General features: G+C 67.7%; 102 protein-coding genes, 1 tRNA gene and 1 pseudogene (1 of these 104 running past the window's edge). 34 read left to right on the top strand and 70 right to left on the bottom strand.

Annotation, left to right across the window (positions count from 1 at the left end; all coding sequences use genetic code 11):
- The 13 genes from EZE58_RS10625 to EZE58_RS10685 form a co-directional block, all read left to right on the top strand.
- The coding region (locus EZE58_RS10625) for an IS30 family transposase (protein WP_240941127.1) at positions 1-1,077 on the top strand (1,077 nt) is incomplete at its 5' end.
- A 428-nt stretch (positions 1,078-1,505) separates the two neighbouring features.
- Positions 1,506-4,718: a CRISPR-associated helicase Cas3' gene (cas3, locus tag EZE58_RS10630; RefSeq protein WP_167560540.1), complete on the top strand. Its 3,213-nt coding sequence runs from the start codon at positions 1,506-1,508 to the stop codon at positions 4,716-4,718.
- A gap of 86 nt (positions 4,719-4,804) precedes the next feature.
- Positions 4,805-6,487 carry a type I-E CRISPR-associated protein Cse1/CasA gene (gene casA, locus EZE58_RS10635; protein WP_167560542.1) on the top strand — a complete coding sequence of 561 codons (1,683 nt, stop codon included), beginning with the start codon at positions 4,805-4,807 and terminating at the stop codon, positions 6,485-6,487.
- A complete protein-coding gene (gene casB, locus EZE58_RS10640) occupies positions 6,474-7,139 on the top strand; it encodes a type I-E CRISPR-associated protein Cse2/CasB (RefSeq protein ID WP_167560544.1) in 666 nt (221 codons plus the stop codon). The genes casA and casB overlap by 14 nt, the downstream gene beginning before the upstream one ends.
- A gap of 28 nt (positions 7,140-7,167) precedes the next feature.
- The gene (gene cas7e, locus EZE58_RS10645; protein ID WP_144589132.1) at positions 7,168-8,322 is read left to right on the top strand and encodes a type I-E CRISPR-associated protein Cas7/Cse4/CasC; all 1,155 of its coding nucleotides are present in this window, start codon (positions 7,168-7,170) and stop codon (positions 8,320-8,322) included.
- A complete protein-coding gene (gene cas5e / locus EZE58_RS10650; protein ID WP_144589130.1) occupies positions 8,319-9,071 on the top strand; it encodes a type I-E CRISPR-associated protein Cas5/CasD in 753 nt (250 codons plus the stop codon). The genes cas7e and cas5e overlap by 4 nt, the downstream gene beginning before the upstream one ends.
- Positions 9,052-9,792: a type I-E CRISPR-associated protein Cas6/Cse3/CasE gene (gene cas6e / locus EZE58_RS10655; protein WP_144589128.1), complete on the top strand. Its 741-nt coding sequence runs from the start codon at positions 9,052-9,054 to the stop codon at positions 9,790-9,792. Before cas5e ends, cas6e begins: the two co-directional genes overlap by 20 nt.
- Positions 9,793-9,816: 24 nt before the next feature.
- Positions 9,817-10,749, top strand: coding sequence for a type I-E CRISPR-associated endonuclease Cas1e (gene cas1e, locus EZE58_RS10660; protein WP_259864761.1), 933 nt, complete (start codon positions 9,817-9,819; stop codon positions 10,747-10,749).
- Complete coding sequence (gene cas2e / locus EZE58_RS10665) at positions 10,749-11,123, top strand: type I-E CRISPR-associated endoribonuclease Cas2e (protein ID WP_144589124.1); 375 nt, start codon at positions 10,749-10,751, stop codon at positions 11,121-11,123. The genes cas1e and cas2e overlap by 1 nt, the downstream gene beginning before the upstream one ends.
- A gap of 131 nt (positions 11,124-11,254) precedes the next feature.
- On the top strand, positions 11,255-11,536 hold the full coding sequence (locus tag EZE58_RS10670; protein WP_346773183.1) for an MBL fold metallo-hydrolase: 282 nt from the start codon (positions 11,255-11,257) through the stop codon (positions 11,534-11,536).
- 216 nt (positions 11,537-11,752) lie between these two features.
- Positions 11,753-12,079 carry a hypothetical protein gene (locus EZE58_RS10675; protein WP_144589122.1) on the top strand — a complete coding sequence of 109 codons (327 nt, stop codon included), beginning with the start codon at positions 11,753-11,755 and terminating at the stop codon, positions 12,077-12,079.
- 258 nt (positions 12,080-12,337) lie between these two features.
- Positions 12,338-12,703 (top strand): VOC family protein, encoded by a 366-nt coding sequence (locus EZE58_RS10680; RefSeq protein ID WP_063250057.1) that lies wholly within the window; start codon positions 12,338-12,340, stop codon positions 12,701-12,703.
- A 209-nt stretch (positions 12,704-12,912) separates the two neighbouring features.
- Positions 12,913-14,340, top strand: coding sequence for an amino acid permease (locus EZE58_RS10685; protein WP_231882228.1), 1,428 nt, complete (start codon positions 12,913-12,915; stop codon positions 14,338-14,340).
- A 69-nt stretch (positions 14,341-14,409) separates the two neighbouring features.
- Here EZE58_RS10685 and EZE58_RS10690 read toward each other — a convergent pair whose 3' ends face one another.
- The 4 genes from EZE58_RS10690 to EZE58_RS10705 all read right to left on the bottom strand — a co-directional run bounded on the left by EZE58_RS10690 (position 14,410) and on the right by EZE58_RS10705 (position 17,274).
- Positions 14,410-15,462 carry a hypothetical protein gene (locus tag EZE58_RS10690; protein WP_167560545.1) on the bottom strand — a complete coding sequence of 351 codons (1,053 nt, stop codon included), beginning with the start codon at positions 15,460-15,462 and terminating at the stop codon, positions 14,410-14,412.
- On the bottom strand, positions 15,459-15,938 hold the full coding sequence (ispF, locus tag EZE58_RS10695; protein ID WP_101623538.1) for a 2-C-methyl-D-erythritol 2,4-cyclodiphosphate synthase: 480 nt from the start codon (positions 15,936-15,938) through the stop codon (positions 15,459-15,461). Before ispF ends, EZE58_RS10690 begins: the two co-directional genes overlap by 4 nt.
- A gap of 83 nt (positions 15,939-16,021) precedes the next feature.
- Entirely contained in the window at positions 16,022-16,795 is a 774-nt protein-coding gene (locus EZE58_RS10700; RefSeq protein WP_167560590.1) for a 2-C-methyl-D-erythritol 4-phosphate cytidylyltransferase, read from the bottom strand.
- A complete protein-coding gene (locus EZE58_RS10705) occupies positions 16,792-17,274 on the bottom strand; it encodes a CarD family transcriptional regulator (protein ID WP_009380496.1) in 483 nt (160 codons plus the stop codon). The genes EZE58_RS10700 and EZE58_RS10705 overlap by 4 nt, the downstream gene beginning before the upstream one ends.
- Positions 17,275-17,501: 227 nt before the next feature.
- Here EZE58_RS10705 and EZE58_RS10710 point away from each other — a divergent pair, with 227 nt between their 5' ends.
- On the top strand, positions 17,502-18,125 hold the full coding sequence (locus EZE58_RS10710; protein ID WP_101623537.1) for a hypothetical protein: 624 nt from the start codon (positions 17,502-17,504) through the stop codon (positions 18,123-18,125).
- Positions 18,126-18,184: 59 nt separating this feature from the next.
- Here EZE58_RS10710 and EZE58_RS10715 read toward each other — a convergent pair whose 3' ends face one another.
- Together EZE58_RS10715 and EZE58_RS10720 are read right to left on the bottom strand one after the other, a co-directional pair.
- On the bottom strand, positions 18,185-18,865 hold the full coding sequence (locus tag EZE58_RS10715) for a response regulator transcription factor (RefSeq protein WP_009380494.1): 681 nt from the start codon (positions 18,863-18,865) through the stop codon (positions 18,185-18,187).
- Positions 18,862-20,193: an ATP-binding protein gene (locus tag EZE58_RS10720; RefSeq protein WP_051995626.1), complete on the bottom strand. Its 1,332-nt coding sequence runs from the start codon at positions 20,191-20,193 to the stop codon at positions 18,862-18,864. The genes EZE58_RS10715 and EZE58_RS10720 overlap by 4 nt, the downstream gene beginning before the upstream one ends.
- 240 nt (positions 20,194-20,433) lie before the next feature.
- Between EZE58_RS10720 and phoU the strand changes: the two genes are divergently transcribed.
- Positions 20,434-21,096, top strand: coding sequence for a phosphate signaling complex protein PhoU (gene phoU, locus EZE58_RS10725; protein WP_009380492.1), 663 nt, complete (start codon positions 20,434-20,436; stop codon positions 21,094-21,096).
- A 196-nt stretch (positions 21,097-21,292) separates the two neighbouring features.
- On the opposite strand, the gene EZE58_RS10730 is transcribed toward phoU, so the two are convergent.
- Positions 21,293-22,327 (bottom strand): EamA family transporter, encoded by a 1,035-nt coding sequence (locus EZE58_RS10730; RefSeq protein WP_167560546.1) that lies wholly within the window; start codon positions 22,325-22,327, stop codon positions 21,293-21,295.
- Between the two features lie 71 nt (positions 22,328-22,398).
- Between EZE58_RS10730 and EZE58_RS10735 the strand changes: the two genes are divergently transcribed.
- On the top strand, positions 22,399-23,316 hold the full coding sequence (locus EZE58_RS10735; protein WP_063250053.1) for a LysR family transcriptional regulator: 918 nt from the start codon (positions 22,399-22,401) through the stop codon (positions 23,314-23,316).
- A gap of 12 nt (positions 23,317-23,328) precedes the next feature.
- Here EZE58_RS10735 and EZE58_RS10740 read toward each other — a convergent pair whose 3' ends face one another.
- Entirely contained in the window at positions 23,329-24,072 is a 744-nt protein-coding gene (locus EZE58_RS10740; RefSeq protein ID WP_009380489.1) for a phosphoglyceromutase, read from the bottom strand.
- A 166-nt stretch (positions 24,073-24,238) separates the two neighbouring features.
- On the opposite strand from EZE58_RS10740, the gene EZE58_RS10745 reads away from it, so the two are divergent.
- Complete coding sequence (locus tag EZE58_RS10745; RefSeq protein ID WP_063250052.1) at positions 24,239-25,264, top strand: bile acid:sodium symporter family protein; 1,026 nt, start codon at positions 24,239-24,241, stop codon at positions 25,262-25,264.
- 248 nt (positions 25,265-25,512) lie between these two features.
- On the opposite strand, the gene EZE58_RS10755 is transcribed toward EZE58_RS10745, so the two are convergent.
- The 7 genes from EZE58_RS10755 to EZE58_RS17410 are packed head-to-tail and all read right to left on the bottom strand — an operon-like array spanning position 25,513 to position 30,103.
- A complete protein-coding gene (locus EZE58_RS10755) occupies positions 25,513-25,899 on the bottom strand; it encodes a DUF1801 domain-containing protein (protein ID WP_205772228.1) in 387 nt (128 codons plus the stop codon).
- On the bottom strand, positions 25,896-26,501 hold the full coding sequence (locus EZE58_RS10760) for a YbjN domain-containing protein (protein ID WP_167560548.1): 606 nt from the start codon (positions 26,499-26,501) through the stop codon (positions 25,896-25,898). Before EZE58_RS10760 ends, EZE58_RS10755 begins: the two co-directional genes overlap by 4 nt.
- A complete protein-coding gene (locus EZE58_RS10765; protein WP_313451308.1) occupies positions 26,501-27,928 on the bottom strand; it encodes a glycosyltransferase in 1,428 nt (475 codons plus the stop codon). Before EZE58_RS10765 ends, EZE58_RS10760 begins: the two co-directional genes overlap by 1 nt.
- Positions 27,929-27,937: 9 nt before the next feature.
- Positions 27,938-28,765, bottom strand: a complete 828-nt coding sequence (locus EZE58_RS10770; protein ID WP_119296957.1) for an alpha/beta hydrolase — start codon at positions 28,763-28,765, stop codon at positions 27,938-27,940.
- A 7-nt stretch (positions 28,766-28,772) separates the two neighbouring features.
- Entirely contained in the window at positions 28,773-29,084 is a 312-nt protein-coding gene (locus EZE58_RS10775; RefSeq protein ID WP_009380482.1) for a DUF2516 family protein, read from the bottom strand.
- A gap of 45 nt (positions 29,085-29,129) precedes the next feature.
- Positions 29,130-29,537 carry an AzlD domain-containing protein gene (locus EZE58_RS10780; RefSeq protein WP_167560550.1) on the bottom strand — a complete coding sequence of 136 codons (408 nt, stop codon included), beginning with the start codon at positions 29,535-29,537 and terminating at the stop codon, positions 29,130-29,132.
- Positions 29,534-30,103 carry a hypothetical protein gene (locus tag EZE58_RS17410; RefSeq protein WP_240941268.1) on the bottom strand — a complete coding sequence of 190 codons (570 nt, stop codon included), beginning with the start codon at positions 30,101-30,103 and terminating at the stop codon, positions 29,534-29,536. Before EZE58_RS17410 ends, EZE58_RS10780 begins: the two co-directional genes overlap by 4 nt.
- An 83-nt stretch (positions 30,104-30,186) precedes the next feature.
- On the opposite strand from EZE58_RS17410, the gene EZE58_RS17415 reads away from it, so the two are divergent.
- Together EZE58_RS17415 and EZE58_RS10790 are read left to right on the top strand one after the other, a co-directional pair.
- Entirely contained in the window at positions 30,187-30,396 is a 210-nt protein-coding gene (locus EZE58_RS17415; protein ID WP_240388928.1) for a hypothetical protein, read from the top strand.
- Positions 30,397-30,615: 219 nt separating this feature from the next.
- Complete coding sequence (locus EZE58_RS10790) at positions 30,616-31,362, top strand: XRE family transcriptional regulator (RefSeq protein WP_167560554.1); 747 nt, start codon at positions 30,616-30,618, stop codon at positions 31,360-31,362.
- Between the two features lie 69 nt (positions 31,363-31,431).
- Here EZE58_RS10790 and EZE58_RS10795 read toward each other — a convergent pair whose 3' ends face one another.
- Positions 31,432-32,574 carry an FUSC family protein gene (locus EZE58_RS10795; protein ID WP_009380477.1) on the bottom strand — a complete coding sequence of 381 codons (1,143 nt, stop codon included), beginning with the start codon at positions 32,572-32,574 and terminating at the stop codon, positions 31,432-31,434.
- A gap of 85 nt (positions 32,575-32,659) precedes the next feature.
- Here EZE58_RS10795 and pepN point away from each other — a divergent pair, with 85 nt between their 5' ends.
- Entirely contained in the window at positions 32,660-35,560 is a 2,901-nt protein-coding gene (gene pepN / locus EZE58_RS10800; RefSeq protein ID WP_009380476.1) for an aminopeptidase N, read from the top strand.
- Positions 35,561-35,876: 316 nt separating this feature from the next.
- Here pepN and EZE58_RS10805 read toward each other — a convergent pair whose 3' ends face one another.
- From EZE58_RS10805 to EZE58_RS10915, 24 genes and pseudogenes are all read right to left on the bottom strand, one after another.
- Positions 35,877-36,893 (bottom strand): C40 family peptidase, encoded by a 1,017-nt coding sequence (locus EZE58_RS10805; protein WP_009380475.1) that lies wholly within the window; start codon positions 36,891-36,893, stop codon positions 35,877-35,879.
- A 257-nt stretch (positions 36,894-37,150) separates the two neighbouring features.
- Positions 37,151-38,224 carry an LLM class flavin-dependent oxidoreductase gene (locus EZE58_RS10810; protein ID WP_040342355.1) on the bottom strand — a complete coding sequence of 358 codons (1,074 nt, stop codon included), beginning with the start codon at positions 38,222-38,224 and terminating at the stop codon, positions 37,151-37,153.
- A 104-nt stretch (positions 38,225-38,328) separates the two neighbouring features.
- Complete coding sequence (locus EZE58_RS17420) at positions 38,329-38,583, bottom strand: HNH endonuclease signature motif containing protein (RefSeq protein ID WP_240388930.1); 255 nt, start codon at positions 38,581-38,583, stop codon at positions 38,329-38,331.
- A gap of 632 nt (positions 38,584-39,215) precedes the next feature.
- Positions 39,216-41,273 (bottom strand): annotated as a pseudogene (locus tag EZE58_RS17700) (DUF222 domain-containing protein); the annotation flags it as partial.
- 822 nt (positions 41,274-42,095) lie between these two features.
- The gene (locus tag EZE58_RS10820; RefSeq protein ID WP_009380472.1) at positions 42,096-42,485 is read right to left on the bottom strand and encodes a universal stress protein; all 390 of its coding nucleotides are present in this window, start codon (positions 42,483-42,485) and stop codon (positions 42,096-42,098) included.
- Positions 42,486-42,615: 130 nt separating this feature from the next.
- The gene (locus EZE58_RS10825; protein ID WP_009380471.1) at positions 42,616-44,046 is read right to left on the bottom strand and encodes an APC family permease; all 1,431 of its coding nucleotides are present in this window, start codon (positions 44,044-44,046) and stop codon (positions 42,616-42,618) included.
- A gap of 382 nt (positions 44,047-44,428) precedes the next feature.
- Positions 44,429-45,547, bottom strand: coding sequence for a dipeptidase (locus EZE58_RS10830; RefSeq protein ID WP_009380470.1), 1,119 nt, complete (start codon positions 45,545-45,547; stop codon positions 44,429-44,431).
- A gap of 175 nt (positions 45,548-45,722) precedes the next feature.
- Positions 45,723-46,874: a DUF819 family protein gene (locus tag EZE58_RS10835; protein WP_009380469.1), complete on the bottom strand. Its 1,152-nt coding sequence runs from the start codon at positions 46,872-46,874 to the stop codon at positions 45,723-45,725.
- A 65-nt stretch (positions 46,875-46,939) separates the two neighbouring features.
- Complete coding sequence (locus EZE58_RS10840; RefSeq protein WP_009380468.1) at positions 46,940-48,055, bottom strand: LD-carboxypeptidase; 1,116 nt, start codon at positions 48,053-48,055, stop codon at positions 46,940-46,942.
- A gap of 425 nt (positions 48,056-48,480) precedes the next feature.
- Positions 48,481-49,551 (bottom strand): sn-glycerol-3-phosphate ABC transporter ATP-binding protein UgpC, encoded by a 1,071-nt coding sequence (ugpC, locus tag EZE58_RS10845; RefSeq protein WP_009380466.1) that lies wholly within the window; start codon positions 49,549-49,551, stop codon positions 48,481-48,483.
- 12 nt (positions 49,552-49,563) lie between these two features.
- Positions 49,564-51,291, bottom strand: a complete 1,728-nt coding sequence (locus EZE58_RS10850; protein WP_009380465.1) for a glycoside hydrolase family 13 protein — start codon at positions 51,289-51,291, stop codon at positions 49,564-49,566.
- A gap of 129 nt (positions 51,292-51,420) precedes the next feature.
- Positions 51,421-52,332 (bottom strand): carbohydrate ABC transporter permease, encoded by a 912-nt coding sequence (locus tag EZE58_RS10855; protein ID WP_009380464.1) that lies wholly within the window; start codon positions 52,330-52,332, stop codon positions 51,421-51,423.
- Positions 52,332-53,237, bottom strand: a complete 906-nt coding sequence (locus EZE58_RS10860; RefSeq protein WP_009380463.1) for a sugar ABC transporter permease — start codon at positions 53,235-53,237, stop codon at positions 52,332-52,334. Before EZE58_RS10860 ends, EZE58_RS10855 begins: the two co-directional genes overlap by 1 nt.
- Before the next feature lie 25 nt (positions 53,238-53,262).
- Positions 53,263-54,513: an extracellular solute-binding protein gene (locus EZE58_RS10865; protein ID WP_100227528.1), complete on the bottom strand. Its 1,251-nt coding sequence runs from the start codon at positions 54,511-54,513 to the stop codon at positions 53,263-53,265.
- A 195-nt stretch (positions 54,514-54,708) separates the two neighbouring features.
- On the bottom strand, positions 54,709-55,917 hold the full coding sequence (locus EZE58_RS10870) for an ROK family protein (RefSeq protein WP_167560556.1): 1,209 nt from the start codon (positions 55,915-55,917) through the stop codon (positions 54,709-54,711).
- 100 nt (positions 55,918-56,017) lie between these two features.
- Positions 56,018-57,481, bottom strand: a complete 1,464-nt coding sequence (locus EZE58_RS10875) for an Orn/DAP/Arg decarboxylase 2 (protein ID WP_009380458.1) — start codon at positions 57,479-57,481, stop codon at positions 56,018-56,020.
- A gap of 83 nt (positions 57,482-57,564) precedes the next feature.
- Positions 57,565-57,933, bottom strand: a complete 369-nt coding sequence (locus EZE58_RS10880) for a hypothetical protein (protein WP_009380457.1) — start codon at positions 57,931-57,933, stop codon at positions 57,565-57,567.
- Positions 57,934-57,937: 4 nt separating this feature from the next.
- Positions 57,938-58,201 (bottom strand): hypothetical protein, encoded by a 264-nt coding sequence (locus EZE58_RS10885; protein ID WP_009380456.1) that lies wholly within the window; start codon positions 58,199-58,201, stop codon positions 57,938-57,940.
- A gap of 223 nt (positions 58,202-58,424) precedes the next feature.
- Complete coding sequence (locus EZE58_RS17705) at positions 58,425-59,144, bottom strand: response regulator transcription factor (protein WP_009380455.1); 720 nt, start codon at positions 59,142-59,144, stop codon at positions 58,425-58,427.
- Positions 59,141-60,595, bottom strand: a complete 1,455-nt coding sequence (locus EZE58_RS10895) for a hypothetical protein (protein WP_009380452.1) — start codon at positions 60,593-60,595, stop codon at positions 59,141-59,143. Before EZE58_RS10895 ends, EZE58_RS17705 begins: the two co-directional genes overlap by 4 nt.
- 378 nt (positions 60,596-60,973) lie before the next feature.
- Positions 60,974-62,338: a 4-aminobutyrate--2-oxoglutarate transaminase gene (gene gabT / locus EZE58_RS10900; protein WP_040342350.1), complete on the bottom strand. Its 1,365-nt coding sequence runs from the start codon at positions 62,336-62,338 to the stop codon at positions 60,974-60,976.
- 231 nt (positions 62,339-62,569) lie between these two features.
- Positions 62,570-63,817, bottom strand: a complete 1,248-nt coding sequence (locus EZE58_RS10905; protein ID WP_009380446.1) for a folate-binding protein YgfZ — start codon at positions 63,815-63,817, stop codon at positions 62,570-62,572.
- A gap of 1 nt (position 63,818) precedes the next feature.
- Positions 63,819-64,418 carry an FABP family protein gene (locus EZE58_RS10910; RefSeq protein WP_009380443.1) on the bottom strand — a complete coding sequence of 200 codons (600 nt, stop codon included), beginning with the start codon at positions 64,416-64,418 and terminating at the stop codon, positions 63,819-63,821.
- Between the two features lie 402 nt (positions 64,419-64,820).
- Positions 64,821-65,624 carry an ammonia permease gene (locus EZE58_RS10915; protein ID WP_100227527.1) on the bottom strand — a complete coding sequence of 268 codons (804 nt, stop codon included), beginning with the start codon at positions 65,622-65,624 and terminating at the stop codon, positions 64,821-64,823.
- A 123-nt stretch (positions 65,625-65,747) separates the two neighbouring features.
- Here EZE58_RS10915 and EZE58_RS10920 point away from each other — a divergent pair, with 123 nt between their 5' ends.
- The 9 genes from EZE58_RS10920 (at position 65,748) to EZE58_RS10960 (ending at position 76,249) form a co-directional block, all read left to right on the top strand.
- Positions 65,748-66,641, top strand: a complete 894-nt coding sequence (locus EZE58_RS10920) for a winged-helix domain-containing protein (RefSeq protein WP_009380440.1) — start codon at positions 65,748-65,750, stop codon at positions 66,639-66,641.
- Positions 66,638-67,636, top strand: coding sequence for a mycothiol synthase (gene mshD / locus EZE58_RS10925; RefSeq protein ID WP_009380433.1), 999 nt, complete (start codon positions 66,638-66,640; stop codon positions 67,634-67,636). The genes EZE58_RS10920 and mshD overlap by 4 nt, the downstream gene beginning before the upstream one ends.
- A 3-nt stretch (positions 67,637-67,639) precedes the next feature.
- Entirely contained in the window at positions 67,640-69,784 is a 2,145-nt protein-coding gene (locus EZE58_RS10930) for an RNA degradosome polyphosphate kinase (protein ID WP_009380432.1), read from the top strand.
- On the top strand, positions 69,781-70,755 hold the full coding sequence (locus EZE58_RS17710) for an NUDIX domain-containing protein (RefSeq protein ID WP_009380429.1): 975 nt from the start codon (positions 69,781-69,783) through the stop codon (positions 70,753-70,755). The genes EZE58_RS10930 and EZE58_RS17710 overlap by 4 nt, the downstream gene beginning before the upstream one ends.
- A gap of 290 nt (positions 70,756-71,045) precedes the next feature.
- Positions 71,046-72,146 (top strand): phosphate ABC transporter substrate-binding protein PstS, encoded by a 1,101-nt coding sequence (pstS, locus tag EZE58_RS10940; protein WP_040342373.1) that lies wholly within the window; start codon positions 71,046-71,048, stop codon positions 72,144-72,146.
- A 209-nt stretch (positions 72,147-72,355) separates the two neighbouring features.
- Positions 72,356-73,264: a phosphate ABC transporter permease subunit PstC gene (pstC, locus tag EZE58_RS10945; protein ID WP_051995621.1), complete on the top strand. Its 909-nt coding sequence runs from the start codon at positions 72,356-72,358 to the stop codon at positions 73,262-73,264.
- A 2-nt stretch (positions 73,265-73,266) separates the two neighbouring features.
- The gene (pstA, locus tag EZE58_RS10950; RefSeq protein WP_040342349.1) at positions 73,267-74,406 is read left to right on the top strand and encodes a phosphate ABC transporter permease PstA; all 1,140 of its coding nucleotides are present in this window, start codon (positions 73,267-73,269) and stop codon (positions 74,404-74,406) included.
- 81 nt (positions 74,407-74,487) lie between these two features.
- Positions 74,488-75,267, top strand: coding sequence for a phosphate ABC transporter ATP-binding protein PstB (gene pstB / locus EZE58_RS10955; RefSeq protein WP_009380421.1), 780 nt, complete (start codon positions 74,488-74,490; stop codon positions 75,265-75,267).
- 523 nt (positions 75,268-75,790) lie between these two features.
- Positions 75,791-76,249: a DUF4383 domain-containing protein gene (locus EZE58_RS10960; RefSeq protein WP_009380420.1), complete on the top strand. Its 459-nt coding sequence runs from the start codon at positions 75,791-75,793 to the stop codon at positions 76,247-76,249.
- Positions 76,250-76,678: 429 nt separating this feature from the next.
- Here EZE58_RS10960 and EZE58_RS10965 read toward each other — a convergent pair whose 3' ends face one another.
- The 10 genes from EZE58_RS10965 to EZE58_RS11010 form a co-directional block, all read right to left on the bottom strand.
- Positions 76,679-77,692: an inorganic phosphate transporter gene (locus EZE58_RS10965; protein WP_009380418.1), complete on the bottom strand. Its 1,014-nt coding sequence runs from the start codon at positions 77,690-77,692 to the stop codon at positions 76,679-76,681.
- A 3-nt stretch (positions 77,693-77,695) separates the two neighbouring features.
- A complete protein-coding gene (locus tag EZE58_RS10970) occupies positions 77,696-78,316 on the bottom strand; it encodes a DUF47 family protein (protein ID WP_009380415.1) in 621 nt (206 codons plus the stop codon).
- Positions 78,317-78,746: 430 nt separating this feature from the next.
- The gene (locus EZE58_RS10975) at positions 78,747-79,334 is read right to left on the bottom strand and encodes a hypothetical protein (protein ID WP_040342348.1); all 588 of its coding nucleotides are present in this window, start codon (positions 79,332-79,334) and stop codon (positions 78,747-78,749) included.
- A gap of 101 nt (positions 79,335-79,435) precedes the next feature.
- Positions 79,436-80,461 carry an Ldh family oxidoreductase gene (locus EZE58_RS10980; RefSeq protein ID WP_009380412.1) on the bottom strand — a complete coding sequence of 342 codons (1,026 nt, stop codon included), beginning with the start codon at positions 80,459-80,461 and terminating at the stop codon, positions 79,436-79,438.
- On the bottom strand, positions 80,458-81,546 hold the full coding sequence (locus EZE58_RS10985; protein ID WP_167560558.1) for a GntR family transcriptional regulator: 1,089 nt from the start codon (positions 81,544-81,546) through the stop codon (positions 80,458-80,460). Before EZE58_RS10985 ends, EZE58_RS10980 begins: the two co-directional genes overlap by 4 nt.
- Before the next feature lie 73 nt (positions 81,547-81,619).
- A complete protein-coding gene (locus tag EZE58_RS10990; protein WP_009380407.1) occupies positions 81,620-82,780 on the bottom strand; it encodes a fumarylacetoacetate hydrolase family protein in 1,161 nt (386 codons plus the stop codon).
- The gene (locus tag EZE58_RS10995; RefSeq protein WP_009380405.1) at positions 82,777-84,141 is read right to left on the bottom strand and encodes an enolase C-terminal domain-like protein; all 1,365 of its coding nucleotides are present in this window, start codon (positions 84,139-84,141) and stop codon (positions 82,777-82,779) included. Before EZE58_RS10995 ends, EZE58_RS10990 begins: the two co-directional genes overlap by 4 nt.
- A gap of 85 nt (positions 84,142-84,226) precedes the next feature.
- Positions 84,227-85,447 carry a TRAP transporter large permease gene (locus EZE58_RS11000; RefSeq protein WP_009380403.1) on the bottom strand — a complete coding sequence of 407 codons (1,221 nt, stop codon included), beginning with the start codon at positions 85,445-85,447 and terminating at the stop codon, positions 84,227-84,229.
- Position 85,448: 1 nt separating this feature from the next.
- Entirely contained in the window at positions 85,449-86,081 is a 633-nt protein-coding gene (locus EZE58_RS11005) for a TRAP transporter small permease (protein WP_009380401.1), read from the bottom strand.
- A complete protein-coding gene (locus EZE58_RS11010) occupies positions 86,078-87,130 on the bottom strand; it encodes a DctP family TRAP transporter solute-binding subunit (RefSeq protein ID WP_167560560.1) in 1,053 nt (350 codons plus the stop codon). The genes EZE58_RS11005 and EZE58_RS11010 overlap by 4 nt, the downstream gene beginning before the upstream one ends.
- 307 nt (positions 87,131-87,437) lie before the next feature.
- Here EZE58_RS11010 and EZE58_RS11015 point away from each other — a divergent pair, with 307 nt between their 5' ends.
- Positions 87,438-88,376, top strand: a complete 939-nt coding sequence (locus EZE58_RS11015; RefSeq protein WP_179952606.1) for a hypothetical protein — start codon at positions 87,438-87,440, stop codon at positions 88,374-88,376.
- A 214-nt stretch (positions 88,377-88,590) separates the two neighbouring features.
- Positions 88,591-88,666, top strand: a tRNA-Lys gene (locus tag EZE58_RS11020).
- Positions 88,667-88,811: 145 nt separating this feature from the next.
- Here the strand turns inward: EZE58_RS11020 and EZE58_RS11025 are convergent.
- The 13 genes from EZE58_RS11025 to EZE58_RS11085 all read right to left on the bottom strand — a co-directional run bounded on the left by EZE58_RS11025 (position 88,812) and on the right by EZE58_RS11085 (position 103,694).
- Positions 88,812-89,324, bottom strand: coding sequence for a hypothetical protein (locus tag EZE58_RS11025; RefSeq protein WP_131247918.1), 513 nt, complete (start codon positions 89,322-89,324; stop codon positions 88,812-88,814).
- A gap of 127 nt (positions 89,325-89,451) precedes the next feature.
- Positions 89,452-91,173 (bottom strand): phosphoenolpyruvate--protein phosphotransferase, encoded by a 1,722-nt coding sequence (ptsP, locus tag EZE58_RS11030; protein WP_009380973.1) that lies wholly within the window; start codon positions 91,171-91,173, stop codon positions 89,452-89,454.
- A complete protein-coding gene (locus EZE58_RS11035; protein WP_167560561.1) occupies positions 91,170-91,439 on the bottom strand; it encodes an HPr family phosphocarrier protein in 270 nt (89 codons plus the stop codon). Before EZE58_RS11035 ends, ptsP begins: the two co-directional genes overlap by 4 nt.
- 83 nt (positions 91,440-91,522) lie before the next feature.
- Positions 91,523-93,721, bottom strand: a complete 2,199-nt coding sequence (locus EZE58_RS11040) for a fructose-specific PTS transporter subunit EIIC (protein WP_009380975.1) — start codon at positions 93,719-93,721, stop codon at positions 91,523-91,525.
- Positions 93,722-93,751: 30 nt separating this feature from the next.
- Positions 93,752-94,699 carry a 1-phosphofructokinase gene (gene pfkB / locus EZE58_RS11045; RefSeq protein WP_009380977.1) on the bottom strand — a complete coding sequence of 316 codons (948 nt, stop codon included), beginning with the start codon at positions 94,697-94,699 and terminating at the stop codon, positions 93,752-93,754.
- A complete protein-coding gene (locus tag EZE58_RS11050) occupies positions 94,696-95,457 on the bottom strand; it encodes a DeoR/GlpR family DNA-binding transcription regulator (protein ID WP_009380978.1) in 762 nt (253 codons plus the stop codon). Before EZE58_RS11050 ends, pfkB begins: the two co-directional genes overlap by 4 nt.
- A gap of 230 nt (positions 95,458-95,687) precedes the next feature.
- Positions 95,688-95,942 (bottom strand): PspC domain-containing protein, encoded by a 255-nt coding sequence (locus EZE58_RS11055; protein ID WP_009380979.1) that lies wholly within the window; start codon positions 95,940-95,942, stop codon positions 95,688-95,690.
- Between the two features lie 184 nt (positions 95,943-96,126).
- On the bottom strand, positions 96,127-97,884 hold the full coding sequence (locus EZE58_RS11060) for a hypothetical protein (protein ID WP_119297204.1): 1,758 nt from the start codon (positions 97,882-97,884) through the stop codon (positions 96,127-96,129).
- Positions 97,885-98,026: 142 nt separating this feature from the next.
- Positions 98,027-99,103 carry a BadF/BadG/BcrA/BcrD ATPase family protein gene (locus EZE58_RS11065; RefSeq protein WP_009380982.1) on the bottom strand — a complete coding sequence of 359 codons (1,077 nt, stop codon included), beginning with the start codon at positions 99,101-99,103 and terminating at the stop codon, positions 98,027-98,029.
- Positions 99,103-100,122 carry an N-acetylmuramic acid 6-phosphate etherase gene (gene murQ / locus EZE58_RS11070; RefSeq protein WP_009380984.1) on the bottom strand — a complete coding sequence of 340 codons (1,020 nt, stop codon included), beginning with the start codon at positions 100,120-100,122 and terminating at the stop codon, positions 99,103-99,105. Before murQ ends, EZE58_RS11065 begins: the two co-directional genes overlap by 1 nt.
- Positions 100,119-101,624, bottom strand: a complete 1,506-nt coding sequence (locus tag EZE58_RS11075) for a sodium:solute symporter (protein WP_119297205.1) — start codon at positions 101,622-101,624, stop codon at positions 100,119-100,121. The genes murQ and EZE58_RS11075 overlap by 4 nt, the downstream gene beginning before the upstream one ends.
- A 43-nt stretch (positions 101,625-101,667) precedes the next feature.
- A complete protein-coding gene (locus EZE58_RS11080) occupies positions 101,668-102,870 on the bottom strand; it encodes an anhydro-N-acetylmuramic acid kinase (protein ID WP_232254120.1) in 1,203 nt (400 codons plus the stop codon).
- Positions 102,871-102,884: 14 nt separating this feature from the next.
- On the bottom strand, positions 102,885-103,694 hold the full coding sequence (locus tag EZE58_RS11085; protein ID WP_095376336.1) for a GntR family transcriptional regulator: 810 nt from the start codon (positions 103,692-103,694) through the stop codon (positions 102,885-102,887).
- Between the two features lie 412 nt (positions 103,695-104,106).
- On the opposite strand from EZE58_RS11085, the gene EZE58_RS11090 reads away from it, so the two are divergent.
- From EZE58_RS11090 to mgrA, 3 genes are all read left to right on the top strand, one after another.
- Positions 104,107-104,652: a CGNR zinc finger domain-containing protein gene (locus EZE58_RS11090; RefSeq protein ID WP_009380992.1), complete on the top strand. Its 546-nt coding sequence runs from the start codon at positions 104,107-104,109 to the stop codon at positions 104,650-104,652.
- A 179-nt stretch (positions 104,653-104,831) separates the two neighbouring features.
- The gene (locus EZE58_RS11095; RefSeq protein ID WP_167560563.1) at positions 104,832-105,149 is read left to right on the top strand and encodes a 4a-hydroxytetrahydrobiopterin dehydratase; all 318 of its coding nucleotides are present in this window, start codon (positions 104,832-104,834) and stop codon (positions 105,147-105,149) included.
- Between the two features lie 45 nt (positions 105,150-105,194).
- On the top strand, positions 105,195-106,235 hold the full coding sequence (gene mgrA / locus EZE58_RS11100) for an L-glyceraldehyde 3-phosphate reductase (protein ID WP_095376339.1): 1,041 nt from the start codon (positions 105,195-105,197) through the stop codon (positions 106,233-106,235).
- A 21-nt stretch (positions 106,236-106,256) separates the two neighbouring features.
- Here the strand turns inward: mgrA and EZE58_RS11105 are convergent, their stop codons facing one another.
- From EZE58_RS11105 to EZE58_RS11135, 7 genes are all read right to left on the bottom strand, one after another.
- Complete coding sequence (locus tag EZE58_RS11105; RefSeq protein ID WP_167560565.1) at positions 106,257-108,857, bottom strand: phosphotransferase; 2,601 nt, start codon at positions 108,855-108,857, stop codon at positions 106,257-106,259.
- Complete coding sequence (locus tag EZE58_RS11110; RefSeq protein ID WP_167560567.1) at positions 108,854-110,794, bottom strand: ABC transporter ATP-binding protein; 1,941 nt, start codon at positions 110,792-110,794, stop codon at positions 108,854-108,856. Before EZE58_RS11110 ends, EZE58_RS11105 begins: the two co-directional genes overlap by 4 nt.
- Positions 110,791-111,945, bottom strand: a complete 1,155-nt coding sequence (locus tag EZE58_RS11115) for a glycosyltransferase family 4 protein (protein WP_144588960.1) — start codon at positions 111,943-111,945, stop codon at positions 110,791-110,793. Before EZE58_RS11115 ends, EZE58_RS11110 begins: the two co-directional genes overlap by 4 nt.
- On the bottom strand, positions 111,942-113,231 hold the full coding sequence (locus EZE58_RS11120) for a glycosyltransferase family 4 protein (RefSeq protein ID WP_131247891.1): 1,290 nt from the start codon (positions 113,229-113,231) through the stop codon (positions 111,942-111,944). The genes EZE58_RS11115 and EZE58_RS11120 overlap by 4 nt, the downstream gene beginning before the upstream one ends.
- Positions 113,221-114,456, bottom strand: coding sequence for a glycosyltransferase (locus EZE58_RS11125; protein ID WP_063251026.1), 1,236 nt, complete (start codon positions 114,454-114,456; stop codon positions 113,221-113,223). The genes EZE58_RS11120 and EZE58_RS11125 overlap by 11 nt, the downstream gene beginning before the upstream one ends.
- A gap of 177 nt (positions 114,457-114,633) precedes the next feature.
- The gene (locus EZE58_RS11130; protein ID WP_009381006.1) at positions 114,634-115,293 is read right to left on the bottom strand and encodes a response regulator transcription factor; all 660 of its coding nucleotides are present in this window, start codon (positions 115,291-115,293) and stop codon (positions 114,634-114,636) included.
- Positions 115,290-115,343, bottom strand: the 3' portion of a protein-coding gene (locus tag EZE58_RS11135) for an ATP-binding protein (RefSeq protein WP_240941271.1). Its footprint extends 1,497 nt past the window's final position; 54 of the gene's 1,551 nt are visible here — the last part of the coding sequence; its start codon lies beyond the right edge, outside the window; the stop codon is at positions 115,290-115,292. Before EZE58_RS11135 ends, EZE58_RS11130 begins: the two co-directional genes overlap by 4 nt.

Genomic DNA, 115,343 nt, shown 5'->3' on the forward strand with positions numbered 1-115,343 from the left:
AACACTCCCGGTCGGCGGGGGTCTGATCGGTGGAGTGTGCAGATGGCGCGGGTGGGGTTGTCGTTCAGCGACAGGTCGGAGATCTCGGCGGCCTCGAAAGCGGGCTGGTCGGTGCGGAGGATCGCCCGTCACCTGGGGCGTTGCCCGTCGGTGATCTCGCGGGAGCTTCACCGGAACTCGACGAAGACCCGCGGCTACCAGGCCGTGACCGCAGACGTCAGAGCGCAGCGTCGGCGAGCTCGCCCGCAGCAGCGGAAGGTCGCGGGGGATCCGGTGCTGCAGGCGAGGGTGGACGCCGACCTGGCCGCGTCCTGGACGCCGAACGAGATAGCGGGCCGGTTGCGTCTGGAGGCGACAGACCCGACCGTTGAACGCATGGCGAACTCTCCTGACGCACGCGGCCGAACCGTCTCCGGTGAGGCTATCTACCAGTACATCTACGCAATCCCGAAGGGTGAGCTCGCCCGCAAGGGCATCTTCCTGCAGTCCAAGCGGACCAAGCGCCGACCACGTACGACCGGGCGGACGCGCGGTGGCCCAATCGTAGGTATGGTCCCGATCGCGGAGCGAGGTGAGGACGCCGCCCAGCGTCGGGTGCCGGGGCACTGGGAGGGTGACCTGATCATCGGGAAGAACGGCACCTCGTGCGCGGCGACGCTGGTGGAGCGGATGAGCGGGTTCACCGGGCTGCTGGCCCTGCCCTCGAAACACGCCGAGCCAACCGCTGACGCGGTCATCGAGTTTTTCAACGACCTGCCCGAGATGATGAAGGCATCGTTGGCGTGGGACCAGGGCAGCGAGATGGCCCAGCACGCGAAGGTCTCCCTGGCCACGGCGATGCCGGTCTACTTCGCCGATCCCCACTCGCCCTGGCAGAGGCCCAGCAACGAGAACACGAACCGGCTCTACCGGGAGTATCTGCCCAAGGGCACGGTGATCCCCGATCACCAGCCCTACCTCACCACCATCGCCGAGGAGATCAACAATCGACCCCGCCGCCGACTGGGCTATCTCACGCCCACCGAGGCATTCGCTCGACTGCTCGCCGGCGAGCCCCATGTTGCTTCGACGCCTTGACATCGCCCTGCACCTCCGCTACAGGAATTGTCGTACGAACCGCAGTCTACGTGAATGGTCAACATTCAGGAGTAGTCTTGCCAGCACTTCCTTGACTTCGGTCCGGCCCAGTGCGACTATTCTCATAGTCCTTCGATGCAGACGCTTACCGTTATCTGTTCTGTCATCAACAAGCCGCCGGACAATACTGGTGGTTAACATCTGCTCTCGCGAGTCAAACGAGGCTTGATTTGTGATGTCGTCCCGCACCGAAACCGACAGCGTCAAACAGGCTGACTGGAGAACCCGTCAACAAATAGTATCGACAGCTCTAGGAGCCCAAAGAGCTCATGGTTCATCAAGGTCAACACCACAACAGCCGTTCGCCGGTGCCCCGCGGTCGTTTAAAACGCATCGCCAAAACGCGAATCGTGTAGTGGAGCCTCCCCGTGTCATACTCCCCACGCATCCCACTCGCTGACCTTCTCTGGGCGAAAACGCTCAATGACCGCGAGTCCAATGAATCTATCGGATGGCTGCCTCTACCAGTCCACCTTCGCGACACAGCAGAGATTGCGAGACTACTGTTTCGCCACCGAAAGTCCCCTCAGCATCTAGCGGTCCTGAAATCCGCTTTTCCTCCAGAGTTCGATCTAGAAGGATTGATCTGGCTCCTAGGAGCTTTGCACGACGTCGGCAAAGCTGGCCCGAATTTCCAGGCACAATCGCTTGGTCGAGCCCAGCGACTCTACGATACATCCGCGCTTCTAGCCGCAGACGGGTCGTCAGCGCTCAATATCAACGCTGGACAGGAGATCGCAAGCCAATCCGAATTCCCACACTCGCTGGCTTCAGAAATCATCGTCGGCAGAGTACTTGGCGATCGATTCAACCTGTTCACGTTTGCTTCCCCTCGCCCTTCCGCAACGGCGTTCCGGAGAACCAAGTCGAAGCCCCAGCATCAACTCTCTCCTATCATTCATCAGTTCTCGAGCATTCTTGGTGCACATCACGGAATGACAGCCAACGGAACGCTCGCGACTCGCCACATCGTCTCGTCGAAACAGACCGACATGCTCGGTCACGCAGATTCAGCCTGGCCGCAGGTGCAGCGTGACATTGTCCTGGCTCTCGTGGAAGAAAGCGGAGTCTGCTTCGATGACGACTTCTGGAGAGATGAATCCTCTCGACTCGATCGGGGAGTCCTCAGCCTGCTCGCCAGCATCGTCATCGAAGCAGACTGGATCGCCTCCGACGACACCATCTTCCCTCTGCTCCACCCGGACGAGGACATTGGGGCAAGCGAACCGTCGACTGTGAGGGCCTCCAGCGCATGGGAACAACTCCGTCTGCCTTCACTCTGGGTGCCCCACCCACCTGACACAGTTGACGAGGCGCTGCACTCGATGTTCATGCTCCCATCCAATGCCAAACCCACTCCTGGGCAACGCGCGGCGTTTGACGCAACCGCAGGACTAGAAGAACCTGCTCTGGCCATCGTCGAGGACGAGACAGGGTCAGGGAAGACTGAAGCCGCCCTGATGGCAGCTGTAAACTTGGCACAATCAACGGGAGCGACGGGGGTTTTCTTCGGGTTGCCGACTCAAGCAACCTCCAACGGAATGTTTGCTCGTTTCGCCCCTTGGGTCAGGAGCCTCAATACTGGCGGTGTGGCAGCCGGGGTGTCGCTGAGTCTCACGCACAGCAAAGCTACCCTCAATAAGGACTGGCGCAGGGTTAGCCGACTAGACGACGCCGGCACTTCCGCCATTGCCGATGAGTACACGGGCAGAAACTCATCAGCGTCTGATGTAGTCGGCATTCAGATCGGTCCGGGCCTGCCTGATGACTCTCGAGTCACAGACGAAGGAGACGACGCGGGTCGAAGGGTCGGAACTTCCACGCGGCTCAAACCAGGCACCCATTCTTGGCTGAGCGGACGCAAGAAGAGGCTGCTCTCCGACTTCGTCATCGGCACTGTCGATCAATTGCTAATGGTCGCGATGAGAGCACGACACCTCATGCTTCGACACAGTGGCCTGGCCGACAAAGTTGTCATCCTCGACGAGGTTCACGCGGCAGATTCCACCATGCGATTCTTTCTCACCAAAGCGCTCGTCTGGCTCGGACGGTGGGGGGTCCCCGTCATCGTGCTCACCGCTACTCTGCCCCCTGACCAGAAACGCGAACTCATCAGGGCGTATCGGAGAGGACTCTCGTGTCAAGCCACACGAAACGCAGGTATCCCCTATGAATCCTCGCCAGCCGCCGAAAATCACTGTGCCCACGACTCCGAAGCCACACTCGACACGAGCGATCAGGCACTTGCAGCCTCTGTTGTGTACCCGGCGCTCACTGTGGCTACCGCCACGACAGCAACTGTTGCACCCATCGCTCGTCGCAGCTCGCGGTCCGTTGATGTGCAGGAAATCGCCGACGATAACGCGACCCTCGTCGCCACTCTGCGCACCCTCAGCCGCGAAGGTGGCTGCTTCGCCGTGATCCGCAATTCCGTCGGCCGCGTTCAGGAAACCGCTGCACTCCTTCGCAACGAGTTCGGCCACGACAATGTTATCGTCGCTCACTCCAGATTCGCGGCCTCAGACCGAGCCACCAAGGACCGCGAGCTCCTCGAAGCATACGGAAAGGACAGCCCGACCCGACCCACCTTCTCCATCGTCGTAGCTAGCCAAGTTCTCGAGCAGAGCTTGGACATCGACTTCGATGCCATGTTCACCGACATGTGCCCCATCGATCTCCTCATTCAACGCCTCGGCCGCGTTCATCGTCACACTGACCGCACCCGGCCCGAACCTCTGTTCCGCCCACAATGCTTCATCACTGGCATCGACACCGACCAATCCAACGAGCCGACCGCAACAACACTGCCTAAATTCGTCACTGACTCCGAGTATGTCTATGGCAAACACCTCCTCCTCCGATCTTTGGCGGCACTAAGGTCACAATGCCCTGACGGTACTGTGATGTCGCCAGATGATGTTGCACCACTCGTCCACGCCGTCTACAGCGACACGGAGTTGGGACCCGAGAACTGGCAACCGGCAATGCACAAGGCCCGCGTCGCTGCCGAACGAAAGCACGCGGAATCCCGTGACCTTGCCAACAGGTGGGCAACCGAGCCCGAGGTCAATGTCCATGGTCTCGACGACTGGCTCAACGACAACGACGGCGACCCTGAGGACATTGACCCCCACAATCGAGAACGAGGCAGCGTGCGAGACGGTTCCGAATCGATCGAGGTCCTCCTCGTCCTTACAGACGGAACCGGATGGCGGACCCTCGACTGGCTGCCGCGGACAGGCGGAGTGCCGATCCCTACGGACAGAGAGGTACCCCGCTATATCGCCGAGGCGGTCGCCAACTCATCCGTCCGACTTCCGTTCGCGATGTCACGTGGAGCCGAAGGAGACGCAGTCATCACCGAACTTGAAAAACTGGGAGTGGCAAGTTGGCAGCGTTCGCCTTTGCTCCGGGGCCAGCTCGTACTGCCGCTCGCCCCACGAACTGTGACCCAGTCTGGCGAGGCCACCGAAGCGGGTGGTGACGACTCCCACCTGACTGTCTACCGAAGTCAGATCGGAAATTGGACGGTCGACTACGACGTCGAGGACGGCCTCGCCGCGTATCTTGCGGCCAGATAGGCCCGTCGATGCTACACCCAGGGAGGTCGAGTACCAATTCACACTCGTCGAAACTCCAAGAACGAACAAGAGAGAGGGAACCCGCAATGAGCACGCAAACCAAGTCACCGTCAGCGCCCGAGGAGGTGAGCACTCCGGCCGAACCGTACTTCAACCTCGTCGACGATCCCTGGATTCCCGTACTCAATGTCGACGGGAGTGAATCCACCGTCTCCTTGAAGGGCGCGTTCGAGTCAGCCGAAACGATCCGGCAGGTTCAGGGCGAGTTGCCGACCATGCGCCCGGCGACGTTTCGCATTCTCGTCGCCGTCATGTCTCGAGCACTTGGTCTGCCGACGAGTCCCAGCGACTGGCTCGCGAAATGCGACGACTGGACTCACGTGAAAGAAGCAGTGAGCGCGTACCTGTCTGAACACCGTGACCGCTTCTGGTTGTGCCACCCCGAGCATCCGTTCTTCCAAGTCGCCGATCTCGGACCTGCTACGGGCGAGGTCAAAGGGCTCGAAGCGGTGGTTGCCGACTTTCCCGCGAACGTGCAGGCGTTCACACAGCGCGGACCGAACAGCCTGAAGCGTATGTCCGCTGCTGAAGCGGCGCGCTGGGTGATTCATGCGCAAGCCTACGATCCATCCGGAATCAAGACGCCGGATCGACGTGACCCCCGTGCCAAAGGCGGCAAAGTCTACCCGTTGGGGACCGGGTGGGGTGGAAAAGGCGAGATCCTCATCGCCAGCGGAATCAACCTCGGCGAGACACTCAGGCTCAACTTCGTTGGTGCAGATGGTCGCTTCGTGGTCAGCGGACGTGACGACCTTCCCCCTTGGGAGCGACCGCACCCGGGCTCGCTCACTGAGTTCGCCGACCCTGCTCAACCTCGAGGATTCATCCAGGTGTATACCTGGCAAGCACGCCGAATGCGACTCGTCTTCGACGGCGACGACGTTGTCGGCATCGTGCTCTCCTACGGTGATCCCCTCAGCGAACAGAACCGCGATTCACTCGATCCGATGATGACATGGCGGTACAGCAAACCGCAGTCGTCAAAGTTCGGAACGACTGTCTTCATGCCGGGAATGGTCGACCCCACCAAGTCAGTGTGGCGCAGCCTCACTGCTTGGTTGCCGACCCGAGCGCAGAACAGAACCGACGACCAACCCCGCTTCCGAGAACCGGGTGTGCTTCGGTGGGTCGGCGAACTGCACAAGCACTCGGTCCTGCCCCCGGAGCTCATGCCGAACATCGAGCTGTACGGGGTGGAATACGGCAACATGTCGGCAACGTACAGCGATCTGGTCAGCGATTCGCTCCAGGTCCCGCCATTCCTCCTCGAAGAAGACGCAATCGATTCCGCACAGACGGTGATCCACGCCGTCGACGATGCCGACACTGTCGCATGGTATGTGGGAACGCTCGCCGTGAACCTTGCCAACGCCCGAGGAGTGGACCCAGCCGAGGGGCTTCGCGCCGAAGCACGCGAGGAGGCCTATGTGCGATTCGGTCGCCTCTTCGTCCAGTGGCTCGACACAATGAAAGCCGACAGTGAGTGGCACCGCGCCCGACGAATCTGGCAGGAAACGCTTCGTCGTGATGCAACGGACCTAGCAGCACGACTGGCAGCAGAAGCGGGCACTCGGTCCTATTTCGGACGGATCATCGATGCCGAGCACGGCACATGGATCACCACCGACCTCGCATTGGGCCACTTTCAACGAGGGCTTCGCAAAACGCTGCCTCTTGCCTACAAGGAGAAGACCGATGTCACCCACTGAAGCCGATACGACAACCACATCATCACGTCACGTACTGCCGAGTTCGTTCGTCACGCCTAAGGTGCAGAGCCTGCAGAAGCGGTACCTCGAAGGCGGACCCGATGCACGAGCAGTTCTGGCGCAGCTGCGTGCCACGACCACCGGCGACCCGGCCGCCGCATGGGGAATCAGTGAGTATCTTCTTCCAGAGCGCGACTACGCGCCGAGCATGCTGAGATCAGGGACGTCGCAAACGGAATCAGCAAATTTTGAGGAAACAGCCATTCACTTGGCGATGACTGCTTACGCAACAATGCAGCAGGCCAAGAGCGAACCAATGCACGTCAGCGATCGGTCGCTCGGCACAGCAGCCCGCATTCTCGGCAACCACCCGGATGAGCCGATGGACAAGGGCAAGGTATGGGAACGTCTGTCGCGACTTGCTCAAGCTCAAACCATGACCGGACTGCGATGGCAGCTGCGCAGCGTCATCAGTCTGCTCAAGCGCCGCGGAATCGGCCTCGATTTCGGGAAACTCGCTGACGATCTCTACTTCTGGCAGTTCCCCAGCAGTCGGATCACAGTGCAAAGAGCCTGGAGTCGCACGTTCTTCAACAACGTGCAGTCCGAGGCGCAGGAATCAGAACCAACCGAATCAACATCGTCTGACTGAATTCCAACCACTCAACTAAGGAGCCATCATGGCCACAACATTCCTCGACATCCACGTCATCCAGTCCGTCCCCCCGAGCAACGTCAATCGCGACGAAACCGGCGCACCCAAGTCCGCAGTCTACGGCGGTGTCCGGCGAGCACGAGTGTCATCACAGGCATGGAAGCGGGCAACTCGCGAAGCCTTCAAGTCTTTCGTCGACGAATCGAAGCTCGGTGTGCGAACACAGCGGATAATTGAGAAGATCGCCGCAAAGATCAAGGAAGTCGACGGCAGTCTCGAATCCGAAGCCGAGGGCATCGCCGAACGTGTGCTCAACGCGGTCGGAATCAAACTCGAGAAGCCAAAGAAGAAGTCAAAGGACTCCGAGGACGACGATGATACCCGGACCGAATCTGCGTACCTCGTCTTCTTCAGCGATCAACAGATCACCAAAGCGGCAGAACAGGCCGTCAACGATCATCGAGAGGGCAAGACGAAGTTCGACAAGAAGTCGTATGCTCCGATCCTCAAAGCCGACAACTCCATCGACATCGCCTTGTTCGGCCGCATGATCGCCGACCTCACCGACCTCGGCGTGGATGCGTCCGCTCAGGTGGCACACGCCTTGTCGGTACACGCAGTCGAGCCGGAAGCGGACTTCTACACTGCTGTCGATGACTACAAAGTCAACGACCCTGAGCGCGATGCGGGTGCCGGAATGCTCGGCACGGTCGAATTCAACTCCTCGACTCTCTATCGCTACGCCACTGTGAACGTGGACCAACTCGAGCAGAACCTCGGCTCGAAGGATGCCGCTCGAGAGGCACTGCTGGCGTTCGCCCGTGCTTTCGTGCTCTCGATGCCGACTGGCAAGATGAATACGTTCGGCAACTCGACTGTGCCGGCCGCAGTCATCTACTCCGTGCGGTCGGATCGTCCGATCAGCTTCGCCGAAGCCTTCGAAGATCCTCTCGTGCGGGAAGACGGCTTCGTGCGGGCAGCTGTAAACGGATTGGTCGGCTACGCAACTGATATTGACACCACGTACACTCCTGCGGTCGGATACTGGACTTCCGGGGTCGGGTCGAAGACTGAACGGTTGGACGAGCTTGCGACGCGAGCATCGGTCGATGAGGCTTCCCAAGCGGCAGTGTCTGCCGCAACGGATGCCGTCGCCGTTTCTTCTAAGGCGGATAAGTGAGCACTCTGCTCCTGCGGCTGGCCGGCCCAATGCAGTCGTGGGGGATGAAAGGCCGTTTCACCAGGCGAACGACCGAACTGCAGCCGACGAAAAGCGGCATCGTGGGTCTGCTCGCGGCGGCGGTGGGTCGACGCCGCACGGATCCGGTCGAGGATCTCGCAGGACTTCGCATGGGGGTACGTGTCGAACAGCCTGGGCGACTTCTCCGCGATTTTCAGACCGCAAGTCGCGTCGGGGTAACAGCACCGCTGTCCTATCGGTACTACCTCAGCGATGCGATCTTCCTGGCGGCTGTGGAGGGGTCTGAAGAGTTGCTCAGCGGAATCGAAAGTGCTCTGTATGCTCCGAAGTTCCCGCTGTACCTCGGTCGACGTGCATTTCCTCCGGCGGGAGAGCTCAGTCTCGGAGTTCATGCCCAGACGATGCCAGAGGTTCTCGCGACGACGCCGTGGAAAGCAAGCAAAATGGTGATGCGCTCCACGTCCAGCCCCGAGGTGACCCTTCGGGTGGTGCGAGACACCGAACCTGACGAGGAATCGACAGACGTTTTCGAAGATGTCCCGATCTCCTTCGATCCGAATCGACGCCTGTTCGGCTCTCGCCCGGTCGTCGAGTACTGGGCCAGGCGCCCCAACCCTGAACTGGCCGACTCTTTGACTAGGCACGGGCCCGGCGCGTCAGGAGGACGGTCGACTGCCCATGATCCCATGGGTTATCTAGGAGGTGCCCATGTTCCTCAGCAGATGTGAACTCAACGCAGCTCGCCGAGGCGCCAAGCACCTCCTTGCATCGCCGCAGAAAATGCATGCCGCCGTTGAAGCTTCGTTTCCGTCCAGCTCCGTCGGGCCGGAAAAGTCCACGTCGCGAAAACTCTGGCGCATCGACGAAGGATCACCGAACCCGCTCCTCTACATAGTCAGCGAATCACCGCCCGACTTTACACATATCGAGGAGCAAGCAGGCTGGCCAACTCAGCCCAGCTGGGCAGTCGCTGACTACTCGCCCCTTTTGGATGGGCTTGAAGCGGATCAGATCTGGGAGTTCCGTTTGACCGCCAATCCTGTCCACAGCGTCAGGAGAAGTGAGCACGAACGCGGTAAACGCTTCGCGCACGTGACGGTGGCTCAGCAGGAGGGCTGGTTGGCGAAGCGTGCGGGGAAGTTGGGTGTCGCCTTCGACGTCGGTGTTGCACAACCGGGCTCCGACGACATGACAGCGGACGAAGACTATCCGGTCAGCTTCCGGGTCGGTGAAAGGCGTTTGATGAAGTTCAGAAAGAAGGACAACTCGGTGACAATTCGGAAAGCTCGGTTTGACGGAGTGCTCAGGGTAACTGATCCGCAATTGCTGAGAAGCGCCCTGATCAACGGCATCGGATCTGCGAAGGCCTACGGATGCGGGCTCCTTACCCTCGCTCCCGTGGGCGACCTCGGCGGTGTCCAGTTGCCATCGCGAGCAGAAACCAGCTGAGGAGCTCGGACAATGCATGGATCAGTGCCGCTCGAGCGTTACGAACTGACTCGGATCCGAGATCGGTTGTCCTTTCTCTACGTCGAGAAGGCAACGATCGCTCGCGACCGCAATGCTCTGACGATCCGAACCGATGAGGGAACCACTTATGTTCCGGGGGCAGGCCTTGCCTGCATCATGGTCGGGCCCGGCACTCGGATCACTCATCAGGGCATGAGTCTGCTCGGCGAATGCGGCGTTTCCACTATCTGGGTCGGTGAGCAGGGTATTCGCTACTATGCGCACGGTCGGTCGTTGGCATCCAGCACTCGCTATTTGACCAGGCAGGCAGAACTGGTGTCGAACGTCAGATCCCGCGTCGCCGTTGCTCGTAAGATGTACGCTCTTCGGTTTCCTGACGAGGACGTTTCCACGCTTACTATGCAACAGCTCCGGGGGCGCGAGGGTGCACGCGTTCGTCGCATATACAAAGACGAATCCACACGTACTGGGGTGGCTTGGCGGAGGCGAGAGTTCGACTTCGACGATTTCGATTCCTCGGACGACATAAACAGAGCTCTGAGTGCCTCGCACGTGTGTCTCTATGGGATCACGCATGCTGTCTTGGCCGCACTCGGAGCGTCTTTAGGCCTCGGGTTCGTCCACCATGGACATGAACGTGCTTTTGTCTACGACATCGCGGATCTATACAAGGCGGATCTTACGATACCCATCGCCTTCGATGTCGCCGCAGAAACGCCTCCAGACATCGGTTCCGCTGTTCGTTTTCGAGTCCGGGACAGTGTCCACAAATACCGGATCATCGACAGGATCGTCGACGATGTAACAAGACTTCTGTTTGACTCCGCCGAGGTTGACGATGCGTTGGATTCGTTGGGGTTCGACGACAATGTCGTCCACCTTTGGGATCCGAACGGACTAGTCGCCGGCGGGACCAACTTCGATACGGAATCCTGATGATCGTCATTGTGGTCGCAGCCTGTCCGCCAGGTCTCCGCGGCGAACTCACGCGGTGGCTGTTGGAAGTTTCTCCCGGGACCTTCGTGGGCCGCCTATCGAAACGGGTGCGTGAGCGTGTGTGGCAGAGAGTTGTCGAAGGTGTCGGCACGGGACGAGCAACGATAGTTTGGCGTGCCAATAATGAACAAGGCCTTGAGTTCCTCACACACGGAGACACGTGGAAAGTCAGCGACTTCGACGGCATCAGCTTGATCACCAGGCCGGATCCACAGCAAACTGAGCTTCGCCGAAAAGGTGTGAAGCTGTCCGATTCTGACGAAGGTGGTCTACGGCAGGGATGGAGTATGGCGTCGCGTAGCCGCCGACGTTGATAGTCATGCAGTATCTCCGTTAGCCAAGTTATTCTTCCTGTTCAGCAAGTGTGCTCCCGAGTACGTGGGGATGATCCCGAGTGGCGCGCTCAGAGCGCCCCGAGTACCTTGTGCTCCCCGCGTTCGCGGGGATGATCCGCCGTTACCTGCCGTGGGCGCCATCGCCCGTCCCCGCCTCGGCGGGTGCCGGCCAAGCGGTCGGTCCTGTACTCTTCTCCGGGGACACGCTCTTCAACGGCGGCCCCGGTGCGACGGGTCGTTCGCACTCGAGCTTCGAGACGATCATCGAATCGATCAGGGACCGACTCTTCACCCTGCCCGATCCCACCGTCGTCCTCACCGGCCACGGCGACTCGACATCGATCGAGGCGGAGAAGCCGAGCCTCGAGGAGTGGATCAAGCGCGGGCACTGACATTCGTTCCGAGTGCCGCTGAGCGCAGGTGCACGAAGAGCGCCGCGATGCCGGAGACCCGGCGTCGCGGCGTTTCGCCGTTGCGGCGAGCCACCGATGGGCACACACCCCCCTGTACACCCGACACCGATGCGTGCACCTCGTGAAATCAAGTGATGACAACCTACACACTCGGTGACGTCGGTGAGACGATGAGAGCGAAAGGTGGTGGCAACGATGCAGCTCTACATGATCAAGGCAAGCTCCGAGAGCACAGGCTACGGGCTCATGGCCCGCGACGCCGAAGGCTACTGCTACGTGTACTCCGCCAACACCGGACTGTGGCACCGCAACGGTGGTCGTGAGATCGACTTCGACTTCGATCATGAAGCCGTCTACCAACCGGTCACGGGTTCTCAGGCTGCCGAGCTCCTCTCCGGAGTGAAGCCCGCTGATCGCCGGAGCATGGATTGGTATGTCACGGAGTTGGAAGAACAGTCGGCCCAGTGGAAGAAGACGTCCGGCGAAGTCGGCGTGACGGGCGGGAATGGTGCCGACCGGTGAGTGCTGCCCTGGTGAGCCTGGCACCGGCACGCCAGACGGGATCATGGATCTCGGCAGCGATCTACCCGATCGTTAAGAAATGGGCCGCGCAGAAACTCGTCCCCTATACGTAGCGCAACGACCGCAGGGCCTTCCACGGAGACCCGGCGTCGCGGCGCTTCGCGGTCGGTGCGGTCGGTGCGGTCGGTGCGGTCGGTGCCGTCGACCGATGGGCGCACACCCCTGTACACCCGACACCGATACGCGCACACTGAACCTATGGCCAAGACGAACAGAATCATCAGCGTCTCCGTCCCCGTCAGCGACCTCGACGAGGCAACCCGCTTCTACACCGAGGTCCTCGGGTGCTCGGTCAGCTACGACGGCGAGCCGATGCCCGGCAACCGCATCGTCGAGGTGGCCCCGCCCGGATCGGACGTCGCGATCGTCCTCATCCCCAAGGGCAGTGAGATCCCCGTTGCCATCCGACTCGAGACCTCGGACGCCGAGGAGGCCCACGAGCGGATCTCGGCCGCCGACGTGACGATCCACAACGACGAGGTGCTGCGGTGGCCCGGGGTGCCGCCGATGTTCTCGTTCACCGACCCCGACGGCAATGGGCTCGTCTACCTCCAGGACGACTGAGCCCCGCCGGCTGAACCAAGCCGATCTGGCCCCACCGTCGACCGGGCCATCCCACCTCCGGTCGACCGTGGACGAACTGCCGCCTCGGCGGGGGTCGACAGGACGAATATCCGCGAAGGACGGGTACTGACGGGACGACCATCCCATCCTCATGTTGAACCGACCACCTCCTGAGATCGAGGTCACCCCATGGGCGTTAGACTGCTCTGGTGCCTGAACCACGAACATCGCAGTCGCCAGTGACCGCCGACTCCGCGAACGCCAGCCCCCAGCCCACTCCCGACGGCTCCGGCCTCAAGGCCGGGATGAAGCCGCGCCACCTCGTGATGATGAGCCTCGGCTCAGCGATCGGCGCCGGACTCTTCGTCGGATCGGGTGCCGGAGTGCAGGCCGCCGGGCCGGCCGTGCTCATCTCCTATGTCGTCGCCGGTCTCATCGTCATCTTCGTCATGCGGGCGCTCGGCGAACTCGTCGCCGCAGACCCCAACCCCGGCGCGTTCTCCCACTACGCCGGCAAGGCGATGGGACCGGCCGCGGCCTTCGCGGTCGGTGCCCTGTGGTGGGTGCAGCTGTGCCTCGTCGTCGCCGCCGAGGCGACCGCAGCCGCGCAGATCGCCGCGAGCTACATCCCTTCGGTCCCCCAGTGGGTGCTCGCGCTCATCATCATGATCGTCTTCACCGCGATCAACCTCACGACCTCGGGCAGCTTCGGTGAATTCGAGTTCTGGTTCTCGCTCATCAAGGTCGCCTTCGTCGCCCTCTTCGTCATCCTCGGCGTCGCGTACCTCGCCGGCTGGACCCCGGCGACCCCGCCCGCGGAGATCTTCACCGACGGCTTCATGCCGACCGGCATCCCCGGCGTCGCCGCCGGCCTCCTCGTCGTCGCCTTCGCCTTCGGCGGCATCGAGATCGTCGCCGTCGCCGCCGCTGAGACCTCCGACCCCAGCCGCTCGGTGAGCAAGGCGATCAAGACGATCGTCTGGCGCATCCTCTTCCTCTACATCGGCTCGGTGGCGATCATCGTCCTCGTCCTCGACTGGACCGACCCGCGCCTGGCCGAATCGCCGTTCGTCGCCGTCCTCGAAACCGCCGGCCTGCCGTTCATCGCCTCCCTGCTCGCCGGCGTCATCGTCATCGCCCTGCTCTCGTCGATGAACGCGAACATCTACGGCGCCTCCCGCATGGCGTTCTCGATGTCGCGCCGCTCGATGCTCCCTGCCGGCCTCGGCACGACGAACCGACGCGGCGTGCCCGTGGCCGCCGTCCTCGCGACCTCGGTCTTCGGCTTCATCGCCGTGGCACTCAACTACTTCTGGGCCGCCGAGGTGCTCGGAGTCCTCCTCAACATCGTCGGCTCGACGCTCATCGTCACCTGGGTCGTCACCCTGGTCTCTCAGCTCATCCTCCGCCGCCGCGCCGAGGCCGCCGGCACTCCCCTGCCGCTGAAGATGTGGCTGTTCCCCGGCCTGACCTACCTCACGCTCGCCGGCATCGCCGCCATCATCATCCTCGGCCTCACCGTCGAATCCGTGCGCTTCCAGATCATCGGCACCCTGATCTTCTCCGTCGCGCTCTACTTCATCGGCATGGCCGTCACCCGCCGTCAGAAGGCGAAGGGGATCGTCGCCGAGGTGTGACCCGCCGAGGTGGTCCCTGCCGGCCCCTGTCCCGCGCAATCCGCGCGGGGCGGGGGCCGACGCGTACGCTCAGTAGGCGAGTTTCGCTCGCAGACCGTCCGCGATCTCAGTCAGCGCCGCATGCTCCGGGGCCCGTGCGATCCAGCCGTCGAGCATCGCAAGCGTCTGCCTCTCGTGCCGGGCGAAGTGCCGTCCGGCGTACTCGCGCATCGGAATCGGCGACACCCGCTCGGCGAGCTCGAGGACGGCCCGCGCCACGGCGGGCAGAATCGGCACCGGCACACCGGTGACCGCGCGGACCGCCTCGGCGGCGGCGTCGCTCGGACGACGGAGATGAGTGAGGAGCTCATCCCATTCCCCGCCGTCGATGCTCAGTTCGGCGAAGAAGGGCGTGAAGACCGCGGGCGGCACGAGCAGCGCCTCGAGCGGCACCGGGAGGACGAGTGACCCGAGCGCACGGGTGAGACGACGCACGGGCTCGGCCGGGCCGGCGACGAAGAAGGCCGTTGCGCCCAGCGGCGTCCAGAACCGCACGGTGTGCGAGGTCGTGCGTTCGGAGAGGAATGCGGGACCGAAGACGACGACCTCGGCGCCGGGGAAGAGTGACCGGGCAACTTCGAGGTCGCCGTCGACCTGGCTCGTGATCGCCACCCACCGAGGAGCGACCGCTCGCACCGCCGCGGCGACATCCTCATCGAGGTCGCCCGGCCGCGTCGTGAGCACGACGAGATCCCACGAGTCCTGGACGCGCCGGTCACGGGCGTTGCGGCTCCTGCCGCGCTGCCAGTGCCGTCGCGCCTCTGTGATGGAGACCCCTGTGCCGTCGGCTGCCGCAGTCTCACTGCCTTCGTCGCTCCCGGGCTTGAGCCGGAACCCTCCGGCCTCCTCGATGCCGGCCCAATCGGTGATCGTCACCCGTCGCGTCGATGCGGCGTCTAGGGCAGCGTCGACTCCCGACGCGCCATCGTGGGCGAGTTCGTCGAACCATCCGACGCGCAGCGGGTACACCGCCTGCGGTCGTTCCAGCGGCGTGCGCGTGACGACGACGGTCTCATGCCGGTCGCCGAACAGCGCGGCACCGGCGATACCGATCGCCCCGGCGCCCTGGAAGAGGATCCTCATGGCCGGTGAACCAGCGCATTCGCGATCGCCGCGACCCCGTCGCCGCGACCGGTCAGCCCGAGCCCGTCGGTCGTCGTCCCCGACACGGACACCTCCGCACCGACGGCCCGCGACAGCGCCTCCTGCGCCTCGGCCCGGCGGGTGCCGATCTTCGGCCGGTTTCCGATGACCTGGACGGAGATGTTGCCGATCGCGAATCCGGCTTCGCGGACGAGTCGGCCCGCCTCGGTGAGGAGTCTGACCCCGGACGCCCCGGCGAACTCCGGACGGTCGACGCCGAAATGCTCCCCGAGATCCCCGATCCCCGCCGCCGAGAAGAGCGCATCGCAGCACGCGTGCGCGGCGACGTCGGAATCCGAGTGCCCCTCGAGGCCTCGTTCGCCGGGCCAGAGCAGTCCAGCGACCCAGAGCTCGCGTGACGGGTCGTCGGAGAACGCGTGGACATCGACGCCGATCCCCGTGCGCGGAATGGTCATCGCCTCACCCTTCGTCTTCGCTTGGTCTGATTCGACGACGGAGCCCTGTCCGGACAGCTGTCGTCTACTGCCAGGGTAGTGGTTCAGCGGCCGCGTGTGCGGGCGATGTGCTCGGCGAGGACGAGGTCGAGGGGGTAGGTGATCTTCAGGGACTCCTCATCACCGGCGACGGCCACGACATCGACGCCGAGGCGCTCGACGAGCCCCGCATCGTCGGTGGCCTCACGAGCGTCCGCACCCTGAATGCGCACCTCCTCACGGTAGGCATCGTGGGCCCTGCGGAGGATCTCGGCGGCGAACCCCTGCGGCGTCTGGACCCGCCGCAGACTCCCCCGGTCGAGGTCACCGCGCAGGACCTCGAAGTCGGCGTCTGCGGGGGCACCGTGGACCGCCTCCGCCCGCCGGACGGTGTCGATCATGGGCAGGACGGGGACGACCGCCTCGGCGCCGGAGGACACCGCATCGGCAACCCGACGGAAGACATCAGGCGGGGTGAGCGCCCGGGCGGCGTCGTGGACGAGGACGACGTCGTGCTCACCGGCGGCACGCAGTCCGGCGTCGACGGACTCGACGCGGTCGGCACCGCCGACGACGGCGACGATCTCGACGTCGGCTGCGCTGTCCGCCGCGTCGTCCGCATCAAGCCGCCCGCGGACCTCGTCGATCTCGGCGCGGGCGAGAAGCAGAAACTCCTCGGGAGCCGCGACCACGATGGTGGTGGCGACTCCCGAGGAGATGATGGCCTCAAGACTGTGGGCGAGCAGCGTGCGCCCGTCCACGGAGACGAAAGCCTTCGGTTCGGGATGACCCAAGCGCGTTCCCGACCCTGCGGCCGGGACGATGACGCAGGTGCTCAGGACGCGAGCACTTCGTCGAGGAGGGCTTCGGCTTCGGACTCCTCTTTCTTCTCGGCGAGGGCGAGCTCGGAGACGAGGATCTGCCGCGCCTTGGACAGCATGCGCTTCTCACCGGTGGAGAGTCCGCGGTCCTGCTCACGGCGCCAGAGGTCACGGACGACCTCGGCGACCTTGATGACGTCACCGGACTGGAGCTTCTCGAGGTTCGCCTTGTACCGGCGGGACCAGTTGGTCGGCTCTTCGACGAATTCCGCGCGGAGGACGGTGAAGACCTTCTCGACACCCTCTTCTCCGACGACGTCGCGGACACCCACGAGGTCGCAGTTCTCAGCGGGGACCTCGATCACGAGATCGCCGTGCGCGACCTGGAGCTTGAGATACAGTTTCTCCTCACCCTTGATGGTTCGTTGCCTGATTTCTTGGATTGTCGCTGCACCGTGATGTGGATAGACAACAGTGTCGCCGACCTGGAAACTCATATTCTCTTCAAACCCCTTTCGCGGAATCCCAGTTTACCATGAGGCGCGCCACAGAAATCGCCCAGGCAGCCGATTCTCCGTGCTAAGCTCAGCCTTTTTGCCCACTGTCCGCAGCGTGCTCGTCCGACAAGTGATCCTCCTCTCCGGGATCTCCCAGCCGGTTCTACGGAAGGTCAAAAACCGGGTAGTATACAGACGGATCTTGTATTGCCACTTCAAGGAGCACAATGAAACGGCACAACCGCGCGGCTCTCGCAGTTGCCGCAATCGCGCTCGTCCTCCCGGTCAGCGGGTGCGCCAGCCTGCTGTCGCCTCACCAGACCGCCGAGTACCAGTACAACGGCGGCGACGGAGCCTGGGGAACGGTCGGCGACGTCGAGGTGCGCGGTCTCCTGCTCATCATGGATGAGAGCGGCAAGGGCCCGGCCCAGCTGTTCTTCACGCTCGTCAACAAGGGCGATGCTCCTGCCGAGGTCTCCGTCGAGGTCTCCGGGAAGACCATCACCGAGACCGTCCCGGCCGGCGAGACCTTCGTCCAGGATCCGAAGAGCCCGGCGTCGTCGACGGACGAACCGGTCATCGTCGACAGCCTTCAGGCCAAGCCCGGCGACCTCGTCGACATCACCGTGGCCACCGGCGGCCAGGAGAAGACGATCCAGACCCAGGTCCTCTCCGATGTGCTCCCCTACTACGAGGAGTACGTCCCGACGCCGTCGCCGTCGGACATGCCGACCGACGAGCCCACCGGCAGCAGCGCCGGCGAGGAGACTTCCACGGGAAGCACGAGCACCGAGGGCGCGACCACCGAGAGCACCGCTCCTGCAGAGGGCACCGCGTCCGCCGACGGCTGACGCGCGCACAGCGAAGGGGCCGCTCACCACATGGTGAGCGGCCCCTTCGCTGTCTGCCCTCAGGCCTCGAACTTGTACCCGAGTCCGCGGACGGTCGTGAGCAGCTGCGGCTCCGAGGGGTTCTCCTCGACCTTCGCGCGCAGGCGCTTGACGTGGACGTCGAGGGTCTTCGTGTCCCCGACGTAGTCCTCGCCCCAGATCCGGTCGATGAGCTGACCGCGGGTCATCACGCGCCCGGAGTTGCGGACGAGGATCTCGAGGAGCTCGAACTCCTTGAGCGGCATCGACAGCTCTTCGCCGCGCACGGACACGACGTGGCGTTCAACGTCGATCCGGACCCCGCCGGCTTCGAGGATCGACTCGTCGAAGCTCTCGGCCTCGACGTTGCGGCGCAGCACCGCCCGGACCCGGGCAAGGAGCTCGCGCGAGGAGTACGGCTTCGTCACATAGTCGTCGGCGCCGAGCTCAAGCCCCACAACCTTGTCGATCTCCGAATCCTTGGCGGTGAGCATGATGATCGGCACATTCGACTTCGCGCGCAGCTCACGGCACACCTCGGTGCCCGAGGCACCGGGGAGCATGAGGTCGAGGAGCACCAGGTCGGCACCATTGCGATCGAACTCCGCGAGAGCCTTGAGTCCGTCATCGGCAACAGTCACCTCGTACCCCTCCTTGCCGAGCAGGTACGACAGCGGATCCGAGAACGAATCCTCGTCCTCAACAAGCAGAATTCGAGTCACGTCGTGAGCTTCCTTTGTTCGCTTCCAGTGGGCAAAACCTGGGCAGTCCCATTCTCCTCCGCGCCCTCGGCGTTGTCATGCGCCGAGGCTGCCGCCGGGTCAGCGTCGACCCGGTCGTCCGCAGTCCCGGAGTCGTCCCCGGCCTGCGCGGAGTGTTCGAGGAGGACTCCCGCCGGCGCGGACGAGGTCGCCTCGGCGACGGTCTGCGTCCCGGCGAGCGGGAGGACGATCGTGAACGTCGAGCCCTTCCCGAGTCGGCTCCACACGCGCACCTCACCGCCGTGGGTGGCGACGATGTGCTTGACGATGCTCAGGCCCAGGCCGGTGCCGCCGGTGATCCGGGAGCGGGCGGGGTCGACGCGGTAGAAGCGCTCGAAGACCCGCTCCGTGTCCTGCCGGGAAAGGCCGATGCCCTGATCGGTCACCGAGATCTCGACGCGCTCGTCGACGAGCTCGACCCCGACGCCCACGCGCGTGCCGTCGGGAGAGTAGTTGATCGCGTTGTCGATGAGGTTGCGCACCGCGTTGACGAGGAGTTCGTAGTTGCCCTCGACGAGGAGGGACGACGGTGGGGCGACCTCGATGTGGATCCGCTTCGCCTCGGCTCGGGTGTGGGCACGGTCGGCGGCATCCTCGACCACCTCGGCGGCGGAGATCTTCTCCGTCGTCGACGGAGCCGCATGGTCCTGGACCCGGGAGAGGTCGATGATCTCCTGGACGAGCTGGGTCAGGCGCTTCGACTCCCGCTGCATGCGTCCGCCGAAGCGCTCGACGGCGGCCGGGTCGTCGGAGAAGTCGGTGACCGCCTCGGCGAGGAGGGCCATCGCCCCGATCGGGGTCTTGAGCTCATGGGAGACGTTGGCGACGAAGTCCCGGCGCACGGCGTCGACGCGTTTGGACTCGGTCTGGTCGTCGCAGAGGACGAGGATGAACGCGGTGCCCAGCGGAGCGATGCGCGCGTGGAGGTAGCGGAGGACCGAGTCGGAGAGCTCGCGCTTCTGCTCGAGGTCGATCTCCTCGATGAGCCCGCGTGCGCGCACCCGTTCGACGACCTCGAGCATCTCCGGCGACGACAGGGAATGACCTCTGACCAGGCCGAACGTGTAGGCGGCGGGTGAGGCTTTGACGACGTCGTCACCGGCGTCGAGGACGATCGCAGCGGACGGGAGGACGGCGAGCACCTCGGCGATGCCCTCGGGCAGATCGTCTTCGGAATGCAGATCGGCAGCATCGCGGGAGCGTTCGCTGAAACGGAACGCGAGTATGCCCGCTATGCCGAGTCCCAGGCCGACGATGCCGGTCAGGACCGCTACAATCAAGAGATCCACGTGACCAAGCTTAGGCGCAGTCTGCTCGGCGGTCGCACCGGATTCACTCGCTGACAGGCCTTTTGGCGAGGAATTCACCGAACCGACAAGTCTCGTTCACACGGCGCTGGAAAGCTGGGGTCAGTGTGCCTGCCCGGATCCCCGAGCACGCGGCGATTCCGCCCGGGCCGCGGGCACGGCCGATCGACGAGAACTGCGCCACGCACTCTCACCTCGCACGAGATTAAGGAAACGCACTCAATGCGCGAAGTCTTCAGGAATGAGCTCGACGAACTGGCCACCCAGCTCGTCGACATGTCCACCAAGGTCCTCGACTCCATCCGCCTGGCCAACCAGGCCGTGCAGAACAACGATCTCGATCTCGCCGAACGGGTCATCGAGGCCGACGCGGACATCGACGCCATGCAGCACACTCTCGATCAGCAGGCCGCGGAGATCCTCGCCCTGCAGGCCCCCGTCGCCGCCGATCTGCGCGCCGTCATCGGTGCCCTGCGGATGAGCGCCTCACTCGAGCGGATGGGCGACCTCGCCCGCCACATCGCCCAGCAGGTCCGCATCCGCTACCCCGAGTCCGCGATCCCGCAGCACTTCTCCGGCACCTTCGCACGCATGGGCGATGCGGCGGAGAAGATCGCCGAGGCGACCGTCAACCTCCTGTCGAATCCGGGACTGTCGATGGTGCCGACGATCAACGCGATCGACGAGGAGCTCGACGAGCTCCACCTCTCCGTCTTCGCGAAGCTCGCCGACGCTCCCGCGGAGGACCTCGCGCCGCGCCACATCGCCGACGTCACGCTCCTCTCCCGCTACTACGAGCGCTTCGGCGACCACGCCGTCTCCGTCTCGCAGAAGGTCGAGTACCTGCTCACCGGCAACTGGGAGCCCTACCTCTCCCGCAAGTGAGCGCAGGCTCGCAGTCGTGCACACCGTCCCGGTCAGGGGCGTGAGCGCAGGCTCGCACCGCTGACAACGACGATCGCCGAGGTGGTTCCTCCACCTCGGCGATCGTCATTCACCTCCCGGACGACCCCGACCGGAGTGACCCATTCCCGGGTGCGGCCGTCCAGGTCCGCCCGAGTCGAGGTCACTCTGGTCAGATTCACCGCGCGATCTCCTGCCCATTCCGTCCTGAGGCCGCTGCTCCGAGTTCACTCTCGGCGCCGGCACCTGCGGTCTCAGGGTGCTCGCGGGCCACGACCGTGCGACGCCGCGGCCGCTCGCCTCGGCGGGGTCTCCCGCCTCGGCGCAGGACCACACGCCCGATGCCCCGCGCGACCGTCCGCAGCGCCCCCGTGGTCACGGCGACTCCGAGGATGAGGAGGCCGCCGCCGATGAGCTCGGGCACCGTGGGCCGATCCCCGAGGACGAGCCACGCTGCACCGACTCCCACGGGCGGGACGAGGAGTGTGAACGGGGCGACCTGCGAGGCGGGGAAGCGCGCGAGCAGGGAGTTCCAGATGACATACCCGATGAGCGAGGCGACGCCAGCGGTGTAGACGACGGATGCGAGCACACCCCAGGTCGGGTGCAGGACGGCGCGGGCCACCTCGGCGGGCCCGTCGATGAGGAGGGAGAGCCCGAGCATCGGCCCGGGGACGACGAGACCCGACCACACGGTCATCTGCAGTCCGTTGATCCCCGGCTTGACCCCGCGGGCGATGACATTGCCGATCGCCCACGACAGGGCAGCGGCGAGGCAGACGACGAAGGCGGCGACGGGTGTCGAGGCCTCGAGGCTGAGCCCGATGACCGCGAGCCCGGTGAGGCCGATGAGGATGCCGACGACCTGTCGGCGGGTCGGGGTCTCGCGCAGCGCGAGGGCGGCGACGACGACGGTGAAGGCAGCCTGGATCTGCAGGATGATCGAGGACAGGCCCACCGGCAGGCCGAGGAAGAGCGAGGTGTAGAGGAGGCCGAACTGCCCGGCGGACATGAAGACGCCGATGAGGAGGATGCGCCCGAGGCTGCCGCGGGGAAAGCGCACGAAGAGGATCGCCGGGATGACGACCATGGTGAACCGCGCGGCGACGAGGAGCAGGGGCGGCCACTCGCGGAGTCCGAAGTCGATGAAGACGAAGTTGACGCCCCAGAGGACGACGACGAGGAGCGCGAGGAGCTGGTGGACGGGTCGCATGACTTCAGGATCCCAGCGCGCTGATCAAATTTCCATTGAAAGTCCTTGCGCGGACTCGTTACAGTAATTTGATGATCGACATCGTCGCCCTGCGCACCCTCGTCGCCCTCGACGCGCTCGGCTCCGTCACGGCCACGGCCGACTCCCTCGGCTACACCCCGGCCGCGGTGAGCCATCAGCTCCAGAAGCTCTCGCGCTACCTCGGCGCCCCGGTCACCGAACGCTCCGGACGCGGCATCTCCCTCACCCCCATGGGCCGTGAGCTCAGCAGCCGGGGTGCGCAGATCCTCCACGACCTCGAAGGCATCGAGGCCGAGGCGCGGGCGCGTTCGGGCGAACCGCGCGGGCGCATCACGATCGGCGGGTTCTCCACCGGCATCCGCGGTCTCCTCGTGCCGGCGCTGCCGAGACTGCGGGAGGCGGCGCCCGAACTCACGGTGACGAACGTCGAGTCCGATCCCGATGAGCTCGTCGAGATGGTCTCGGCGGGGCGGATCGACGCCGCGCTCATCTTCGACTGGAACAGCTCGGTCCTCCGCCTGCCCTCGACCCTGACCTCGGAGGTCATCGCCGTCGACCGGGCCGACATCGTCATGCACCGCGACCATCATCTCGCGACCCGCGCCGAGGTGACGCGCACCGATCTCGTCGGCGAGGTCTTCGTGTCCGCTCCGCGCGGTGCCGTCTGCCACCGGTGGCTCGTTGCGCTCTTCGAGGATCTCAGCTCGGAGCCGCGCGTCGAGTACTGGGCGGTCGAATACGACACGCAGGTCGAGTTCAGCCGCTCTGTGCGGGCGCTGGCGCTCGTCCCCCGCCTCGGCCGCCCGCACCTGCCCGACGACATCGTCGCCGTTCCGCTCGACGACCCCTCGATCGCCCGGTCGATCCACGTCGTGTGGCGCCGCTCGATGACGAACTCCCCGGCGATCGCCCTGCTCCGGGAGGAGCTCCAGGCGATCGCCGGGGAGTTCGAGACGGTTCGCGGCTGAAGCCGCCGGGCCTCAGCGGCCCTGGTTGGCGACCTTGCCGATCGCTTCCTTCGCGGCCTCGGGGTCGAGGTAGGTGCCGCCGGGGGTGACAGGCGTGAAGTCCTCGGTGAGCTCGTAGTGGAGCGGGATGCCGGTGGGGATGTTCAGCCCGGTGATGTCGGCGTCGGAGATCCCGTCGAGGTGCTTGACGAGCGCCCGCAGGGAGTTGCCGTGGGCGACGACGAGGACGGTGCGACCGTCGGCGAGCTCGGGCACGAGGACGTCGTACCAGTACGGCAGGAGACGGTCGATGACGTCGGCAAGGCATTCGGTGCGCGGCACCGAGTCGCCGAGGTTGGCGTACCGCGGATCGTGGGCCTGCGAGAATTCGGAGGCATCGGAGAGCGCAGGGGGCGGGGTGTCGAAGGACCGACGCCACGTCATGAACTGCTCTTCGCCGAACTCGTCGCGGATCTCCTTCTTGTCCTTGCCCTGCAGCGCTCCGTAATGGCGCTCGTTGAGGCGCCAGCTGCGGTGGGTGTCGAGCCAGGAGAGGTCGGCGGCCTCGAGTGCGAGGTTCGCCGTGAGGATCGCCCGCTTGAGGCGCGAGGTGTGGACGACGTCGGGGATGAGGTCGGCTTCGCGCAGCAGCTCGCCGGCGCGCTTGCCCTCGGCACGGCCCTTCTCGGTGAGGGTGACATCGACCCAGCCGGTGAAGAGGTTCTTCTGGTTCCATTCGCTTTCGCCGTGGCGCAGCAGGATGAGGTTATGCGTCATGGCCCCTATCTTCGCACGAGACCTCGCGCGGGTGCCCGCCGGTCCGCGGCCGGCTCCGCGCCCTCGACTTCCCGCCGGCGGTGGGACTCGCGACGGCCCGACTTGAGAGCGCTCAGAGTACGGACATGGGTCTTGCATGACGGAACGCTGGGAGTAGTCTTCGCATATGTCCGATCGCACGCCAGCCCCCGACCCCCGTCCGTCCGCGAAGCCGCAGTCGACGGCCGAGCGCAGTTCGATCATCGCGGTCACCGCGCTGCCCGTCCTCGTCATCCTCGCCGGCATCGCGGGCTTCCTCTCCCCGGACACGTTCACTCCGCTGGCCCCGACGATCACGTGGAGCCTCGGCGTGGTGATGTTCTTCATGGGACTCACCCTCACCCTCCCGGACTTCGCGAGGATCGCGAAGCGCCCGTGGGTCGTCGTCCTCGGCGTCGTCACCCAATACGTGGCGATGCCGCTGCTCGGCCTCCTCGTCGTCACCGTCTACAGTCTGCCGCCTGAGATCGCCGTCGGCGTCATCCTCGTCGGCTGCGCCCCGGGCGGCACGGCCTCGAACGTCGTCACGTACCTCGCGAAGGGCGACACCGCGCTGTCGGTGTCGATCACGACGCTCTCGACGCTGCTCGCCCCCGTCCTCACTCCCCTGCTCACGCTGTGGCTGGCCGGGTCGTACATGGACGTGCCGTTCTGGTCGATGTTCGTCTCGATCTGTCAGACGGTGCTCGTGCCGGTCATCGTCGGCGTCCTCGTCCGTCTCGTCGCCTCACGTCTCGTCGATCGGATCGCGCCCGTGCTGCCGTGGCTCGCCTCGATCGCGATCGCCTACATCGTCGCGATCGTCGTCGCCGGGTCGGCCGGATCGATCGCCTCGGCGGGCATCCTCGTCCTCCTCGCCGTGATCACGCACAACCTCCTCGGGCTCGGCGTCGGCTACGGTGTGGCCACGGCCTGCCGCCTCGACACCCCGACCCGCCGAGCGCTCGCGTTCGAGGTCGGACTGCAGAACTCGGGCCTGGCCTCGACGCTGGCGACGACGTACTTCTCCCCGCTGGCAGCGCTGCCCGGCGCGGTCTTCAGCGTGTGGCACAACGTCTCCGGTGCCGTCCTCGCCTCGATCTTCGCCCGCCTGCCCTACGGCAAGCCGCCCGCCGAGGCGACCGAGCAGTCCCGCACGCCGCAGTCGGCGTGAGCCGCCGTCCACGTCGACGCGCGGACTCCGAGCGCGACGAAGCACCCCGGTCGGGATTCGGCGAGATCGCCCCGCACACGATCGATATCGCCGGCCGGCGCTTCACGGTCAGGCACACGAGCGGGGACGAGAGTCCGGCGCTCAGTTGGCTCAGCTGACGACGGACAGGTCCCGGGCCGATGCGCACCGCTTCTACGAACGCCTCGGGTACACCGCGAGTCACGAGGGACTCAAACTCGACCTCGGACTCACATCCACTTGACGCCGTCGACCTCGAATTCGCGTATACGGTAGGCGATCATCTCTGCGAGGAGGGCGTCGGGGATCTCCTCGTCGTACGGCAGTCTGATCGACCCTTTGCCGGTGTCGAAGTCGGTGAGCCTGTCGGCGAAGGCGTCCTTCGTGCTCGGCGTGAAGACGACGTTCGCGTGCCGCTGGTACCCGGCGAACGCGAAGAGGATGGTGTCGAGGAAGTACGCCGGATTGCCCCACTTGAGGCCCTCGCCCGCGGTCGGGGCGTGTTCCCGGCTGAGGTCGCGCAGGTGACGGAGGAAGTCCTGCTGCTCGACCGAGTCGAAGGTCGCGATGTATTCGTCGACATTGCCCGGCCTGCTCAGATCCACTCGCTTGATCATCGTCGGTCGCCGTCGGTCGTCGGGTGCCCGGTCGGCGCAGCCTCTCCCCCGGGGTCGTCGGGACTCGGCTCAGGCCGCTCGGGCCCGATCGTGCCGAGGAACTCATTGTCCGGGCTGTCGAGGACGTGTTCGAACGCCGCGAGGTTCCGGGTCGACTCACCTCGGCTCACCCGCCACGCCCACTCCTTCTTCATGCCCGTGAGGAATCCGAGAAGGAGGAGTTCGTTGAACGACTCGTCGGCGACGGTGAGGATCTCACCGAGTAGGGCGTCGAGGCCGTCGAGGAGGCGATCGACCGGAACCGTGGCCCGCAGATAGACGTCGCCGAGGTGGTCGATCCCGAACGCCGCCGCTCCGAGCTTCATGTTCTTCCGCAGCAGCCACCGGTTGAAGGCCTCGGCGTTCTCGTCCGGGTGCCGGATGACGAAGGCCGCGAGCTCCGCCGTCCGCGCGGAGACGACGATCGACACGGTCGTCTTGAGCTTCCGCTCTCCCGGCAGGACGACGGCGATCGACGTGTCGTCGAGGCTGTCGACGGCGACGTCGTTGGCCTCGGCCCAGTCCGTGATGCCCTGCATGAGCACGGCCGGCTCGGCGCTCATCAGCGCCATCCTCCGCACACGCCCGGGGCCGTGAGGTCGCTCGCGTCGCGGGTGCCGCGGTCTCCGGCCATGCCCCGGGAAGCGGCTCCGATTCCCGAGCGGATCCGGGCAGAGTCCTCGCGTTCCCCGGCGACGGCGTCGAGGACGGCGGCGACGGTCCGGTTCCAGTCGAAGCGCTGCGACCGGGCCGCCGCATGGTCGGCGAGTTCGGCCCGCATCTCCGCATCGCCGAGGAGCCTCTCCAGGGTGAGCGCCCAGTGCCGCGGATTGTGGTCGGCGATGAGCAGTCCCGAATATCCGTTCTCGACGATCTCCGGCAGTCCGCCGACGGCCGCGGCGATCGACGGCAGACCGGAAGCGGCCGCCTCGGCGGCGACGAGCCCGAAGGACTCACTGCGCGAGGGCACGAGGAGGACGTCTGCGGCGCGGTAGTAGGTGACGAGTTCGGCTGCAGGCACGGGCGGCCTGACCTCGACGTTCGGTTCCGCGGCGATCGCCGCCGACAGCGTGGCATGGAAGTCGGAGGGCGTGTTCCACTCGCGATCCGGAGCGGTCCGCCCGCGTCCGTCCGCACCGGCACGACCAGCGCCACGGGTGCCCGGTCGCGCAGAGGGTTCGACCCATCCGGAGGCCGCGCCGAGGAGGATGCCCCGTGTCCGCGCGGAGAGCTCGGGGTTGTTCTCGTGAAGGCAGGCCAGGGCATCGACGACGACGTCGGTGCCCTTGATGAACTGCATCCGTCCGACGTAGAGGACGAGGTTCTCATCGGCCGCGAGTCCGAGTTCGGCGCGGGCGGCCCGCCGCGATCCGGGTGAGAAGAGGGCATGGTCGACGCCGGGCCGGGCGACGACGACGGAGGCGGGATCAGCACCGAGCTCGCCGATGAGGTCACGGCGCTCAGCCGGGGTGTTCGCAACGAGGAGGTCGACGCCGGCGGCGATGCGCTCCTCGGTGCGGAGTCGGCGGGGGGATTCCTCGGCGGTATCGGAGTCCCGGTTCTTCACGGCACCGATCGTGTGCATGCTCGCGATGATCGTCGGCCGCGGCCCGCCCCGGGTGCGCACGGAACGCAGGGCCGCCTCGGCGGAGATCCAGTAGTGGGCCCACACGAGGTCTGCGGCGGTGAAGACGGGGTGGGCTGTGAGCAGGCGGGCGAGGTCGTCGAGCCTGCCCGCGAGCGCGTCCTTGCTGTCGGCGTCGACGTCGAGACGGTGGAGGCGGAGGTTGGGTGCGAGGGTGACCGAACGCGCCTGCTCGTCGCCGGCGACGCCGAGGCCGTGCGGGTCGGCGGTGAAGACGTCGACCTCGTGTCCTGATGCGGCAAGGGCCCTGACCGTATGGTCGACGTAGACATTCATCCCGCCCGCATCGCCCTGCCCGGGCTGAGCCGCAGGCGAGGTGTGAAGTGAGAGGACGGAGATGCGCACGGAGTCAGTCTAGCCAAAGAAGTCGCCGAGGATCCGGCGGACCTCATGGCGACCCCGCCACAGGATCGATCCGGCCGGCAGCACTTCGAGGCGCGAACCGGGGATCGCGGCGGCGATCTCCTCGGCGATGAAGACGGGGTGGGCGGGATCGTCCTCGTGGGTGAGGACGAGGACCTCGCCGGCGAAGTCGCGCAGCCTCTCCAGTGAGGCGTCGAGGCCGCCGCCGAGGTACTGCCCGTCGACGGCGATCTCGAGCGCGAGCCCGAGCCCGTCGGACATGTCCGTGGTGATGAGATTCTCGGCCTTCGTCCGGGTCCACGCTCGGGCGGGGAGGAGGTCGGCCACCTCGGCGGGTTCACGGGAGAGCATGAGGTCGGTGATGCCCTCGACGTCACCGGCGGCGACGAGCCCGCGGAGGGACTCGAGGTAGGCGGTGTGGGAACGGACCACCTCGGCGGGGAAACCGGCGAACGAGGCGGGGAGGACGAGGGCGACCTTCTCGAGGCCCTCGATCACGGGATGGCCGTCGCTGAGCAGGCGCAGGAGTCCGCCGGCGGACATCGAGACCCCGAGCGCCCGGGTCGCCGAGGTGGCGGTGAGGGCCTCGGCGAGCGCCTCGGCGATGAGGGCGTAGTCCCAGCCTGGGCCCGGTGAGGGGCGACCGCCGTGGCCGAAGAGGTGGAGGAAGTGCTTGGTGCCGGAGATGCCGGTGCCGAAGGGCCGGGTGTCGCGGATCGCGCCGGCGAAGCCGTGGCTGAAGAGGGTGTGCGGGTCGCCGGAGCCGAACGTCGCGATGTACCCGGTGTCAGCACCGGGGAAGTTGAGATCTTCGCTCATCCCCGGGTCAGCGGTTCCGATTCCTGGGGTCGATGGCCTTGATCTTCGGGCGCACGTCGGTGAGGTAGACGATCGCGCCGACGAGGGCGAGGAGGTTGAGGAAGATCATGCTCATGCCCAGCGGCGGGAGCGCGATGAGAGCGAGGGCGAGGCCGACGGCCAGCAGGATGACCCAGAACTTCTTCGACTGCTTGTCCACCGCGCGGTAGTTCTCATCCTTGTACCGCAGCGAGTCGATGAACGCCCACAGTTGGACGATGAACGCCGCAACCGTGAGAGCGAGAAAGACCAGGCGCTGAAAGTCAGCAATGAGTTCCATGCCCTTAAGCCTAGCAATCGGGCCTGACACCGGCACCTGGGCAACTCACAGGATGCCCGTCCACCGGATCCCGGCGCACACCGCCATCGCGAGGATGACGCAGACGAGCATCGGCACACGCAGCACCGCGGCGAGAACGCCCGCCCCGACGCCGATGAGGCGCGCCGGGTCGGCGAGCGCCTGACCGTCGAAGACCGCCGTCGTCGCGAAGACCGCCCCGATGAGCACGACGGTGGCCCTGTCCATCCAGGCCGTGACCCGCGAGGTCGGTTCGTCGGGATCGCTCGCCGAGGCGGTCGGGGCTTCGGTGCTCACCTCAGATCCCGTCGTCACCTGCGCTCCCCGTCGTCCGCGGACGGCGAGCGCAGCGCCCACCTTCACTCCCGCGAAACGCATGACGTAGGTGCCGATGCTCAGCGCGGCGAGCGCGATGAGGAAGGTCGTCGGATTCACTGCGCTTCCTCGCTCTCGGTCGGGCCTGTGCTGCGGGGCTGCATGGTCGGCGGCTGCGAAAATGTCGGTGGCTGGGACATTGTCGGTGGCAGCGACTCGGCGGACATTCTCGACCGTCGCACCTCGACGGGCACGGCCATCTCGTGGTCAGGCGCCGTTCCACACCCCTCCTGGTCGGGCACCGTTCTACGCGCCTCGTGGTCGGGCACCGTTCCACGCGCCTCGTAACCGGGCACAGTTCTGCGCGCCTCGTGGCCGGGCACAGTTCTGCGCGTCCTCCTCTCCCTCACCGCTCGGCGGACGAACCAGCCGAGGGCGACGAAGGCGAAGACGGACAGCGAGGTCACGGCCCCGAGGTCGAGCGGGAGGATCGGCGTGAGGCAGACTGCGACGAGGATGCCGGCGAGTGTGAGGCAGAGCGTCGAACGGTTCCGCAGATCGCCGCGGATGAGGCAGAAGAGGATGATCGGGAACGCCGCGTCGAGACCGAGCATGTCGGCGTCGATGACGCTGCCGAGCCACTGCCCAACGACCGCACCCGAGGGCCACATGATCGCGATCGCCACTCCCATGAGGAGGAACGCCCGCCACCGCTGGCGGTCGTTCCCCCCCCTGTGCGGGCCACTGCCGTCGATTCGTCATTGATCCAGTGCGCGGCGATGAGAGCTCGCCAGTCCTGCGGGAAGAACGGACCGACGGCCATACCGAACGCGAAGTTGCGAGAATTGACGAGCAGTCCGGCGAGAACCGCGAGGATCGGCGCTCCACCGGCGGCGATGACTCCGACGAAGGTGAACTCGGCGGCACCGCCGAGGGCGAAGGCCGCGAGCATGAGCGTCTGCCACCACGCAAAGCCTGACACCTGCGAGATCGCACCGTACGAGAGCGCGACGGCGACGATCGTCACCGTGATGATGGCGACTGCCCGGTAGGTCGACGACGGCAGAATGCGCTCGATCGTGCGGAATGATGAACTCATGTTCACCATAGTGCACACCGCGAGAGAGGTTCGTCAACCGGAACGGCAGTGCGGAATAATGAACGACAGCTAAGATGATCGTATGAGCGGAGCAACGGCATGAGCGCGGCGGCAGACGACTCCCCCAGTCCCGAGACGAGAGACCCATCCGTCAAGGGCAACGTCGAGGACAGCAGCGTCGACCAGGGCAGCGTCGACCAGCGCAGCGGCAACGACGCCGACAGCAACCAGGGCAGCGTCGACCAAGTCAGCGGAGATCACGAGAACCGCGTCCACGACAACAGCACCGCGACCGACTCGTCGACCCCGCGAGCCCAGGTCGCAGCAGCGGTCAAGCGCGAACGGCAGCGGGCCGGACTCTCCCTCTCCGAGGTCGCGCGCCGAGCCGGCATCGGCAAGTCGACGATGTCCGGACTCGAGGCGGGAACGGCCAACCCGAGCCTCGAGACGATGTGGGCCCTCGCCGCTGCTCTCGACATCCCGCTCTCACGGCTGCTCGATCCCCCACAGCAGGAGATCGCCCTCCACCACGTTCGCGACATTCCGAGCCTGCCGTCGACGACGGCGAACTATGTCGCCACCCTGCTCTCGGCGTCTCCGCCCACCGCACGCCGCGACATCTACTTCATCCAGGCCGAACCCGGTGAATCACGCAATTCCCATCCGCATCCGGCGGGCACGATCGAGCACGTCATCGTCGGTCGCGGGGCGGCACGGATCGAAGCGCTCGGCCAGTCGTTCGAGCTGGTCGCCGGTGACTACCTCGTCCACCCGGGCGATCAGCCGCATTCGTTCACAGCCCTCGAGCCCGGTACGAACTGCATCTTCGTCGTCGAGAGCCGCTGACCGGCCCCGCCGCTCGCCGCTTGGCAGCCTCAGCCCAGCCCCACCCTTTGCCGCTCGGCAGCCGCAGCCCTATTCGACCGGCGGACCGTCGGCCTTGTCCTCGGCGAGCGAGGGCAGGCGTTCGTGCGCGGCGTCGTTCGTCAGGCCGGCCGCCTGGAGCAGGTCGGCGGCGACGGGCCGGAGGAGGAGGACAAGGGATTCGTCGTGGATGTCCCAGCTCTTCTCCGCCCTGGGATCGAGTTCGCCGGCGGCTTCGGACAGGGCCACCTCGGCGAGCGATCTGTCGGTTCCCCGGCGCAGCGCGATCTCGAGCTTCTTTGCTCCGTCGGCGAGGGATTCGACGTAGTCGGCGATGATCGGCTTCTCGACGCCGAGCTCGGTGATGCCGACGACGCGGCGGGCGATGACGCGGATCGTGCGCATCGCCCGGTCCGAGTATGTGTGGGCACGGGAGAGCCGGGTCACCTCGGCGGCATGACGGCGACCACGCGCATTGATCTTCGCCGCCTCCTTCGACACCTGCAGCGACGAGCCCCACGAGTCGATGATGTCCTGGGTCTCGCGGGCTCGGGTGAGGGCGCGCATCGCGAGTTCGGTGTCGGCGTCGCGCAGGGCCTTCGACATCATTGTGAGCACAGCACTGACCTCGTCGAGGAGGTTCGCGGCGAGTGCCCGCGGGACCTTGCGGGCATCGCGGGGGATGATGAGCGCGAGGACGATCGCGAAGAGTGAGCCGACGAGGGCGTCGAGCGTGCGCGGGAACGGCAGGGTCGTCGCGGTGGCGGGCACGACGACGACGTAGACGGACTGGACTGCGATCTGGGTGATGAAGATGCCGCCGGAGTTGAGCACCGTGCCGATGACGAGGCCGATGATGAGGGTGAGCGCGAGCTGCCAGATGCCGCTGCCGTAGATGTTGACGAGCACCTCGCCGACGAGCACCCCGAAGGTCGCACCGATGCCGATCTCAAGCGAGCGGCGCAGGCGGCGATCGGCGACGGGTCCGATGCCGACGGCGGCGGCGACGGCGGCGAGGAACGGGTAGGGGTGGCCGAGGATGTAGACGCAGAACGCGTAGGCGGCGGTGGCCGCGATGGGGATCTGGATGAGCTGTCCGGAGTTCGCCCACACGCGCCTGAAGCCGAGGCGGAGGCGGTGGGCGACGATGTTGAACCCTCGCTTGATCAACCCGCTGACCTGGGTCTTCGCCATCCGGTCCGGCCCCCTCTCGCGCTCGTTGTACTCAGATTACCGGAATTGTGACATGCTAAAGTCTGTGCGCCGAGGAGGCTGAAGAATGACGACGAACCTGACCCGAGACGAAGCGCAGAGCCGATCGCATCTGCTCAAGGTCAAGACTTACACCGTCCATATCGATGTGAGCAACGCCGAGTCCGATGCCGACACCTTCACCTCCCGCACCGTCGTCGAGTTCAAGGCTCGCTCCGACTCCCAGACCTTCATCGACATCATCGCCGACTCTGTCTCACTTGTGCAGATCAACGGGGAGGACCTCTCCCCCGCCGAGGTGTTCGACGGTGCCCGTGTCACGTTCCCCGTTCGTGAGGGGAAGAACACCCTGACGATCGAGGCGCAGACCCGGTACTCCACCTCGGGTGAGGGACTCCACCGATTCACCGATCCCGCCGATGGCAAGGTCTACCTCTACTCGCAGTTCGAACCCACCGATGCCCGGCGGGTCTTCGCGAACTTCGACCAGCCCGACCTCAAGGCGAAGTTCGTCTTCAGCGTCACCGCCCCACAGTCGTTCCAGGTGCTGTCGAACCAGGTCGAGACGAGCCGGGAGACGGTGAGCGGGGACGGCAGCGCGGCCGTCACCCACTTCTTCGCACCGACGCTCAAGCAGTCGAGCTACATCACGTGCATCACCGCAGGCCCCTACGAGGGGGCGACGGACACGTGGACGGATCCGGTCACAGGCGAGACGGTCGACCTCGGCGTGTGGACGCGGGCGAGTCTCGTCGATCATCTCGACTCGGCCGACATCCTCGGGATCACGAAGGCGGGCCTCGACTTCTTCAGCGCCGAGTTCGACTACCCCTACCCCTGGGGCAAGTACGATCAGATCTTCGTTCCCGAGTACAACCTCGGCGCGATGGAGAATCCTGGACTCGTCACCTTCACCGATTCCCTCATCTTCCGGGACAAGGTCACCGACGCGATGTACGAGTCGCGGGCCAACGTCATCCTCCACGAGATGGCTCACATGTGGTTCGGCGATCTCGTGACGATGAAGTGGTGGGACGATCTCTGGCTCAAGGAGTCCTTCGCCGACTACATGGGCGGCCTCGCGCTCGCCGAGGCGACGCGGTTCACCGACGGATGGGTGACGTTCGCGCTGCGCCGCAAGGCGTGGGCGTACATGCAGGACCTCTACCCGACCACGCACCCGATCGTCGCCGACATCCCCGACGTCGAGGCCGCGAAGCTCAACTTTGACGGCATCACGTACGCGAAGGGCGCCTCGGTGCTCAAGCAGCTCGTCGCGTACGTCGGTCGGGAGGCGTTCTTCGCCGGATCCCGGCTCTACTTCAAGCGCTTCGCCTTCGGCAACACGGAACTCGCCGATTTCCTCGACTGCCTCGCTGAGGCGGCCCCCGACCGTGATATCGCCGGCTGGGCGGACGCGTGGCTGGGGACCTCGGGCGTCTCCGAGCTCTCGCTCGCTCTGACGACGAGCGCCGAGGACGACACCACCTCGGCGGGGGCCGGGTCCCGGAACGAGTCGACTGCGAACACTGCCGGTCGGGCCGGGTCGGGCCCGCAGCACGACCCCCGGGCGAGCATCACGGGCGCGACGATCACACAGTCGGATTCGGCTGAGGGCACGCGTCTGCTGCGCCCGCACACTCTGGAGATCGCCACGCTCGGGCGGTCGGGGCGCGACATCGTCCCCATTGACAGCGTGAAGTTCGACTTCGACGGGGAGTCCGCCGAGGTGGAGCAGCTCGTCGGGCGCACGCGTGGTGAGATCGCGCTGCTCAACTACGCCGATCACAACTATGCGCGGGTGCGTCTCGATGAGGCTTCGACGGAGGCGGCGATCACCTCGGTCTCGAGGATCGCCGACCCGCTCTCACGGGCCCTCGTATGGTCGGCGCTCGACAATGCGGTGCGCGACGGGCTGCTGCCCGTGCAACGGTACCTTACTGCTTATGCCCGCAGCCTCGGCAAGGAGAGCCATGCGGGGATCATGGCCGGCCTGAGCCAGACGGCGCTGCTCTGTCTCGATCAGTGGGTGGCGGAGCGGAACTTCGAGACCGCGATCTCGGGCCTGCTCGGTGCCGCGCTTGATGCGCTGGCGACGGCGAAGTCAGGGTCGGATGCGCAGCTGCATCTGGCCAATCTCGTGCTCTCGCTGACGTCGCGGACGGCGCGATGCATCGATGACAGTCCGTCGATCGCGATGGGTCGGGCGTTTGCGACTCAGGTCCTCGCCGTGCCGATCGGCGAGGAGATCGAGAGCATGAGCCCCGAGATCGTCGACGAGGCGACTGCGGGCACAGGTGGTCGCAGCGGTCAGGACGACGGATCAGCCGCAGGAGACCGGATCGCCTCGGGAGACGGGTCGAGCGGGTCCGGATCGGGCGGGACTGCGTCCCATCCTGATCGGGACGGTGTCGCCGAGCATGCAGCGGCTTCCCTGCCGTTCCGTGGTCTCATCAATGACCATGCCCTGCGATGGAACGCGATGACTGCGCTCGTGTGCCTCGGGTGGGCGGATCAGACGGACATCGCGCGCGAGACCCACCTCGATCAGAGCTCCTCGGGACGCCTGCGCGCCGAGACCGCCAATGCCGCCCTGCCGCTGCCGATCGTCAAGATGCGCGCATGGGAGACCGTCGTCACCGGGTCGCTGAGCAACGATGTGCTCTCGGCGATCATCTCCGGCTTCGTCGCTCCTTCGGCGCTGCCGATCACGGAGATGTACGTCGATGAGTACTTCGAGCGGCTTGCCGGGTTCTGGGCGGACAACTCGATCGAGATCGCCCGCCGTCTGGTGCTCGGCCTCTATCCGCGGTGGTCGGTCGACGAGGAGCGCGTCGTCGAGAAGACCGACGCGTGGCTCGCCGACCATCCTGATGCCCCTGCGGCGCTGCGGCGCCTGCTCATCGAGCGTCGTGACGATCTCGCTCGGGCGATCTACCTCAAGGCCCGCCAGACCTCGCGGCACTGAGCCGGCAGTCGCGGTCAGTGCGCCGTCGCGCGACGCGGGGCAGGGTTGCCGCCCGACTGCGGTGTCGGCGCGACTGCGGTCTCGGCGCGACCGCGGTAACTGCGGCCCGAGGCGGTGAGCGGATTACCGACTGCCTCGGCGGAAGCCCCACTCAACGGCAATGGGCCTGACCTTCGCACTGTGCGAAGGTCAGGCCCATAATCAAGGCTCGGGAGCGACCACCTCGGCGAAGAGGCACCACCGATCGGTCCGCTGGGAGGACCAGTGAGCGATCAAGTCGGCGACCACCTCGGCGAGGGGGCACCACCGATCATTCTCAGAGGATGCGGCGGGCTCCGGAGAACTCGTTGCCCTTGTCCCAGTCCTTCCAGTCGACGACGTAGACCGTCTTCGACGCGTTCGGCGAATGGATCATCTTCCCTCCGCCGATGTACATGCCCACGTGGTGGACCGTGCCCGAACTCGTCGAGAAGAAGAGCAGGTCGCCGGCTTTGAGGTCCTTCGACGACACCTTCTTGCCGACCTTGGCCTGGTCGCCGGAGTCGCGCGGGATGTCGATGCCGTGCGCCCGGTAGACGGAGTAGGTGAAGCCGGAGCAGTCGAAGCCGTAGGCGGAGACGCCGGCCCACAGGTAGCGGAGGCCGTCGAACTGCTTGGCGGTCTTGACGAGGTCGTCGCCGGAGGGCTTCTTCGGCTTCTCACCGATGTCGAAGACGTTGACGTCGTCGACGTCGATCCACGCGGCTCCGCCGCCGGGCAGTGCGACGCGGACGTCCTCGACGTCTTGGGCGATGAGGGGCAGTTCGACGTTGAAGCTCGGATCCGCGCCGACGTCCTTGGTGAACTCGATGCCCTCGAACTTGGCCTTCTCAGCGGTGACGACCGCGCGCGGCTGGTCCTTCTTCAGCTTGCCGAACCGGTCGTTCTCGACGAGCTGCTTGGTCGGCAGCCAGCCCGGGTAGCCTTTCTTGTTCTTCGGTGTGGACTGGTCGGTGACGGCGACCTTGGCCCAGCTGCCCTTGGTCTCGAGGACAGTGACCTCGGAACCGTAGACGGCCTGGGTCTCGGCCTTGCCGGTGAGGCCACGACGCACCTCGGTGCTCTTGAGGTTCTCGTTCCACTTGTCGAGGTCGACCGGCTTGCCCAGAGCGGGCTTGTCGACCTTGCGGGGCGCCTTCGAGTCCTTCCACAGCGTGGCGACGGTGACGTCGACGTAGGCCGTCTCGCCCTTCTCGATCTTTCCGTCTCTGATCGGCTCGAGTTCCTGACCGGGAACGACCGCCGCAGCCAGGTTGGTCGACGCGTTGGCAGGAGCAGACTGGTTGCTCGACATGGCAGGAGCGCCGGCTCCGAACACAAGTCCGAGCCCGAGCGCCGCCGAAACAGCAATTCTCGTACGCATAGATTCTCTTTCGGTCTGCGAGCGAGACCAATGGTCGCACCCGCGCGGGGGAAGCCGCCGAATGAGTTTCGCGACCCACGGAACCGACCGATGGCGATCGATCGCGTGAGCATCGAAACGATGTACGCGAACAATCCTACTGTCTGATCCGGACATTGTCTCGGGTCAGCGGGTGATCGCCTCGGACGTCAGCGGAGGAACTCCTCGGCCAGCAGGTCGATGGTCTGGATCCGCGCGGCATCGTGACGCAGCTCTTCGCCTTCCATCGCACCGGCGACCGGTTGGATCATCACCTCGTCGACTCCGAATCGGTCGGCGAGTTCCTCGAGCTGGCCCTTGGCCTGCTGAGGATCCCCGATGATCCAGTTCTTCGAGAGCTCTTCGGCGACCATGCGCTCCTGGTCGGTCATGATCGAGCGGACGTCGTCGCCGGCCAAGCGCAGCGGGCCCATCTGTCCGCCCGTGCGCAGCCGTGCCATCTGCAGCATGAAGGGTTCGGAGCGCAGTCGCGCCTCGTCCTCGGTGGGAGAGACGACGGCATTGACGGTGACGAAGGTGCGCGGCTCGTCCCCGTAGGCGCCGGGAGTGAAGTTGTCGCGGTAGATCTTCATCCCCGTCGTCGCACCGGCGGCGAAGTGATTGGCGAACACGTACGGCATGCCGAGCTCAGCTGCCAGCCGAGCCGAATACCCCGACGAACCGAGCAGCCATGGCAGCGGCTGGGTCCCTTCGGTCGGTGCCGGAGTGGCCCGCAGCGTGTGCTCGCGTCCACCCTGAAGTGGAATGCGGACGCCTTCCGGTGTCATCAGGGAGAGGGTGTCGATCACGTGCTGAGGGAACTGTTCGACCGGGTCGATGGTCTGCCCCTGCCGGTCGACCATCCGCCCCTCGCCGAGGTGGCCCCGCATGGCCGCCGATGTGATCGGATCCGTGCCCGGCGCGCGTCCGATTCCCAGATCGATCCGATCACCGTAGATCGCGGAGAGGAGGGCGAAGAGCTCGGCGACGGCGAGAGGCGCATGGTTGGGCAGCATCACTCCGCCCGAGCCGAGGCGGATGTTTTCGGTGCCCTGACCGAGGTACATGAGTTCGGCACCGGGCATCGTCGAGGCGATCGACGGCATGTTGTGATGTTCCGCGACCCAGTAGCGGGTGTAGCCGAGTTCGTCAGCCCGGCGGACAAGTTCGTGAGACGCCGCGAAGGCATCGGACGTGGTCTGGCCGACGCGCACGGGGACCAGATCGAGAAGAGAAAGCTCCATGCTCAAGGCAACAGGGTTCCGGGAGGGTTCATTCCATGAGCTGCGTCACTGCCGGGCGGATTCGACCTCGGGACGCACCTGTCCCCTCGACGTCCGGATCGGTCTCAACGGAAGAGCGTGTCGGCGATCTCGCCGGCGATGAACCTCGAATGGAGGATCGGTCTGCGTTCGGGATCGATGGTTGCAGGAGGCACCCAGGCCGGTCGCCCGTCTCTGAGCATGATCGTGTGCCAGTCGGATTTGTCGATGAGATGGTGGTGCGCACTGCAGGCCAGAGTGAGGTTGTTGATCTCGGTTCTGCCCTTCTCGGACCAGGGCACGATGTGGTGGGCGTCGCACCAGCCGGGGGTGTCTCGCATCCGGGGAAGGTGCACCCTTGGTCTCTCGCGGCGAGGATCGTCAGTTGGTTCCGATTGGCGTACCGGTTCTCTGTCTGGACGCTCACCGTCCGACCCTTCTCGCTCATGAGGTGGAAGAACACTGCGCCGTTGAGTCCGTCGCGAACCGCCGCCGAAATAGGGAAGCTCTCAGCCGCTCCGGTCGTCGCCTGCCCGCATCCGGTGGCGATGTCCTCGGCCTTGGCCGTGACGACGAGAGCGAACGGAGCGCCCGCACCGACACGGCCCATTTCGATGCGTCCGATGATCGTCGAGAACCTCTCATAGATCCGGTTGCGCACGCTGGGCTGCTCAGAGGCCATGGGTACCGGCGTACCGTCCTCGCGGACGCCGTATCCGGCAGGAATGTCGTTGCCGTCAGCGTCAGTCGGCGCGGAACCGACCGGCGCAAGTTCGGGCGTCGGGTCGATCGCATCGTAGCGGTCACCGCGGAGCACGTCTTCGAAGAGCCGGACGGCTTCGTCCACGACAGCATCGTCCTGCTGCCCCGCACCTACCGTCAGGACATCATCAGTCTGCCCCGCTGCGCCGTGCGCCAGGGCATCGTCAGCATTCTTCGCGTGATCACATGCCGATGCGTCATCGCTCTGTGACGCGTCATCGCTCGCCGGCGAGTCTCCTGCCTCTGATGCGTCGTTTCCAGTTCGCGATCCATCGCCGGTCTGCATCGCTTCATCGGTCTGCATCGCTTCATCGGTCTGCATGCGGGAGGTGAGCAGGCCGTGCATGATGCCACCGGTCACCGAATCCAGGCGTCCCCTGAGGTCCCAAGTCCCATCCTTGCGCGCGCGGAGGTTGACACAGAAGTCCTCTCTCGGCGTCGACTCGTCGGGGAGCTCACCATCGGGGTCAAGCCATTTGAGGATCTCGTTGAAGAGGATTCGGATATCCCTGACGTGGACCAACGGAGCCTTCTCCACGAGGATCCGTTCCGCTTCGAGCTGCTGGTCATCGGTGGCCTTTCGCTTGAGCTCACCGAGGAAGCGGATGATGACCTCTGCCTGCACGGACGAGAGAGTCCCCGTGCGCAGCGCGTCGGCAACGATCGGATGCACGGGTTCGAGTGACTCACCGGCGACCGTGACTCTCCTGCCGAGCTGCTCGGCGAGATCGACCCGTCGAGACGCTTCTCGGGCGGAGACGCCGAGGCGATTCTTCACGAGATCACGGGTCGACTTCGCACCGTAGTCGCGCGGGGTGCCGACGCGTTCGAAGACTGAGAGCGTGACGACGGAGAGCGCCTCGGTGAGGCGGTTGAGCGTTTCGATTCCGTCGAGCATGGTGACAGCCTCGTCCGGGCCCATCGGCCGTTCGAAGGATTCGAGATCATTGACCAGGGTTCGGAGACTCTCGATGCTTCCCGTCATCTCCGGAGCCATTGCCGTCAGGTCTGACCACGCCGTCGCTGGGAGAAGCGGAGAGGCGTCTGCGGCGTCGCAGTCGGAATCGACGGGAATGCCGCTCGCCTCGGCGGTCACGGGCTCGGGACTCCCAGCGTCTCCACCCTCCCCGAGCGAAGCTGGCCCCGATGCCCTCTCAGGCGCCGAGGTCCCCTCGACATCCGAGGTCCCCTCAAGTCCCGCAGCGGCATCGGATGCTTCGTCATCCGTCGAGCGATCATGTCCGTATACGTTGGCTTCGCCGGGCCACCCCGCCTCGACCGGGTCGACGCCGCCCCACCCCTGCGTCCCGTATCCTCTGCTCGCCTGCTCGCGCGGGGTGAACCACGGTGGCTCGCTGGCGAACCCCATGCCCACCTCACCATCCGACGGGCCGGAGCCCAGACCTCCGAGGACACCGCGCTGCCGTTCGATGAGATCGTTCTGCTTGTGAGCGATGAACTCGCTCGACTTCCGGTTCTCCTCGGCAAACCACGCGCGATCCTCGTCGGTGATCCTGTAGTCGGGTTCGGAGGCCGGATCACCATCGTCTGCGACGTCACGCGCGGAGCACTCGTCATCGTCTCGTGTGGTGCACTTGCCGATGCCTCGCGAGGAGCTGTCGTCCGGGTCCGCAGGAGCGGACGGCGTCTCAACCAGGCCCGCCCATTCCGGGTCGGCGGCTGCCGCCGCGGCCCGTTTGGCCTGCTCTGCGCGTTCTCGTTCCTCGCGCTTCTGCCGCATCCATGCTTCCTGTTCGGCGTCGATCTCGGCCGCGCGTCGCCTCAACGCCTCCTGCGCCTCCTCATCGTCGGGCGCAGCCCTCCAGTTGAGCTTGGGTGTCGGCACAGTCGCTGAGTCGAGAGAAGCCGCCGAAGCCACAGGTGTCGAGTCGTCGGAGGCTGAGCCGTCTGACATGGGGCCGCTCGACATCGCGGGATCCTTCGCCGAGGCGATCTCCCCCTGACCGTCTTCCGCGCCGACAACCGGATGCTCCGACGGGTCGAGACCCGAGTTCTCGAGCGCAGTCGGGCCGAGAGCTAATCCTGCGGGCACCTCGGACTCTCCACCCGCAGCCTGGGACACGCGCGGAGAAGCGGGCCGTGTGCGCCGGTCCTTCCGCTTGTCGCGTCTGCGATCTGGGGTGAGAGTCATGACCTCCGTGTCCGATCCCCGAGTACGTCCTTGTGTGATCGATATTACACCCACACAGCAAATCTGTACAGATATTTGTTCGACTTTTTTAGAAATCTTTCTCCCGTTTGAATTCATTACATGATCGATAAACGAGGTTGACGCGGCAGGAGATATACGGCCCCACAGACCGGAAGTGGGGTTGTCGCTCGACGGCGGCGATACTGCCGTGCGCCGGGGGCGAGCGGACCCCCGGCCGGTGCTGGCCTGGACATTCGGACATCGCCTCACGTCCCCTCTGCGCACTCATCGCAGCTGTGGCGACTCATCGTGTTGCCGGCAGGGATGACCCGCAAGCTCCACCGAGACGCAGGCACGGGCGAGCCGAGGGTCGTCGACCTCTCTGGGCGCGCAATGTACGCGGTTACGAGGACAGCGATCCGCTCGATGGGTCGCGCGAGAGCGGACGCGCACGGAGTTGCGACCAATGACGATTTCATGAACCATGACGGCGCGCTTGGCCGGTCACGATCCCTGCCAACGCGACAGCACCGCCCGGTCGAACCCGGACCTCGAATTCGTTGAGGCCTGCGGCAATGGCCGATCGTCTCACCCGCTCACCGTCGGCACGGCGGGCCTGCCTCGACGACGAATTGCCGAGACCGACCGGACCTCACGGCGCCGTCGGCGCGCCGCCGCCACTGGCGCGTGGTCAGCGTTACCGCGCAGACGCGCCGCCTGAGCCAACGCCGATGCGCCACCAGATCCCGCGCCGGTCCACACTGTCAGCGCCAACGCCGACGGGCAGTCCGCGCCGCCAGATCCGGTGCTGGTCCGCGGCGCCGCCGACGCCACCGGCGCCGAGTCCGCGTTAGTGCAGACGCGCAGTCAGCGCCGCCTGAACCGCCGCCGACACGCACTTCCTCAGCCGGCGCCCGGTCAGCGCCGCCTCAACCGATGTCAGTGTGCGGCTTTGACGCAGAGCACCGGGCTCTCGGCGTCGAGGATGACCTTCTGGATCGTCGACCCAAGGAGGAATTTGCCCACCGGAGTCCGCTTCCGGGTGCCGAGCACGATGAGGTCGGCCCCCACCTCGGCGGCGGTATCGAGGATCTGCTCAGCGGGATCGAGCTCATTCCCGGGAGTGAGCACCTCCCCCTTGACCCCCGCACGGGACAGCTGTTCGCGCACGGAACGGACCTCAGCCTCGGCGAGGCGGTGGGAATCCCTCCGCGGATGCGAGGCGTTGACGACGACGATGTCGCTGTCGCTCTTCTGCGCCTCCCTGATCCCGGTGTCGAGGGCCGCGTGGCCGGCGGGAGTGTTGACGTAACCCACGATGATGGTCATCGGTTCACCTTCGCATTCTCATCTCGGTCGCCCGTTTCGTATGGGCGGGACTGACTCACTCTCGGCACCCGGCTCATACGGGTGCGTTCGTCACCGGCCGGCCACGCGGTGTCATCGGCCGGCCATACGGTCACGAGAGTTCCTCGGGGTGGCGGAAGCGGGTGCTCGACCCGCGCACCGACCGGTTCCACAGCCACGTCACGGCCCAGAGCACCACGCCGATGCCGATGAGCGCGATCGCGATCTGGTACTGGATGAGGTCGTCGAGGCGGGCCCACGGACCGACGAGGAACGCACACGTGAACACGCCGATCCACGGCAGCACGGTCGGCGTGCGGAAGTGCTTGTGGTCGACTGTCTGCCGGCGGAGGATGAGCACCGCGACGTTGACGACGGCGAAGACCGCGAGCAGCAGCAGCGAGGTGGTTCCGCCCAGGGAGGCCGTGACGGATTCAGGCAGGATCGTCGTCACCGCGATGATGAGCGCGAACGCGATGAGTGTGGTGAAGATGATCGAGACCCAGGGGGAACGCCGGTTCCTCAGCACCTTCGCGAAGACCGGCGGCAGCACGTTCTGCTTCGCCATGCCGTAGAGGAGGCGGCTGGCCATGAGCATGTTGATGAGCGCGGAGTTCGCGACGGCGAACATCGTCATGAACGGGAAGATCGCATCGATCGGGACCCCCGGCGCACCGGCGCGGACGACGTCGAGCAGGGGCGTCTCGCTCTCGGCGAGCTGGCCGATCGGCACCGCGGCGACCGCGACGATGGACACGAGCACGTAGATGACGCCGGTGATCGAGAGGCCCGTGAGCATGATCTTTGGGAAGATCTGCGGGTCCTTCGTCTCCTCGACCATGTTCACCGAATCCTCGAACCCGACCATCGAGAAGAAGGCGAGCGCCGTGGCTCCCGTGATCGCGAGGAACACGCTCTTGTCATCGGCGGTCTCGAAGATGACGACCCGCGAGAAGTCCGCGTTGCCCGAGCCCAGCGCGAAGAACCCGACGAGGATGACGAGGAGTAGACCGGTGAGCTCGACGAGGGTGAGGACGACGTTGAACCACACGCTCTCGGCGACCCCGCGCAGATTCACTGCCGCGACGAACGCGAGGAAGCCCAGCGCGATCCACATGACCCCGCTGCCGGGAAGATCCCAGCCGAAACCGGCGACCATGTTCGCGGCGAAGACGTTCGACGCCGTCGACGCCGAGGTGATGCCCGAGCTGAGCACGGCGAACGCGACGAGGAAGGTGATGAAGTGGATCCCGAACGCCTTGTGCGCGTAGAGGGCGGCACCGGCAGCACGCGGGTACTTCGTCACGAGCTCCATGTACGAGCACGCGGTGATCATCGCGACCGCGAATGCGAGGATGACCGGTGCCCACCCGGCGCCGCCGACCTGACCGGCGACCTTGCCGGTGAGCGCATAGACGCCGGTGCCGAGGATGTCGCCGACGATGAAGAGCAGGAGCAGCTTCGGCCCCATGACCCGTTTGAGGGTCTCCGGCTGTCCCTGTCCCGTGGATCCCTCCACGGTCGTGTTCTCACTCTGACTCACGATTCCTCCGTACTCGATTCGACGACGTTGTCCCGACCGCACCCGTCCGCTCGGCGAACGGCTGCGCGATCGATCGCGCGGCCAGCATCATATCCCACCGTTCGACGCTTCGTCGGGTCTTCGGTCGGCACCTCCCGCCGAGGTTGTCCTCCCCCGACGCGTGCGCCTCACGCAGGCGTATGCCCCCATTCAACCCCAGATCAGCGAGGTTGTCGGCGTTCGAGGGCGATATATTCTCCGCCGCCTCGGCGAGGTTCTCCGACGCCTTGGGTAGGGCGGGGTTCTGCTGGGGTTCCCGTCGCCTCGGCGAGGGCAGGATCCCATCAGGACTGCCATGGGCAGGCCCCAGGGGTCAGTTGTGAGTCGTCGGTGGTCTCTGTGGTCAGTCCTCGCCGAGGAAGTCCACGTACGCGTCCTCGTGCGCCTCGAGCACCCGCATGACGTTGTCGAAGCCGAGCTTGCGCAGATCGGACTCCGACCAGCCTCGGCGGGAGAGCTCGGCGAAGAGGTTCGGGTACTGGCCGGCGTCGCCGAGCCCGATCGGCAGCTCGTCGACGCCGCAGATGTCACCGCCGATGCCGACGTGGTCGATGCCGATCCGCTCGCGCACGTAGTCGCAGTGGTCGGCGACGTCAGTCACAGTCACCTCGGGGGCGGTGCCCTTCTCCCCCGCCTCCGACCAGTCCCAGCGGTCGCGGGAGAGGAACGAGGGCACGAACGTCATCATCGCCACTCCGCCGTTCGCGGGCAGCCGGTCGAGGACGTCGTCGGGGATGTTGCGCGGGTGCGGGTTGAGGGCATGGGCGCACGAATGGCTGAAGATCACGGGCAGGGTGGTCAGCTCGAGGGACTGGTGCATGACGCTCGGCGCGACGTGGGAGAGGTCGACGATCATGCCGACCCGGTTCATCTCGGCCACGACCTCACGCCCGAACGCACTCAGTCCGTCGTGCTGGGGCGCGTCGGTCGCCGAGTCCGCCCACGAATGCGTCGTCGACCAGGTCAGCGTCATATACCGGGCTCCGGCGCGGGCGTACGAGCGCAGCATGGCGAGGGACTCGTCGATCTGCTGGCCGCCCTCGACTCCCATGAGCGAGGCGACGCGTCCGGCATCCCGGGCGGCGACCACCTCGGCGGCGGTGCGGGTGAACATCAGGCGTTCCGGGTATGCGGCGACGAAGCGGCGGACCGCGTCGATCTGCTCCCAGGTCGCGACGACCGCCTCGGCGCCGGTGATGGACGAGTGGACGTACACCGACCAGAACTGAGCGGCGACATGTCCGTCGCGGAGCTGGTCCATCGTCGTGAACGGCGAGATCTGCGGGTCGTTGAGCCCCTCGACGCTGTAGCCGCGCTCCTCGCGCAGCCACCACGCGAGGTCGTTGTGGCCGTCGAAGACGTCGATGACTGGTGGGGTTGTGTCGGGGGTGGCGGGGGCCTGGGCCGCGTCGGGGGTTCGGTCCGAGTCGAGCGTGATGGAGGTCGGGGTTGTGTCGGTCATGGGAGTCCTTTCGTGGGGTAGGGGTGTGTGGAAGTGTGTCGGGGCGGTCAACGGTCGAATCGGCGCTCGATCCACGCGGAGCCGGATTTCCGCGTCGCCCCGGACGCGGAAATCCGGCTCCGCGTGGATCGGCACTGCGTGGATGCTGAACCGCGGTGTTCATTAAGAGTCGGCGTCATCCGAGACCCGACATGATCTGCGCCGAGGCGAGGCCGAGGAACGTTCCGAGGAACGTGCCCATGAGTGCGAAGAGCACGCCGACGGGCACGAGCTGCCGGTTGAACGCCCCGGCCACCACCGGTGCCGAGGCGATTCCGCCGATGTTCGCGGTGCTCGCGACGGCGATGCTGAAGAGTTCGGTCTTCGTCAGCTTCGCGTATACGAGCATAACTGCGGCGTGGACGATGACGACGATGACGCCGGCGACGAGGTAGAGCGGCGCCTGGGTGAGCGAGGTGAAGTCGGAGCCGGCGGCGATGATGCCGATGATGAGGTAGAGCATCATCGTAGCGAGTTCGCTCGAGCCTCGGATCTGGCCGAACCGCGTCGAACCGATGATGAGCCCGAGGACGCTGACGATGAGGATCGTCCATGTCGAGGCATTGATGACCGCGCCGACCTCGGGCAGGAGATCGCCCACTTGGGCGGCGAGCGCGGAGACGAGGAGAGAGAACGCGAGCAGCCCGAAGAGGGCAGGCAGGGTCAGCGATCCTTCCTCCTCAGCATCCGCCTCGGCGACGGAGAGTTTCGACATATCGGCCTTCGTCCACCGGTTGAAGCGGTCGGAGATGCTCACCGATGAGAATATGAGGAGCAGCCAGAACGAGTAGACGACGGTGTCGACGATGAGGACGTAGCCGAAGACGTCCTCGGGCGCACGGAGGATCTCCTGGACGGCAACCATGTTCGCCGATCCGCCCGTCCATGAGGCGTTGAGCGCACCGAGCGCCTTCCACGCCTCGGGGTCGAGAGCCGAGCGGAGGATGAGGTAGGCGATGACGAAGCCGGCGATGATGCTCGCCGCGGTGACGACGAAGGTGAGAAGCAGCTTCGGCCCGAGGCGGATGATCTGTCGGATGTCGCATCTGAACAGGAGGAGCAGGATCATCGCCGGCAGCAGCGCCGAACGCAGTCCGTCCCCGACCGCGGTGACCGACTCTGTGTGCTCGAATACGCCGAAGGTGTTGAGAAGGGCCGCGATGATGTAGAGGAAGACGAAGCCGGGGACGTAGGCGAAGATGCGGAAGCGGCCGCTGCGCGCGGCGATGACGAGGCCCGCCGAGATAGCGAGCAGGACGCTGATGAAGAGGAAGCCGTCAGTGATCATGTGGTGCTTTCAGGGTCGGGGACAGGGGAAGGTCGGCGAAAGTCACGGGCACGCGAGTCGGGCACTCACGGGCACACCCACAGCCGCGGGCGATCGCCGGCAGGTGCCTCGAGGCGCACGTCGACGCCGAGCGGCGTGCTCGGGGCATCGGGATCGTGCCCGAAGCACAGTTCCGAGACGATCGGGATCCCGGCACCTCGGAGGAAGCCGAGGACGAGGTCCTCCACCTCGGCGACCGGGGCACAGTCGATCCACGATCCGAGGACGACGGCATCCGCCGCGGCGAACCAGCCTGCGCGCACGAGTTGGAGGAAGAGGTTATCGAGCCGGTAGAGCTCCTCGTCGACGTCCTCGAGCATCGCGATCTGCGGCCCGCGCTCTGCGCGCCGCTCCCGCAGCTCTGAGAACTCGGGACTGCCGAGGCCCGCTGCGACGAGGCTGAGGTTGCCACCGACGAGTCGCCCGATCGCGGTGCCCGGCACGAGCGTTCGCGCCCGGCTCACCGGGGGCGCAGGGTCCCGGGGCTCCGAGCGGCGTTCCTTCGTGTGGCGTCGGCGCTTTGAGGACGCGGAGTGTCGATCTCTGGGCTCCGAATCGACACTCAGCGTCCTGGATCTCCGACGTGAGTCGCCGCCAGAGCGCTCACCGTCCGGGAACCCGAGTTCGCGACCGCCCCAGGGCTCGAAGAGCCAGGAGGCCACCTCGTCGGCGACGACGGCGGAGTCGCGGAACGGACTGTTCCCGGGCATGGGGCAGAAGAGTGACGCGACGCCGAGGTGGTGATCCCACGCCTGATGGAGGGCGGTGACGTCGGAGGACCCGGCAAGCAGCTTCGGGCGCCCGTCTGCGCGAAGCCCGTGCCTGCTCAGATGATCGAAGTCGAGCCCGTCGATGAGCCGCATCGCTCCGTACCCGCCGCGCAGGGCGATGACCGCATCCGTGTTCGGGTCGCACCACGCGTCGACGAGGTCGGCGCGGCGCTGAGCGTCGGTTCCGGCGAGGTAGCTCACCCGCGGGTGGCGGGCTCGGACATGCTCACCGGGGGCGACGTTGAGACCCCAGGCTTCGAGTCGGGAGATCGCGCGCTGCAGCGAGTCCTCATCCGCAGGACCCGACGGTGCGATGAGACGCACGGTGTCGCCCGGGACCAGCGGCGCAGTGTCGAGGTACGGACTCCTCATGCGGCCTCGGCTCCCGCATGATCGGAAGGGCGCTGCTTAGCGACCTCAGGAGCGGCGACTCTCTGTACTGCGACGTGCGGCGCGGCGACCTCCGGCGCGGCGAGGAGCTCGCACATCCAGGCGGGGACTTCACGGGCGTGGACGAGGACTCCGTCCGCGGAGGCGGGGAGCTCTCGCGCAAAGACGACGAGTTTTCGCTCGGACGCACGCTGAGGGCCGGAGCGGACCAAACCGACGGGTCCGCGTTCGACGTTCTCTCCCTGCTCCATCACCGCCACCGTATCAGCGATGCTCCTAGCCAGCCCCGCGTCGTGGGCGAGAATGCACGCTCAACCGGAGCTTCCTATCGAGCGGCAGACAGCGGAGTGGCACCCCAGCGAAGACGGGCATCCAGCGAAGACACGCTCCTAGAGGAGGATGCGCTCCTAGAGTCTGATCCCCGTCTCCGCATCGAAGAGGTGGATCCTCTCGGGGTCCGGGTGGGCACGGACGGTCTCGCCTTTACTGGGAGCACTTTCCGTGGGCACGCGGACGACGACCAACTCCGCCTCCGGCGCATCGGCGAGCCGACCGTGGACGAACGTGTCCGCACCGAGCACCTCCACGAGTTCCACCCGCAGCCGCACGCCGTGCTCGCCCAGCCGAAGGTCCTCCGGCCGGATCCCCACCGTGATCGTGTTCCCGGAAGACGCTCTGAGCGCTGTCCTGGGAACCGGGATGATCGCATCACCGAAGACGGCCCCGGACTCCATCTTCTCCGCTTCCACGAGATTCATCGCAGGTGAGCCGATGAACCCTGCGACGAAGACATTCGCCGGTCGCGAGTACATCACGGACGGCGAGTCGACCTGCTGCAGGTGACCGTCCTTGAGGACCGCGATCCTGTCGCCCATCGTCAGCGCCTCCGTCTGGTCATGGGTGACGTAGACAGTGGTGACGCCGAGGCGCGACTGCAGCGACGCGATCTGCGAGCGCATCTGCACGCGCAGTTTCGCATCGAGGTTCGACAGCGGCTCATCCATGAGGAACACCCTCGGCTCTCGCACGATAGCCCGTCCCATCGCCACCCTCTGCCGCTGTCCGCCCGAGAGCGCCTTGGGCTTCCGGTCGAGGTACTCGCCGAGGTCGAGCAGCTCCGCGGCATCGCGGACGCGGGCTCGGCGCTGGGCCGCGGGGACACCGGCGATCTTCAGCGCGAAGCCCATGTTGTCGCCGACGCTCATGTGGGGATAGAGCGCGTAGTTCTGGAACACCATGGCGATGTCCCTCTCGTTGGGCGGGACGTCGGTGATGTCCCGGTCGCCGATGAGGATCCGCCCGTCGCTGACCTCTTCGAGGCCCGCGAGCATCCTCAGACTCGTCGACTTCCCACAGCCGGAGGGACCGACCAGGACGACGAACTCGCCGTCCTCGACGTGGAGGTCGAGTCCGTCGACCGCCGGCTTCCTGCCGGGCTGATAGACCCGGCTCGCACTGTCATAGGTCACTGTCGCCATGGTGATCGCCCTTCAAGCTCTCGTGTTCTTGCCGGTGTCCGAGGTCCGCAGCTCCTCGCCGGTTTCCGGTGTCCGCAGCCACACGGTGACAGCTCCGGGGAGCGTGCCGTCGCCGGGCAGCGCTTCGCTCGAGAGCAGAACCTCGCCGTCCGGGAGCGGCACCGGCTGCGCTCCGAAGTTCGTCACGCTGACCCAGCCGCCCGGCCGACGGAATCCGACTACATGGTCACCGAGTTCGAGCCAGTCGAGCTGCTCGCTGCCCGTCAGCTCCCTGCGCAGTCGCAGCGCATGGCGGTAGAGCCACAGAGTCGAGGACGGATCGCTCTCCTCGCGTTCGACGGAATGATCGGCGAACCACCCCGGCTGGGGCAGATGCGGCGAGACGGATCCGAAGCCGAAGGCGGGGCCCTCGGACGTCCACGGCAGCGGCACTCTGCACCCGTCGCGACCGAGCTCGACTCCGCGGCTGCGGAAGAAGGTCGGGTCCTGTCGTGCGTCGTCGGCGATATCGGGCACCTCGTGCAGTCCCAGCTCCTCGCCCTGATAGAGGTAGGCCGAACCCGGAAGGGCGAGCTGCAGCAGCGTGGCCGCGCGTGCCCTGCGCAGACCCAGAACGGCGTCGAGCTCGGGGGCGGTTCCTCCGGAGAGCAACCACTCCTTCCCCATGCGCTCGCTGTCCCCGGAGACCGGCAGACCGTAGCGAGTGGCATGGCGGACGACGTCGTGGTTGGAGAACACCCAGGTGGTCGACGATCCCGAAGCGGCCGCCAGTTCGAGGTTCGACGTGATCACGCTCCGGAACACCTCCGGGTCGAAATCCGCGCGCAGCAGATCGAAGCTGAAGGCCTGACCCAGGCCGTCCTCACCGGCATAGCGAGCCCTCCTGCCGGGGTCCACCCACGCCTCGGCGACTCCGATCAGAGGCGGATCGTAGCTGCGGAAGAGCCGCCGCCATTCCGCATAGATGTCGTGGACGTCGTCCCGGTCCCAGAGCGGATGCTGTCCGTCGTGGGGCAGGGCGTCGAGTTCGGCCTGAGTCGGCAGAGGCGTCCCTTCCGGCGGGAGGTCCTTGGCCAGACCATGGGCGACGTCCACGCGGAAGCCGTCGACTCCGCGGTCCGCCCAGAATCGCAGGGTGTCGAGGAAGTCCGCGCGCACGTCCGGACTGTTCCAGTCGAGGTCGGGCTGCTCGGGGGCGAAGTTGTGAAGATACCACTGGCCGTCGCCCACAGGCTCCCACGCGGATCCCCCGAAGATCGACGTCCAGTCGGACGGGGGCAGCTCACCGTACTCTCCGCGCCCGTCCCTGAAGAGGTAGCGGTCGCGCTCCGGGGAGCCTTTGCCTGCGGCGAGCGCCGCCCTGAACCATTCGTGCCTGTCGGAGGTGTGGTTGGGCACGATGTCGACGATGATGCGGATTCCTGCCTCATGCAGGGCCGCGGTGAGGGCATCGAAGTCGGCGAGCGTGCCGAGTCGCGGGTCGACATCGCGATAATCATCGACGTCGTATCCGCCGTCTGCGAGCGCAGAGGGGTAGAACGGGCTGAGCCAGACCGCGTCGATGCCCAGGGCGCTGAGGTAGGGCACCTTCTCGATGATCCCGACGAGATCGCCGATGCCGTTCGCGTCGGAGTCGGCGAAGCTGCGCGGGTAGATCTGGTAGACGGCGGCCTGCCGCCACCAGTCGTTATCGGCGAGGAGCGCGGTCGGTCGCGCGTGCGATTCTGATGTCTGGAGCATGGTGGGATTCGTGTCCTTTTCGTACCGGAGACGGGGTCTGGGGTCAGGCTGCGATCGTGGAGGGCTCCTCGCTGGAGCATCCGGACGGGCCGCGCTCGGCAGGCGGCGGCCGGGGGCGACGAGTTCTGATCACTTCACAGCTCCCTGCGTCACCCCGGACATCACCCAGCGCTGGGTGAAGAGGTAGACGATGACCGCCGGTGCCATCGCCATGAGGTAGGAGGAGAAGGCGACGTGGTAGTTGTTGCTGAACTGGGTCTGGAAGATCGACTGCACGACCGGAAGGGTCTGCAGACTCGGGTCGGCGATGATGAGGGAGGGCATCATGAAGTCGTTCCACGATGCGAGGAACGAGAAGATGCCGACGGTCGCGCTCATCGGCGCCAGGAGCGGAAAGACGATCCGCCAGAAGACCTGAGCCGTCGACGCCCCGTCGAGGCGGGCACTTTCCTCGAGCTCCTCCGGCAGACCGCGCAGGAACGCCGTGTAGAGCATGACGGAGAACGACAGCTGGAACAGGATGTGGAGGATGGCCACTCCGAAGGGGTTCGCGAGGCCGACCATGCCGCTCAGCTTCACCTGGGACAGCGCGAGGACCGGGAAGGGCAGGAACATCGCGGCCAGCAGGTAGAAGAACGACCAGCGGAAGACTCGGCGGTGCCAGTTCCGCGAGATCGCATACGCCGCCATGGAACTCAGAAGGATGGTTCCCACGACGGTGACTGTCGTGACGAACACGGAGATGGCGAAGGCCCGCGGGAAGTTCGTCAGCGACCAGGCCTCGATGATGCCTTCGAGACTCGGCGGAGCCGGCAGCGCGAAGGCCTCTCCGTCGACCGCTTGGGATCCCGACTTCAGCGCCATGGAGACGGTGACATAGAGAGGCACCAGCACCGTCAGCGAGCACGCAGCGAGCAGCAGGGTGAGACCGAACCCCCGACGACGCCGGCGTCGCGTTCCCGCCTTGGTGCGGTTCGCGTCGAGGCTGAGCGGTCGGGTCGGAGCGCTGGACCCGGGGATCACAGTGGGGGTTGCGGACATCAGGAGCCGGCCTTTCCGCGGGTGAGCCGCAGTTGGATGAGGGCGATGCCGACGGCGATGAGGAAGAAGACCACCGAGTTCGCCATCTGGTAGGCGTAGTCGCCGTTGTCGAAGCCGCGGAAGATCATCATCGCCACAGACCGGGTGGAGGTGCCCGGCCCACCGTCGGTGAGGCCGACGATGACGTCGTAGGAGTTGAGGAAGTTCTTGAACCCGATGACCACGTTGATGGCGATGTATCCGGCCATCAGCGGCAGCGTGATCGAGCGCAGTCGCGACCACGATGTCGCGCCGTCCAGCGCCGCCGCCTCGTAGATCTCCGCGGGGATGGAGACGAGCCCGGCGATGTAGATGAGCATGGCTGAGGGCACCGCCTGCCAGGCCGTGACGATGACGATCGAGACCCATGCGAGGTTCGGGTCGGTGAGGATGCTCTCCTCGAGGAACCCGATCCCCCAGGCCGACGCTGCGGCCGGAACGGTGCGGGAGAAGAGGAAGTTGAAGACGAATGCGATGATGATCCCCGACAGCACCATCGGCAGGACGAACACCGCCCGCAGCGCATTCTTGGCACGGATCCGCGAGGTCAGACCGATCGCCAGGAGCAGGGCGATGACGTTGACGAGGATCACGGTGACCACTGCGATGCCGATCGTGAAGCCGTACGCACCGAGGATGGCGGGATCGCTGAAGAGCACGGCGTAGTTGGTGAAGCCGACGAAGTTCCACTCCCCGAAGCCGATCGAGTCGGTGAAGCTGAAGAAGATGCCCATCACCGCGGGAACGGTGAGCGCCAGGGTGAAGGCGACCACTGCGGGCAGCAGGAAGAGGAGGTGGACGGCATCGGGGCCGCGTCTGCGACGACGCGCGGGGCGTCGGTCTCCGGTCCGGGTGTCTGTGGTCATCGTGGTCCTCATCGTTGGAATCGGTTCATGACCGGCGGGCCAGTCTGGCCCAGTCGTTGTCGAGGGTCGTGAGAACCCCTTCGAGATCAGCGCCGAGCACGAGGCCCTGCATGTAGTTCTCGAACGGGATCGTGCGGGGAATGGCTGTGGACACCCCCTGGTAGAAGTCACCGCGGTCGACGAACGGCTGCATCTCCACTAGCCGCTCATCGGTGACCGGCGGTGCATCGTCGCGCACGCCGAAGCCGAGGTTCTCCGCGTTGTACGCGTCCTGAACCGCGGGGTCGAGCAGGTAGGAGGCGAGCTCCCGTGCCCCGACCGGGTTCTGTGCGGCTTCGGGGATCCAGAGCGCGAGGTCGATGTTGACGCGCACCCTGAGGTCGTCCCTGTCTTCGGTCATCGGCAGCGGGAAGGTCCCGATGTCGAGGTCGGGATCGGTCTTGGCGATCTCGCCGAGCGCCCACGGACCGTGCAGATACATGGCGCCCTCCCCTCGGGCGAAGGCGAGGTTGCCGTCGCCGTATCCCAGACTCGCCGCGTTCGGATTCGAGTAGGCGGCGAGCTCGAGCATCTTCGACAGCGGGTCGTAGAAGTCCTTGCTGAAGGACACCGGGGCGGTCGGGCCGAGGTCGTCGCCCTGTTCCCGCAGCTGTGCGAAGAATTCGGCGACGTTGAGCCCGCCGCCGAGGCTGTAGTCGGCGAGTCCCTGCGACACGGTCCACGCATCGGCGTAGGTGCTGATGAGCGGCGTTACGCCGGCGTCCTGGAACGTCCCGCACGCGTCGAGCAGCTCGCTCCACGTGCCAGGGACCTCGACGTCATGCCGGTCGAACAGTTCACGGTTGTAGAGGACTGAGGCCGCCATGAGGGAATAGGGGATGACGCTGGTTCGCCCGGGGTAGACGGGGTACTGATCGACGAGGTCCTGGACTCTCGGCGCCACGGCTGCCGCCTCGGGAAGGTCGGAGAGGTCCGAGAGCGCTCCGCGCTCCTGGAAGCGCGCCATCTCGAAGTTGTAGTTGAGACATCCGAGGTCGGGCGGCGCCCCGCGGGCGAAGCCCCCAGAGAGGTTGGACGCGGTGTCGTGGACGGCACGGGGACCGGTGCCATCGGCGTTGAAGACGCGGACGAGTTCGCGGAAATAGGGGATGGCCTCGGGCTTCGACTGGTAGAGCGTGACGTCCGACCGGCTGGTCGAACCGTCGGAGCATCCACTCAGCGACAGCAGGGTGCCTGCTGCGGCGGTGGCGAGGAAGCCGCGTCGCGTTGCGCTCACACGCTGAGGATCGGCCGGTGATCGGGACACGTCGTTGTCTCCTGATGGTCGGATGCTTAGTGCTGTTTCTATAGCGCTTAAATATACCTCCTCAATTAATTAAATCAAGGGGTCTCACTGAACAATCAGGAGAACTCTGAACACGCAAGCGGACCATGAAAGCAGGAGGTCGTCGAGGAAAACGCAGTCCGGCACTCAGTCGGCGAGTCGTGCGCGCAGGGTCTCGCGGACGGCTTCGAGCGCGACGACGATGGCTCCCTCCACCACGGCGTCGGTGCCCAGCGCTGAGGGGATGATCCGCACCGGCATCGGCGCGTAGTCCCCCACCCGCTCCTCTGCCCGCTGCAGCAGGACCTCGTCTTCGAGCGCCGTGGCCCCACTGATGACCACCACCTGCGGGTTGAGCAGGCTCGACAGTGTGGCGACGACCCGTGCCAGTCGGTCGGACAGATCATCGACGAGGCGCAGCGCCGCCGGTCGCCCTTCCGCGGCCTGCGCGATGAGTTCGTGGGGGTCCAGGGGCAGCGGTGCGTCGTCGGACAGTTCGACATTCGCCTGCTCGGCCCATGTCCGAGCGAGCCGACCCAGCCCTTCGGTCGAGCGCACGCCCTCGACGTGCTCGAGGTAGACCATCTCGCCGGCTCCGCCGCGGGCGCCGGTGAGAAGGTGCCCTCCGTCGACGATGCCTGCGCCGAACCGCTCTCCGGCCAGGAGCACGACGAAGTCGCCGGCGGGATCGACGGTGCCGGCGTCGCGTTCGGCGATCGCCGCGAGGTTGGCGTCGTTGTGGACCGCGACCGCCCAATCGAGGTCGCGCAGCACTTCCTTGAGGTCGACTTCGACTTCACGCCAGAACGGGTCCTCCATCGCCATCGACCCCTCGGCGGCGATCGGCGCGGCGAAACCGAAGCAGACAGTCCGCACCTGCTCGTGGTCCGCCTCCGCCGCGGCAAGCGCCTCATCGATGGCGGCGCGCACCTGCACCGCGCGACTCCGGGACAAGTCGTCGGCGAAGCGGATGCGGGCTCCGCCCAGGCGGCGGCCGGTCACATCGGCCACGGCCACAGTCGCCGAATTCAGACCCGCGTCGACCCCGACGCAGAGGGTGTCGCGCGACCGCGGGAAGAATCGCTTGCCGGGACGGCCGGCGCCGCTTTGCCTGTCGGGCGGTCCCTGAACGATGAGGCCGCGCCGCTGCAGGTCGTCGCACTGGGCGAGCACCGTGGCTCGCGTGAGTCCGGTCTGGGAGATGAGCTCGTTCGTCGACAGCCCTTCGAGCGGGTCGCCGGCCCAGAGCCGGTCGAGCACGAGGCGTTCGTTCCACTCGCGCACGGTGTGCCGCGGCCCTTCTTCCGCCGAGGCGAACCGATGTCCGAACGGCTGCCCTCTCTCCGTCGTCACCATCACCTCAGAGTAACCGGTCGCGAGACGATGGACGGCCGGGCGCCCGCCGATGTCGACCTCCGCCCGGCTGGGATCGCGCGGTGAAGGGGTGCCGAGCGGATCAGAGCGGCTCGATCTTCGGTTCTCCCGCCTCGGCGAGGATCTCCGCAATCGTCTGTCCGCGCCGGATGAGGAAGAAGTCGACCCTCTCGCCGAGGTTGTCCGACCCGAGGCCGCTCGCATCGGTCTCGGATGACGTCCGATACCCGTAGACGGGCACCCGCGGAAGGAGGTTGTAGGAGAACGGATTCGAGAAGTAGTACGCCCCGGTGTCGGGGACGACGATGAGGTCGCCGGCGTCGAGCCGCGGCAGGAGGCGATCCTCGGCGAGGAGGTCGCCGGCGAAGCACGCCGGTCCGGCGACGTCGGTGTGGACGAGTTCGGGCCCTTCGGCGTGACCGACGGACGTGGGCTTCGGCATGCCGTCGGGCGCGAACGGGAGGATGCGCACGGGCCAGTCGGCGGGGGCATACGCGGTGCGGGTGGCCACCTGGACGCCCGCGTGCGTGATGGCGATGCGCCGACCACCGGTCGTCTTCGCGTACTCGACGCGGGTGAGGATGCTGCCGGCCTTCGCCAGCAGCGAGCGGCCGAACTCGGTGACGATGTCGAAGTCGAAGAGCTCGGGCACTCTCGCCTCGATCGCCGCACGGTAGTCCGCGAAGGTCGGGGTCACCTCGTCGCCGAAGAAATTCACCGGCAGACCGCCGCCGATGTCGATGCGCGTGACCTGTCGGGGGTCGGTGTCTCCGTGACGATCGCCCTCCCCGACGCTCTCGCCGGCATCCGCCGTGCAGGCATCCGCCGTGCCCGCGTTGATCTCGCGGGCGAGGTCGACGACCGCGGCGATCCCCTCAGCGGCCTGGTCGAGACCGATGCCCTGCGATCCCGAGTGGACATGGATCTGCGTCAGCCATGGACGGGCACGGTAGGCGTCGACGATCGCCTGACGTGCGCCGGGATCGGCGAGACCGATGCCGAACTTCGACGTCGATGTCGCCGTGCTCATTGCGCCGATCTCACCGATCCCCGACTGCGGATTGATGCGGATGCCGATGACCGACTCGGTGCCCGCGTCGACGAGACGGTCGAGGCGCTCGAGCTCCTCCCAGCTGTCGACGTTGATGGACACGCCCAAGCTGAGTGCGCGTCGCAGCTCGCTCTCCGTCTTCGCCGGCGAATCGAAGACGATCCGGTTCGGCGCGAACCCGGCGGTGAGCGCCGATTCGAGTTCTCCGGGGCTCGCCACCTCGCAGCCGGCACCGCTCTCGGCGTAGTACCGGAGCAGGGGGAGCAGGGGCACCGCCTTGCACGCCACCGCGTGGAGAACCTCCGTGTCGGTGTCGAACGCGGCCCTGAGCTCAGCGAACGCCTCGGCGACGTGGTCGAGGTCGATGAGTCCGAGCACCGGCTCACTGTCGGTGAGTGCGGGTACGGCGGCGGACTCGTGTGCGGCTGCGATGGCGGCGACTGCTCGTTCCCGACTCGCGGTGAGCTTCGTGCCTCTGCCTCGTCTCTCGTGCATTCCGTCCTTCGCGCTCGTACTGTCGTCATTCGAGGAACCCGGTCCCGACAGGGTGCCGCTCCCCTCTCATCATGGCAGTTCCCTCACACATTGCGCAGTTGGACGGGCACGGACTTCCACCACCAGCCCGATCCGCGATGCCAGGTGCCGGTCTTCTGCAGGAAGCCCTCGACCTCGGTCCGCACGGCGTGACTCGGGTACTGGATCTCGAGGACGGCGCCCTGACAGCGTTCGACGACGAGGACCTCGGCGTCAGCGATCGCAGGGAACTCGGATCGGACCTGCTCGACCGTCCGGACAGACGGCACGTCGGCGCAGCGGACCTTCGAGGGGACATTGTCGTAGACGACGTCCTGGAACTCGAACGACGACAGCACCCGACCGCACGCGAACGTGCCGATGACGACCGTGGCAGCCGCACCGGCGACGACGATGCCGATCCGCCTCAGCACGGTCCTACGCGAGATGGTCGCCCGCCTTCATCGATCGTTCCGCAGGCATGCCACTGTCAGTGCCGGGCGAAGCAGCAGGACCTGTGACCGGCGGTTCGTCGGCGACCGGCACAGCCGTCGTCTCCCTCAGCCGGACGGTGAGCAGACGATTGACCTTGATGAGGACGATGAGTCCGACCACGAGGATCCCCAGCCCGAGCACCGTGACAGCGACATAGATCAGGGAGATGAGCAGACCCACGATTCCCATCGACACATCCAGGTTCATTCTCGCGACTCCTCGCCTCGGGCGGCCGTGCCGCCGCTCGCTTCCGGGCACGCTCGGATCGCGGCCCGAGCATTCACTCTGCCGTGCACATGGGGTCCGTGTCATCGCACGAAAGGATGAGATCGCCGAGGTTGTGCGACCGTTTCCGCTCGCCCCGTCAGTGTCCGCTCGCCCCAACAGTGTCCGCTCGCCCCGTCTCAGTCCAGGAAGCAGGGCCTCCGGCTCATTCCGGGGAGTGGAACTTGAACTGCACAGCGCGGATGACGACCTGCGCAAGGTTCTTCGCCCCGAGTTTGATCCGCAGGTTCCGGGCATGACTCTTGACCGTGTGGACGGTGACGAACTGTCGCGCCGCGATCTCCGAGTAGTCGAGTCCTTCGCAGATCTGGCGCAGGAGGGTGAGCTCCGCCTCGGTGAGTGCCGGAGCGTTGGCCGGGACATCGGGAACGCTGTCGCCGCTGACGAGGATGTCCTCGGCGAGCGTTCGGAGCAGCTCGGGCGAGTCCCCCTCGAGGGCCGCCTCGGCGACGCGGATGAGCTCCGCATCGGAGGCGGACTTGCTCACGGCCGCGAGCGCACCGGCCTCGAGCGCTCGGGCGAGGCCGGGCCCGGGCGCCACCGTGGTGAGGAGGACGATCGTCGCCGAGGGGTCGAGCCCGATGATCTCCTGCGTCGCATCCACCCCGCTCATCCCCGGAGGCATGTTGACGTCCATGAGCACGAGGTCGGGCCGGTGCGCAGCGTAGGCCGCGACCGCCACCTCACCGGAATGCTGCGGGTCGAGGACGTCGAACGACCCGGAGTCCCGGAGCGCAGCCGCAACCGCCCGCGTCGTCCATTTGTCGTCATCGACGATGAGCACCGAGGCGGCCGGTCGTTCCGTGGACGCCGCAGTCTGTGCGGCTCCAGTCTCTGCGGCTCCGTTCCCGGCGGAGGCGTTCACGCCCTGCGGCCTTCGAGGCGACGGTGGGAGTGCCCGGCGTGCACCGTGGTTCCGGAGCCTGCCGGCCCGGCGGAACCGACCGGCCCCGCGTCACCGACCGTCACGGCATCGGCGGCAGTGCCTGCATGGCCGACAGTCCCGGGAAGCGCCGCACCGGCCACAGAGGCGCTGTCGCCCTGCGCGGTCGGACTCAGCTCGCCGGGGGTCGCCTGCGACGCCGCGGCGAAGTCGTCCCTGACCGGCACCGCCTCGGTCGCGATCTCGGAGTCGATCTCCGTCGCGACGAGTTCGAGCGGGTGGGTGACGGTGACGACGACCCGGCCCTGCGGGTCCGCGCTCACGGTGCAGGATCCACCGACCGCCTCGGCGCGGGTGCTCAGGGACCGCGGCACCTCGGTGAGCGGGGCGTCGGCGGAGTTGACGCTCGTGTAGCGGACCACGACCCGTGTCGGCGTCGCCTGTTCGGCGGCGACGGCGATCGTCGAGGCTGTTCCCGGGGTCGCGTAGCGGATGACATTGGTGGCGAGTTCGAGGATGAAGCCGGTGAAGTGCGTGCCGACCGCGGGAGAGGCATGTTCGGGCAGGGCACCGACGGTCGTCGACAGCCGCACTCCCCCGGCGGCCGTGCCGTCCTCGATCGCGGAGACGAGCAGTCGAGCCTCGGCGCGGAGTCCGACGTGCGCGCTCTCGGGAGCGTCCGCGCGCAGGCGTGCGACGAGCTGCCGCAGGCGCTTCGTCGCCTCGGCGTTGACCAGAGCGAGTTCGGTGATCATCCGATCCGCGCCCGGCGCGTGGGGCGCCCGGCCGAGAGTCCTGATGATCGCTGCCTCGGTGCACAGGGAGTGGGAGATAGTGTCATGGGTGTCGCTCGTGAAGCGCATCCGCATCGTCTCGAGCGCTCGCGCGTTCTCGCGGGCCGCCTGCTCGCGGCGAGTGATCTCACGTTGGATCCGACGCTCGACGAACCCTGCGGCGACGCCGACGAGGCAGGTCGTCAGCCATCCGTAGCCGAGGTCGATGAGGCCGGGCACACCACCGTCGAGACCGTTCTGCGCCGTCGCCGCGACCTGGTACGCGAGGAGCGCGAGCGTCCCTGCACCGGCCGCCCACCAGAGCATATAGCTGAAGAGCACGGCCGTGGCGAGGATGAGCGCCTCGGTGGACATGTTCTCGAAGTCGGGGTACTGCCAGAGGAAGACCCCGCTGAGGGCCGCCGAGGCGACGACGACGCTCAAGGGAAGGAACGGCGCGACGACGATGAGCACGTAGGCGGCCGCGGTGAGAGCGACGTAGAGCGGTTCGTCGAGCTCGAAGGCGCCCGGCACGAAGGCCGTCAGCCCCATGACGAGAGCGAATGCGCGCAGCGGCAGGTCGACGAAGCGCGGACCGCGGAGGAACCGCCACACGGCGGAGCCTCGGCCCTCGGGTCTGTCCACGGTGGTCGCACGCATGACTACCATTGTCCTCCATCCGCGCCGATTTCGCGCAGGGTTCAGCGATTCCGGGCCCCTGGTCCCGCCGACGGCCGTCCGGATCCGACGTCCCTCACCTCCCGGAATGCGGTGAGGAGGACTCCCGTCGCCTTCGCGGGCAGCGTCCGTCCGATCGCCGCGTCGGACCCGCCCGATCGCCACCTCCGCGGGCAGCGTCCGCCCGCTCGCCGCGTCGGACCCGCCCGACCGCCGCCTCCGCGGCCTCCGCGGGCAACTCCCGTCGAGGCAGATGACCCCACATGCGAACGCGAACGACCCTGCCCGCCCCGACCCGGAATCCGGGTGCGGTGGCGAACAGGGTCGTCGGTGGTGCGGGGTGCGGCGGTGCCGGAGACCTCAGCCGAGGATCTCGGCGAGTCCCGCCTCGATGACGTCGAAGGCGTCGCCCAGCAGCTCATCGGAGATCGTCAGCGGCGGGAGGAAACGGAGCACATTGCCGAAGGTGCCCGTCGTGAGGACGAGGACGCCGTTCTTCGCGCAGTACGCCGCGAGCTCCTTGACGAGTTCGGGGTTGGGCTCGATCGAGTCGCGCTTGACGAACTCGGCGGCCACCATGGCACCGCGGCCGCGGATGTCGCCGATCTCCGGGTAGGTGCTCTGGAGCTTGACGAGACGATCGGTGATGAGCTCGCCGATCTCGGTCGCCCGCTCGAGCAGTCCGTCGTTCTCGTACGCTTCGATCGCGCCGAGCGCCGCCGCACACGCGGTTGGGTTGCCGCCGTAGGTGCCGCCGAGGCGACCCGGGCCGACCGAATCCATGATCTCCGCGCGACCGGTGACAGCCGAGAGCGGCAGACCGCCGGCGATGCCCTTCGCGGTGGTGATGAGATCGGGGACGATCTCCTCCCACTCCGAGGCGAACATCTTGCCGGTGCGGGCGAATCCGGCCTGGACCTCGTCAGCGACGAAGACGATGCCGTTCTCGCGGGCGAAGTCGACGAGCGTGGGCAGGAAGCCCTCGGCGGGGACGATGAAGCCGCCCTCACCCTGGATCGGCTCGATGACGATCGCGGCGACGTTCTCGGCCCCGATCTGCTTCTCGATCATCGTGATGACGCGCTTGGCAGCGTCCTCACCGCTGACCTTCGTGCCCGCCGCGTCGTTGTCGCGGAACGGGTAGGACATCGGGGCGCGGTAGACCTCGCCGGCGAAGGGGCCGAAGCCCGCCTTGTACGGGTGGGCCTTCGCCGTCATCGCCATCGTCAGGTTCGTCCGGCCGTGGTACGCGTGGTCGAAGACGACGACGGCGTCCCGGCCGGTGTGGGCACGGGCGATCTTCACGGCGTTCTCGACCGCCTCGGCGCCCGAGTTGAGCAGGACGGTCCGCTTCTCGTGGTCACCGGGGGTGAGCCGGTTGAGCGCCTCGGCGACCTCGACGTAGCTCTCGTACGGATTGACCATGAAGCACGTGTGGGTGAAGGCCTCGAGCTGCTCGGTCGCGGCCTTGACGACGCGGGGGTTCGAGTTGCCTGCGGTGGTCACGGCGATGCCGGAGCCGAGGTCGACGAGCTGGTTGCCATCGACATCCTTGACGATGCCCCCGCCTGCGGCCACGATGTAGGCCGGCAGGCTCGATCCGACACCGGTCGCGACGGCACTTGAGCGTCGCGCCTCGATCTCACGGGACTTCGGTCCCGGGATCTCGGTGACGATCTTGCGTTCCTGCGGCAGAGCTTCGCCGCCAATCTCCAAAGCTGTCATAACGGGAAGAATAGAGCGTGACGACGGTTCTTGTCATTCTCAGTCCGTCAGGTGGGCAGAACGCGCATTCAGGGCCGCCCAGAAGTACTGATTCCGTCGTCACCGCGACGTCATTCTCAGCGTCATCCGGGAGTCCCGCCAGGTCCCCTGAGCACGCAGGATTCCCTTCGCCGAGGTGGCCGACCGTCCGATCGGGACGTTCCCCGCCGCAGACGCCCGGTCCGGCGGGTCTCAGCGGTGCTGATTCCGCATGTCGACGTCCCGGTTCCGTCCGGGCAGGGTCCGGTCGTGTCCGCGCTCGGGGGCGACGATGATCTCCTGCGCTCCCGCCACGGTGCCGCTCTCGCCGAGGTCGACGCTCAGCGGGGCATCGGCGGCGACGGTGCGCTTGATGACCGCGAGCCCGATCGGGCCGAGTTCATAGTGCTGAGCGACCGAGGTGAGGACGCCGACGGGACGGTCGGATCCGCGGACTGCGGCGAGCACCTCGGCGCCGGGATCGGGATGGATGTGCCCGGATCCGTCGAGGTGGACGAAGACGAGGCGCCGAGGCGGCTGTCCGAGGTTGTGGACGCGGGCGACGGCCTCCTGACCGCGATAGCAGCCCTTCGCGAGGTGGACCGAAGTGCGCAGGAGATCGAGCTCGCCGACGAGGGACTTGTGGTCGATCTCATTGCGCCCCGGCCTCCACGCGGCGACCCGCAGGGCCTCCCAGGAGTCGAAGCCGGCCATCCGGAAGTCGTTCGCCGAGGCGGTCGCCAGGTCCTCGCGGGCGACGATGCCGATGACGAACGGGGTCTCGAGACCGGGGTGGTCGGTGCCGGCGACACCCTGACCGAGGTCGACCTCGGCGTACGAGGCCGAACCCGAGCCGATGTGCGGCCACGGGTCCGACCAGACCTGGGTGACGGGCAGGGATTCGGGCAGGGCGCGGATCGCACCGATGGTCTGGAAGTCCTCGCTGACGTCGGCGATCTCGACGCGCATCATGAAGACCATGCGGCGGAGGAACTCGAGCGTCTCGTCGGTGCGGAGGTCGCTGAGCGCCCAGAGCGCGTCACCGTCGTCGATGAGGCGCAGCCAGCCCTCGATGCGTCCGTTGGGGTCAAGGACGAGAGTCTCCGTCGAGACGCCGGGGGCCAGGGTGTCGATCTTCTGCGTCGTGATCGAGTTCAGCCACGTCAACCGGTCCGCCCCGGTGAGGCGCAGCACGCGGACGTGGGGCAGGTCGACGATCGCCCCGCGTTCGGCGAGCGCGCGCTGTTCGCGCAGCGGTTCGCCGTAGTGCATCGGGGTCTGCGCGAGGTCACCCGTGCCGAAGACCGCGGACGAACTCAGCGGTCGGGACAGGGACGACGGTCGCGGCGGGGCCGCCTCGGCGGGCGAGGATCCAGGGGTCCCCGGCGCACCCGCGGGAGAGCCCGGGGACGTCTCGGCGCCGGTCGGGGCATCGGGGTCCGGTGCGGTGGTCCCGGTCATCTCAGCTGAGCTTCTTCAGCCTCGCCGAGGAGTGGGTGGCGAGTTCGTGGCCGAGGGCGGCCATGTCCCACGCCCACATCAGCTCGCCGCCGACGAGACCGTACATGCGGGTCGACGCCGTGTACTCCTTCGCGGTCTTCGTCCTGGCCACGACGTCGGTGCTCAGGTCGATGCGCGGGCCCTTGACGTAGCCGGCGTAGAGCTCCATGACACCGTGAGGGTGGACGATCTCGGCTTCGATCTCGAAGGCGTCGTCGTTCGTCCGCAGGGTCTCGACCGCCGCCGCCGAGGTGAAGCTCGGCTCCTCGGTGGGCACGAGCATCCCTGGTCCGACGTCCCCGGCGTCGCGCGGACGCACGAGCTGCCAGATCCCGGTCTCCAGGGTCAGGGTCGAGTCGAGTTCGCCGTCCTCGGTGAGCAGCCACGCGTGCGCGTTGTACTGGAGGTACGGGGTGCCCGGGTGCGCGACGAATTCGATGCGCTGGCCGAACTGCTTCTCAGGGGTGTCGGCGTATCCGACGACGCCGACGCCTTCCCACGAGCCGATGAGCCACGAGAGGGGAACGAGTTCCGGGTTGACTGAGGCGTCGATCTCGATCATGGGTATCAGCGATTGACCACGATGAGGGACTTGACGACCTTGTAGGCGACACCTGCTGCGCCGAGCGCGGCGATGCCGACGAGACCGGAGAAGACAATTTCGAGCAGAACGAGGTTTTCTTCCATGCCGCTCAGTCTACAGTCCGAGCCCTGACGTGCGACAACCGTCCGGGAGCCGGGCGGCGGCTCAGCGGCGGCCTCCCACATGTTCGTGCCGCGCCGCCCGGCGGCAACCCTCCGGACGCTGAGCAACCCTGCGGCGAAGGGCGTGCTTGCCGGCAACCTTCCGGGCGCTGGGCAACCGTGCGCCAGGTTGCCGAGCGCCCGGGAGGTGGCTGAGAGACGAGTGGTTTGCCCAGAGGGTTGCCGAGCGCCCGGAGGGTTGCTGAGAACGGAGGGTTGCTCAGAGGGCGATGCGCTCGAGGGCGTAGACGACGACGCCGCCCAGGGCGATGGGGGCCGCGCCGAGGGCGAGCTGGACCGCGAAGCTGCGGGCCTTCTCGACGTTGCGCTTGAGTTCGATGTTCTGCGAGAGCTCGAGGTTCGCCGCCTGGTACTGGGCGTAGGCGATGAGGCCGAGCATCCGGTCGACCCCGGCGACGAGCAGACCCATGACGGCGCCGAGGATGAGCGCGATCGGCCACGTGAAGCTGCTGTCGAGGATGATCACGGACATGATGCCCGCGACCGCCGTCGACATCGCCACCGCGAGCGGGGAGGTGTAGATCGCCGGCCACGGCAGCGCCGTCATGCACTGGGCTGCGATGATCGCGACGAGGCCGACGACGATCGCCTCCTTGTCCCCGGGCACGGTGGCCGCCGCGACCCAGGTGCTCGCGGAGAGCACGATGACGACGCCGGCGACCTGCGCGGAGACGTTGGCGACCGCATCCGAGGCGCCCATGCCGCGGGTGAGGTTCTGCACGAAGGTCCACAGCAGCCCGAGGCCGGCGAGGACCGGAAGCCAATCGAGGTAGGGCGCGGTGTCGTCCTGCCACGCGGCGAAGAGTCCCGCGAGGCCGAAGAGCGCGAGCATGATCGAGGTCGCCCGCGGCTGCGGGGAGTCGGTGAGGCGCGGCCAGCCGTAGGAGACGCCCAGGACGATGAGTCCGGTCGCGATCACGAAGAGCGTGTAGCCCCAGTACACCGACCCGCTCAGGGCGACGGCGAGGGCAAGCGCGACTGCTACTCGAATCCATCTGATCACTCATCTATCGTGCCCTATCGCCCCCACCGGCGACGATTCGTGAAACGCCGCCGGGACGCATCTCGCGGCCTCGATATACTTTGGCTCAGGCCGCACACACGTCGATGAGGGGGCACGCAGAGCATGAGGATCCTGCACGTCTGCCCCGCCCCCGCGCTCTCCGCCCCGCTCGCCCCGCAGGCTCTGGAATACCTCGGCCACCAGGTCGAACGCATCAGCGCCGAGGAGATCCCCGGCTCCTCGACCACCGCCGACGTCGCCGTCGTCGACGCCTGCCTCGACCTCTCCCTGGCTCCGCGGATCGGCGCCGTCCTCGACTCCGCCGGCCTCAGCCTGCCCATCGTCGTCGTCCTCACCGAGGGCGGCCTGGCAACCGCCTCGGCGAAGTGGGAGGTCACCGACATCATCCTCACCACGGCCGGCCCCGCCGAGGTGGAGGCCCGGCTCCGCCTCGCCCGTGACCACTTCCGCTCTGCGGGCTCTCCCGCCGCCGGTCAGGGTCCCTCCCGCCTCGGCGAGCGTGCCGGGGCCGGCGGCACGGGACCGGTGGGCGGGTGGAACGAGAACGGCGAGCCGATGGTCGTCGTCACCGGTGCCCTGCGCATCGACGAGACCTCATTCACCGCCGATCTCGGGGGCCGGTCGCTCGACCTCACCTACCGCGAGTTCTCGCTGCTGAAGTTCTTCGCGATGCATCCCGAGCGCGTCTTCACCCGCGATGAGATCCTCCTCGGCGTGTGGGGCGACGACTACTACGGCGGCACCCGCACCGTCGACGTCCACGTCAGGCGGCTGCGGGCGAAGCTCGGCAAGGACCTCGAGAACGCGATCCACACCGTCCGCAACGTCGGCTACCGGTTCAGCCCCGACGCCGGAGCCGGTGACGACGACGAGGAGGGCGACCCCGGCGACACCACAGGGTCCGTCGACCCCGCCGAGCCACGCGACCCCGGCTCGGGCAGGACTCCCGCCGCTGCCTCCACCAGCCACCCCGCCGATGAGGAGATGAGTGCATGAGAATCGCCGCATCCGGTGCCGTCACGGGCACCCCGATCGACACCGTCACCGAGGCCGAGCTTCACTTCCTCGAGCGCGTGGCCGAATCCGACGGGGCACCGGAGATCTCCGGCGGGCTCCTCGCGATCGCCCGCGGTGAGGACCGCAGCCACGACGCGCAGACGGCCTCGAGCGTGTGGCGCGTCTACGCAGACGGCACGACCCCGGCCGGCGACGCGAGCCCAGCCGACGACCCTGCACCCGCCGACGACCCAGCCGAGCTCATCGGCTTCGGGATCCGGGCGCGCCAGGGCGAGCGCCACGCCGCCGAGTTCCTCATCGCCCCCGACCACCGCGGCCAGGGTCTCGGCGAGACGCTGCTGAGCACGATCCTCACCGAACAGCCCGAGGCATGGTGCTGGGCCCACGGCGACTCCCCCGCTGCCCGGCATCTCGCGGACAAACATGGTCTCAGCCGCGACCGTGTGCTCTTCCAGATGCGCACCGACGACGGCCTCACACTCTCCGACCTTCCCGAGGTCAGCGTCCCCGAGGGCGTGAGGCTGCGCTCGTTCGCCCCCGGCGACGAGGCCGGCTGGCTGCGGGTGAACAACGCGGCCTTCGACTGGCACCCGGAACAGGGTGGGCAGACGCTTGCCGACATCGCGGCCATCGTCGGTGCCGCGGACTTCGACCCCGATTCGGTCATCCTCGCCGTCCGCGACGGCGAGATCATCGGCTTCCACGAGACGAAGCTCACGGACGGACCCGAGGGCCGCCTCGGCGAGGTCTATGTCGTCGGAGTCGACCCGGCGATCCACGCGAGGGGGGTGGGCCGGGCGCTCACACTCGAGGGGATGCGGCGGATGGTCGCGGCCGGGGCGCAGGCGATCGAACTCTACGTCGAGTCCGACAATGCACCGGCGCTAGGCTTGTACGAGCGACTGGGGTTCCATGTCGCGGTCGCGCATGTCTCCTATGCGCCGGCTTCCTCGACTCAGAGCACTCAGGAGTAATCGATGTACGACGTCATCGCAGCCGGGCGCGAGCTCGACCTGCCCGATCCCGCCGACCGATTCCTCGACCGCGAACTCAGCTGGCTCGCCTTCAACGAACGCGTCCTCGACCTCGCCTCCGACCCGGAGGTCCCGCTGCTCGAGCGGGTGCGCTTCCTCTCGATCTTCGCCTCCAACCTCGACGAGTTCTTCATGGTCCGCGTCGCCGGCCTCAAACGCCGCATCAACACCGGCCTCGCCGTGCCGACGGTGACCGGACGGATGCCGCTGCAGGTCATGCACGCGATCAGCATCCGGGCGCATGAGCTCATGACCCGGCACGCGGAGCTGCTCAAGAACGTCATCGGACCCCAGCTCGACGCGGAGTCGATCTCGAAGGTCTCGATGGACGAGCTCACCGACACCGAACGGGCCCGCGTCGACGAGTTCTTCGCCGGCCACGTCTTCCCCGTTCTCACCCCGCTCGCCGTGGACCCGGCCCACCCGTTCCCCTACATCTCCGGGCTCTCCCTCAACCTCGGCGTCCTCCTGCGCTACCCCGACTCCGGCAAGGAGCTCTTCGCCCGGGTCAAGGTGCCCCCGCGCCTGCCCCGGTTCTTCAATGTCGCCGAGGCGACCGACCGTCCCGCCGGACGCGACGTCCCCGCCCGGTTCGTCGCTCTCGAGGACATCATCGCCGCGCACCTCGACGCCCTCTTCGACGGCATGGAGGTCATCCACCACTCGACGTTCCGGGTCACCCGCAACGAGGATCTCGAGGTCGAGGAGGACGACGCGGAGAACCTCCTCAAGGCTCTGGAGAAGGAGCTGCTGCGGCGGCGCTTCGGCCCGGCCGTGCGCGTCGAGATCACCGAGGACATCCACCCCCGGGTCCGGGAGATGCTCAAGGACGAACTCGGCATCGACGAATCCGAGATCTATCAGCTGCCGACCCCGCTCGACCTCTCCGGCATGTCCGACATCGCCGACGTCCCCCGCGACGACCTCCACTTCCCGAAGATGGTCCCGCAGATGAACAAGGACCTCTCGCTTAGGGAGTCGAGCGACCAGGTCGACGTGTTCGCCGCGGTCTCGAGCCGCGACATCCTCCTCCACCACCCCTACGATTCGTTCTCCACGAGCGTCCAGGCCTTCCTCGAGCAGGCCGCGGCGGACAAGAACGTGCTCGCGATCAAGCAGACGCTCTACCGCACCTCCGGCGACTCCCCGATCATCGACGCCCTCGTCGACGCCGCGCAGTCGGGCATCCAGGTCCTCGCGGTCGTCGAGATCAAGGCCCGCTTCGACGAGGAGGCCAACATCACGTGGGCCCGCAAGCTCGAACGCGCCGGCGTCCACGTCGTCTACGGCATCGTCGGGCTCAAGACCCATGCGAAGCTCTCCCTCGTCGTCCGGCAGGAGGCCGAGGGGCTCGCCCGCTACTGCCATGTCGGCACCGGCAACTACCACCCGAAGACCGCGCGCCTCTACGAGGACTTCGGCCTGCTGACGAAGGACAAGGCCGTCGCCGACGACCTGACGAAGCTGTTCAACCAGCTCTCCGGCTACGCCCCGCGCGCCGAGTACTCCCGCCTCCTGGTCGCCCCCACCCGGGTGCGGGCAGGGCTCATCGAACTCATCGACGCGGAGATCGCGATCGCCGAGGCGGGCGGTGAGGGCTGCGTGCGGATCAAGGTCAACTCGATCGTCGACGAGGGCATCATCGACGCCCTCTACCGCGCCTCCCGGGCCGGGGTGAAGGTCGAGGTCTTCGTCCGCGGCATCTGCGCCCTGCGTCCGGGCATCCCCGGGCTGAGCGAGAACATCACCGTCCGCTCCGTGCTCGGCCGGTTCCTCGAGCACTCCCGGGCCTTCGTCTTCGGCAACGACGGCGACCCGATCGTCTACATCGGCTCGGCGGACATGATGCACCGCAACCTCGACCGGCGGGTGGAGACGCTCGTCGAACTCGTCGCCGCGAACCATCGGGCGGAGATCATCGAACTCTTCGATCTCGCCTTCGCCCCGACCACCTCGGCGTTCGAACTCTCCGGGGACGGGACGTGGACGCGGATGACGCACGGACCCGACGGGGAGGAGCTCACCGACTACCAGTCCGAGCTCATCCGCAGGCATCGGAAGCGACGGCAGATCGGGGAGGACGCGTGAGTCCCTCGACGGTCGCATCCGCGCAGGCGTCCTCGCGGGTCACCGCCGACATCCTCGCCGCCGGCGCCGTGTGCTGGCGCAACGGCGCCGAGGGCATCGAAGTCGCCCTCATCCACCGCCCGCGCTACAACGACTGGTCGTGGCCCAAGGGCAAGGTCGAACCCGGGGAGACGCTGCCGGAGGCGGCGATCCGGGAGGTCAGGGAGGAGACGGGCTTCGACGTCCGCCTCGGCGTGCCCCTGCCCACCGCGGAGTACATGGTCGGGGGCAAGAACCTCAAGAAGGTCTTCTACTGGTCCGCCGAGGTCAAGGGGGAGGCGACGTTCGCCCCGCACAATCCGCGTGAGGTCGATGAGGCCGTGTGGCTGCCCATCGCCGAGGCGCGCACGAAGCTCACCGCGTACGCCGACCGGGAGCAGCTCGACGCACTCGAGAAGTTCGATGAGACGGATGCGCTGCGCGCGTGGCCGCTCATCCTCGTCCGCCACGGCAAGGCGTTCCCGCGTGCGAAGTGGTACGAGACGGAACATGTCCGGCCTCTGCTCGCGCTCGGCACCCGGCAGGCGATGGCGCTGACCGGGCTGCTCTCGGCCTGGGAGGTCAGGAAGCTCGTCTCGAGTCCGTGGAAGCGCTGCGTGGCCACCCTCGCGCCGTTCTCCGCGGCCACGGGCAAATCGATCAAGAAGGTCTCGACGCTGAGTGAGAAGGCCACCGCGGCCAACCCGGACAAGACCGCCCGCTACATCGAGAAGCTGCTCGAGAAGGGCAAGCCGACCGCGTTCTGCACGCACCGTCCGGTGCTGCCGACGATCCTGCGGGTCTTCGCCGAGCACGCTCCGAAGCGGGTTGCCCAGGTCCTGCCGACCGAGGACCCCTACCTCAAGCCCGGGGAGATCCTCGTTGCCTATGTCCGCCCGGGCACAGTCGCGCGCATCGTCGAGATCGAGCGGTTCCGGCCGATCGACGCCTAGGCGCGACCGCCTCGGCGGGGAGATCCGGGGACGGAGGCCGCGAGGGCGGGGGCAGCGTTTCCGCTTCGGCGGGAGCACACCTCACGCGAGGGCGCACGCCTGATCGCGTCGAGTGTTTCACGATTCGACCGTTCCCTGTGATCGAGCACTCAGGACTCCCCCAATCCTTCAGCGTCCATTCACCTTCCGTTCACTGAGCAAATCCCCAGCCTTTACACACCCTCTTTAGCGTTGAAGGCGAACGATCGAGATCGCTCGAAAACGTGTGCTCAATCCAGAAAGGCATCTTCGTGAAGCTGAAGCATCTTGCCCCCACCGTCGCATTCCTCGCAGTCGGCGCGCTCACCCTGTCGGCCTGCGGTGGAACCTCCGCCACGGGAGAGTCCGCCAGCGGCGGCGAAAGCAACCTCCAGGGCACCATCACCGGCATCGGCGCCTCCTCGCAGAAGGCCGCCATGGATGCATGGACCGCGGACTTCACCTCGGCGAACTCCGGCGTGACCGTCAACTACTCGCCTGACGGATCGGGTGCCGGACGCGAGCAGTTCCTCGCCGGCAACGCACAGTTCGCCGGTTCGGACGCCCACCTCGACGACACCGAGGCAGAGAAGGCCAAGGAGGTCTGCGGACCCGACGGAGCCTTCGAGTTCCCGGTCTACATCTCCCCGATCGCCGTGGCGTTCAACGTCGAGGGCGTCGACTCGCTCAACCTCTCCCCCGACACGATCGCGAAGATCTTCAAGGGCGAGATCACGAACTGGAACGATGCGGCGATCAAGGCCGACAACCCCGACGCCACGCTTCCCGATCTCAAGATCACCGCCGTCCACCGCGCCGACGACTCGGGCACGACGGAGAACTTCACCGAGTACCTCAAGGCCACCGCCGACAAGGTCTGGGACCAGGAGCCGGACGGCAACTTCCCGAAGAGCTACGGCGGCGAGGCCGCGCAGGGCACCGACGGCGTCGTCCAGACCGTGACCGACACCAACGGTGCGATCGGCTACGCCGACGCCTCGGCCGTCGGTTCGCTCAAGTCCGCCAAGGTCAAGGTCGGCAACGAGTTCGTCGAGCTCTCCCCCGAGGCTGCGACCAAGGTCCTCGACGCCTCGAAGAAGGTCGAAGGCCGCGGCGAAGGCGACCTCGCCTTCGACCTCGCCCGCGACACCACCGAGTCCGGTGCCTACCCGATCGTCCTCGTCTCGTACCACATCGTGTGCTCGTCGTACGCCGACCAGAACACCGTCGACATGGTCAAGGCCTGGGAGAAGTACGTCGTGTCGGAAGAGGGACAGGCCTCGGCTGCCGAATCGGCCGGTTCCGCCCCGCTGTCGAACGACCTGCGCTCGCAGATCAACACCGTCCTCGACTCCATCAAGGTCTCAGGCTGAAACTGACGCTTTGACCTGGAACTCCGTACAGTCGAAGAGCGGCGTAGCTCGCGCTACGCCGCTCTTCGGTGCCCAGGATCGCCCTCTGATCCACACTCGTCACCTGAGGAGCAGCTGTGCCGACCAGCACACAAACCACTGAGACCGGCCCCGCCGGCACGCCTCAGCCGCGCGCTGAGGACCGTCCGAGCCCGACGGCGAAGGCCGTTGTGCGGCCCGGAGACCGGATCTTCTCCACCGCGACTCTGCTCGCGGGCATCCTGATCCTGCTCACGCTGGCCGGCGTCGCCCTCTTCCTCCTCGCCCAGTCGAGCGAAACCATCGAGGCCCAGATCTCCGATCCGAGCTCGATCACCGGCGGCAACGGTTTCTTCGCCTACGTCTGGCCGCTCGTCATCGGCACGCTCGTGTCCTCGGCGATCGCGCTCGTCGTCGCCACGCCCTTCGCGCTGGGCATCGCACTGTTCACCACGCACATGGCGCCGCGGAAGCTCGCCCCCGCGCTCGGCTACGTCATCGACCTCCTCGCCGCGATCCCGTCCGTCGTCTACGGTCTCTGGGGTCTCACGCTGGCCGGCAACCTCACCGGCTTCTACGCATGGCTGGCCCAGTGGTTCGGGTGGATCCCCCTCTTCGCCCCCGACGCCGACGGCAGCGTCTCGAACACCGGTCGCACGCTGCTCACCGCCTCGCTCGTCCTCTCGATCATGATCCTGCCGATCATCACCTCGCTCACCCGCGAGATCTTCCTGCAGACCCCGCGCCTGCAGGAGGAGGCCGCGCTCGCGCTCGGCGCGACCCGCTGGGAGATGATCCGCATGGCCGTGCTCCCGTTCGGCAAGTCCGGCATCGCCTCGGCGACCATGCTCGGCCTCGGCCGCGCACTCGGTGAGACGATGGCCGTGGCCATGATCCTCTCCCCGGGTCTGCTCACCGCCTCGCTCATCGTCAGCGGCAACCAGACCATCGCCTCTGAGATCGCGCAGAACTTCCCAGAGGCCGCAGGACTGAGGCTCTCCGAGCTCATCTCGATCGGCCTCGTCCTCTTCGTCATCACCCTGCTGGTGAACATGGCGGCGCGCGCAATTGTTGCCAAGACATCCGTGAAGGGCAGTTGATGATGTTGACCACTTCAGACAATTCGACGACCAAGACCCGCGCGCTGACCTCGAAGCAGCTGCCCAAGGCCACCCCGTGGATCATCGCCGTCGCCTCGATCCTCATCGCCGTCGGCATCACATTCGCGGCCACCGGCGGGTTCTCCGTCGCGATCGCCGCGATCCTCGCCGGCCTCATCAACCTCGTCGCGGTGCTCGTCATCTCCGGCGCCTACGAGGGCCGGCGCAAGGCCGTCGACCGGGTCGCCACGACGATCGTCACCTCGACCTTCGTCCTCGCCTGTGTGCCGCTGATCTCCCTGCTGTGGCTGACCGTGTCGAAGGGCGGGTCGGCGATCAACATCGATCTGCTCACCCGCACGATGCTCGGCATGAAGGGTGTGCTCGACCAGCAGTACGTCGCCGGTGAGGCCTCCCTGGCCGGCGGTTTCTACCACGCGATCGTCGGCACCGTGCTCATCACGCTCGCCGCCTGCGTCATCTCGATCCCGATCGGCGTGCTCACCGCGATCTACCTCGTCGAGTACGCGGGCAAGAACAAGCTCGGTCGGGCGATCACGTTCCTCGTCGACGTCATGACGGGCATCCCCTCGATCGTCGCGGGTCTCTTCGCCTTCGCGCTCTTCTCCACGATCCTCGGCATCGTCATGCCGGATGCCGCGGGGGCGGCGAAGACGGGCTTCACCGCCTCGGTGGCCCTGTCGGTGCTCATGATCCCGATCGTCGTGCGCAACACGGAGGAGATCCTCCGCCTGGTCCCGATGGACCTGCGCGAGGCCTCGTACGCGCTCGGTGTGCCGAAGTGGAAGACGATCGTCAAGATCGTCCTGCCCACCTCGATCTCCGGCATCCTCTCGGGTGTGACGATCGCGATCGCCCGTGTCATCGGCGAGACCGCCCCGATCATGGTCACCGCGGGCTTCGCGAAGTCGCTCAACTGGAACCTGTTCTCCGGCTGGATGTCGACGCTGCCGACCTACATCTACGATTCGCAGCTGCGGCCGGTCTCCCCCGGCGAGGCGGCCCTGGCGAGCTCCGAGCGTGCGTGGGCTGCGGCCCTCGTGCTCGTCCTCCTCGTCATGCTGCTCAACCTGCTCGCCCGCGTCATCGCTAAGGTGCTCGCACCGAAGGCCGGACGATGACCCGGGCGACCGCCTCGGCGGGGATCCCCTCCTCCTCCACGCTTCCGCACCTCTGACGCCTCGACAAGACAAGGACACACCATGTCAAAGCAGATCGACATCAAAGACCTCGACATCTACTACGGCGACTTCCAGGCCGTCGACGATGTCTCCATGCACATCAAGCCGCGGTCGGTGACCGCGTTCATCGGCCCCTCCGGCTGCGGCAAGTCGACGGTGCTGCGCACCCTCAACCGCATGCACGAGGTCATCCCGGGCGCGAGCGTGCGCGGCGAGGTCCTCATGGACGGCAACAACATCTACGGCGCCGGCGTCGACCCGGTCAACGTCCGCCGCGAGGTGGGCATGGTCTTCCAGCGCGCCAACCCGTTCCCGACGATGAGCATCAAGGAGAACGTGCTCGCCGGTGTGCGCCTCAACAACAGGCGCCTGTCGAAGTCCGAGGCCGACGACCTCACCGAGCGCGCGCTCAAGGGCGCGAACCTGTGGAACGAGGTCAAGGACCGTCTCAACCTGCCCGGTTCGGGACTCTCCGGCGGACAGCAGCAGCGCCTGTGCATCGCCCGCGCGATCGCGGTCGAGCCCGAGGTGCTCCTCATGGACGAGCCGTGCTCGGCGCTCGACCCGATCTCGACGCTCGCGATCGAGGACCTCATCAACGACCTCAAGGACAAGTACACGGTCGTCATCGTCACGCACAACATGCAGCAGGCCGCGCGCGTGTCCGACAAGACCGCGTTCTTCAACATCGCCGGCACCGGCAAGCCCGGCAAGCTCATCGAGTTCAACGACACCTCGACGATCTTCTCCAACCCGGACAAGGAAGAGACCGAGAACTACATCTCGGGTCGCTTCGGGTGATCCCGGGGCGCTGCGCGGGTGGGGCTGCGGCTGGCGTTGCGGCTGCGGCCGGCAGTGCGGGGGCTGTTGAGATGCTTTCCCTCCCCGCGTAAGAGACTCACCGTCCCCGCGTAAGAGACTCTCCGTCTCCGTGTGAACTTCCAGAGCGCCGGATCGGGCTTCGTGCCCGGTCCGGCGTTTCGCGTCCGCTGGTCACGCCCCGTACGCACGACCATCCCGCTTGTGTGGAGGATCCGCCGCGATATCCGCCGCAAGATCGAGACGAATCCTCCACCTACCAGCTGGTAGTGAGGCCTTAGGTGCCTATAGCGGACCCTGAGTGTGGCAACCAGGGCCCTGGGTCCTGCACTTGGCCCTGATCGGCCCACCCCATCCGCCCCGGTCACTCGGCCCAGCCCCGCCAGACCCGACCCAGCCCGGCCCGGCCCCGGTCATTTCATCAGATGTCCAACCCATCCGAACGACGGCCGGCTCCGAACACACGACATCAGAAGTTTCACCGCCGAAGCCGAAAGGGATCGCCATGACCACGTCGCACGCCTCTGCTTCTGCCGCCGCCCACTCGACCCGCAGCGCCGTTCAGATCGTCGCGGGCATCTTCGGAGCAGTCTTCCTGCTCGTCGGGATCCTCGGGTTCGTCCCCGGCATCACACAGAACACCGACACCCTCATGTTCGCCGGGCACCATTCGGAGGCCGCGCTCCTCGGCGTCTTCCAGGTCTCGGTGCTCCACAACATCGTCCACCTGCTCTTCGGGATCATCGGGCTCCTCGCCCTCCGGTCGCGCGCCTTCGCGAGGGGCTACCTCATCATCGGCGGCATCGTCTACGCGGTGCTGTGGATCTACGGCCTCATCGTCCCGATGGATTCGATGGGCAACTTCGTCCCGCTCAACTCCGCTGACAACTGGCTGCACTTCGTCCTGTCCGCCGCCATGATCGCCTCTGGAGTCCTCCTCGGCCGCAGGGCCAAGGCCGACTGACCCCTTCCCCGGCATCCCCAATCCCGCCGAGGCGGCTCCCGGTTCCCCACAGAACGCCGGGTTCCACCTCGGCGGGCGCCTGACTGGAGCGACCACCTCATCGAGACTGCTACTTTGCGCCGAGACTGCAGCCTGCAACTAGCCGTCTCGGCGGTAAGTGGCGGTCTCGATGGATTGGGGCGCGTGTGAGCGCCGAGTCGGCGCGCGATTGGACGCGCACTGCGAGTGCACTGCGGGTGCGCCGGGCGCCTGGTTACTCGCGTGGACCAGCACCTGTCAGGGGTCACCACTCACCGAGACCGCCACTTCGCGCCGAGACCGCACCCTGCAACTGGCCGTCTCGGCGCTAAGTGGCGGTCTCGGCGAAATGGGGCGGGTGCTCCGGGCGCGACGTGCCTGACCGCGCAACAGGCGCCCACTGCCCCGCGCTCACCGTCCAGCGGCGATGACTATGACGCCGATCGTCACGGCGAGCAGCGCTGCCGCCGGGATCGTCAGCAGCCAGCCGGCGAACATCGGGATGAAGTAGCGTGCCCGCGGGTGCCCCTGCCGCCCGGCGTACTGGGTGCCGAGGATCGCCGAGCCCAGCACGAAGGTCAGCGACACGGGCACGCGCATGATCAGTGCCGCGGCGTACATGAGCACCGAGGCGGTCGCATCGGCCGCCGCCGACTTCACCGGGTCGAGTCTGGCCATCCGCACCGAGAGCGTGCGCACGACCCGCCAGCCGCTCAGCCCCGTGCCGAGCGCAAGGGCCAGCGCGATGGTGATGCGCACGGGCCAGGAGATCTCGACGACGGCGAGCTCGCTGTGGGGCATGGTGTCGACGGCGAGGATCGCGACCATCACGAGGGCCGCGGTCTTCTGTGCGTCCTGGATTCCGTGGACGAGGGAGAGCGAAGCGGTGAGCACCGAGTCGACCATCCGGGCACCGCGGAAGAGCGGCTTCGACGGGGTCGAGGCGAAGATCTTCGACAGCAGCAGTGTCAGCCCCCACGCGAGGAAGAAGCCGAGCACCGGTGAGATGAGCAGAGGCAGGATCACGGAGTCGAAGAACTCGAGGCTGTCGAAGGTGAAGCCGAGGATCAGCCCCGCCCCGAGCAGACCTCCGATGAGACAGTGCGTCGAGGACACCGGCAGGGCGAGGAAATAGGTGAACAGGCTCCAGATCGTCGCCGAGACGAAGGCGATGAGGATGCAGGTGAGGATGATGTCCGTCGACATCCCGGAGAACCGGATGATCTGGTTGGCGACGACGATGGCGATGCCTTCGCCGAGCAGCGCGCCGATGAAGTTGAAGACGACGGCGAGCCCGAGCGCCCACTTGGGGCTGAGTGCGCGGCCGACCACCGCGTTGCCGATCGTCAGAGCCGCATCATGGAAGCCGTTGGACCCGGCGAAGATCACCGCAGCCACGATGACTCCGGCCATGAGCAGCTCCACGGATCATGACTCCTTGATCGCGATCGAGGCCACGGCCTTGCCGAGCTCGGTGAAGCCGCGGGCGGCGCGGACGAAGGCCTGCCCGAGCTGCGAGACCGCCGCCATGTAGGTCAGCCCCCGCTTCGCATTGGGCACGGCGTCGGACATCCGCCACTGCAGGGTCTCCACCTGGTGGGTGAGTCGGTTGATCGAGTCGACGAAGTCCCACTGGTCGACCTTGCCCGGCAGCTTCGTCACCATCCGCGAGGTGTGGTCGGTCTGGTTCGACAGGACCGCGAGGGTCTCGAGGACGCCCGAGGGCAGAGTGTCGAAGGCCTCCGAGGCGAGCACGTAGCCGACGCCGTGGAGTCGGTGGCAGATCTCGCGCATGTGATGGCAGAGGAGGTAGAGGTCGTAGCGGTCGAAGGGGGTGATGTAGTTCTCCCGCAGCGCCCGCAGGACCGCGCCCATGTCCTCATCGGCCCGGTCGCCGATCTCGCGCAGTTTGTCGGCGACTTCACGGCGCTGGCCGACATCGACGCCGGAGAGTTCGGCGAGGACGAGGTTGCATTGGCGCATCTGACCGACGAGATCGGCCATCCGCTCGTAGAAGACAGTGTCCTGCGGTACACGTCGGAGCCGCATGCGTATCCTCCTGCCGGGACCCGGACACCGCCGGACGCGTGCCGATATTTCTCTGTCGACGTTGAGAACCGGACGCTGAACCGAGAGCGCCTCTCGGCGATAGGCCGCTCGAAGCGGCTGAGGTTGGAGCCCGGGGCTTCAGCGATCCAACGTCCGGTGGCCACGAGGGCCGTCTTCCACGATACCGCTTCCTCCCCGTGCGTCCACCCCGCGCCGACCTGGGAAAGCTTGAAAAATCTCACAGTCCGCGACGTATGGTCTCGTGCCCGGGCAAGAGTCCCTGCCAGGGGCGATGCCCTCGCCGAGGTGGGGGCCGGTCAATGCGGCAGCTTGCCTTCGCGTCGGTCAGGTCCGTCGCTGAGGTTGGACGCGGACGATGCCCTCGCCGAGGTGGGGAACGGTCAGTGCGGTCGGTTCGGTATCCGTCGAGTCAGTCGAGCCCGCCGTGGCGGCGGGACATCGCCGCGTCGCCGAGGTCCTTCGAGAGCTGGCGCAGCCGCGTGCGGGTCTCCGGGTCATCGGCTCCTGCCGCGCAGATGCCGACGAACGCGGCAGCGCGCAGGAGGGCGATGACGACGTCTCCGCGGAAGGCGCCGACGAGGATCTCGTCGATCGCGCGGGCCACCTCGTCGGGTCCGGCAGGGATCTCGACGCCGGCGAGGATCTCCTCGAGCCCGATGCCGTCGGTGGTCCGGCGCAGGCCGAGGTCGAAGAGGTCGGAGACCTCACGCGGGGCGGTGACGATCCACTCGCGCAGCGCGTAGAGACGCCAGAGTGCGCCGGGGGCTGAGACCGCGGGAGCGGCCGACCACATCTCGGCGATGACCTCGAGGCCGATCTCATCGGCGAGTTCGACGAAGCGCCTGGTCGCGGCCTCGTCGCGGTTGCCACGGCAGTCGCCGAGGAGGAGCGCCGCCGTCGCGTGCGAGGTCTCCGAACGCGTGACAGGGTCGCTCGGGTCGCTCACGGCGTCGAGGTCGGCGAGGGGCACAGGGCGGTGGAACGGGCGCTCATTCATCGTGCGTGCAGTCTAGTCTCCGAGCCTGGACACCGGTAGGGCACACGCATCCGCCGTCGCCGCGTCCGCACTCGCCGCGTCCGCCCTCACCGCATGAACCCTCACCGAGGCGGCTCGAGGTCGAGGCGTGCGGCGAGCGCGAGCAGCGCCTCGGCGGTGGAGTCGTCGAGGTCGAGCGTCACGGCGTTGCCGGCTTCCGTCTCATGCTCGATCTCTCCCGGCAGTCGCACGTTCTCACCGGAGCCTCGGATCGCGCCGCCGAGCGCGCTCACCTTCGCCTCGGCGGCGCTGCGGCCGTTGAACGCTGCGGAGTCGATCGCGATGAGCATGTGCCCGTTGTTCATCTCCGAGGCCGGGTTATCCCAGATGTCCTGCGTCTCGTGGGCAAAGGTCGCCGAGGTGAGGCCCCCGGCGAACGCTTCGAGGAGCACCGCGAGCCCCGAGCCCTTATGGCCGCCGAACGCGAGCAGAGAGCCCGCCGCGGCCGCCTCGGCGTCGGTCGTCTCGCGTCCCTCGCGGTCGACGGCCCACCCTGCCGGGATCGGACGACCCGCGTTGCGGGCGGCGATGACCTTGCCGAATGCCCCCGCCGAGGTGGCCATGTCGACCGTGAGAGGCGTGCCCTCGGTGCTCGGCGCGGTCAGGGTCAGCGGGTTGGTGCCGATGACCTTCTCACTGCCGCCGTGGACGGCGACGGTGGGTCCGGTCGTCGAGGTGAGGAACGCGAAGAGTCCGGCGGCGGCGAGCTGGTCGGTCCAGAACGCTCCGGCGCCGTAGTGGCTCGAGTTCTCCACCGCGATCGCGCTCACCCCGTGTTCTCGGGTTCGCTCGAGCGCCCAGTCGACGGCGACCTGCATGACGACCTGCCCGAGGCCGCTGCCGCCGTCGAGCACCGCCGTGGCCCCGCCGTCACGGACCAGGGCGATCTCCGGCACCGAGGCGATGCCACCGGTTTCGAGGGCGCGGACATAGAGCGGCAGACGGAGGAGACCGTGGGAGGCGATGCCGCGCTGGTCGGCTTGGACGAGCGAGTAGGCCGTGAGAGCGGCATCGTCCTCAGGCACTCCGCTCGCGGCGAGGGCGGCGAGGGCGAACTCACGGAGGGAGTCGACGGAGAACTCGCTCATCCTGCCTGCTCCCGCGTGTCGGTCGTCTCAGTCGTGCCCCTGCCGTCCTCGGCGCCTGCACCACCCCGAACGCCTTCGGCATCCCGCGCAGCCGCGCTGCCTTGCCCATCTGCACCACCCTGAACGACATCCTCGGCGTGCCCGTTCCTGCCCTCGGACGCGAGCGTTATGCTCCCGGCGTCGGGGATCCCGGGCATGCTGCCGAGAACCGACGCATACGTGTCGGCAAGGTCGCGCCTCACCTCCGACGAGCCGTCAGCGTCGCCGGCCGAAGCCCCCTTGCCTCCTCCCGCGCCGTTGCTCCCCTCACCCGCGGCACCGCTGCCGACACCGTCGCTCGTGCTCGCGGAGAACCGGCTGAGTGCGCGGAGGATGTGTTCGCGCATCGCCGCCTCGGCGGCATCGGGATCGCACGCGGCGATCGCCGCAGCGATCTCGGCGTGCTCGTGGGAGGTGTCGGTGCCGTGGGGGTCGCCCGGGTAGAGGCGGAAGAGATGGAGGTGCGGGTGCATCTGCCGGTACGCGTCGATGAGGAAGCTGTTGCCGGTCGCCTCGAGGATGAGCAGATGGAAGCGGGTGTCGTGTTGGAAGAGCTCGTGCTTCCAGTCGGACGACCCAGCCTGTTCCGCACGGTACCCCGCAGTCCCAGCAGTCCCAGCAGTCCCAGCAGCCCCCGCAGCCCCCGCAGTCCCCGCAGTCTCTGCAGTCCCCGCCGCATCTGCGCCGCCGCCACCGGGTCGCCCCGAGAATGCGTCGATCTCGGCCAGCAGCGCCCGGCCGGGATTCGATGCCCGATCGACGGCGGCCATGCGTGCTGCCCACGGTTCGAGCAGGAGCCTGACCTCGATCATCATCTCGAGATCGCGCTTCGTCAGCAGCGGGGTCGTCGCGTATCCGCGCGGCTGCCGGGTGCGCACGAGTTTGTCCCCCTCGAGCCGCTGCATCGCCTCCCGCACCGGTGTCTGCGACACCCCGAGCTCACGGGCCATCCGGTCGATGGTGATCCGCTCCCCCGGCGGCACCGTGCCGTCGAGGATCATCGCTTTGATCCTCGCGTAGACGGTCGGGTCGGTCTCGCTCGGCATTCCGTCTCCCTTCGCGCGTTTCGCGACGGCTCGCGCCAGGCCGCCCTCGATGGTCTCCACTGTGCCCACGAGACTACCGCTGTCCTGCTCCGATATCGGCGAAGAGGGTACGGATTCCGTAGTCCCAGGCCGGCAGGTCCTCACTTCGGCCCACCGTGTTCCTCAGTGCTCCCAGATGGTCGTTGGCGATCATCACGACATCGCCGAGGTGGTGGGTGAATCCGAGTCCGGCCGCATCCCGGTCCTCGGTCGGGGCGAAGAGGGTGCCGGTGAAGAGGACGAAGCCGTCCGGGTACTGATGGTGGCGACCGTGGGCCGCGGAGACGAGGTCCTCGAAGCCTCGGCTGAGCGATCCGACCGAGTTGACGCCGGTGAGCTTGCAGCCGTCGTCACCGGTGACGGTGAGTCTGAGCTCGAGGCTCCTCGCGTCCTCGAGCCCGAATGTCTCGTCGAAGAGCCTGATGAGCGGCCCGATCGCCGTCGACCGGTTGTTGTCCTTCGCCATGCCGAGCAGCAGCGCGCTGCGTCCCTCGATGTCGCGGAGATTGACGTCGTTGCCCATCGTCACCCCGTGGATCGTCCCCGTGGAGTCGACGACGAGGACGAGTTCGGGTTCGGGATTGCTCCACTGCGAGAACGCGGGAATGCCGACGGCGTCCCCGGATCCCACGGCCGAGAGGACTGGGCCTTTCGTGAAGACCTCGGGGTCGGGCCCGATGCCGACTTCGAGGTACTGCGACCACCACCCCTTGGCGATGAGGGCCTCTTTGAGGCGAGCCGCCTCGGCGGATCCGGGCACGATCGCGGTGAGGTCGGCGGTGACCGCCTCGGCGAGTTCCGCACGAACGGACTGCGCTCTGGCCGGGTCGCCGTCGCAGCGCTCCTCGATGAGGCGTTCGACCATCGAACCGGCGAAGGTCACTCCGCACGCCTTGATGACCTGGAGGTCGATCGGGGCGAGGAGGACGGGTGCGTCCGCAGATCCAGGCGCCGCCGCGGCGGGGGTGGAGACATCGTCGACCGCCCAGTCCGCAGGCCGGGTCCTCACCTCGTCCAGGCGCCGAGGCAGGTCCGGGGTTTCGAGGATCCCTGAGACCGTGGGGTCGATGTCGGAGACGTCGTGGACGGCGTTCCCGGTGACGAGGACGGGAACAGGAGCCCGGCGTCCGGGGACGCGGAGGCGGCCGAGGAAGGTTCCGGTCGCCTCGGCGGGGAGGAGGTCGCGAATGCTCATGCGTGTCCGTCCTTGTCAGCCGAATCAACGGTGGAGGAGCCGACGGCGGCCCGGTCGCCGATGCGGGCCCAGCCGGGGCCGGTCGGGTACGTCCATTCGGCAACGGATTCCGCGACCATCTCCGCGCTCGTGCCCGGTGCGGTCGGTGCCTGGTAGCGGCCGTCGACGACGGAGACCGGAGCGACGAAGTGCTCGTGGAGGTGGTCGACGAACTCGATGACGCGGCCGTCCTCGGTGCCGGAGAGGCGGGCGAAGTCGAAGAACGAGTAGTGCTGGACGAGTTCGCACAGTCCGACTCCCCCGGCGTGCGGGCACACGGGGATGCCGAACTTCCTCGCAAGCAGGAGGATCGCGAGGTTCTCGTTGACGCCGGCGACGCGGGTCGAGTCGAGCTGGAGGATGTCGATCGCCTCGGCTTGGAGGAGCTGTTTGAACATGATCCGGTTGTGCACGGCCTCACCGGTGGCGACCTTGACGGGGGCGACGCCGCGGCGGATCTCCGCATGCCCGAGGATCTCGTCGGTGCTCGTGGGCTCCTCGATCCAGTAGGGGTCGAATTCGGCGAGCGCGTTGACCCAGTCGATCGCCTCGCCGGTCTCCCACTTCTGGTTCGCGTCGATGGCGATGCGGACATCGGGGCCCACGGCCTCGCGGGCGAGCGCAAGCCTGCGCCGATCGTCCTCGAGGCTGCCGCCGACCTTGAGCTTGATCTGCGTGAACCCCTCGGCGACGGCCTCCTTCGCCAGCCGCACGAGCTTCTCGTCGTCGTAGCCGAGCCAGCCGGGCGAGGTCGTGTACGCGGGGAAGCCGGTGGCCTCGAGGGCGGCGATGCGCTCGGCGAGACCCGCTTCTCCCGCGCGGAGGATCTCAAGCGCCTCCTCTTCGGTCAGGGCGTTGCGGATGTGGGTGAAGTCGATCGCGGCGACGAGGTCCTCGGCGGGCAGTTCGGCGAGGTATCTCCACAGCGGTTTGCCCGCACGCCGGGCCGCCATGTCCCACAGGGCACTGACGAGGGCGCCCGCGGCCATCTGCGTCACCCCCTTCTCGGGTCCGAGCCAGCGCAGCTGCGAATCGTGGACGAGCAGCGCCGAGGCGGCTCCGAGGTCGGAGAGGAGATCGTCGAGTTCGCGGCCGATGAGCAGGGCCGCGTACGACTCGACCGCGGCGACGATGAGTTCGTTGCCGCGTCCGGCGGTGAACACGAGCCCATGACCCACCTCGGCGGCATCGCCCTCACCGGCACGGATGGTGACGTAGGCGGCCGAGTAGTCGGGGTCGACATTGACGGCATCGGAGCCGTCGAGCTCGAGCGAGGTGGGGAATCGGACGTCGGTGGCGCTGATGTCGGTGATGAGAGGCACGGGATCGCGGTCTTTCTGTGCGGCGGGGAGACGGACGGGTCGAAGAGTCGGACGGCCACGGGTTGGGCATCGCTCAGGGGAACCCTCACACGGGGTAGCCCAGGAGCGAGGGCAGCCACAGGCTGAGGAACGGGACGACGGAGATGAGGACGAGGGTGGCGAGCATCGGGACGAAGAACGGCAGGGTGCCCTTGATCACCGTCGTCACCGGGTACTTCGTCACCGAGGAGAGGACGAAGAGGACGAGGCCCACGGGTGGGGTGAGCAGGCCGATGAGGAGGTTGAAGATGATCATGATGCCGAAGTGGACGGGGCTGAGTCCGAACACCTCGGCGACGGGGAGGAGGACGGGGACGAGGATGAGGAAGACGATGGGGCGGTCGGTGATGGACAGGAGCACATCGGCGGCGAGCTGCGGTGCCTGCTCACGGGCGAGGACCCAGCCGAAGAGGGCGGCGCCGGCGACGATGATGAGGACGCCGCCGGTCGTCTCGACCGCGGTGACGAGGGCGTGCCGGACCTTCGGCCACGTGAAGTTGCCGTAGACGATCGCGAGGATGCCGATGTAGGCCACACCCACGGCACTCGCCTCGGTGGGGGTGAAGACTCCGGAGAGGATGCCGCCGAGGATGACGACGGCGGCGCCGACCGGGGGCAGAGCGCGAAGCCCCGACCGGACGCGTTCGCCGAGGCCGGCCTTGGGCAGGCGCAGGTCCTCGCGTTTCCGGGTGAGGAACCAGCACATGACGCTGAGCGTGACGACGAGGAGGACGGCGGGGACGATGCCGGCGACGAAGAGGGCGCCGACGGACACGCCTGCGGTCACGGCGTAGATGATCGCCGGGATCGACGGCGGCATCATCGGGGCGATGAGCGAGGAGGCACCGGTGACGCCGAGGGAGAAGCCGACGGGGTAGCCGCGGCGGATCATCGCGGGCACCTGGATGCGTCCCATGGCCGCGGCATCGGAGATCGCCGCACCCGAGACCCAGGAGAAGCCGAAGCTCGTGAGGATGTTGACGTAGCCGAGCGATCCCCGCACGTGGCCGATGGCGGCGACCGCGGCGTCGTAGAGGCGGTCGGTGGCACCGGAGATGTTGGCGAGGTTGCCGAGCAGGATGAACATCGGCACCGCGAGGATCGCGAAGTCGAAGACCCCGGAGGTGGCCTGCTGGACGGCGAGCGCCGGGCTCGATGAGGGATCGAAGGCGATGTAGATGATCGAGGGCACGAGGAGGGCGATGCCGACGGGCACGCGCAGGGCCAGGAGGATGAGGAGCGCTAGGAGCATGAGGAGGAGGGTCATGTCACAGTCCTTCCAGCTGGGCTGCGGTGTCGACGGTGTCGGGGTTCTCCTCGGGGTATCTCGCGATCATGATCATCTCGATGATCGTGTGGATGAAGATGAGGATGAAGCCGACGGTCGCTGCGAGGTAGAGCAGGGCGGTGGGCAGCCCGGAGGCGGGCATCGCGATCGCTGCCACGATGTCGACCATCATGATCCCGGCGACGGCCATGAACGCGGAGACGGCGAGGACGACGAGGCGGGCGAAGGTCCCGATCACCCGGCCCACCCGGGGCGGGACGACGGTGGCGATGAGGTCGACGGTGATGTGCGAGCGGCGGGAGCTGACGAAGGCCGCGGCGATGAAGGTCAGCCACACGAGGGTGAGGCGGGCGACCTCCTCGGTCCACGACAGGGGCGAGTCGAAGACGTAGCGGGTGACGACCTGGAGGAGGACGAGGACGAAGACGCCGACCATGAGCAGGATGCCGATCGTGCGTTCGAGGCCGATCGCCCAGCGGTAGAGGGTGCTGCGCCTCTCGAACGAGTCCTGCTCGAAGGCCAGGGTCGCCTCGGCGTCGGCGATGCTGGCGACGGAGGTGGGGTCGGGGTTCGAGCGGTTCGGGTCGGCGGGGGCTGGGTCGGTGGGGTTCATCGGTTCTCCTCCCCCGCCTCGGCGCGGGCGTCTTCGAGGGATTTCTTCACGGCGAGGTAGGTGTCACCCCAGGTCACCCGGTTGGGCAGTTCCTTCGCGACGAGGTCGCGGAAGGCGTCGATGTCGACGTCGTCGACGACGGTGATCTCGCCGGTCTTCTTCCAGTCGGCGAGGATCTCCTTCTCCTGTTTGACGGTGCACTCCTCGACGCGGACGCGGGCGTCGTCGATGGCCTGGGTGAGGATGTCGCGCTTGGCAGGGTCCATGCTGTCGAGCAGGCGCTGATTGCCGACGAGGTAGACGCCCTGGACGATGTGCTCGGTGATGCTGATGTAGTCCTGGACCTCGTAGAACTTCGCCGAGGCGATCGTCGGGATCGGGTTCTCCTGGGCGTCGATCGTGTTCTGCTGGAGGCCGAGGTAGACCTCGCTCAGGGCCATCGGGGTGGCGGTGGCGCCCATGATGTCGAGCGTCGTGAGGTAGAGGGGTGCGTCGGGTGTGCGGATCTTCAGTCCGTTGAGGTCGGCGGGGGTGCGCACGGGTTTGTTGGCGGTGACCTGGCGGGCACCGTAGTAGAAGTTGCTGACGACGCGGAGGTCGGTCTCGGCGGCCATGCGGTCGAAGACCCCGGTCATGATGTCACCGGTCGTCGCGGCTTGGAGTTCGGCGGCATCGGCGGCGAGGTAGGCGCCGTCGAGGACGGCGGCTTCGGGATACCAGGCGCCGAGGAAGGAGGGGCCGCTGTTGACGAAGTCGAGGGCACCGGTGGCGACCTGTTCGACCATCTCGGCTTCGCTGCCGATCTGCGCGGCGGGGTAGATGAGGATGTTGAAGCCCTTGGCTGCGAGCTCTTCCTTCATCGGTTCGAGGCCGCACGAGTTCACGGGGTGGCTGGCTTCGTAGACGTTGCCGAAGCGCAGAGTGATGGCGTTGGGGTCGACCGCCTCGGTGGCGGCGCGGTCGACGTCGACGGGTTGGAACATCGCACAGCCGGTGAGCGTGAGCGCGGACAGGCCGGCTCCGATCATGGCGGTCAGACGCTTCTTCATGGATTCCCCTCAGACCGCCCCACCGCGGTGTGGGGCGTCACGACGTTGTGACAAGCTGATGGGCGGGACACCCAGGAGCCGGAATGTATAGCTTTTGCCAGAATCATATAGTTTAGATGTAACGGACACAACCCTCGGGGTGCGGGCGAGACCAGACCTGATCCCGCTCTGGCCTCGACCCGGTCTCGATGTTCGGTCAGCAAATGCTCGGCTGCTTGTACGAAAATCACAGCGTGCCCTACTAAAATGATCTCGGATCCGGGCTGAAGAATCGGCCCGTGAAGACAGTGAACGAGGAGGAGCTCCCGTGGCGAAACAGACAATGGTGCAGAAGGGTCTCGGCAAGGCGACGAAGCTTGCGATCAACGACGATGGGTCCTTGAACCCGCGTGCGCAGTCGGCGCTGTCCAAGCTGCTGTCGGTGCAGCGGCCCGTCGTGCTGGCCTATGTGCGTTCGCTGCGCAGGCGGAATCCGGATGCCACCCCTGAGGAGCTCGTCGCGATCATCCGCAAGCGCTATCTAGCACTTGCGACGACCGGTGGTGCCGCTGTGGGTGCGACGGCTGCGGTGCCCGGCATCGGGACGATGGCTGCGCTCGGTGTGGCGACGGCTGAGACGGCCGGGTTCCTCGAGCTCACGGCGCTGTTCGCGCAGGCGATCTCGGAGATCCACGGTCTGCCGGTCAACGATCCGGCGCGGGCGAATGCGCTGGTGCTCGGGCTCATGCTCGGACAGGACGGGAAGAACCTCGTCCAGCGGTTCGGGAAGAAGTCCGTGGGGCCGGAGGCGCTCCTCGGCGATTGGGGTGCGACCCTGACGAAGCAGCTGCCGGCGCCGGTCGTCGACCTGCTGCTGCGGAAGCTGCGGAAGACGTTCATCCGGAAGTTCGCTGCGAAGGCCGGCGGATCGCTGTTCGGTCGTCTGCTACCGTTCGGCATCGGCGCGGTCATCGGCGGTGTCGTCAATGCGCAGATGTCGCGCAAGGTCGCCAACGAGTCTAAGACCGCGTTCGGTGCAGCGCCGACGGTCTTCCCGCTCGAGACCGACCCGCAGTATGTGGCACCGAAGAGCGACAACAAGCTGCTGGGAACACTGCAGCACGTTGCCGCGCTGGTGCGGAAGAAGGACAAGGACTCCGTCGACGGCGAGGTCGTCGACGAGGGCGTCGAGCACGATGCGACGAAGTACGATTCGGACTCGTCGGTCTCGGATTCGACGAAGCCGTCGAAGGAGATCGGTCGCTGAGGTTTCGCAGGCGGCGGTCAGTGCGCGGTGGTGACCGCGGTCGCCGCTGACGCCGTTGCCGGATCGAGAGGGTGTCCCGCGAACTGCGTGGGGCACCCTCTCGGACTGCGAGGGGCACCCTTTCGGGTTTGAGCGAACGCCTGGTCTGGCCCTAGTATTGGGGAGTCTCCAACAGCAGCTTCCGGGCGCACGCCCATGCCGATCTGTTGGGACCGGGCCTCTAGCTCAGTTGGTAGAGCAGCGGACTTTTAATCCGCGGGTCGTGGGTTCGATCCCCACGGGGCCCACCATAGGAATAAGCGCCTCACCAGGAAAAACTCTGGTGGGGCGCTCTCGTTCATAGACTGCGTTCGCTGTGGAGACTTACTGGAATGTCACACAGGCCTGCCTGCATTCACCGAAGAGGCGTGGTCGCCCCAAGGCTGGATTGTCGCTCTACTTCAGGTACTCCGAAGCCATCTTCCGATAGACCTGCTCGAGCACTGCAAGAGAGCGTCGGGCGAGCCGCCCCTGCAATTCCGATCGGTACTCGTCAATGCCCCGATTCTGGTCATCTTTCTTACTGAGTGGGATCACATCGGCAGACACCCAAGACCACTCATGGGTCACCATGGGGAACACAATTGGGAACTGAAACCCGCCTGTGTTGAGCTGGAGAGCGTCGGCCCACTGGTGGTGAACCCGGTTCCTCGCGAAGCGGATTCCTCTGATTGTCGCGCGCTCTTCTACTTCCAGGAGATCTCTCCATCGGTATTTCAGCAACTCACCCCCAGGCTTCCAGTGATGAACGATATGATCATCCATCACAACGGCCCAGTTAAGTGCTTCGAAAAGCGGGAGGAATGTTGCTTCAGCACTCTGGGTACGCCTTGCTGTTTCGAAACGGAGGTGTGCGTCGATGTAACCGTTCAGCAGTGTTTCAAACGTCACTGTCATCTTTTCGCGCATGTCGCAATCAGACCACATTCGCATCGTCCCGAATGTGACAAATCCAATGAAACTCTTATTGCGCGGCGAACCGACCACTCTCGACGACGCCCACCACACGGTGGCCGCCGACCCCGGCTGAGCCGTCTCAGAGCAGGTCGAGCAGTTCGGGTGCCGCGCCTGCGCGAACGGCTTCGCGGGCTTCCTCCGGCGACTCGGCGGCGAGCGCCGCCTCGGCGAGGGCACGACAGTCGTCGAACGCATGGCTCCGCAATGCCAGCCTCACGGCACCGACCTTGCCCGGAGCCATCGACAGGCTCGTGATTCCCAAACCGACGAGGACGAGCGCGAGCAGCGGATCACCCGCGGACTCCCCGCAGACACCGAGCGGCTTGCCAGCGGCCTTCGCACCGTCGGCGGCTGCGGCGATCATCGACAGCACGGCAGGCTGCCATGGGTCGAGCAGCTCCGAGAGCTCGCCTTCCATCCGGTCGGCCGCCATCGTGTACTGCGCGAGGTCGTTCGTCCCGAGACTGCCGAAGTCGACGGCCTGAAGCACCTGTCGGGCACGCAGCGCCGCCGCAGGCACCTCGATCATCACGCCCGCCGAGGCGAGACCGTTGGCCCGCACCTGGTCTGCGAACCATCGGGCCTCCGCCGCGGTCGAGACCATCGGGGCCATGACCCTGACATCGGCACCCGTCGCCTCCGCCGCAGCCGCGAGCGCTTCGAGCTGAGCCGTGAGCACATCCGGCCTCGCCTGGGACAGACGCAGACCCCGTCGCCCGAGCGCCGGATTCTCCTCCGGCCCCAGGTCAGCGAACGCGAGCGGCTTGTCGGCACCCGCATCGAGGGTGCGCACGACGACGCGACGACCCGCGAACGGGGCGAACACCTTCCGATAGATCTCCGTCTGCTCCTCAACACTCGGGGCGCTGACAGCGGAGAGGAAGACGAATTCGGTGCGGAAGAGACCGACCCCTTCGACATCCTCGGCGCCGGCGAGCTCCGCGTCATCGACTCCCCCGATGTTGGCCAGCACCGCCACCCGGTGACCGTCGGATGTCGCACCCGGACCGCTCACCTCGGCGAGCGCTGCCGCACGTCGTTCACGACGCTGCCGCTGCGCCTCCACGGACTCCGGATCCGGACGGACGACGACCTCACCGCTGCCACCGTCGATGAGCAGCGGAGTGCCCATCGGGATCGCCGTCGCCTCCGGCAGCTGCACGACGGCGGGGATCCCCATCTGCGCGGCGAGGATCGCGGTGTGGCTCGTCAGCCCGCCGGCCCGGGTGACGATGCCGAGCACGAGGGAACGGTCGAGCGTCGCGGTCTCCGCGGGCGCGAGGTCCTCGGCTGCGACGATGCTCGGTTCGGTCAGCGTCGGCAGTCCCGGCGCAGGCTTCCCGAGCACCTCGGCGATGGCCCGGGCCCCGACGTCACGGAGGTCGGTGACGCGTTCGGCGAAGTACCCGCCGAGGGCTTCGAACTGTGCCGCGAACACCTCGATCGCCTCGGCGACGGCACCTGCCGGGCCCTTCCCCGCGTTGAGACGCTTCGTCACCTCACGGTGCAGCGACCGGTCGCGGGCGATCATCGCCGTAGCCTTGAGGATGTCGCGGGCCGTCGGATCGGCGCTCAGCGCCTTCTGATCGAGCGTGTCGGCGACGTGCATGAAGCTCGCGATGGCCTGCTCCGAGGCCGCCGCCGGATCCTCCGCCGCCGGCTCATCCTCGGGAGGCGCGACCGGCGCTGCCGCCTGGACGACGGGCCCGTACGCGGATCCCGGGCTCACTCCGATTCCGTGGAGCGTCGCCGACTCCGCCCCCGCAGCGGGCGCGCCGAGGGCCTCGCCGTGGCCGCTCATTGTGCGTCCATGTCCGTGGCGAGCAGGTCGACGAGACGATCGAGGACCGCCTCGGCGCCCTCACCCTCAGCGGAGAGGACGACCTCTTCGCCGTGCTTGGCACCGAGGGCCATGACGCCGAGGATGCTGCCGGCGTCGACGGCGTCCTCACCGGGGCGGCTGATCTCGACGTCGACCCCGGATCCGGAGACGGCTTCGACGAAGAGCGAGGCCGGGCGAGCGTGGAGTCCGACGGTCGAGGCGATGGTGACGGTGCGAGTTGCCATGATCTCTCCTTGTGGTGCGTGAGTTGTGGTGCGTGAACTGTGCGGTGCGATGGTGCGGGTGGTGCGGGTGGTGCGAGGTCTGATCATGCGGCGACCGGGGCCGCCTCGGGAAGGCTGTCGGCAGCCTTCTCAGCCCGGCGCCGGGCCGCGAGCGCCTTGAGCAGGACGACGAGGGCGGCGGTGATGGCGACGCCGACGGCGAGGGCGAGCACGAAGAGCAGCGGCTGGCCGATGAGCGGGAGCACCCAGATGCCGCCGTGGGGTGCGAGCAGCGTCGACCCGAAGAACATGACGAGGGCGCCGGTCGCCGACGACCCGATGGTCGAGGCGATGATGATCCGGATCGGGTCGGCGGCGGCGAATGGAATGGCGCCTTCGGAGATGAACGAGGCTCCGAGCAGCCAGGCCGCTTTGCCGTTCTCCCTCTCCGGCACCGAGAAGAGCTTCGGAGCGACCGTCGTCGCCAGGGCGAGCGCGAGCGGTGCGACCATGCCGGCCGCCATGACCGCGGCCATGATCTTCAGCTGCGGGGCATCCATGGCGGTGCCTGCCGCCGAGAGTCCGGCGGTGGCGAAGCCGTAGGCGACCTTGTTGACGGGGCCGCCGAGGTCGAAGCCCATCATGGCGCCGAGGATGAGCCCGAGGATGAGCACACCGCCGCCGGTGAGGCTGCCGAGTCCCGCGTTGAGGCCGTCCATGAGCGCGACGATCGGGCGGCCGAGCACGGTGATGAAGAGGCCTGCGGTGACGAGCGTGGAGAGGAGCGGGATGACGACGACGGGCATGACGCCGCGGACCCCCTTGTGGACCTTCCAGCTCGAGATCCATTTGGCGACGAACCCGGCGAGCAGACCGGTGACGATGCCGCCGAGGAACCCGGCATTCATCGTCACGGCGACGGAGCCGGCGACGATGCCCGGGACGAGGCCCGGCCGGTCGGCGATCGCGAAGGCGATGTAGCCGGAGAGGATCGGCACGAGGAAGCCGAACGACGCAGCACCGATGACGTAGGCGAGAGCCGCCCACGAGGTGAGGCTGGTGAGGTCGAAGTTCTGGGCGATGTTGTACTGGTCGTCGCCGACGAGGCCGTACTTGACGATCTCGATCGCTCCGCTCTCACCGAGGGCGATCTGCGCGAGCATGAAGGACACGGCGATGAGGATGCCGCCGGCGGCGACGAACGGGATCATGTAGGACACACCGGTCATCAGCCACTGCCGCAGCTTGGTGCCGAATCCGAGCCGTTCGGTCGCCTCGTCTTCGGTCCGTTCGTCGATGATCGCCGAGGCGGTGGCCTCGGTCGGTCCGGCTGCGGCCAGTTCGGCGGCCCTGCTGATGAGCTGGGGTCCCTCCGAGATCGCCTTCTTCACGCCGACGTCGAGAGTCGGTTTGCCGGCGAAGCGTGCCCGTTCCTTCACCTCGACGTCGTGGGCGAAGATGACGGCGTCCGCCGCGGCGATCTGCGCCGCGGTGAGCGGGGTCGATCCGGCTGAGCCCTGCGTCTCGACGATGATCTCGTGGCCGGCCGCGCGGGCGGCGTTCTCGAGGGATTCGGCGGCCATGTACGTGTGGGCGATGCCGGTCGGGCACGAGGTCACACCGACGAACCGGAAGGTGCGGTCGGCCGACTCGGCGGACCTCGCTTCCGCGGACGGCGGCTCCGTGGACGGCGGATCCGTGGGCGACGGCTCCGTGGACGGCGATGAGGCGGGAACCGGGGCGGCCGCCTCGGCGGGGGTGTCGGCACCGTCCGTCGTCGGGGATCCGGCAGCCGTCGAGGGTCCGGCCGACGCCGGGGCTGTCGGCGACGTGGCAGCCGTCGCGGACGCGTCATCGTCGAGGTGGACCTGCTCCTCGACGATGGCGACGACCTCCGCCGGGGTCGCGGCGTTGAGCAGCGCCTGTCGGAAGTCCTCCTTCATCAGAGCGCGGGCGAGCTGTGGGAGGACCTTCATGTGGGCGTCCCCGCCGTCGGCGGGGGCCGCGATGAGGAAGACGAGGCGGGCGGGACCGTCCTTGGCACCCCACGGGATGCCGTCGGTGGTCCGGCCGAAGACGAGCGAGGGCTCGGTGATCGCGGCGCTGCGGGCGTGCGGGATCGCGATGCCTCCCGGCAGGCCGGTCGCGGTCTTCGCCTCGCGTTCCTCGACGTCGGCGACGAAGAGGTCGAGGTCGGTGCAGCGACCGGTGGCCACGAGGCACTCGGCGAGCCTCCGCGTCGCCGCGGACCGGTCGGCGTCGCCGAGGTCGAGCAGCACCTGTTCGTCATTGATCAGTGGCATGGCGGTTCCTTTCGTGACCCGGTGGGCGAGTCAGTCGTCCAGTGGCAGGGCGAGCTCGGGCTCGCGGGTGATCGACAGCGGGATGTCGACGAGGTGGGCAGGGGTGGGCACGGCGGTGCCTTCGAGCCGCACGGCGGCCGCACCCCACACCACTCCCTGGCTGAGAGCGCTCGCGGCACCGGCACCCTGGTCGAGTCCGAGCAGCAGGCCGGCGAGCATACAGTCGCCGGCTCCGACGGTGGAGACAGGGTCGGTGATGACCGCTGTCGCGTGGAGGGCCTCCTCGGCGGTGACGAGGACCGCACCGTCGCGGCCGAGGCTGACGGCGACGTTCTCGACGCCCGCTGCCACGAGCTCCCGCGCCGTGTCGATGACAGCTCCGAGGGTGTCAAGGGAGCGGCCGCAGAGTTCGGCGAGCTCGATGCGGTTGGGCTTGATGAGCGTCGGTGCGGCGGCGACGGCCGCCGCGAAGGGCGCCCCGGAGGTATCGACGGCCACCCTGGCCCCGCGAGCCTGGGCCTCGCGCACGAGCGCGGCGTAGAGGTCGGCGGGTGCTCCGGGCGGGAGGCTGCCGCAGCCGGCGATCCAGACACCGGGGGCGGCGTGCTCGAGCGTGGTCTCGAGCAGACTGTCGACGTCGGCGGCGGTGAGTGCGGGGCCGGCTTCGTTGAGCTTCGTCGTCGTCCCGCCGGGCTCGAGGACGCTGATGTTCATCCGCATGCTCTCGGCGATGGGGACGACCCTCGTGGGGGTGCCGTCCTCGGCGAGCAGCGTCTCGAACAGTGCGCCTTCGGGACCGCCCGAGGGCACGATGACGAGAGGGTCAGCACCCATCGCGGACAGCGCCCGACCGACGTTGACGCCTTTGCCGCCCGGGTCGACACGAGAGGCGTGCGCCCGCAGGACATGGCCGCGGCGCAGCGCGTCGACGGTGACGGCACGGTCGACACTGGGGTTCGGCGTGAGGGTGACGATCATACGGTCACGACCTCCGGTCCCGCGGCGCGCAGCTCTTCAGCGCTCTGGTCGCCGAGGTCGGTGTCCGTGATGATGAGGTCGACGGCGTCGATGCCTGCGAAGCGATGGAGGTGGACCTGCGCGGCTTTGCTCGAGTCCGCGACAAGGATCGACGAACGGCAAGCGTCGACCATGGCCCGCTTCGTTGCGGCCTCGGACTCGTCAGGCGTGGTGAGACCGCGGTCGACGTCGAACCCGTTGGTGCCGATGAACCCGACATCGATGGTGAGCTCGGACAGCGCCTCGGTGGTCCACCGTCCGACTGCGGCACCGGTGAGCTCGCGCACCCGACCGCCGAGCTGGAGGAGTGTGATCCCCGGTTTCGCCGCGAGGGCCGCGCAGATCATCGGGCTGTTGGCGACGACGGTGAGGGCCAGTTCGTCGGGAAGGGCCTGGGCGATCGCAAGAGTGCTCGTGCCCGCGTCGAGGAGGACGCTGCCGCCGTCGGGGATCTCCTCGAGGGCGCGCAGTGCGAGGCGCCGCTTCTCCGCGGCGCGGTGGCCGATGCGCTCCTCGAGCGCCGGTTCGAGAGAGAGGGCCTCGGCCGGGATCGCTCCCCCGTGCATGCGCTTGAGCAGTCCGCGCCGCTCGAGGACCGTGAGGTCCCGCCGGATCGTCTCGGCTGTCACATTGAGCTGATCAGCGAGGGCGGTGACCTCGACTCGGCCGGCCGACCGGGCGGCGGCGAGGATGGTCTGTTGGCGTTCGGCGGCGTACACGGATTCATAATCTCACACATTCGGGCATAAACACAGCAAAACCAACATCTGTTTTTGGGAATGTGTCACGCAGATGTGCTGAGCAGGGACAATGCCGACGAAGTGTGCCGCTCGGGCGCGGACATCAGGAGGCCCCGCGTTCCCTCCCTGACAAGGGAACGCGGGGCCTCATCGCGTGACCGGAACTGCCGGTCGCAGTCACGCGAGTCGTGGGCTTCTCAGAGGCGGGCCTACCGTTCGAGCTGACTGCCGCCGAGGGCACGCTGGAGCGGGATGCTCCCGTCCTGCCACGGGGTGATCGCCCAGACGACGGCGTAGGCGCCGAGGCCGACGACGGGAAGGAGGAAGGAGAGGAGGACGAGGATCCTCACGAGCCAGACGTTGAGCCGCGTGACCTTCGCCAGTCCCCCGGCGATGCCGCCGACGATCCGGTCGGGTCCGCGGCGGAAGCCGATCTTGCGGATGGAGTCGAATATCGCGTTCATGTCTTCGACACTACGCCGCGCTCACGCCGCCCCACAGGGGTGAAGACCTGAGACTCGACTGAGGAAACCCATAATCTGCGAAGCACCGGGAGGGTGACGGCGAGGGCCGGCATCGGGACTCGGCTTCGGGATATCGGCATCGGGACCCGGCCCCCGCCTCGGCGAGGAGTCCCCCACACCCGGACTACGCGGTCCGGCGCAGCTCAGCTCCGGAGACCTTCTCGGTGACGTCGAAGCGCTCCCGGTACCGGCCGGTGAGCAGGCACCACTGTGAATAGAGCGCGGTGCCGGAGTTGAAGACGAGAAGGGTGAGCGGGTAGAGCAGCCACTGCAGCCACATCGTCACGCTCCGCAGCGGCGGCACGTGGACCGGGCGCGGGGGCAGCAGGGCACGGAAGACGACGACGGAGACGATGAGCCCGATCATTCCCAGCTGTTGGACGAGACCGACGGTCATCGGCATCCGCTCGATGAACTCGGTCGCCTGACCGGTCTGGGTGGCGACGACGAAGGGGATCCACCCTCCGACGGCGATGATCACCGAGATCGTCGCGAGGCTGACGTGGCCTTCGAGCAGAGAGAGGAAGCGGAGGAATCCGGGCCAGAACGGGGATCTGGCGTCCCCGGCGAACACCCTCACCCCGACGTAGGGGACGTCGCTCGCACCGTACGACCAGCGGCTGAGCTGCTTGAACTGTGCGACCATCGTCTGCGCGAAGCTGCCGGCGAGCACGGCGTCCTGGTAGATCGGGACGTGGACGGGCACGACCCGATAGTCGCCGTCGAAGTGGAACCAGCTGCGCCAGTACTGGTGGCCGTCCTCGACGATCGTCCGCGTCGACCAGAACCCCATGTCGATGAGCGCCGGCAGCGGCTGGGAGTGCGAGGCGAAGTTGCGCAGCGCGAAGAGCCGCACCGTCGTCGTGAGGTTCCAGAAGCAGTTCGCGCTCGCGACCACCCGCGACGGCGCGGGCGCATCCCAGATGTTCGTGATGTAGAGGCTGATCGGCTGGAACGAGACCCTGGCCCGGTCCGGCGCGATCGCATACTCGTAGGCGACGCAGTCGAAGTACGACTCGTGCGGGATGTTGTCGCAGTCGAGGGTGGTGACGATGACCCGCTCCGGGTCGATGGCCTCCTCCCGCACCCAGGCGGCGAGCGCCCGCCCCGCGTGCGTGATGTTCGCGCCCTTGCCGGCGATCTCACCGGGGACGCCCGCGGGATGGGGGACGAGTTCGAACGCCCGGAACCGGTCACCGTAGACCGCGGCGAGGCGGCGGGCGGTCTCCGCCATCGCCGGGCCCCCGCGCTCCTCGTAGGCGAAGAAGACGACGATCTGTCCTGGCGAGGTCGACGTGTGCAGGAGGGCCCGGATCGTTCCCGCGATGACCTCGAAGGGTTCGTTGTAGGCGGCCACGACGACGGCATGGATGAGCGTGGAGGGGCGCATCACCGAAGCGGGATCCGCACGCACCCGAGCGACCTCGGCGAGGTGCTCGGCGGCACGGAACCCGCCGAGTGGGACCGGCAGGGGCGCACGCCCATCCATCGCCCGCTCGAGGTCGACGAGCCGGGCCCTCCAATCGACGCGGGCGGCCCGCCGGTAGCGGGCGAACCCGCGGGCGACGTCGACGGCTCCGCGCATCGCCCGGACGAAGGTGAGGCCGACGATGGTGAGGACGTAGACCGCGCCGAGCATCGCGTCGACGAACGGGAGGACGAAGACGAGCGCGATCGCCGTATAGCTGATGAGCGCCGGCAGCGCCTCGAAGAAGCGGTACGCCCGGGTGCGCTCACCGGTCGGCAGTTCGATGTCCGCCGAGGCGGAGGTCCGGGTCCGAGGGGTCCGGACGAGAGCGGAGGGAAGACTGGGCCTGACGGGGAGATCGGTGCCGCGCATGAGGCGGTCGATCCCGGAGGTCGGTTCACCACTGATTCTCACAGTGTTGATCCTGCGGGGGGATTCTGACCTGGGGTTGATCCGCAGGTGCAGGCCAGGTGAACACTTGGAGACGGCAAGCCCGGTTGTCAGGGCATGCGACCTCGGCTCCTCCCCGCTGATTCCGGAACCACCTCGGGGGTCCTCACACCCAGAGCACTTCGGCCTGGGCTCGCACCCGGCCGGCGGCGACATGGTCGGCGAGGACGAGCGCACCGTCGAGGGGACTGCCCGCCGCTTCGACGACGGCGGCGTCGGGGCGCCGATGCTGCGCTTCGGCGCGGAAGGCCTCGAGCAGCGCCTCCCCTGCCTGGGTGAGCCCACCGGTCACCGCGACCCGCTGCGCCCCGGCCGCGGTCGCCGCGGCGACGGCGCTGCGGGCGGCCTCCCGTCCCGCCTCGGCGAGGAGGTCGACCGCGACGGGATCGTCGAGGCGGGCCAGAGTCGCGACGTCGGCGGCGAACTCGGCGAGGAGGCCCGCCCGGTCGCTGCGCGTGTAGAACGTCGCCGGCCACGAGCTCGGCTGCCCGAACCGACCGGTGGCCGCCGCGAGCAGTGCGGCACCGCGGACGTCAACCTTGTCGTGGGCACGCAGGGCCGCCTCGAGGGCGAGCCGTCCCAGCCACGCCCCGCCCCCGCGGTCGCCGAAGAGGTGCCCCCAGCCGTCGACCCGCGACCACTGCGCGGTGAGCACCCCGTGATCGTCGGCACCGGGATGGGCGATGGCGATCGCGCCCGTGCCGAGCACCGCGATCGCCCCGCCCTGTCCCCGCAGCGCGCCGAGGTGGGCGGTGACGGCATCGATCGTCACCGCGGTCGGGGCGTCCGCTTCGGCGGCGATGACCTGCGCGAGCACCGCGGGATCATCGGTGAGGGAGGCGATCCCGGTCGCCCCGATCCCGATGCCGACGACGCGTGGGATCTGCTCCGGCCACGCCTGCCGTGCCGCGGAGACGAGCCGCCGGATGACGACGGGAGCGCTGCTGCCCTCGGGTCCGATCTCGACGCGGGGCCCGGTGAGGGTGCCCAGGACAGTGTGTTCGCCGAGGCGGTCGGAGCGTGTCGTGTCCGCGACCGCCGGGTGCGCCGCCGGATCGTCGGCGCTCTCCGGGGATGCGGCGGGGTCCGCGTCCCGGTCTGCGGCCGCGGCCAGCGCGACGCGGGAGCCGGTGCCGCCGACGTCGATGCCGAGGACGAGTTCGGCGGCCTGACAGTCGCGCATCAGTCGCTGCCTCCGGCCGCGGGGCCGTCGGCGGTCGGGGCCGAACCGCCGGTCTGACTCGGGCCGCCGGGCGGAGCCGATCCGCCGGTCGGGCCGGCCGCGGCGATCGCCGCCCGCACCGAACCGTCATGGGTGCTCAGCAGCTCGGCGGCCACGGCGGGAGTCACCTCGGCGAAGGAGACGACCAACGCCGTCTTGAGGTCATCGCCGCATCGGGCGAGGAGGTCGCGGGCCGCTGCCTCGTCGAGGTCGGCGGCGTCGGTGAGGATGCGCACGGTGCGGTCGCGCAGCTTCGCGTTCGTCGCGACGACGGAGACCATGAGGTTCTCCCACGTGCGGCCGAGGGCGACCATGAGGGCGGTGGAGAAGCCGTTGAGAGCGAGCTTCTGCGCGGTGCCGGCCTTGAGCCGGGTCGACCCGGTGACGACCTCGGGGCCGGTGTCGAGGACGATGTGGGCGGCGGCCGCATCGGCGACAGGGGCGTGCGGGTTGTTCGAGATGAGCACGGTGTGCGCGCCGTTCGCCCGGGCGGCTTCGAGGGCGCCGCGGACGTAGGGCGTCGACCCGCTTGCCGCGATGCCGATCGCGACGTCCCGCTCCCCCAGCGCGGCACCCGCGGTGCGTCCGTCGGTCAGGGAGTCCTCGGCGTTCTCGACGGCGTTGACGAGGGCGGGCTCTCCTCCGGCGATGTGTCCGACGACGCGGCCGGGTTCGAGGTTGAACGTCGGCATGAGCTCGCTCGCGTCGAGCACCCCGAGCCGACCCGAGGTCCCCGCCCCGAAGTAGTGGACGGTTCCGCCGGCTCGCATCCGCTCGGCGGCGGTGTCGACAAGGGCCGCGAGCTGCGGCAGGGCGGCTGCGACGGCGTCGATGACGACCCGGTCCTCGGTGTTGAGGAGGCGGAGGACGCCGAGGGCATCGAGGTCGTCGAGGCCCGCACTGCGGGGGTTGCGCTGTTCTGTCGGGGACAGCCGGGGCCGGGCGTCGGCTGACGGCGCGGGCTGGGACTGATCGGTCATGGACGGAGGCTTCCTTCCACCTCGGCGGGGGTGCGGGCAGGGGCGGACGGGTGGCGCATGGAGAGCAGCCCGCCGACGACGACCATGACGATGACGCCGAGGAGCGGGTACCACTGCCAGGCCACCCAGATCTCACCGGTGACGTACTTCTCCATGATGAAGAAGTACGCGTTGACGGCGATGGCGAGGACGAAGGCGATGTTCGCATCGACGGCGGTCGCGCGCTTGTTGACCATGCCGAAGACGAACGCGCCGAGGAGGCCGCCGTAGGTGATGCCGGCGATGCCGAGGGCGAGGATGACGATGTTGCCGGAGTCGGATTCGAAGACCGTGGCCGGCAGGATGAACGCGATCCCCCATGCGATCGTCGCCCAGCGGCCGACCCTGAGGCCCCCTGCGTCGGTGAGCGGGGTCCGCCTGAACCGGGCCCAGACGTCGGTGACGGTCGAGGACGACAGGGCCGAGAGCGAGGACGACAGGGTCGACATCGCGGCGGCGAGGATGCCTGCGAGGAGGAGGCCGGAGATCCCCGGCGGGAGGCCCTCGATGATGAAGAGAGGGAAGATCTCGTCGTCGCGGGTGAGCCCGAGGTCGGCGGGCAGGGCCTGGTCGTAGTAGGCCCACAGGGCGAGTCCGACGGCGAGGAAGATCGCGAACTGGACGAAGACGACGAAGCCGGAGACGATGAGCGCCTTCTGCGCGTCGGCCTTCGTCCGGCACGACAGGAGCCGCTGGACGATGATCTGGTCGGAACCGTGGGAGGCCATCGCGAACACGGCGCCGCCGACGAACGAGGGGATGAACGATCCGGCCGCGTTGATCGGGTTGCCCTCGAAGACGAACATCTGCAGCTTTCCGGCGGCGGCCGCCTCGGCGAGCCATCCTCCGCCGACGCTCGCGGTGATGACGACGATCGCGAGGACCCCGCCGAGGACGTAGAGGACCATCTGGGCGACGTCGACCCAGACGACGGCCTTGATCCCGCCGATGAACGTGTAGACGATCGTCACGAGCGCGAGGACGACGATGATGACGAAGTAGGACGTGTGGACGCCGAGGCCGTCGAGGATGACCTTGAGCGGGATCGCTGCGGCGAGGACGCGGATGCCGTCGGCGAGCAGGCGGGTGAAGAGGAAGGTGATGCCCGCCGTGGTCTGCGTCGACTGGCCGAAGCGCTTGCCGAGGTAGGCATAGGCGGTGATCATCTCGCCGTCGTAGTAGCGGGGAAGCATGAGGAAGGCGACGATGATGCGCCCGACGATGTAGCCGAGCGCGAGCTGAAGGTAGGAGATGTCGCCGAGGTAGCTCATCACGGGGATACCGATGACGGTGAGTGCGCTCGTCTCGGTCGCGACGACGGACAGGCACACCGCCCACCAGGGCAGATCCCGTCCGCCGAGGAAGTAGTCCCTCAGTCCGCTCTGCTTCCCGCTCAGCTTGAGGCCGAGCCAGGCGGTGGCGACGAGGTAGGCGACGATCACCAGGAGGTCGATGATCTGCATGGTCGGTGCTCCTTCGGTGGGATTCGCGTCGGTGGGGGTCGGCTCAGGTGGGGTTCGCGTCGGGCGAGGGCGGGTCGTGCGGCGGCCCGCCGAGGATTCGCAGCCGGCGGGGCCGGCGCTCCAGGGGCGCGGGCAGCCGCAGGGGCCTCCACCCCGGGCTCAGCCGTCCGGCGATGGTCGGGCGGGCGGCGCCCGTGAGGCTCGGCTCGGTCGAGGGCAGGCCGTGCCAGCTCAGCCAGCCGATGAGCGCCATGAGCACGGCCTCCTTCGACCCCTCGGGCAGGCCGAGGGCCGCGTCCGTCGTCTCGAGGGTGACCGTCTCTCCGAGCTCGGCGCGCAGGGCACGCATGAGCGTCGGGTTCCGGGTCCCACCCCCGGAGGCGATGACCGCGGTGACGCCGTGGGGACGGACCGCCTCGGCGATCGTGCGGGCGGTGAGCGCGGTGACCGTGGCGATCGCGTCGACTTCGCTCAGCCGAGGATGGTCGGCGAGGTATCGGTCGAGGTAAGCGGCATGGAAGTGCTCCTTGCCCGTCGACTTCGGGGCGGGCAGCCGGTAATAGGGTTCGCCGAGGAGGTCGCTCAGCAGTGCCGCGTCGACCCTTCCGCGGGCGGCGAGCTCCCCGTCGACGTCGCAGGACTGCGCACCGTAGGTGATCCGGCGGGCGAGGACGTCGATGAGGGCGTTCGCGGGACCCGTGTCGAAGGCGAACGGGTCTTGGTCCGGGGCGATGACGGTGACGTTGGCGATCCCGCCGAGGTTGAGCAGCGCGGTCGGGGTATCCGCATCGGTGAGCAGCATGGCGTCGAGGATCCCGACGAGCGGGGCTCCCTGCCCGCCGGCGGCGATGTCGCGGGAGCGGACGTCGGAGAGGACGGGGACGCCGAGGGTCTCGGCGATCCACGCGGGCTGGCCGAGTTGGAGGGTCGAGGTCACCCGCGCCTCGGCGATGTCGTGGCGCACGGTCTGGCCGTGGGAGACGACGAGGTCGGGGACGGCCCCGACGTTCGCACACACCTGGGCGAGCGCCTCGGCGCTGAAGCGGCCGAGGCGACCGTCGACGTCGCTGACGAGGGAGAGCGGCAGCTCGACGGGTTCGAGGAGGCGGAGGATGTCGGTGCGCAGGGCAGGGTCGAAGGGCATCTCCTCGCCGGCGAGGAGGCGCACCCCGAGCTCGTCCGCGGACGGGTCGTGGACGAACTCGGCGAGGGCGACGTCGAGGGCGTCGGCCGAGGTTCCCGTCATCAACCCGGCGATGATCATGCCCGGTCACCGCTTGCAGGGGTGGGGGTTGCGGGGCGGGCTGCGGCGCGGGCCTCGGCGGGCGTTGCGGGGCGGGCTGCGGGGCGACCTTCGGGGCTGGCCGGTCGGACGGGGACGGTGAGTTCGGTGCGGACCTTGTAGCGGTCACCGCGGTAGACCGAACGGACGACCTCGAAGGGAACGTCGTCGGCGCTGCGCGAGATCCGCTCGAAGAGGAGCGCCGGAGCCTGCGGTGGAGCCGCGAGGTGGGCGGACTCGTCGGCGTCGAGGAGGGTCGGTTCGATCGTCTGCACGCTGTGGGCGAGCTCGATGCCGAAGCGGGTGCCCAGCAGCTCGTAGAACGAGCTGTCCTCGAGGTCGTCGGCGGTGAGGCCGGGGACGCGGGCGGCGGGGATGTGGAGCTCCTCGAGGGCGATCGGCTCCGCGTCGGCGAGGCGGAGGCGGAGGATCGTCACGACCTCGTCGTCCTCGCCGAGGTGGAGCTTCCGGGCGATGTGCGCCCCGGCCGGGCCGCGGACGAAGCCGAGGACGTGCGAGCCGGGAGTGAGCCCGCGGGCGAGCATGTCCTCGGTGAACGAACTCGCGGCCAGCGGCTGGTCGAACTTCGGGCCGAGGGCGAAGACCCCCGCGCCGTGGCGCCGGCGCACGACGCCCTGGGCGACGAGTTCGTCGATCGCCCGACGCAGGGTCATCCGGGAGATCCCGAGCTGCTCGGCGAGCTGGCGCTCGGGCGGGAACTGCTCCCCGGCGGCCATGCCCTCGAGGCGATCGAGGAGCTGGTCGCGGATCGAATGGAATTTCGTCACCTCCCCATTGAGGCACAGCTCACATCCGATTTCAAGACCACTGGTCTAATTCTTGCAGGTGGGGTTGCGGTCGGGTCGGCAACCGCTCGGCTTCGATCCGCAGGGCATGGATCGATCCGCAGCGTGTGGATCGTAACCGCGCGGATGGCCGGGATGCGGATGCGACCCGCGCGGTCACCTGACCGAGCGCGAGAGGGCGGTCGGGACGCGGGCATCCTCGCCGAGGTGGTCGACCCGCCGGCGACCGCAGCGTGCACACCGGACGTAGGCGACCGTCCCCGTCGAGACCCGATGGCATGACTCCGTCAGCCAGCCGTGTTCGCAAGCGTCGGCGTCTCCGTTCGGGGACGGGTTCCGTGTGGTCGTCTGCTCTGTCCTGGCTTCCATGACTCCAGCCTGGTGTAATGGTCCTATGCAACTCAACCCTTACGGTGAGTACGCCGTTCTCCTCGCAGCCTCGCTGGCCAACGACTGGCCAGGCGACCGCGCCGGAATCGAAGCACGGACTCGGGAATTCGGGATGACGATGGGATTCACGCCGACACCGACCGACCTCGGCGACACTCGCGCCGTCATCGACGAATGGCTGAGGGTCGTCGATGCCGAGAGCCCGGAAGCCCGCGCGGAGCTGCTCAACGCGATCATGGCGAGCGCGGCGGCATTCCCGCGGCTCGTCGACCATGACGACGAGGGCTGGCACCTGCACTACCGTGATGCCGATCAGTCGCTGGCCCACGTGCTGCGGGCCGTCATCTGCGTCGGCACCGCCCTCCACCTCACGACGCGCGGCATGCACCGTCTCGGCAGGTGTGCGGCGGGGCTGTCTCCGGGCGACCCGTGTGCGAACGTCGTCGTCGACGTCACGCGCGGCGGCCGTCAACGGTACTGCTCGGTCCGGTGCGCCAATCGCGATGCCGTGCGCCGCCATCGCGCGAAAAGCACCCGTCCGTCAGGCTGAGGGCGGGGTTGCGGCGGGTCGGCAACCGCTCGGTTCCGATCCGCGTGGCATGGATCGATCCGCAGCATATGGATCGCAACCGCGCGGATGGCCGGGATGCGGATGCGAACCGCGCGGCTGAGCGCACGCATTCGTCGCGAGGGGTTCCCGTGGGAGACGCCAGTTCCTAGCATGGTGACATGACTGAATACACGGGACAGACACTCACCGACGCCCTCGAGGCCGCGGGGCTGAGCGACTGGCACGGCGCCGACGACACGATCGTCGCCACCTACGCCACCGGAGACTTCGCCACCGGACTCGAGTTCGTCAACCGGGTCGGTGCCGCCGCCGAGGCGGCCAACCACCATCCGGACATCACGCTCACCTACCCGAGCGTCGAGATCACCCTGACGAGCCACGACACCGGTGCCGTGACCGACCGCGACCTCAAGCTCGCCGCACGGATCAGCAACTTCGCCGCGGAGGCAGGCATCACGGCTGATCAGCCGCAGTGACCTAAGCTGAACGAAGCCACCGTTCGCCTGCTGAGGGGAGACTCCGTGTACGCCGCTGCCGAGAACCGCTACGACTCGATGACCTACCGCAGGGTGGGCCGATCCGGTCTCGTCCTGCCGGCACTGTCGCTGGGCATGTGGCACAACTTCGGCGACGATGTCGCCTTCCAGACCCAGCGCGACTTGGTCCGCCGCGCCTTCGACCTCGGCATCACCCACTTCGACCTCGCGAACAACTACGGCCCGCCTGCCGGATCGGCCGAGATCAACTTCGGCCGGCAGCTGCGCGAGGACCTCGGCCCCTACCGCGATGAGCTCATCATCTCGACGAAGGCCGGCTGGGCCATGCACCCCGGCCCCTACGGCGGACCCGGCGGCAGCCGGAAGTACCTGCTCTCGAGCCTCGACGCGTCGCTCGCCCGCCTCGGCCTCGACTACGTCGACATCTTCTACTCCCACCGCCCGGACGCCTCGACTCCGCTCGAGGAGACCATCGGCGCGCTCGACACCGCCGTGCGCTCGGGGCGCGCCCTCTACGCAGGCATCTCCTCGTATTCGGCCGCCGACACCGCCCGCGCCGCTCAGATCGCCGACGACCTCGGCACCCCGCTGCTCATCCACCAGCCCTCGTACTCGATGCTCAACCGCTGGATCGAGGACGACGGTCTCCTCGACACCACCACCGAGCACGGACTCGGCGTCATCGCGTTCTCCCCGCTCGCCCAGGGCCTGCTCACCGACAGATACCTCGGCGGAGTGCCCGAGGACTCACGGGCCGGCAAGGACACTCCGTCGTTCAAGGACGGGTTCCTCTCCGAGGACAACCTCGCCCGGATCCGCGGACTCGGTGAGATCGCCGCCGCCCGCGGCCAGTCACTCGCCCAGATGGCGCTCGCCTGGGCGCTGCGCGATCCCAGGGTCTCCTCCCTCGTCATCGGCGCGAGCCGCGTCGACCAGCTCGAGACCAACGTCGCCGCCCTCGACTCCGCGCCGTTCACCGACGACGAGCTCTCCGCGATCGACGACTTCGCCGTTGATTCGGGTGTCGACATCTGGGGAGACGCCCGTCGGAGCACGCAGAGCTGAGCCAGGGCCGTCCCCATCCGATCAGTCCGCCGCGTCGAGGAGCGCTCCCGTCCGGCCCGACCACTGCGGTCGGAACGCGTAGACGCAGACGAGTCGGAGCAGCGCTGACCGTTCGTAGAGCCGCACCCGTGCCAGGTCGCACCCGCCCGCCAAGGCGGCGTCCGCGATCGCCGTGAGCACGACGTCGGTCTGGTGCTGAGTCCAGATCCCCTGCTCGCGCCGCCACCGGGCGTGCGCGCGAAGATTGCCGAGGTCGAGTTCCCGCTCCCCCGCGCACGCCGTGTCGACGTCGAGCAGTCCCGGCCCCGCCTCGGCGTCCCACATCAGCTGCTTGTCGTGGAGGTCGCGGTGGAGGGGACCCCAGGTCCCGGGCCTGCGACCGCCGAACACAGAAGAGACGTGGTCACCCGCTGAGGTTGAAACGGTCCCGGCGTTCGCGCGCAGCTCGCCGGTGACCGCGGCGAGGAGCGGATCGAGTCCGGCCGTGAGCGCGCCGAGGTGGTCGTCGGCCCGGTCGCGCCAGTCCTCGAGCACGCGGGCTTCGTCCGCCGCGGTGTGCTCTGGAGCATCCGGGGCGAAGGAGCCGCCGTCGGGCGCACTGCCGGCCCGAACCCACGCGTCGAGGCAGGCCGTCCAGGCGCGCGCCCAGTCCTCCCCGAGCCCGGCGGGATCATGGAGGTCGAGTCCTGGGACTCGAGACAGGCGCACGGTCGAGTCGTCGGAGTCGAGGACCGTGGGGAGGGTGAACCCTGCGGCGAAGGCAGCTGCGCGGTCCTGACCGGCGAGGATGGCCGCAGCTCTGCCCTCGCGCACGCACTTGGCGAAGGTGCCGTCGGCGAGAGCGACGACGGCGCGGCGGCCGGGCCGATGCGAGACCACCCGGGCTGCCCCTTCACGGAGGAGACGTGCGAGTCCCGGAAGCTCCGGATCGTGCCCTGCAGGGAGCATGGTCACCTGGTGCACCCCTGGGGGTGAGACCCCATCGAGGTATCCCGCGCGCAGCCCACCATCGACGATCGCCTCGAAGGCGATCCGCCCCTTCTTCGCCGGCCACGCCCGCCGCACCCGTGCCTCTGCACCCTCGATGCGCACTGTCGACGGGATCTGACCGCCCGCGCCAATGCCAGAGCTGGTATCGGAGCTGGAGTCGGCGTCGGTGCCCGCGCTAGTGCCGGAGTCGGCGTCGGCGGCATCGTCGGCGTCGGTGCCCGCGCTGGTGCCGGAGTCGGCGTCCGTGCCGGAGCCGGAGTCCGCGCCGCAGCCGGAGTCCGCGCCGCAGCCGGAGTCGGAGCCGGAGTCGGTGCCGGCGTCGGCGGCACCGTCGGCCTCGGCGTCAGCGTCAGCGAAAGTGGACCGGCGACCGCTGCGACCGGATCCTGAGCCGAGTGCCTTCTCTGCTAGCACGAGGTGCCGGTCGGTGTGCTCCCGCCAGTCGGCGCGGCACGATCGCCACGGTTCGATCGCGGTGACGAGCAGTGCCCAGGCCGTCCATGCCTCGAGTGCCCCGGCAGCGGTCGGACCCGCGACCCCGGCTGACTCGGCGCGCATCGTGAAGCCGCCTGCGCGGTCGTACCCGCGGAGGAAGCCCGCTTCGAGGCCCGGGCCGTGTCCGTCCTCGCGGAGCCGGCACGCGGCGGTCCACCGGCCGAGGTCCATACCGGTCGGTCCGACCCCGGCCCGGTCGAGATCGATGATCCGCGGGTCGCCGTCGCCGACGAGCACCTGGTCAGGGCTGAGATCGCCGTGGATCGCCCGATTGCCGCGGAGGACTCCCGCGGATTCGAGCCGCTCGCCGATCCGACGCGTCAGCTCGGCGACTCGTCCGTCCTCGCCGAGGAGACGCGACAATGCGCGCTCGGCGTCGGCGAGCATCGCAAGCGGCTCGGCACCGATCTCAACATGGGTTACCTCCCCGGCACCGTGCGCATGGAGGTGGGCGATCGACTCTCCGACCGCCTCGGCGAGGGTGGGATCCGGATTCCCGTTGAGGTCCCCACTGCCCCACCAGGGCGTGCGCACGGCGCTCTCCTGCTCGCCGAGGCGGTGGACGGGAAGGGTCGGCAGGCCCCATCTCAGCCACTGCTCGGATACGGCGACCATGGCAGAGAGGGAGCCGGTGCCGATCCGAACGAACTCGGCACCGCGGTCGGGAGCGCGCAGCAGCACCCGGCGGCCGGGGTTGCAGCCGACGACCGTGCACGAGTCGAGGTCGAGGGTCGTCGCAGCCGCGACGAGGGGCCGGGCGAGCTTCGGATCGGCGCGCACTCCCCCGCTGAGCAGGACGAACCCGGTGTCGCTCACCGCGTGGTCGAGCACGGTCTCCCCCACCCGCGCCGCACGCCGACGGAGGTTGGCGAGTTTGTCGGGATCGGCCATCACCGCGGTCCACCCCCACCCTCCGAGGTGGTCGACCCCTGGCCGCCGCCAGGCGACGATCGCGCTGCGGCCGGGTTTGATCCGGATCCGCACGGGTTCCACGGGGAAGCCGAGGTGCGCGCTCAGGGCCCCGGGCGAGCGGAGGTCGGCGAGGAAGGGCACACCGAAGTCGGGGGTCGTTCCGGAGGCAGAACCGTTCGCCGTCAGAGCTGTCGCAATGGTCACGGTCGACTCGACTGCCGTCATCGGGCGGCTCCCATTCCCACGGCGGTGCGGGACGCGTCGTCTGCGGCTGCGTCGTCGGCAGCAGTGTCGACGGCGGCCGCCTCAGCGACGGGGGCCGCCTCGGCGACGGGCTCCTGCGACACCCCGGCGCTCACGGTGTCCTCGGCCTGGTCGCTCATCCACTGGGCAACGCGGCTCGTCGGGTCGGCTGCGAGATCCTGGGGAGAGCCGTCTTCGACGATCCGCCCGTCCTCGAGCCACACGACCCGGTCAAGGCCTCTGACCATGGCGACGTCGTGGGTGATGACGATCCCGGTGCGGCCTTCGGTGAGCGCCCACAGGGACTCGGTGACCTGCGCTCGGGTGCGCGGGTCGAGCCCGGTGCTCGCCTCGTCGAAGACGACGACCGGGGCGGAGCGGACGAGGGCCCTGGCGATCGCCAGACGCTGCCTCTGCCCGCCGGAGAGCGTGTCCCCGCGGTTGCCGAGCACGGTGTCGTAGCCCTCGGGAAGGGCACGGATGAACTCGTCGGCACGGGCGGCGCGGGCGGCGGCCTCCACCTCGGCGTCGGTGGCGTCGAGGCGGCCGTACCGGATGTTCTCCCGCACGGTCGCCGCGAAGAGGACGGACTCCTGGAGGAGGACGGAGACGCTGCCGCGCAGGGAGGCGCGGGTGACGTTGCCGGTGTCGTAGCCGTCGAGGTAGATGCGTCCCTCCTCGGGTTGGGCGAGGCGGAGCAGGTAGCTCGTCAGGGTCGATTTGCCTGCCCCCGAGGCGCCGAGGATCCCGATCCTCTGACCGGCGGGGATGAGGAGGTCGAGGCCGTCGAAGAGCGGCCGGCCGTGCCCGTCGCGGGAGCGGATGCCGTCGAAGACGACGTCGCCGCACACCGGTCCCATCGCCACCGCTCCGGGGCGGTCGGCGATCTCGATCGGTTCGTCGAGGAGGTCGGCGATCCGCTCCCCCGAGGCGGTGGCGCGGGCGATGCGTCCGGTGTACTTCGCCATGTCCCGCAGCGGCTTCATCGCGATCTTGAGGTAGAGGAGGAAGAGGACGAGGTCGCCGGGGGTCATCGCCCCGCGGAGCACCTGGTAGCTGCCGAAGGCGAGGACGAGGGCCTGGGAGATGCCGACGAGGACATCGGTCGAGCGTTCGAGGCCGGCGGCGAGGCGGCGGGCACGCACCCCGGCCCGCAGGGCCCGTTCGTTACCGTCGGCGAAGTCGGCGGCGACGGTGCGTTCGAGTCCGTAGGCCTGGACGACGCGGATCGCCCCGAGCGCCTCGGCGGCGGACCCGACGAGGCGGCCCTCCCCCTTCCGGGTCGAGCGGGAGGCGGTCGTGATCTTCGGGGTCGAGACCCGGGAGAGCACACCGTAGACGACGGCTGTGGCGAGGACGATCGCGCTGAGCACGGGGTCGAGGACGACCATGACGACGAGGAGCACGGCGAGCGTGATGATGTTGCCGAGCAGGGGCAGGCCCGCGGTGACGGCGACCTCCTGGAGGCGGCCGATGTCACCGACGAGCCGCTGCGAGGTGTCGCCGATCGACGCGCGCGAATGGTACTTCAGCGACAGCGCCTGGATGTGGTCGAAGACCCGGGTGCGCAGCTGGGTCGCGACGCGCGCGCCGACGAGGGCGAAGCAGATCGTCGAGGCGTAGTTGGTCACCGCCCGTCCGGCGACGATGACGGCGAGGCCGATCGCCGCGGCCGCGAGCGTCGTCGCGACCCCGGAGCCGATATCGAAGCTCGCATCGATGTTCGCACCGAGTGCCGCGGTGACGGCGTCGACGGCGATCTTGATCGGCCACGGTTCGAGGATGCGGAAGACGACGTCGGCGAGCAGGGCGAGGAGGCCGGCGATGATCAGCCACGTGTGACGGCCGAGGTGCGGGGTGATGATCCGCAGCGTCCGTCGCAGGGCGCTCGGGGTCGGGCGGGTGGGGCTCGTCGTCATGCGGTCTCCAGGAGGACGGGGTCGAGGATGTCGCGGCATCGGCTCGTCCACGAATGCCGGGCCAGCGCCTCGGCGCGGGCGGCCTCACCCATGCGGGTGCGCAGGGCAGGGTCGTCGATGAGCGACTGGAGCGCCTCGGTGAGGGCGGCGAGGTCGTCGGGCGGGACGAGGATCCCGGTCCCGGTGCCGGCGATGAGGTCGGGCAGGGCCCCGACCGCCGAGGCGACGGTGGGCAGGCCCGCGGCCATGTACTCGTAGACCTTGAGCGGGGAGAAGTAGTTCGGCCCGCCCGGGTACGGGGCGGTCGCGATGTCGAATCCGCGCAGATGGGCCGGGACGTCGGCCGGGGCGACGGCCCCGTGGAAGGTCACCCGCTCCCCCAGGTCGAGGTCGTCGGCGAGGCGGACCAGCGCCTCGGCTTCGGGGCCGTGGCCGACGATGTCGAGGTGGAAGGACCCGCGCAGCCCGGCGCACGCGCGCAGCAGGCGGTCGGTGCCGTGCCACGGTTTGAGGGTGCCGACGAACCCGATGTGCACGGGGGCACCGGGTGCCGCCGCATCGGCGGGGTCCGCGCCGGGGACGATCCGGTCGGTGTTGACTCCGTTGGGCACGACGGCGACATCGTCGAGGCCCGGGTAGTCGCGGTGGACCCACTCGGCGACGGCGTCGCTGACACAGACGAGCCGGGTCGCCTGTCCGAAGCTCACGGCCGTGGCTCTCGCGGCGTGGTCGTCGTGGACGAGTCCGCGGTGCGTGCGCTGTTCGTCGATGAGCGGGGCGTTGACCTCGAGGAGGAGGGGCACGCCGAGGCGCTCGCTGATCCTCGCTCCGGCCGTCGAGAAGAGGGAGTACCGCTCGTAGACGACGTCGATGCCTGTGTACTCGCCGGCCACGAGGTCGGCGAGGAGGTCGGAGACCCGCAGGAGGGCGATCTCCCGGCTGCCGCGCTCGAGCCCTGCGGGCAGCTCGAGGCGGACGACGTCGAGGTCGGCGAGGTCGGCGGGCACCGCGTCATCGGTGCGGGTGCAGAACACAGTGACCTCGTGGCCGAGCGCGCGGAAGCTGCGGATGACCTCTTGGGCGTGGACGCTGGCACCCTTGGTGCCGAAGATCCCGATGCCGGGGTCGAGGAGGACGTAGGCGATTCTCATGAGGCGACCTCGAGTTCCTCGAGCGGCTGGTCGACATCGTCAGCGGGCCGGTCGATGAGATCCGCGAGCGCCCGGGCCTGCCGCCGGGAGTCGTGAAGGTCGGCGACGCGGTCGCGCGCGGCATCGGTGATCCGGCGCAGGGACTGCGGATCATGGGCGGTCAGGCCGATCACCTCGGCGACGGCGGAGGCGATGGCATCCGGGTCGGTGCCGTCGACGAGCCAGCCGGTCCGCCCGTCGATGACGATCTCGGGCACGGCGGTGACGCTGCCGGCCACGCAGGGGATGCCCGCGGCCATGCCCTCGAGGAGGACGGTGGGCAGACCGTCGACGTTGCCGTCGGAGCCGGGGACGAACGGCGCGACGAGGGCGGTGTGGTCATCGATCATCGCTGTGACCTCCCGCTGGGTCAGTGCCCCGTGCATCGTCACGATGTCGGCGAGGCCGAGCTCGGTGATCTGCTCGTGCAGCTCCGCCTCGAGCGGGCCGGTGCCGACGAGGTCGAGTCGAACGTCCCGCCCGGACTTCCGGAGGAGTGCGAGGGCGGGGAGGAGGTGGGTGAAACCCTTCTTCTCGACGAGGCGGCCGACGGCGAGCAGTCGCGCGACCCCGCCTGCGGGGCGCCCCGGACGGTAGGGGAAGCGGTCGAGTTCGAGTCCGTTGCGCACGACGTGGATCCGCTCGGCGAGGACCGGTCCGAGGCGCCGGCGCAGATAGTCCCGGTTGAAGTCGCTGATCGCGACGACGTGGTCGGCGTCGGCGGTCTTCCGGGCGAGGTCGGCGGTGACGACGCTGTCGTGGAAGATGTCCTTCGCGTGCGTGGTGAACGAGTACGGGATCCCCGTGAGCAGGGATGCGGCGCGGGCCACGGTCGTCGCCACCGAGGCGAAGTGCGCGTGGAGGTGGGTGATGCCGTGCTCGCGGGCGAGCCGGGCGACGGCCAGCGACTGCGCGGCGTCGTCGTGGTCGAGTCCGACGAGGTCGCCGAGGTTCTCGGCCGTCCCGTCAGCGAGCACCGGGTCCGCTGCCGCCTCCTGCCACAGCTGCCAGAATCCGTGGGCGCTCGAGGGGCGGGGGACGTGGATGACCGGGGCCTGGACCCGGGCGAGCTCCGGGTGGAACCGAGCGTCGGTGCACGGGCGCAGGGAGAAGATGACGATGTCCTCCCCCGCCGCCTCGCGGGCGAGGATCTCGGAGACGATGAAGGTCTCGGAGAACCGGGGATACATCTTGAGGACATAGGCCCGCCGAGGCGGGACCTGGCTGGGGACGGTCTCAGACGGCACAGCGGGCCTCCTCGGTGAGGGTGGTCGGGCGGGCGGGAGCGAACGGGAGGGTGCCTGCGGTCGAGAGGAGCTCGGCGGCGAGGACTGGGACCCGGCGCAGGCCGTCGCGGTCGATGTGATCGCGGGAGACCTCGGACCCGGCCCGGAAGCCGAACCAGTCGCGGAGGAACTCCGGGGTCGCCTCGGTCAGGGGTGCGGAGTCAAGGGCACCGGCGGCGGTCAGGGCTGCGGCGCGCCGCGGCTGCTCCTGGCGGTGGCCGACGCGGGGGATGACGAGGACAGGGGTCCGGGTCGCCATGACCTCGGCCATCGTGTTGTATCCGCCCATGCACACAAGAGCCTCGGCGCGGGCGATGAGGCCGGGCATGTCCGGGCTGTGCCGGACCACGGAGGTGCCGACGGGGGCGAGGGCGGTGAGGCGGTCGACCTCGGCGGTCGCCATCTGCGGGCCGACGACGACGAGGTGGCGGAGGCCTGCGGGTGGGGCGGCGAGGATCGCGCGCTCGGCGAGGGCGGCACCGTCGGAGCCCCCGCCGAGGCAGGTGAGGACGAAGGGCGCGGCATCCGTGAGTGCGGGATCGTCCGCGGGGACGGGCGTCGAGGGTTCGCGGCGGGCCAGCGAGAGGTATCCGGTCATCCGGGTGAGGCGAGCCAGTTCGGCCGGCACTTCGCCGGTGGCGCGGGGGTCGTAGACCTCGGGATCGCCGTAGACCCACACCTCGTCGAACGCTCGGGCCACGGCGTCGGGGCCGCCCACACGGTCCCACTCGCCGGCGATGACCGCCGGGTCGTCGAGGACCTCCCGGAGCCCGAGGACCGTGCGGGTCCCGTGGACGCGGCAGCGGTCGAGCGCCTCGGCGAGTTCGCCGTCGATGCCGAAGGGGTGCCGGTCGACGATGAAGAGGTCGGGCTGCTGCTGGTCGAGGACGGCGGTGATCGCTGCGGATCGCAGGCTGCGCAGTCCCTCCATCGTCGAGGCGAGCGCGCGGGGAGCATATCCGCCGTTCGCGGGGGTGACTCCCGGCAGGATCATCCAATCCCATCCGGTCGGCAGGTCGAAGCGGGCGGCTTCGGGGCTGCCGGCTATGAGGAGGCCGCTCACCGGTCGACCGGTGAGTTCGGGCAGCTGCGCGGCGAGAGCGAAGGCGAGCGCCCGGTTGCGGCGGATGTGGCCCAGCCCCAGGGAGTCATGGGAGAAGAGCGCGATACTCAGATTCTCTGTCATACCACTCAGCTTGGCCGCGAAGATTAAGCCCCAGGTAAGACGGGGATGAGAGAACTCTCATGTGCGCCCGACCCGACAGGTTCGCTTGTTCGTGTTCGACCCCGGCTGCGCGCGGGTTGCCATCGGCGGCGGGCGGTCAGCTGTCGTGGCCCGCACAGTCGGCGCGCCAGGTCGTGCTCAGTCGACGCGGTAACCGAATCCGCGGACGGTCGTGACGAAGTCGCTGCCGAGTTTGCGGCGGAGGTAGCCGACGTAGACGTCGACGACGTTGGATCCGGGGTCGAAGTCGAAACCCCAGACATGGGAGAGCAGCTGTTCGCGGGAGAGCACACTGCCGCGGTTCCTCAGCAGGATCTCGGCGAGGGAGAGCTCGCGCGCCGAGAGGTCGACGATACGCTCATTGACCCAGACCTGACGTCCGAGCAGGTCGATGCGCACGTCGCCGCGGGTCAGCTCCGTCGTCGGAGACTCCTGGACGGTCTCCTTGAGCCGCAGCCGGATCCGCGCGAGCAGCTCACCGAAGCGGAAGGGCTTGATCATGTAGTCCACGGCGCCGGACTCGAGGGCGTAGATCGTGTCCTCGGCGTTGTCGCGAGCGGTGAGGACGAGCACCGGCAGGGAGGGCCGCTGTTCGCGCAGCTGTTCGAGGACGCTGAAGCCGTCGAGGCCGGGCAGGCCGATGTCGAGGACGAGGAGGTCGAAGTCACCGGTGATCGCGAGATCGCGGCCGGTGATGCCGTCAGCGGCGATCTCCGTGGTGAACCCGGCGGCCCCGAGGCCCTTGGCGATGAAGGACGAGATCCGGTCCTCGTCCTCGACTACGAGAATGCTCTTCACTGGTGTCCTTTCGGCAGGATCATGCGGAACTGGGCGCCGACCTCGGTCGG

It is taken from the genome of Brevibacterium sp. LS14, from assembly GCF_012027885.1.
Taxonomy (GTDB): Bacteria; Actinomycetota; Actinomycetes; order Actinomycetales; family Brevibacteriaceae; genus Brevibacterium; species Brevibacterium casei.

Coding starts and splice junctions, on each gene's coding strand:
- EZE58_RS10680 (WP_063250057.1), top strand. CDS start 12,338: ATGGCCAAGACGAACAGAATCATCAGCGTCTCCGTCCCCGTCAGCGAC.
- EZE58_RS11040 (WP_009380975.1), bottom strand. CDS start 93,721: ATGCCACTGATCAATGACGAACAGGTGCTGCTCGACCTCGGCGACGCC.
- EZE58_RS10855 (WP_009380464.1), bottom strand. CDS start 52,332: ATGTCCGCAACCCCCACTGTGATCCCCGGGTCCAGCGCTCCGACCCGA.
- EZE58_RS10755 (WP_205772228.1), bottom strand. CDS start 25,899: ATGATCAAGCGAGTGGATCTGAGCAGGCCGGGCAATGTCGACGAATAC.
- EZE58_RS10990 (WP_009380407.1), bottom strand. CDS start 82,780: ATGAGCATTCGCGACCTCCTCCCCGCCGAGGCGACCGGAACCTTCCTC.
- ispF (WP_101623538.1), bottom strand. CDS start 15,938: ATGACCATTCCGCGCACGGGGATCGGCGTCGATGTCCACGCGTTCTCC.
- cas2e (WP_144589124.1), top strand. CDS start 10,749: ATGATCGTCATTGTGGTCGCAGCCTGTCCGCCAGGTCTCCGCGGCGAA.
- EZE58_RS11110 (WP_167560567.1), bottom strand. CDS start 110,794: ATGACGACGAGCCCCACCCGCCCGACCCCGAGCGCCCTGCGACGGACG.
- EZE58_RS10735 (WP_063250053.1), top strand. CDS start 22,399: ATGATCGACATCGTCGCCCTGCGCACCCTCGTCGCCCTCGACGCGCTC.
- EZE58_RS11005 (WP_009380401.1), bottom strand. CDS start 86,081: ATGAACCCCACCGACCCAGCCCCCGCCGACCCGAACCGCTCGAACCCC.
- EZE58_RS10930 (WP_009380432.1), top strand. CDS start 67,640: ATGTACGACGTCATCGCAGCCGGGCGCGAGCTCGACCTGCCCGATCCC.
- pfkB (WP_009380977.1), bottom strand. CDS start 94,699: ATGATCGTCACCCTCACGCCGAACCCCAGTGTCGACCGTGCCGTCACC.
- EZE58_RS10830 (WP_009380470.1), bottom strand. CDS start 45,547: ATGACCGACACAACCCCGACCTCCATCACGCTCGACTCGGACCGAACC.
- EZE58_RS10895 (WP_009380452.1), bottom strand. CDS start 60,595: ATGCGTGCGACCACCGTGGACAGACCCGAGGGCCGAGGCTCCGCCGTG.
- pstB (WP_009380421.1), top strand. CDS start 74,488: ATGTCAAAGCAGATCGACATCAAAGACCTCGACATCTACTACGGCGAC.
- EZE58_RS10730 (WP_167560546.1), bottom strand. CDS start 22,327: ATGCGACCCGTCCACCAGCTCCTCGCGCTCCTCGTCGTCGTCCTCTGG.
- murQ (WP_009380984.1), bottom strand. CDS start 100,122: ATGACCGATCAGTCCCAGCCCGCGCCGTCAGCCGACGCCCGGCCCCGG.
- EZE58_RS17420 (WP_240388930.1), bottom strand. CDS start 38,583: ATGCGAGACACCCCCGGCTGGTGCGACGCCCACCACATCGTGCCCTGG.
- EZE58_RS10760 (WP_167560548.1), bottom strand. CDS start 26,501: ATGAGCGCCGAGCCGGCCGTGCTCATGCAGGGCATCACGGACTGGGCC.
- EZE58_RS11065 (WP_009380982.1), bottom strand. CDS start 99,103: ATGCGCGACTGTCAGGCCGCCGAACTCGTCCTCGGCATCGACGTCGGC.
- EZE58_RS11025 (WP_131247918.1), bottom strand. CDS start 89,324: ATGCGCGAAAAGATGACAGTGACGTTTGAAACACTGCTGAACGGTTAC.
- EZE58_RS10840 (WP_009380468.1), bottom strand. CDS start 48,055: ATGAGGAGTCCGTACCTCGACACTGCGCCGCTGGTCCCGGGCGACACC.
- ptsP (WP_009380973.1), bottom strand. CDS start 91,173: ATGAGCGGCCACGGCGAGGCCCTCGGCGCGCCCGCTGCGGGGGCGGAG.
- EZE58_RS10775 (WP_009380482.1), bottom strand. CDS start 29,084: ATGGAACTCATTGCTGACTTTCAGCGCCTGGTCTTTCTCGCTCTCACG.
- EZE58_RS10805 (WP_009380475.1), bottom strand. CDS start 36,893: ATGTCGAGCAACCAGTCTGCTCCTGCCAACGCGTCGACCAACCTGGCT.
- ugpC (WP_009380466.1), bottom strand. CDS start 49,551: ATGGCGACAGTGACCTATGACAGTGCGAGCCGGGTCTATCAGCCCGGC.
- EZE58_RS10960 (WP_009380420.1), top strand. CDS start 75,791: ATGACCACGTCGCACGCCTCTGCTTCTGCCGCCGCCCACTCGACCCGC.
- EZE58_RS10675 (WP_144589122.1), top strand. CDS start 11,753: ATGCAGCTCTACATGATCAAGGCAAGCTCCGAGAGCACAGGCTACGGG.
- EZE58_RS10690 (WP_167560545.1), bottom strand. CDS start 15,462: ATGAGGATCCTCTTCCAGGGCGCCGGGGCGATCGGTATCGCCGGTGCC.
- EZE58_RS10920 (WP_009380440.1), top strand. CDS start 65,748: ATGAGGATCCTGCACGTCTGCCCCGCCCCCGCGCTCTCCGCCCCGCTC.
- EZE58_RS10970 (WP_009380415.1), bottom strand. CDS start 78,316: ATGCGGCTCCGACGTGTACCGCAGGACACTGTCTTCTACGAGCGGATG.
- mshD (WP_009380433.1), top strand. CDS start 66,638: ATGAGAATCGCCGCATCCGGTGCCGTCACGGGCACCCCGATCGACACC.
- EZE58_RS11075 (WP_119297205.1), bottom strand. CDS start 101,624: ATGCAGATCATCGACCTCCTGGTGATCGTCGCCTACCTCGTCGCCACC.
- casA (WP_167560542.1), top strand. CDS start 4,805: ATGAGCACGCAAACCAAGTCACCGTCAGCGCCCGAGGAGGTGAGCACT.
- EZE58_RS10745 (WP_063250052.1), top strand. CDS start 24,239: ATGTCCGATCGCACGCCAGCCCCCGACCCCCGTCCGTCCGCGAAGCCG.
- EZE58_RS10860 (WP_009380463.1), bottom strand. CDS start 53,237: ATGACCACAGACACCCGGACCGGAGACCGACGCCCCGCGCGTCGTCGC.
- EZE58_RS10820 (WP_009380472.1), bottom strand. CDS start 42,485: ATGACCATCATCGTGGGTTACGTCAACACTCCCGCCGGCCACGCGGCC.
- EZE58_RS10905 (WP_009380446.1), bottom strand. CDS start 63,817: ATGACCGGGACCACCGCACCGGACCCCGATGCCCCGACCGGCGCCGAG.
- EZE58_RS10670 (WP_346773183.1), top strand. CDS start 11,255: ATGATCCGCCGTTACCTGCCGTGGGCGCCATCGCCCGTCCCCGCCTCG.
- pstA (WP_040342349.1), top strand. CDS start 73,267: ATGTTGACCACTTCAGACAATTCGACGACCAAGACCCGCGCGCTGACC.
- EZE58_RS10980 (WP_009380412.1), bottom strand. CDS start 80,461: ATGAGCGAGTTCTCCGTCGACTCCCTCCGTGAGTTCGCCCTCGCCGCC.
- EZE58_RS10885 (WP_009380456.1), bottom strand. CDS start 58,201: ATGAACCTGGATGTGTCGATGGGAATCGTGGGTCTGCTCATCTCCCTG.
- EZE58_RS11105 (WP_167560565.1), bottom strand. CDS start 108,857: ATGACGGCAGTCGAGTCGACCGTGACCATTGCGACAGCTCTGACGGCG.
- cas6e (WP_144589128.1), top strand. CDS start 9,052: ATGTTCCTCAGCAGATGTGAACTCAACGCAGCTCGCCGAGGCGCCAAG.
- EZE58_RS11010 (WP_167560560.1), bottom strand. CDS start 87,130: ATGAAGAAGCGTCTGACCGCCATGATCGGAGCCGGCCTGTCCGCGCTC.
- EZE58_RS10740 (WP_009380489.1), bottom strand. CDS start 24,072: ATGACGCATAACCTCATCCTGCTGCGCCACGGCGAAAGCGAATGGAAC.
- EZE58_RS10975 (WP_040342348.1), bottom strand. CDS start 79,334: ATGAATGAGCGCCCGTTCCACCGCCCTGTGCCCCTCGCCGACCTCGAC.
- phoU (WP_009380492.1), top strand. CDS start 20,434: ATGCGCGAAGTCTTCAGGAATGAGCTCGACGAACTGGCCACCCAGCTC.
- EZE58_RS10910 (WP_009380443.1), bottom strand. CDS start 64,418: ATGATCGAGATCGACGCCTCAGTCAACCCGGAACTCGTTCCCCTCTCG.
- EZE58_RS10875 (WP_009380458.1), bottom strand. CDS start 57,481: ATGCACGAGAGACGAGGCAGAGGCACGAAGCTCACCGCGAGTCGGGAA.
- EZE58_RS11000 (WP_009380403.1), bottom strand. CDS start 85,447: ATGACCCTCCTCCTCATGCTCCTAGCGCTCCTCATCCTCCTGGCCCTG.
- EZE58_RS11095 (WP_167560563.1), top strand. CDS start 104,832: ATGACTGAATACACGGGACAGACACTCACCGACGCCCTCGAGGCCGCG.
- EZE58_RS10850 (WP_009380465.1), bottom strand. CDS start 51,291: ATGCTCCAGACATCAGAATCGCACGCGCGACCGACCGCGCTCCTCGCC.
- EZE58_RS10710 (WP_101623537.1), top strand. CDS start 17,502: ATGAAACGGCACAACCGCGCGGCTCTCGCAGTTGCCGCAATCGCGCTC.
- EZE58_RS10770 (WP_119296957.1), bottom strand. CDS start 28,765: ATGAGCGAAGATCTCAACTTCCCCGGTGCTGACACCGGGTACATCGCG.
- gabT (WP_040342350.1), bottom strand. CDS start 62,338: ATGACAGCTTTGGAGATTGGCGGCGAAGCTCTGCCGCAGGAACGCAAG.
- EZE58_RS10810 (WP_040342355.1), bottom strand. CDS start 38,224: ATGGAGCTTTCTCTTCTCGATCTGGTCCCCGTGCGCGTCGGCCAGACC.
- EZE58_RS11115 (WP_144588960.1), bottom strand. CDS start 111,945: ATGAGAATCGCCTACGTCCTCCTCGACCCCGGCATCGGGATCTTCGGC.
- EZE58_RS10705 (WP_009380496.1), bottom strand. CDS start 17,274: ATGAGTTTCCAGGTCGGCGACACTGTTGTCTATCCACATCACGGTGCA.
- casB (WP_167560544.1), top strand. CDS start 6,474: ATGTCACCCACTGAAGCCGATACGACAACCACATCATCACGTCACGTA.
- EZE58_RS10795 (WP_009380477.1), bottom strand. CDS start 32,574: ATGGCGAAGACCCAGGTCAGCGGGTTGATCAAGCGAGGGTTCAACATC.
- EZE58_RS11125 (WP_063251026.1), bottom strand. CDS start 114,456: ATGACAGAGAATCTGAGTATCGCGCTCTTCTCCCATGACTCCCTGGGG.
- EZE58_RS11080 (WP_232254120.1), bottom strand. CDS start 102,870: ATGACGGGAACCTCGGCCGACGCCCTCGACGTCGCCCTCGCCGAGTTC.
- EZE58_RS10790 (WP_167560554.1), top strand. CDS start 30,616: ATGAGCGCGGCGGCAGACGACTCCCCCAGTCCCGAGACGAGAGACCCA.
- EZE58_RS10870 (WP_167560556.1), bottom strand. CDS start 55,917: ATGGTGACGACGGAGAGAGGGCAGCCGTTCGGACATCGGTTCGCCTCG.
- EZE58_RS11090 (WP_009380992.1), top strand. CDS start 104,107: ATGCAACTCAACCCTTACGGTGAGTACGCCGTTCTCCTCGCAGCCTCG.
- pepN (WP_009380476.1), top strand. CDS start 32,660: ATGACGACGAACCTGACCCGAGACGAAGCGCAGAGCCGATCGCATCTG.
- EZE58_RS10835 (WP_009380469.1), bottom strand. CDS start 46,874: ATGATCACTGACGGCTTCCTCTTCATCAGCGTCCTGCTCGCTATCTCG.
- cas7e (WP_144589132.1), top strand. CDS start 7,168: ATGGCCACAACATTCCTCGACATCCACGTCATCCAGTCCGTCCCCCCG.
- EZE58_RS10985 (WP_167560558.1), bottom strand. CDS start 81,546: ATGCCGAGCGAGACCGACCCGACCGTCTACGCGAGGATCAAAGCGATG.
- EZE58_RS11035 (WP_167560561.1), bottom strand. CDS start 91,439: ATGGCAACTCGCACCGTCACCATCGCCTCGACCGTCGGACTCCACGCT.
- EZE58_RS11055 (WP_009380979.1), bottom strand. CDS start 95,942: ATGAACGCGATATTCGACTCCATCCGCAAGATCGGCTTCCGCCGCGGA.